The following is a 113,738-nucleotide window of genomic DNA, read 5'->3' on the forward strand; positions in this document are numbered from 1 at the left end:
TGAGTTGCGGTGCCGATGGTGCGGGCTAGATTGACCAGGTCAACGCGCTGCAGCGCAAACAGATCCCGTTCTGACACAACGCCAATCAATCTGTTTTCTTCATCCACTACACAAATGTGGGCAAAGTGATGCTCCGCCATCAGCATGGCGGCTGCAAAGGCATCTTCTTTTGCCAACAATGAGCAGGGGTTCGGTGTCATTACCTGCCGAATCGGCGCACTCAGGGGGGCCTTTTCTTCGGCAATCAGTGTGCGCAAGTCGCGCAGTGTGAAAATGCCCACCGGATGTCGGTTGTCGTCCGTAATTACAATACTGCCCACGCTGTTTTCGTGCATGCGCGCCACAGCCTTGCGCACCGGCAAGTCGGGTGTGCACACAATGGGATTACGCAGGGCAAAGCGTTCCAGCGGCGAGTCTAACGTAAAATTCGAACCAATCGACGCCATGGCGCCGGACTGTATGCGTTGATTCACCTGATCGAGAAGGCTACTGACGCCGCGTAGGCAAAAGTCACGGAACGTATCGCTTTGGGTAAACAGGGTGACAAAAGCTTCATGTTTAATGCTTAGGCAGAATGTGTCGCCCACCGACCGATGCAGCGTGCGGGTAGGCCGTTCACCCACAAGTGCGGCCAGGGGAAAGCAGTCCCCCAGGCCAATCTCGAAAGTGGTTTCGGTGCGATCGTCTCTGCTATTGAGTCTCTCGCCACGAATCCGACCCTGCTTTACAACGTAAAATTGGGTAGCAACGCCGTCGTCCGCGGACAAAACCACCTCGTCATTAGCGTAAAAACGTAGCGTAGAATGCTCGGCAAAGTGCGCTAGGTGGTCTTCTTCCATATTGGAGAAAGGCGGATGATTTTGCAGAAAAGCCATAACAGCCCGGGTATTTTGTGGGCGACTCTGGTCTTGAGAGGCTGCTGCCATAGTCGGTTTCACTCTGTCGACAACGGGTGGATGTGCTTACAGTCTAGTGCAGGCGTCGCCGGATTGCTTTATGGCATCGCAGGGCAGTGGTAAAGTTCGCCGCATTAGGAACCATTGATAATACTGTCATGACTACCAAAGAAGATCGACTGCGTTTTCTCGCTGAAATGGGCGATGTAAAACGTATAAAACGGCCAAACAAAGCCAACGTTGTTGTGCCTCGCGAGCTGACCCCGGGCCACCTGGAGCGCCAGCGGGCGGCCATCGCGTTGCCACTGAAAGACACGAATCCGCTCACGGCGGACATGGTTGAGCCTTTGACCGCTCAGGACATTCTTAGCTGGAAACGCCCCGGTGTTCAGAACGGCGTGTTTCGCAAACTGCGACTCGGTTACTACCCCAGCGAAGCCAAGCTGGACTTGCACGGGATGACGGTAGACGAAGCCCGGCGCCAGGTGTTTGGCTTTGTTAATGACTGCATGCGCTATGACCTACGCACGGTAACGATTCTGCACGGTAAAGGTGAGCGCAACCTCGACGGTATCGCCTGGCTTAAAAGTTACCTTGCTAAGTGGTTACCGGAATTGGAGCCGGTGCTGGCGTTTCACACAACGCAAAAGCACCACGGCAGTACCGGAGCCATTTACGTTATGATCCGCAAGAGCGATCGTGAGAAACAGAATAATAGGGAAGTTCACGGCCGGCGCGATTAGGCGTCGCTAATGACAACATTAACTATAAATCGGAGAAGTTTATGACCTGTCTGCTGACAAAAAAGACCGCGTTGATCATTGTTGCGCTGACCGCCTTAGCAGGCTGCAAAGATCGTGTTATCTGGGAAGATAACGGTGCGTTGGAAAGAACCACCGAAAATCGGGAAATCTGGGACACCAACGGCAAAATGGGTAATGGCGATCGCCCTATTTGGGTTAATAAAGATGGCGAAAAAGTTATTAAGTAATGACAATGACCCAGACCTCTGAAGTATTTGATAAACGTTCTGTTAGCGTTTTTTCGGTGGTGTTTGCGGCAATCTTTCTAACTGCCTGCAACCCGTTTGGTGAAGCGCGACCCATGATGGACGAATACGTTGAGCGCCTGGGCCGTGTGTTGGAAACCGACCCGCAGTTCAGCGAACCGGCCCCAGCCCCTATTTTGCCGCGCCGCCGTGAACGGGTTCTGGACATGCCAGAGCTGGAACTCGGAATGTTGGACTTTCTGTCGCTCTACGGTTGTGACCTACAATTTGTTGTCGGTGAAAAAAATTCCATCATGGGCAAAGTTATGCAGCCCCTGAACCGTTTGAGGTACGAACTGCGTTTTATTGCCAGCGCTGAAAGATGCCTGCAGAGCAGCATCGATGATGGGGATGAAGAGCTGCAGGACACGTTGCGACAAGCCATAAGTAGTAAGCGCGAGAACCTGCCCATTGCGCTTTGGAACGCAACTTGGGGTGTCGAGGAAGTCGAAAGCCTGTTTACCACCAGCAAGGGATTTTATCCGGTGATTGCCAAGAGTCCGCTGTCGGACCTTGCCCGTGAAGCCGTCCAGTTAGAGCGTGCGGCGCGGGGTCTTCTTAATGGCGAATTGGAGCAGAATCTGGACTTTGCCGGGGCCGTGCAACAGCGTTGGCAGGCCGAGTATCGCGCCGGCCAGTTAATCAACAGTGCCCTGTTGGTGGCGGCGCGACTGAATGACGGCACGGAGGTGATTGAACGCCGGTTGGCGCAGCGCCCCCTGTGCTTAAATGGTAAGCCCAACAATCAGTCCACCATCGTGCAGGGTATGTTTTTCAGTATTTATATTGGTAAGGTGCAACCGTATCTGGCGGATCTGCACCGTGCCCGCATCGAGCTGCTGGAGCCGTTGGCGCAACTGGCGCAGATTCAAACCGCCGTGATGCCACAGAGTTTTCAGCGCTGGCAGGCGCGCGCTTTGCCCGTCGAGCCCGGTGTTGGGAATGTTCATGTTGAGAGTGCTGATGCTGAACGTGCAAACGTGTGGGGTGATCTGGATCAGGCCGTGGCCGACCACACCCGCGGCTGGCAGCAGCTTTTGGAACAGTGCGGCCTGCGCCCGGGTGCGTAGCGCGTGTTGATTAACGAACAGTACTTAACAAACATCACTTCGTAGAACGCGCTTAAAAAAACATCTAACGCTGGCTTTCAGGCGTTACCCGCAGAATTTCTTCAACGCTGGTCAGCCCGGCGGCGACCTTTTGCGCGCCACTCAGGCGCAATGACTTCATTCCGCTTTTGTAAGCGTCGGCGCGCAGCTGCTCCAGTTCACAGCCCTCAGTGATTTGTCGCACCATGGCGCTGGACAACTCCAGTATCTCATAAACGCCCGAACGGCCAATGTAGCCGGTCTGGCGGCATTCCAGGCATCCTGCCGGCTGATAGAATTCTTTTGGCAGAGGTGCGCGCCAAGGCTCGGTCAGGGTTTTCCAGGCATGTTCATCGGGCTCGCAGGCCACTTTGCAGTGCGGGCAGAGGTTCCGGGTCAGGCGTTGAGCCATAATACCAAGCACGGTCGCCCGAATCAGGTATGGGGGAATGCCCAGTTCCATCAGTCGGGTGATGGCGCTGGGAGCATCGTTGGTGTGTAAGGTACTTAGGACCAGATGGCCCGTCAGCGCGGCCTGTACCGCCATTTCTGCGGTTTCCAGATCGCGAATTTCGCCAATCATAATGATGTCAGGGTCTTGCCGCAGCAGTGCCCGAACGCCTGCGGCGAAGGTCAGGTCGATATTGGTCTGCACTTGCATTTGGTTAAACGCCGGCTCCACCATTTCAATGGGGTCTTCAATGGTGCATACGTTCAGCTCTGGTGTGGCAAGCTGTTTGAGCGTGGAATACAGGGTGGTGGTTTTACCCGAGCCAGTAGGGCCGGTGACTAACACAATACCGTGGGGTCGGCCGGTGATGCCGTTCCAGTGTTCGCGGTCTTCACGGCTGAAACCCAGCTGTTCGTAGGACTTTAGCAGTACGTCCGGGTCAAAAATCCGTAGCACCATTTTTTCGCCAAAGGCGGTGGGCAGCGTGGCCAGGCGCAGTTCTACTTCTTGATTGTCCGGCTTGCGGGTTTTTATGCGCCCGTCCTGAGGTCGGCGTTTTTCGGCTACGTTCAGCCTGCCCAGTATCTTCAGGCGACTGGTAACGGCTGTGCCTACGTGGCCAGGAAATTCGTATACCGAATGCAACACGCCATCAATGCGAAAGCGCACCCGGGTAATGCCGCGGCGCGGTTCAATGTGAATATCAGACGCGCGCTGGTCAAAGGCGTATTGCAACAGCCAGTCGACAATTTTCACCACGTGTTGATCATTGGCTTCGGGCTTGTCGCTGGTTCCCAGGTCCAGCAGCTGCTCGAAGTTCTGGTGGCCCGCCAGTGGCCCCTTAGTCTGGCCGCCGCTGGCTTTGTCTACTGAAGTGGCAAGCTGATAGAACTCCTGGGTATAACGGCGTAAGTCCTCGGGGTTGACGACCACCCGTTTTAGCTCTTTGTGCACGGCCTGACGCAGGTTCTGTTCCCACTCCGAACGAAAGGGTTCGGCGCTGGCGATCAACACCTCGTCATTATGAATTTCTACTGCCAAAATACTGTGGCGCTGGGCGAAGGCGAAGGACATCACCCGCGCTATGGCTACGGTGTCAATTTTCAACGGGTCAATATGGTAGTAATCCTGCCCGGCCCAATCCGCCAGCCATTGAGTCAACCGCTCCAAATTCAGAGTTTGTCCGGAACGCTGGCTGACCAGAGCGGCAATGGCGACCACTTCCAGTGGATGGCGCGGTGCTGTTTCGCCCCCGGCCCTGCCAAGGTTAGCCGACAACACACGTTCGGCGTCGGTTTGCAGAATGTCACCGCTGCTGACCAAAGCCGTGCAAATATCCCGCAGGGTCAGCGTCGCTCTCGCCGGCGCCTGCTGCACTCTAGCCTGATGTACTTGGGCCGGCGGGCGTTTGTCGCGGGGAGGCACTGAAGCCATAAGCTGGGCGTCCGTTGCAGTCATCGGAAGGGAAAAACGTGTTGTGTCAGTAACACTCAGGCCGTTTCGGGCCGATTTACCTTAAGATGAATCATCGCCACAGTAAACAGAAAGAAGGTTAGCACCGTTGTAATAACCGGCCCGATGGCGCCCTCACTGAGCCAGGCTGACACCACGCCTTGAGTGAAATAGAAAATGATAACGAAGGACAGCCAGATATAAGCGCGACTGTTTCCGCGATACACCGGCACAATAAAACCCACTAAAGGCAACAGTTTCACCGCCAGTATCATGGTGATGGAGACGCCTTCGTCTGGCCCCGGGAAAAAAGTAGTCACCACCAGGGTAATCATCGTGGCCAAGTAGAGCGCCAGAGTAATACGTGCCGTTATGAGTGCTTTCGGGTTACGCAACATGTTAGAAATCCGCAATTGTTTAAGATGATTCCGCGATAGCGGATTAGTCGGCCAGCTTCAGTGCCAGACGAGCCAGGCGCTCGCCAAACGCTTGACAAAGAATCTGTTCGTGTTCGCTCAGTGGCAGTTGTTCGCCGGTGCCGGCGAAATGACTAGGGCCATAAGGTGTGCCGCCGGTCGTGGTGGCACCCAAAGCCGGCTCGCTGTAGGGCAAACCGCACAGCACCATGCCATGGTGGAGCAGTGGCAGCATCATCGACAGTAATGTAGTTTCTTGCCCGCCATGAAGGCTGCCAGTTGACGTAAATGCTCCGGCGGGTTTGCCAGCCAAGGCGCCGGCAAGCCACAAATCACCGGTAGTATCCAAAAAATACTTTAATGGTGCGGCCATATTGCCGAAGCGGGTAGGGCTGCCAATGGCCAAGCCAGAGCAGTCAGCCAAATCGTCTTTGCTAACATAGGGTGCGCCTTCATCGGGCACCGGCGGCACTGCGCTGGTGGTTTCTGGTGCCACCGGCGGCACGCTGCGAATTCGCGCCTGCATACCGGTCACCCGGGCAACGCCGCGGGCAATGCGATTGGCCATGTCGGCGGTTTGGCCGGTGCGGCTGTAATACAAAATCAGTACGTAGGGAGCCGGTGCGGTCATGGCACAATCCTCAAAATGTCAGCTTGGTAAAATTCATTTACAAAACAGTCAGTACGTTTTCCGGAGGTCGGCCGATGACCGCTTTGCCATTTGCCTGCACAATAGGGCGTTCAATCAGGCGCGGGTTCGCCACCATTGCCGCAACCAACTGCTGCCGGCTGAGGTCGGCGTTGTCCAGGTCCAGTTTTTTGTATTCTGGCTCTTTACGCCGCATCAATTGCCGTGGCTCCAGCGCAAGCTGTTGCAAAATGATGTCCAACTCTGGCGCTGTCGGCGGCGTATCCAGATAACGTATAATGTGAGGGTGAATGCCGTGGCCCGTTAATAGATCCAAAGCCTGGCGGGATTTTGAACAGCGGGGATTGTGGAAAATTCGGGTGGGTTCTGTCATCTTCTTGCCTGATTGTAGGTGCATAATAGTAGATGCGTGGCGTGCGAATATGAATTCGCAGGCGTGGAGCTTAACAGGAGGACTTTGCTTGCAATACCCTGTGACCGGTTTTGCCCTTAATACCCGCCGCCTGGCGACTATTGGATGTTTGTTTGCCGCGATGGTTGCGCTGGCGGGTTGTAGCAAGATTGAGCTGGAGCGCAATGAAGGCGCGCCACTGGTTTGGAGCGATCTGCGCGGGCAATGGGTACTGGTGAATTACTGGGCCGAGTGGTGTAAGCCCTGCCTGAAGGAAATTCCCGAACTGAATGCCTTGAATCAGAACCCGGCGATCACCGTGCTAGGCGTTAACTTTGATGGCATCAGCGATGCCGAACTGAGCCAGTTGGGTGAGCGCATGGGCATCGGCTTTGATCTGCTGAACCAAGACCCAGGCCCGCAGTTTGACTGGCAAACGCCTATTGCGTTGCCGGCTACGCTGGTTATAAATCCAAAGGGCGAGTTACAGCAGGTGCTGTTTGGCGAACAGACCCAGGCCAGTATTCGCGCCGCCATCGGTCTGTGAATGGCCGCTGATGGCGGTCAACTGTATTTGTGCTATCCGTATTCTCGTTTTAATCAGGATTATCTGCAATGACTGCCCAGACCTTTGTACATCTTCGCGTTCACTCTGAACACTCCTTGGTGGATGGTCTGGTACGGGTAAAGCCGTTGATCAAGCGGGTAGTGGAGCTGGGTATGCCTGCTGTCGGGCTCACCGAACAGTCCAACATGTTTTCACTGGTGCGATTTTACAAAGCCGCGCTTGGCGCCGGGGTCAAGCCCATTATTGGTGCCGATTTGTGGCTTGAAAACCCGGACGAGCCAGAGAGCCCATTTCGCACAACCCTGCTGGCCAGTAATAACGACGGTTACTTGAATCTGACCGAGATTGTTTCACTGGGTTATACCGAAGGTCAGCGTTTTGGCAAGCCCATCATTAAGCGCGAATGGCTGAAAGCCCGCAGCCAGGGCCTGATTATGCTTTCGGGTGGCAAAATGGGTGATGTCGCCAAGGCCATGTTGTCAGATAAGCCCAAGCTGGCCCGTGAACGGGCCTGCTATTGGCGCGAACTGTACCCCGACAGTTTTTATTTGGAGCTTCAGCGTACTGGCCGTGCAGGTGATGAAGATTGCTTGCACCTGAATGTGGCGCTGGCGGCTGAATTGGGCTTGCCGGTGGTGGCCACCAACGATGTCCACTTTATTTATGCGGAAGACTTTGAGGCCCACGAAGCGCGGGTATGCATTGGCGAAAGCCGCACTCTGGACGATCCGCGCCGCGACCGCCGCTTTAGTGACCAACAGCACCTGCGCAGCGCTGAAGAAATGATCGAGCTTTTTGCCGACATTCCCGAAGCCGTGGAAAACACCCTGGCCATCGCCCGCCGCTGCTCGGTCACTGTGCGCATGGGCGAATACTTTCTGCCCAACTATCCGGTGCCTGAAGGCATGACCATGGACGACTACTTTCGCCAGGTGTCGGAAGAAGGGTTGGAAGATCGTCTGGCCAAAACTCTGCCCAAAGACGATCCGGATTACGACAGCAAGCGCCAGGCTTATTACGACCGGCTGAAATTTGAACTGGATATCATCATCCAGATGGGTTTCCCCGGCTACTTTCTGATCGTGATGGACTTTATCAAGTGGGCAAAGAACAACGGCGTGCCGGTAGGGCCTGGCCGTGGTTCCGGTGCCGGTTCCCTGGTGGCCTACGCTCAGTTGATTACGGACCTGGACCCGCTGCAATACGATCTGCTGTTCGAGCGCTTTTTGAACCCCGAGCGGGTCTCCATGCCCGACTTCGACGTCGACTTCTGTATGGAAGGCCGCGATCGAGTCATCGCCTATGTGGCCGAAAAATACGGTCGTGAAGCGGTATCGCAGATCATTACGTTTGGCACCATGGCCGCCAAAGCCGTGGTGCGTGATGTAGCGAGGGTGCAGGGCAAGTCTTACGGGCTGGCGGACAAACTGTCCAAAATGATCCCGTTTGAAGTGGGTATGACCCTGGCCAAGGCCGTAGAGCAGGAACCGTCACTTAAGGAATTTCTGGCGCAAGACGAAGAAGCCCAGGAAATCTGGGAAATGGCGGTCAAGCTTGAAGGCGTGTGCCGTAACGCTGGCAAACACGCTGGCGGGGTGGTGATTGCGCCCACCAAGATCACTGACTTTTCGCCGCTGTATTGCGATGACGACGGCGGCAGCTTGGTAACCCAGTTCGACAAAAACGATGTGGAAGACGCCGGTCTGGTGAAGTTCGACTTTCTCGGCCTGCGAACGCTGACCATCATCGATTGGGCGCTGAAAATGATCAATCCGCGGCGGGAAAAGCGCGGGTTGAAGCCGGTGGACATCAGCGAGATTCCGCTGGACGACCCAGCCTCGTTCGTGATGCTGAAAAAGGCCGAAACCACCGCCGTGTTCCAGCTGGAATCCCGAGGCATGAAGGACCTGATCCGGCGCCTGCAGCCGGATTCCCTGGAAGACATGATCGCCCTGGTGGCGCTGTTCCGCCCAGGCCCGTTGCAGTCGGGCATGGTAGACGACTTTATTGACCGAAAGCACGGCAAGCAGCCAATGTCTTTCCCGCACCCGGATTATCAGTATGAAGGTCTGAAGCCGGTATTGGAGCCCACCTACGGCGTTATCCTGTACCAGGAACAGGTGATGCAGATCGCCCAGGTGATGGGGGGTTACAGTCTGGGTAACGCGGACATGCTGCGCCGCGCCATGGGTAAGAAAAAACCCGAAGAAATGGCGAAGCAGAAGCAGTTTTTTCTGGATGGTTGTGCAGGCAATAATATTGATAAAACCTTGGCAGAAAATATCTTCGACCTAGTGGAAAAATTTGCCGGTTACGGTTTTAACAAATCCCACTCCGCCGCTTATGCTTTGGTGTCCTACCAGACCCTCTGGCTAAAGACTCACTACACCGCCGAATTTATGGCCGCCGTGCTCACCGCCGATATGCAGAACACCGACAAGGTGGTTACGCTGGTGGAAGAATGCCGTAGCCTGAAACTGGAGTTGGTGCTGCCGGATGTAAGTACCTCGGAATACGCCTTCACCGCTAACGACGATGGACAGGTGGTGTATGGCTTGGGTGCTATCAAAGGCTTGGGTGAGGGGCCCATTGATAGCATTGTTACGGCGCGAAAAAAAGACGGGCCGTTCATTGACCTGTTCGACTTTTGTCGCCGGGTCGACCTGAAGAAAGTGAACAAACGCGCGCTAGAAGCGATGATTCGCGCTGGCGCTATGGACACATTAGGCGCCGGCCGAGCCCAGCTGATGGCCAGCATCGGAAAAGCCGTATTACAAGCGGGTCAGCAGTCGCGTAACGAAGCAGCCGGCATGGTGGACATGTTTGGCGATGCCTTGGAAGCTGCCGCTGACATAGACGCCTATATCGATGTTGCGGACATTCGTGAGTGGTCTGAAAAACAACGACTTAAAGGTGAAAAAAACACGCTTGGGCTCTATCTGACCGGGCATCCGTTTGATGAATACGAGCGCGAAGTTCGGCGCTTCGTGCGCTCTTCTATCGCTGATCTAAAGCCGAACAAATCGCCGCAGCGGGTAGCTGGACTGGTGGTTGCACAGCGCACCATGAAAACGCGCACCGGTTCCACCATGTGCTTTATTACCCTGGATGATCGCAGTGGGCGCATCGAAGCGACGCTTTTTTCCGAAGCGTTTTTTGAAAACCGCGAGCTGTTGCAGTCAGATCAAGTCATTGTAGTGGATGGCCAGGTCAGCCACGATGACTATTCTGGGCAGATGAAGATGCGGGTCAACTCGGTGATGGACGTCGCCAGCGCCCGCCAGCAATTTAGTCGCGGTTTGCAGCTGAAGCTGAATGAAAATCAGCTTGGCAACGGCCTGCTGGACTCACTGGAAAAATTGCTGGCACCGCATCGCTGCGAAGGCAGCCCGGTGTGGATTGAGTACACCAGTCCGGCCGCCAGTACTCGTATTGAGCTGGGTCCATCCTGGCGGGTGGAGCCCAATGATAGCCTGCTGCTTGAGCTGAAATACCTGGTGGGCGACCGCAGCGTGGAACTGGTCTATGATTAAAGGCAATACTTATTTTTTAGCTACGTTGGCCGAGGCGGGCGTAGCATCGTAAAGATTACCATTTTGTCAGGTAGGTGCAGTCCAGCCAATGTCCGCTTTAGGCTCGGCGACTGCGCTGTTATCTTGGGCACAAATTCTGGTCTGGTAGCTTTGGCTGCCGCGAATTCAAATGATGGAACATCATGAACCCTAATTATCTCGATTTCGAACAGCCCATTGCCGATCTGGAAGCCAAAATCGAAGAGCTGCGGATGGTGGGCAACAACACCGACATCAACATTACTGATGAGATCGCCCGGCTCAAGAAAAAGAGCGTTAGCCTGACGGAGAGTATTTTCTCTGACCTTAAACCGTGGGACGTTACGCGCTTGGCTCGGCACCCGCGCAGACCTTATACGCTCGATTACATCGAAATGTTGTTTGACGATTTCGATCAGCTGCACGGTGACCGGCGTTATGCCGACGACTATTCTATGGTGGGTGGCACGGCCCGCATTAATGACAGGCCGGTTATGGTGCTTGGCCATCAGAAAGGCCGTGAAGTACGCGAGAAAGTGAAGCGTAACTTTGGTATGCCAAGACCTGAAGGCTATCGTAAAGCCTTACGGCTAATGGAAATGGCCGAGCGTTTCAAAATGCCTATTCTGACCTTTATCGACACGCCGGGCGCTTATCCCGGTATTGGTGCGGAAGAACGCGGACAGAGTGAAGCCATTGCGTTCAACCTGGCGGTTATGTCGCGTTTGAAAACGCCCATAATCTCCACCGTTATCGGCGAGGGCGGTTCAGGTGGTGCACTGGCTATTGGCGTGTGCGATAAGCTGAACATGCTGCAGTACTCCACCTACGCGGTTATTTCTCCGGAAGGGTGTGCCTCCATTTTGTGGAAAAGCGCAGACTACGCATCGGAAGCCGCCGCAGCCATGGGCGTGACGGCAGATCGTCTGAAAGACCTGGGCCTGGCCGATAACGTGATCAAAGAACCCCTGGGTGGCGCTCACCGCAAACCCCAGGATATGGCCAACTCGCTTAAGGCGACGTTAACAGAAGGCTTGGCCGAGTTGACCCGCTTGCCTCTGGACGAACTGGTTGCAAGGCGCTACGAGCGCTTGACCCGCTATGACAGCGGGCGCTAGCGGTAATGCTCCGGCTTGGCCATCGCCGTTGCGCGATCTGGCCAGGCAGCTTCCCCACCATGACCGCCTGTGCATTGCCTTTAGTGGCGGTCTCGATTCTTCTTTATTGTTGCATCTGTTCGCGGCGATTACGCCGGCCTCTATTGCCTTATCTGCGCTTCACATCAACCACCAGTTACAGCCTAACGCTGCAGACGTGGAAACCTTTTGTCGCGATACCTGCGCGCGCCTGAGCGTGCCTCTGCGGGTTGTTGCGGTAACGGTGCCCGTCAAAAAAAAGGGCGCCGGGGGCCTGGAGCAGGCTGCGCGCGCAGCCCGCTACGACGTGTTTGAACAACAACTGCGTGTCGGTGAGCTGTTATTATTGGCCCATCACGGCGACGATCAACTGGAAACCGTGTTGTTCCGTCTTTTTCGCGGCAGTGGTGTGGCGGGTCTGGCAGGGATGCCCTTCACCCGTGCCCTGGGTGCTGGTGCTCTGGCGCGACCGCTGCTTGAGTTTTCCCGTGGGCAGCTGGAAGCTTGGGCCAATAGCGCCGGCCTGCCGTGGATAGAAGACCCCAGCAACAGCGACCAACGTTTTGATCGCAATTACCTGCGCAATAGCGTGATTCCACTGCTAAAAACCCGCTGGCCATCCTTCATACGGCGTGTAGAGGCATCAGCCCGCGGCTGTGCCGACAGTCATGCGCTAAACCAAAAGCTGGCGCAGCTTCAGTGGCATGCCTGCGATGGGGTCTACCAGCACAGCCAGCCTTATTCGCTGGATCTGCGTGCGTTTGCTGAACTGTCGCCCCTCGAGCAGGGCAACCTGCTGCGCTGGTGGTGCCAGTCTTGCGGCTTACCTGCGCCTGTGTCCGCAGACTGGCAGCGGACTCTGGCAGGGTTAATAGATGCTGCTGCGGATCGTGAGCCGGAACTGTTGGGGCAGGGCTACAGCGTTCGACGCTTTCAGCACAAACTGTATCTTGTGGCTTCGCAAAACCCCTTGCCGGCAGGCTCGCAGTCGGTGTTACCGCAGCAGACGCTGCGCTGGGGCGAGTGGACATTGGCGCTGGCCTGGCAAAGTAACGACCCCAATCAAGGCAACGGACAGAAAATCGGGCCGCCGCCAATACGGGTATCTACGAGGCAGGGCGGCGAACGCATCCGCCTTTACCCTGAAGGACCGGCAAAAGTCGTGAAAAAATGGCTGCAGGAGCAGGCCGTGCCACCTTGGGAAAGAGCCCGTTTGCCCTTGGTTTTTGCGGGCTGCGGCGCTGCCGAGGAGTTAATTGCGGTGGGCTCGTTATGGTGTTCGGAAAAATACAGTGGAAGCGCTCCTTCAAGTGGCTGGCGGCTGATTGTGGGGCGGGATTGTGATTGAGCAGGTTGGGGCTTTCTGGTAGTCTGATCTCCCATCTTGAGATGACAATCTCCCCTCTCCACAGAACCTGATAATCATGGAATCTGCATGACGCGTTATATTTTCGTCACCGGCGGTGTTGTGTCCTCACTTGGGAAAGGAATCGCATCGGCCTCACTGGCCGCGATCCTCGAGGCACGCGGCCTGAAGGTAACCATCCTCAAGCTGGACCCGTACATTAACGTAGACCCGGGAACAATGAGCCCGTTCCAGCACGGTGAAGTGTTTGTCACCGACGACGGCGCCGAAACTGACTTGGATCTTGGCCACTACGAGCGCTTTATTCGCACCCCGATGACCCGCCGGAACAACTTCACTGCCGGCCGCGTCTACGAAGAAGTGATTCGTAAAGAACGCCGGGGCGATTATCTTGGTGGCACCGTGCAGGTTATTCCCCACATCACCGATGAAATTAAACGCCGTGTCATTGAAGGCGCCGCAGGCGTCGACGTTGCGCTGGTGGAAGTGGGCGGCACCGTAGGCGACATCGAATCTTTGCCGTTTTTGGAAGCCTGTCGGCAACTGAAAGTGGAAGTAGGTTCCAGCCGCGCTTTGTTTATGCACCTTACCCTGGTGCCCTACATTGCTACGGCCGGCGAAATCAAAACCAAACCGACCCAACACTCGGTGAAGGAAATGCGCTCCATCGGCCTGCAGCCAGATATTCTGCTGTGCCGCTCCGATCACGAAGTGGATGCCAGTTCGCGACGCAAAATCGCTCTGTTCACCAACGTTGAAGAGCGTGCGGTTATTCCTCTGCGCGATGCCAAGTCGATTTATGTCATCCCGCGTATGTTGCACGACCATGGCCTGGACCAGCTGGTGATCGAGCGTTTCAACCTGAAGGCCCGTGAAGCCGACCTGAGCGAATGGGATAACGTGGTTGAATCCCTGATGAATCCGCAGCACGAAGTGACCATTGCCATGGTTGGCAAATACATGGAACTGTTGGAAGCCTACAAATCGCTGATTGAATCCCTGCTCCACGCCGGAATCAAAACCCGCACCAAGGTTAATATTAACTACATCGACTCGGAAGACATCGAGCGTGACGGCACCGGCGTGTTGGAAAATGTTGATGCTATTTTAGTGCCTGGCGGTTTTGGCGAGCGCGGCGTGGAAGGCAAAATTCGCACCGTACAGTACGCCCGCGAGAACAAGGTACCTTACCTGGGTATCTGTCTGGGTATGCAAGTAGCGGTGATTGAATACGCCCGCAACATGGCCGGTCTGACAGACGCTCACAGCACCGAGTTCCGTCCCCACAGTCCCGAACCGGTCGTTGGTCTGATCACTGAATGGCTGGATGCCAGCGGTGAGCGCGAAGAACGTACCGATAACTCCGACCTTGGCGGCACCATGCGCCTTGGGGGCCAGGATTGCGTTCTGGTCGAGGGTTCCAATATTGCCAACTGTTACGGCCGCAAAACCATTCGCGAACGTCACCGTCACCGCTATGAAGTGAACAACCACTTTTTGCCGCGCCTTGAAGAAGCCGGCTTAAAAGTGTCTGGCCGTTCTACCGATGGCAAGCTGGTGGAAGTGGTAGAAGTGGAAGACCATCCCTGGTTTGTGGCGTGTCAGTTCCACCCGGAATTCACTTCTACACCTCGCGATGGCCATCCGTTGTTCAAGGGTTTTGTGGAAGCCGCCCTGGCACATCGAAAGGAGCACTGATTCATGGCACAAAGCACCGTTACCGTTGCTGATATCGACATTGCCAATCACAGGCCGTTCGTGCTGTTTGCGGGCATGAACGTGCTGGAGTCCCGTGAGTTGGCGTTCGAGGTTGCTGAAACCTACGTAGAGGTGTGCCGTAAACTGGGTATACCCTACGTGTTCAAGGCCTCTTTCGATAAGGCCAACCGCTCTTCGGTAAACTCGTTCCGCGGGCCGGGACTAGACAAAGGCCTGCAGATACTGGCGGATATTAAAGCCAGATTCGGTGTGCCGATTATTTCCGATGTGCACGAAGCCGCCCAGGCCGCGCCCGCAGCGGAGGTGTGCGACATTATTCAGCTGCCCGCGTTCTTGAGCCGCCAGACCGATTTGGTGGTGGCCATGGCAAAAACCGGCGCGGTCATCAATATCAAGAAAGCCCAGTTTCTGGCACCGCAAGAGATGAAGCACATCATCGCCAAGTTCGAGGAAGCCGGCAACGACCGGATAATCCTGTGCGAGCGCGGTAGCAGCTTTGGTTACAACAACCTGGTGGTGGACATGCTTGGCTTCGGCATTATGAAAGCCATGAACGTGCCGGTAATGTTCGACGTAACCCATTCGCTGCAAATGCCAGGCGGTCGCGCTGATTCTGCCGGTGGACGCCGGGCCCAAGTGACCGAATTGGCGCTGGCGGGTGTATCCCAGGGCCTGGCCGGTCTTTTCCTGGAAGCCCACCCAAATCCGGACGAAGCGATGTGCGACGGCCCCTGTGCACTTCGACTGAGTCAGCTGGAGCCGTTTCTGGAAAGGGTGAAAGCCGTCGACGATCTGGTAAAGAGCTTCAAACCTATCGACACCGCTTGATTGGCGGTGTTTCAGTATGACTACGAACAACGGGAGAGAGCGGAAAGCGTTTTTCGCAAATCCGTTCCCCGCTCTCTCTTGCACCTGATTCTATTTAAAAACTCGGAGATTTTTTAGAATGACCACAATTGCCAACATCAAAGCCCGCGAAGTTCTGGATTCCCGCGGTAACCCCACCGTTGAAGCAGACGTTATTCTTAAAGATGGCACTCTTGGCCGTGCTTGCGCACCGTCTGGCGCGTCCACAGGCTCCCGCGAAGCGTTGGAACTGCGTGACGGCGATGCCTCCCGTTACCTGGGTAAAGGCGTGCTCAAGGCCGTTTCAGCCATTAACGGCAAAATCCGCGATGCTCTGATGGGCAAAGACGCCGCCGACCAGCGTGGTCTGGACAACACCATGCTGGAGTTGGACGGCACCGAGAACAAAGCCAATCTGGGCGCCAATGCCATTCTTGCGGTGTCACTGGCCGCCGCAAAAGCGGCCGCGGCGTCATTGGGCAAGCCTTTGTACGAGCATATTGCGGATATCAACGGCACCTCTGGCAAGTACAGCATGCCGGTGCCAATGATGAACATTCTTAATGGCGGCGAGCACGCTGACAATAACGTCGACATACAGGAATTCATGGTGCAGCCTGTGGCCGCCAAGAGTTTCGCCGACGCTCTGCGCATTGGCGCCGAGATTTTCCACAGCCTGAAAAAAGTGCTGCAGGCCCAGGGCTTGAGCACCGCAGTGGGTGACGAGGGTGGGTTTGCCCCCAACCTGCCGTCTAACGAAGCTGCATTGGCAATGATTCAGGAAGCGGTAGAAAAAGCCGGTTACAAGTTGGGCACCGACATTACCTTGGCTCTGGATTGCGCTGCCTCTGAATTTTACAAAAACGGCCAGTATGTGCTGGCTGGCGAAGGCAAGAGCTTTGACTCTGCCGGCTTTGCCGATTACCTGGCGGGCTTGGCTGAGCGCTACCCGATAGTGTCGATTGAAGACGGCATGGACGAAAGCGACTGGGACGGCTGGAAAATACTGACCGACAAAATTGGCGACAAGGTACAGCTGGTGGGCGATGACTTGTTCGTCACCAACACTAAAATCCTTAAGCGCGGTATCGACACTGGCGTGGCCAACTCCATTCTGATCAAGTTCAATCAGATTGGCAGTCTGAGCGAAACCCTGGACGCCATCAAGATGGCCCAGGACGCAGGATTTACCGCGGTGATCTCGCACCGTTCGGGTGAAACCGAAGACACCACCATCGCGGATCTGGCAGTTGCCACCTGCGCCGGCCAAATCAAGACTGGCTCTTTATGCCGTTCTGACCGTGTAGCCAAGTACAATCAGCTACTGCGCATTGAAGAAACGCTGGGCGAAAAGGCGGCCTACAACGGTTTGCGTGAGATCAAAGGCCAGCGCTAACTCGTTCAGGTCGGCCCTTTTACTGGTCGTGGAAATGCAAAGGTCATGGTGCCAAGCTGAAAATCCAGGCGCTATGGCCTTTTTTAACAGTTAGTTAGCGGCATTTGTTATTCCGCTTTATAAAGGTCTATACTATCGCTGTTGAGTGTTTTATAAGCACTGGATGCCAACCGTACAATCAACGCCCACTGGCAACGCGGAAACTGTTATGGCCGAGCCGTCTTCAAGCGCTTTTTTTTCGCCCATCAAACTTATTTGGGCCTTCATTATTGTGCTGGTTTTGTTACTGCAGGTACGCTTGTGGATCGGTGAGGGCAGTTTTGCCCAAGTTTGGGCGCTGGAACAGGCCATCGCAGAGCAGCAACAGGGCAATGACACGCTGGCGACTCGCAATGAGCGGTTATACGCTGAAGTACGTAACCTGCGCAATGAACAGGGTGCGGTGGAGGAGCGTGCGCGAATCAATCTGGGATTGATACGCAATGATGAAACCTTCTTTTTGGTGGTCGACCAATAACCGCTGCTTTCTGCTCCACAACCACGGCGTCTCGGCTCATGCCTGAAGCTTCTCTTTGGCTGATTATTCCCGCTGCAGGTGTTGGTCAGCGCATGGCGGCTGAGTGCCCAAAACAGTACTTGCGTGTTGATGGTGAATACATATTGGATATAACCCTGCGGCGTTTGCTGACTGCGGTGCCGGCGGCAGGGTGTATAGTGACGTTAAGCCCCACCGACATTTGGTGGGCCGGCACGAACGCAAGCTCTGACAGCCGAATTGCAACTTGCGCCGGCGGTAACGAACGTTCCAATTCGGTACTCAATGCGTTGCAGGCATTGGTGCCAAAGGCCAAAAATGACGACTGGGTGTTGGTACATGACGCGGCTCGCCCCTGCGTGGCGTCTGACGATCTTAAACGGCTGTTAGAAAAAGTGGGTGCCCACAGCGTGGGTGGCCTGCTGGCTTCACCGGTCACTGACACCCTCAAAGTGGCAAGCCCCCAGGCGCCGGATACGGTTACATCAACTGTTGATCGCCGCCATCTGTGGCGCGCGCTAACCCCGCAAGTGTTTCGCTACGGTCTGTTGCGTGACGCCTTACAAAGGGCGCTAGATCAGGGTTTTGCACTAACCGACGAGGCCTCGGCGATGGAGCAGGCCGGCCACAGGCCGCTGTTGGTGGAAGGGCGGCCGGACAATATCAAAATCACCGTGCCTGCGGATTTGGCGCTGGCCGGCTTCATTCTTGGCCAGTTGTAATCTGGTCATTTGAACGGAATTAGTATGCGAATTGGTCAGGGCTTTGATGTTCACGCTTTTTGTGAAGGCAACAGGATTATTCTGGGGGGTGTCAGTATTCCTTATAGTCGTGGTTTAAAGGCTCATTCGGACGGTGACGTGCTGCTGCACGCGTTGGCGGATGCGCTGCTTGGCGCTCTTGCGCTGGGTGATATTGGCCACCTGTTCCCGGACACCAGCGCCGACTGGGCCGGTGCCGATAGTCGTGAGCTGTTGCGTCGCGTCATGCAGCGGGTTCAGGAACTGAATTACAGCGTGGTGAATGTAGATGCCACCATCATCGCCCAGGCACCCAAAATGGCGCCTCACGTCAACGCCATGCGTGTGAATATTGCAGAAGACCTGAACATTACCGCCGGTCAGGTCAGTGTGAAAGCCACCACCAGCGAGCAGCTGGGCTTCACCGGCCGCGGGGAGGGCATTGCCTGCCAGGCGGTTTGCCTGCTGCAAGCGCAAAACTCATGAACGATACTCAAACCAGCACTCAAAACGCCACCCCAGAACCTGCGCAAAACCATAACTGGCGTTTGCAATGGCCGTCATCTGAAGGTAAATGCGTGGCCAGTGCCGATTTTAAACACAGTCCAGACGACTTCCAGGTGAGTGAAGTTCTGGACAAGGCCAGCATTCAGGGCGAAAACGGCAGCGGCAACGCCGGCGAACACCTATGCTTGCGGTTGCAAAAAACCGGCGACAATACCGAATATGTCGCCCGTGAACTGGCAACGATGGCCGCCTTACGCCCCTTTGATGTGAGCTTTTGCGGGCTCAAAGATCGCCATGCCGTGACATGGCAGTGGTTCAGCCTTTATCGCCCGGGCCAGAATGACAGCGATGCAGATTTTATCGCCAGCGTCAGCGAGTACTGGCCAGTAACAGACAGTTGTCGCAGCGCGAGCAAGTTGCGCCGCGGTGATCACAGCGGTAATGGCTTTCGTATTATTTTGCGCAATGTGGCTGGGGAGAAAGCCGCTATCGATCAGGCATTGGAGCGTTTGGCACAGTCCGGCGCGCCTAATTATTTTGGTCCTCAGCGCTTTGGCCATAACGGTGCCAACCTGGACAATGCGTTGTTGTTGAATCCGCGCTCGTTGAATCGCCCCGCAAAAGGCCGTGGCAAAGGCCGGGGTCGTGGCGGCCGTAGCAGTCAGGATTCGAAAAATGTATTGTATTTTTCCGCTGCCCGATCGTGGCTGTTTAATGAAGTGCTGGCCGCGCGCGTCAACAATGGAAGCTGGTGCCAGCCTATGGCAGGCGAGCCGGACGAGCAGAGAGTCACGGGCCCGTTGTGGGGCGATGGTGGGACCCGCGCGACCGGTGAGCAGGAGCAGTTGGAGCGCACGGCGGTGGACGCCAATCCGCAGTTAGTCGCGCTCTTTGCCAGCACGCGCATGCAGCCGGAGCGCCGGCCCCTGCAGCTGGTGCCGCAAAACCTGAAATGGGAATGGCAAGACAGCGCTACGCTGGCAATCGAATTTACGCTGGGCGCTGGCCAGTATGCAACAACGCTGCTGGCAGACGTTTTTGCGTTGCAGGATATTGCCCTGAGTCGGCTTAACGAATAACAAATTTATGGAGCACAAAGTGCGAATACTGTTATCCAATGATGACGGCGTGCACTCGCCGGGGCTAATTGCCCTTTACGAAGGTTTGCAAGGCCTGGGTGAACTGCATGTGGTGGCCCCTGATAGAGACCACAGCGGCGCCAGTAATTCGTTGACCCTGAAGCGCCCGTTGACGGTGGAAGAGCATCCAAATGGCTTTTACTCGGTCGATGGCACGCCAACGGATTGTGTCCATCTTGCAGTAAACGGTTTGTTCGACGAACCTTTTGACCGGGTGGTGTCGGGCATCAACACACACGCCAATCTGGGCGACGACATAATTTATTCCGGCACCGTTGCGGCAGCCACCGAAGGCCGTCATTTGGGCCTTTCGGCGATCGCGGTTTCGCTTGTGAATAACGGTCGATTTCATTACGACACCGCCGCAAGGGTGGTTGCTACGCTGTTGAAATTCCATAAGCCCATGGACCTTGGACCGCGTTCCATTCTGAATGTGAACGTACCGGATTTGCCCTGGAGCGAACTGTCCGGGTTCCGCGTAACCCGTTTGGGCGACCGTGAACGGGCCGAGGGTGCGGTGCCTATGACCTGTCCCCGCGGCAAAAAACGCTATTGGATAGGCGCTGCCGGTAACGGCGGAGATGCAGGTCCGGGCACCGACTTTCACGCTATTTCTCAAGGCTACGTGTCCATTACGCCGGTGCACATCGACATGACCCGGCACCAGGTGATGTCTAGCCTGCGTGACTGGGTTGGAGCGCTAGAAGACAGCTCGGGCAAATCACAATGAATGCGCACATACAAGGCATAGGCATGACGTCCAGGCGTACCCGCCTGCGTTTGATCCAGCGCTTGAAAGACAAAGGCATTTCGTCACCGCAGGTGTTAGATGCCATAGCCGAGGTTCCACGCCATATTTTTCTCGATGAAGCCCTGGCGCACAGGGCTTATGAAGACACCGCTTTGCCGATTGGCCACAACCAGACCTTGTCGCAACCCTATATTGTCGCCCGTATGACCGAATTGCTATACGCCCACCAACCAAAGAAAGTGTTGGAATTGGGTACCGGCTCTGGCTATCAGACGGCGGTGCTGTGCAATTTGTTCGCCGAGGTGTTCAGCGTTGAACGCATAAAACCACTTCAGGACCGAGCAAGGGAGCGCCTGCGCAATCTAAAGTGTCGCAACGCTGTGCTGCGCCACGCTGATGGCGGTATGGGCTGGCCCGAACGTGGCCCTTTTGACGGCATCATTGTTACCGCGGCACCTACCGAGGTGCCCGTCGAGTTGTTGCAACAACTGGCAGACAACGGTGTTCTGATCTCCCCGGTGGGGGCTGAACGACAGGTACTGGTTCAAATTGTGCGCCGCGGCGATCGCTTTGAACGCACGGAACTGGAAGCGGTTAAATTTGTGCCTTTGTTGGGCGGGGTGGTGCGCTGATGAACCAAACATCGCCCATTTTGCGGACTGATGAGAAGAAAGCCGCTTTGCGTTCCCAGGGTTTGCCGTCGGTTTTTCTGCGGGGGTTGGCCATGGGCGCGGCCGACATAGTTCCTGGCGTTTCTGGTGGCACCATTGCGTTCATAACCGGCATTTATTTTCGCCTGCTAGCGGCGATAAATGCGGTGCCTAAAGCGCTATTGACCGATTTGATTAGGGGCCGCGTTGCCGTTTTCTGGCAAGTATGCGATGGCAGTTTTTTGTTGACTCTGCTGTGTGGCATCATACTCAGCATCGCCACCTTGGCATCGGCGATCAGCTATTTACTGACCACCTATCCGATTTTGCTGTGGAGTTTTTTCTTCGGACTGATTTTGGCCTCTGTATGGCACGTCGGGCGTGAAGTTCGCCAGTATCATTGGCGCCTGGTGTTGCCGTTATTGGCGGGTACGGCCTTTGCCTGGTGGATAACCAGCTTGCCGGCTATGGCCGCCGAGCCTTCAGCGCTCATGTTTCTGTTTGCTGGAGCCATCGCCATTTGTGCGATGATACTACCGGGTATTTCAGGTAGTTTCATTTTGGTCATTATGGGTATGTACGTGCCAGTGCTCAGCGCTATAAGGGGCTTTGACGTTGCGTTGTTGCTGCTGTTTGTTACCGGCTGTGCAGCGGGCCTTTTTTCTATCGCCCGCGTTATTACCTGGGCCTTTGACCGTTTTCACGACGGCGTTCTGGCACTGTTGATCGGATTTATGCTGGGGGCGCTGAACAAGGTCTGGCCTTGGAAAGAAACTCTGAGTTGGCGGATTAACAGCGCCGGAGAGCAGGTGCCCGTGCACGAAATCAACATTAGCCCAGCGTTGTTTGCTGAACAGACCGACTTGAATCCACTTGTTTTCCAGGCCTTGCTGATGGCCGTGGCGGGCATTCTGCTGGTGCTGGTGGTGGAGTGGTTGGGGCTGCGTTTTGCCGGGCGTAAACGCTCCTGAATGTTACGAAATGTAAGAAGCGCTGTTCCCCCGGGTAACATGAGTGCCCGTAAACACGGTTCTGCCCGTTAGAAAAATCACTGCAACAATAATTGCTTACAGCGAATATCCCGAATCTACTTAGACACCGGCGCGGGCTTGCATTATTGTTGAGTTGAATTTTTCATAACCGCACCGGTACCTATGTCGTGATTTTCCAGCCCCGCGTTTTGTTGACCTATCCAGTCGCAGCTCTGTTGTGGCTGACGTTGATGCTGGGCGGTTGCAATACGGCGGCGCTGTATCAGGACGACATTTATAACCCCCCGGTGTATTGGGGCCACCACATGGTCAAGTCAGGGGAAACGCTGTACGGCATCGCGTGGCGCTACGGTCGCGATTATCGGGAGCTGGGTAACGCAAACGGTCTGCGAGCACCTTGGACCATTCTGCCGGGCCAGATGTTGCGTCTTGACAAGCGTGGCCGAGCGCCCACTACAGCGGTTGCAGGGGCCGGGGCCAAACGCAGCGCAGCGGCAATAACGAGCAGCAGCGCCCGGGTCCCCAAGCCGACCAGGCAACCGGTGATTACTCGAAAGCCTGACACAAACGCACCTTTGGCGTCGCAGACCCAAACTGTTGCCGATATAAAATGGCGATGGCCTCACTCTGGCACTGTAATTGCTAACTTTTCAGCATCTGGAAAAGTCAACAAAGGGATTGATATTGCCGGAAAATCCGGCGATTCTGTACGGGCGGCGGCTGGCGGAAGTGTGGTATACGCAGGCAGTGGTTTACTGGGTTATGGCAACCTTGTAATCGTTAATCACAGCGAGCAGTATCTCAGCGCTTACGGACACAATCGTAAAATACTGGTCAAAGAAGGGGAGAACATTCAGGCGGGTCAAATAATTGCCGAATTGGGCAACAGCGGCGCAGAGCGGCCAATGTTGCATTTTGAAATACGAAAAAATGGCAACCCAGTGAATCCAGCATATTATTTACCAGCGCGGTAGACTAGGTATCATTACGTAAGAGCACCTAAAAGCACATTAAATAATAATGGAACAACAGCGGCCAGGGTGGCCATGAATAGATGTCCTGAATACGACCACAAATAGAACGGCACGCCCGACCTAATAAACAAAACACGGGCGCTGTCCAGGATCATTTAGAGGCGGGGCAAACAGAATGTCACAATATCAGGAAGACTTGATCGTCGATCGCGTCGAACAGTCCGAAGGCGCTGAAAAGGAAAAACCAAAATCCGGGGGTACAGCCTCACCGCGCAAGGTTGCCACCAAAACAACCGCGAAACCCGCTAGTCGTTTGGCGAGCAGTCGTTATTACAGCAGTAGCAAACAGCTGGACGCCACACAGCTCTACCTCAACGAAATAGGCTTTTCGCCGCTGCTTACCCCTGAAGAGGAAGTATACTTTGCGCGCCTGGCCCGAAAAGGCGAGGAGTCAGGTCGTAAACGCATGATTGAAAGCAACTTGCGGCTGGTTGTAAAAATCGCCCGGCGCTATGTGAATCGCGGTTTGACTCTGTTGGATTTAATTGAAGAAGGTAACCTTGGTTTGATTCGCGCGGTTGAGAAGTTTGACCCAGAGCGCGGGTTTCGCTTCTCTACCTATGCCACCTGGTGGATTCGCCAAACCATCGAACGCGGCATCATGAATCAAACCCGCACTATTCGCTTGCCCATTCACGTGGTGAAAGAACTCAACCTGTATCTGCGGGCGGCCCGCGAGCTGACCCAGCAACTAGACCACGAACCCACAGCTGAAGAAATTGCCCGCAAGGTCGACAAACCGGTCAAAGATGTCAAGCGTATGCTTGGGTTGAACGAGCGCGTTGCTTCTATGGACACGCCCATTGGTGCCGGCGGTGAAAAATCCCTTCTGGACACGGTAGCTGACGAAGGCGCATCAGACCCCGCCGATGTGCTGCAGGAAAACAACATTTCGGTTTGCCTGCAACAGTGGATTGACCAACTTAGCGAAAAACAGCAGGAAGTGCTGGCTCGCCGATTTGGCTTACGTGGTTATCCTGTTAGTACGCTGGAAGAAGTTGGCCAGGAAATCGGACTGACCCGAGAACGAGTGCGCCAGATTCAGGTGGAAGCTCTACGTAGGCTACGCGAGATATTGGAAAAAGAGGGGCTTACTGGAAACCTTCTATTCCAGTAGCGGTCAGGGCTGCCAGCGCCGCTCGCGTGTTGGCAGCCGAGCCTGATCGGGCGTCAGGCATCATATATAGTCGCGTTTATCCTTGAACTCGCACAAATCTTCGATAGGACAGGCACCGCACCGGGGTTTACGGGCGGTGCAGATATAGCGCCCGTGCAGAATAAGCCAGTGATGGGCATCCAGCAAAAACTCCTGCGGTACCAAGCGTATCAGACGCTTTTCCACTTCCAGCACGTTCTTGCCCGGAGCAATCCCAGTACGGTTAGATACTCGAAATATGTGGGTATCCACGGCCATGGCGATTTGACCAAAGGCGGTGTTCAGCACCACATTGGCGGTTTTGCGACCAACACCGGGTAATGCTTCCAGTTCTTCCCGGGTTCGCGGTACTTCGCTTGCGTGGCGGTCGATCAGCGCGCGGCAGGTTTTTATCACGTTTTCGGCTTTGCTGTTAAACAGGCCAATGGTTTTTATGTATTCCTTAAGGCCATCTACGCCCAGGGCAAAAATGGCCTCCGGGGTGTTCGCCACCGGATACAGTTTGTTGGTGGCTTTGTTTACGCCCACATCGGTGGCCTGCGCCGAAAGAATGACCGCAATCAGCAATTCAAAATCGGAACTGTAGTTCAGTTCGGTGACCGGCTTAGGATTTTCTTCCCGTAAACGGCTGAAAATTTCTGTGCGTTTCTGTTTGTTCATTAAGAAATAGTTCCGGTAACTCGCACCCGTTTACTGCCGGCGCTGATCGTCTCAACTTGCGCAGCTTTGCGTTTTTCTTCAATGCGACTGTCAATCACGTTTTTCAGTGCGATCAGCAGGCCCAGACCCATAAACGCTCCGGGTGGCAGCATCATAAACAGCATGTTGGGGTAATCCGCAAACGGGCGCAGTGTCCACCCAGCTGCTACAGGCCCTAGCAGAAGGTGCATGTCCGAGAACAGCGTGCCTTGGCCGATCAGTTCGCGCATGGCGCCCAGTACCACCAGAACCGCTAAGAAGCCCAGCCCCATCATGGCACCGTCGAGCAGCGCGAGCCCTGGAGGGTTACGTGATGCAAAGGCGTCGGCGCGGCCCAGAATGGCGCAGTTGGTCACAATCAACGGGATGAAAATGCCCAGAATCTGATACAGCTCGTAAGTGTATGCCTGCATCAGCAGTTCGGCGCAGGTTACAAACGAGGCGATGATCATCACAAATGCCGGCAGGCGAACGGATTCGTTTACAAAGTTCCGTATCAACGATACCGCCAGATTCGAACCCATCAATACTAGCAGTGTGGCCAGGCCCAGCCCCAGTGCGTTCACCACTGTGCTGGTTACGGCCAGCAAAGGGCACAGCCCTAGCACTTGTACTAGCGCGGGGTTATTGCTCCAAAGACCGTCGCGAATAACCTCGCGTGATGTTTTTGTTGCCATGGCAATTAGTGCTCCGGCTCGGAAAAATGACTGGCAACGGCATTGCGTTGTTTGCGGTTGCCACGCTCGACGGGCAAACCCAGGCTCTGGCGAATTTCGGCCTGGTGTTTGCGCACATACACCAGGGTTTTGTGAACCGCTTTGACCACTGCCCGGGGGGTAATGGTGGCGCCGGTGAACTGGTCAAATTCGCCGCCGTTCTTTTTTACGTTCCACTGTTTGCTCGGCGTATTGGCCAGTGAGTGGCCGTTAAACTGGTAAACCCAATCCGATTTTCGGGTTTCAATGCGGTCCCCCAGCCCTGGTGTTTCATGGTGGCCGGTCACCCGCACCCCCAATAACTCGCCAGACGGAGTCATGCCCACCAACAGATTGATGTCGCCGGAATAGCCGTCGGTGGCTGTGACCGGAATGATAAAGCCCACCAGGTCGCTCTGCTGCCGGGCTACCCAGGCGTTCGGCGCTTCACCGCTGTTAAGAACAGCAGCGTCTGGCAAGCTGATGGTGTCATTCAGCATGTCGTTGCTATGGGTGCTTTCGGGAATGATTTCGAACAGCGCAGCAGCTTCGGCCCGCGCCGCCTGCTTGGCAATACGTTCCTTGGTGACCGCCTGGGTCAGGGCGATGGTGCCACCGGTTATCACCGCGAAAAGGCCAAGGCCGATGGCGCTGCGGCTTATGGATTGAGCCATGGTTGCCATAAAGTTAGCCCTGTTTCCGGGTGGGTAAACCGCGTCGGGCCTTGTGATGACCGTAGGTGCGTGGTGGTGTGTAGTAGTCAATAAACGGCACCGAAAAGTTCATTAGCAACACGCTGAAAGCTACGGCGTCTGGGTAGTTGCCCCAGCTGCGTATCAGGTAAACTAATGCGCCAATGCCCACCGCATAAATCAGTTTGCCTTGGTGGCTGGTGGCTGCCGACACCGGATCGGTGGCGATGAAAAATGCCCCCAACATGGTGCCACCTGCCAGCAGATGCAGCGAAAGCGGCGCATACTGGTCGGCGTTGGTGCCAAACAGCAGGCTCATGGCGACCAGCCCGCCCAAAAAACCGACGGGTATGTGCCAGCTGATAATACGCAGTGCTAACAACACCAGGCCGCCTGCAAGGAAACCGGCGTTCACCCATTCCCAGCCGCGAGCAATAAAGTTGCCAAACGTGGGGTGAATCGTAATTTCCGCGGCGGTGTGGCTGCCCACCTTGTGTTTGTATTCGTCCAGCGGGGTGGCCATGGTCCAGCCGTCAACGGCGGTTTGCTGCCCCGAGGCGATGGCGCTGAGGGTTTCGCCAAACCCGGGTGCGTCCTGCCATAGGCCGACCGGTGCGGCCCAGTTGGTGGTCATCGCCAGCGGAAATGAAATCAGCACCAAGGCGTAACCCACCATGGCCGGGTTAAACGGATTGGAACCCAGACCGCCGTAAAGCTGTTTGGCCACCACAATGGCGCTGAAAACCGCCACCACAGACACCCACCAGGGCGCAAATTGCGGCAGCGATAGGCCTAGTAACAGGCCGGTGACTGCCGCGGTGTTGTCTTTCAGGAAAAATCCAACGGGCTTGCTCCGCCATTTCAAAATGGCCGCTTCAGTAGCCAGTGCCAATGCGACACACCAGACTACATTGATCAGATTCCCCCACCCAAAAAACACCGTTTGTGCCAGTAGCCCGGGTATTGCGGCGATAATTACCCATAACATTACCCGAGAGGTAGGGCGAGCCCGGTGGGCGTGAGGGGAAGACTGTTGCTCAAGCGCCATGAAGTTTAAGCCTGTTGGGGAGTCGTTTGAGCGTCATCAATCGCCTGCTGTGCGCGCCGGACCCGCTCGGTATTTTTGTCAACGGCGCGTTCGAGTTTGTCGACGTTGGGCGCTTGGCCACTGCGAGCGTCTTCCAGCATGCTCTGCATTTTTTTCAGTTTGGCTTGGGCCTGAGTCAGCTGCTGTTCCAGTTCTTCTATGCTTGGCGCCGTCTCGACCGCAGGAATTTTGTCTGCATTTTCAGGTGCGAATGTTTCAGCCGGCGCTGCTTCTTCAGAGGACTGTGTTGAAGGGTCGGCGCGCTTAGCGCTAGCAGCCGCGGCGGCTTTGGCCTTTTTACGAGCCAGAGCTTGCTCTACCAGAGCGGATTTTCCCGCGCGCTCATCGCTTATTGTGCCGTCTTGAACGCTCGTCTGGGCGTCGGTTTTCTTCTGTTCTTGAGCTTTGGCGGCGGCCAATGCCCGGTCTTTGCGGCGCTGATCTTTTTCCTGCTGTTCGCGGTCAAGGCGCTGCTGGCGAGCTTCAAAGCGTACGCGAGCACGGTCGGACTTTTGCTGTTCGGCCCGCTGTAGACGAATTTCACCTTTGGCAAACCGGTAATACTGCACCAGCGGAATAGAGCTTGGGCACACGTACGAGCAGGCGCCGCATTCGATGCAGTCAAACAGATTCAGATGTTCGGCTTTTTCAAACTCTGTGGCTTTGGCGTGCCAGAACAACTGCTGGGGCAAAAGCGCCATCGGGCAGACTTCGGCGCACTGGCCGCAGCGAATACACGGTTGTTCCGGCGCCGGCGCGGGCAGTTCGCTGGCGCTGGCGGCAATCACGCAGTTGCTGGTTTTTATCAGCGGGATATCCGTGTTCGGCAGCGTATAGCCCATCATCGGGCCGCCGAGCACTAACCGCGACATGCGCTGTTTATCAACACCGGCGCAGGTCAGTAAATGGCTGGTGGGGGTGCCAACCAAGACTTCAAAGTTGCCGGGTTCTGCCAAGGCTTCGCCGGTGGCCGTCATCACGCGAGAAATCAGTGGTTTGCCTTGCAAGATAGCATCAGCCACGGCTACCGCGGTGCCAATGTTCTGGCACATCACGCCAATATCCGCCGGTATGCCACCGCTGGGTACTTCTTGGCCGGTCAGAATCTGGATCAGCTGTTTTTCACCACCGGATGGATAGATGGTGGGAATCACCGCAATTTCGGTTTTACTGCCCTCTGCCGCCTGCCGCAAAGCGGCAATGGCTTCGGGTTTGTTTTCTTCGATGCCGATCACCACCCGTGCCGGGCGCAGCAGCCAGGCCATTATGCGCAGACCGGCCATCACCTGGTCTGCTTTTTCGCGCATGGTCATGTCGTCGGCGGTAATGTACGGCTCGCACTCGGCGCCGTTAAGAATTAAAGTGTCGACTTTGCGGTTTACAGACGGCCGTAGTTTGATGTTGGTTGGAAAACCCGCGCCGCCCAGGCCCACAATGCCGCCCTGACGAATCAGCGCCAGCACTTGGTCGCGCTCCAGCTTGCGATATTCCGGCTGCGGTATCAGCTCGCACCAGCGCTCCTCGCCGTCGGGTATCAGCACCACGCAGGTGTCGCTCATACCCGATGGGTGTGGCACGGGCTCCAGGGAAATACGCTCAACGGTGCCTGACGTGGGCGCGTGTACCGGTACGCCCATGCCATTGCCGACCTGGGCGATGACTTCACCTTTCAGCACCTTTTGCCCCGGCTCGACAATACAGCGCGCAGGCTCGCCAATGTGCTGTTGCAACGGCAGTATCAGCTTCGCGGGTAAGCCCGCGGGGCGAATGGGCCGATTGTTGGATTGGCTTTTGTTTTCTGGAGGGTGTACGCCTCCGCCAAAGTTCCACAACTGGGTCATAACAAGCTCGCTTCGCGGGTTTCTGCCTGGCTGTCGGTGGCAATCAGGCGGCTGCCGGCCGCGGCGGGCTCTCCATCTGGCACCACTTCTTTTACGACAGGCGGTGCCCAGGTCCAGCTGCGGATGTCCGGTTCGATGACGATCATGTCGATACAGTCAACCGGGCAGGGCTCCACGCACAAATCACAGCCGGTGCATTCGCTTTCTATCACTGTGTGCATGTGTTTGGCGGCGCCCAGAATGGCGTCTACGGGGCAGGCCTGGATGCACTTGGTGCAGCCAATACATTCGTCTTCGCGAATCACGGCTACCCGCTTGGCCTGGGCAGCGCCGTGTTCGGCGTCCAGAGGTTGGGGTTCTACGTCCAGCAAGTCGGCCAGGGCGTTGATGGTGGCTTCACCGCCCGGCGGGCACTTATTGATGGCTTCGCCGTTGTTGATGGCTTCAGCATAGGGTCGGCAGCCGGGAAAACCACACTGGCCGCACTGGGTTTGCGGCAAAAGCGCGTCTATCTGATCGACCAGCGGGTTGCCTTCTACCTTGAAGCGCTCTGCGGCAAAGCCCAGCAGGGCCCCAAACACGGCGGCCAGGCCTAATAAAACGGCAACTGCGATGATGATACTTGTCCACATAAGCCAAGGACTCCGTTACACGCTGACCAGGCCGGTAAAACCTAAAAACGCCAGAGCCATGAGCCCCGCGGTCACCATACCGATGGCAGCGCCGCGAAAAGCGACAGGCACATCGGATACCGCGATGCGCTCGCGCATGGCGGCAAAAAAAATCAGCACCAGGGAAAACCCGAGTGCGGCACCAAACCCATAAAGCACCGATTCGACGAAATTATTGTTGCGGTTCAAATTTAGCAGGGCCACACCCAACACTGCACAGTTAGTGGTAATCAGCGGCAGAAAAATACCCAGCACCCGGTACAGCAGGGGGCTGGTTTTGCGTACCACCATTTCAGTGAATTGCACCACCACCGCTATCACCAAAATGAAGGTGATGGTTTTCAAAAACGCCAGATTCAAAGGCTCTAATAAATAGGTGTACGCCAGATAGCTGCACACCGACGACAATGTCAGCACAAAGGTGGTCGCCAGCGACATGCCCATGGCGGTTTCCAGTTTGCTGGACACCCCCATAAACGGGCACAGGCCCAAAAATTGAACCAGCACGAAATTGTTGACCAGTATGGTACTGACCAGTATGAGCAGGTACTCGGTCATGGTTGTTTCGGGCCTCGCTGGCTATTTTCTATTAACGACTTACATTATCCGCATGCCGGGCGTAGCGCCGGAGTCTGGCGACAGAATAAAGATGTCTTTGCCGCCAGGGCCGGCTGCCAGCACCATGCCTTCGGACAGGCCGAATTTCATTTTGCGGGCTTTCAGGTTGGCGACCATTACGGTTAAACGGCCTTCCAGTTCTTCGGGCGCGTAGGCTGATTTAATACCAGCAAACACGTTGCGCTCGCCATGTCCCACGTCAAGTGTCAGGCGTAACAGCTTGTCGGCGCCCTTTACGTGCTCGGCTTTGATGATTTTGACTACCCTCAGATCCACCTTGGCGAAGTCGTCAAACTCGATTTCCGGGCTAATGGGCTCCAGTGGTGTTTTCAGTGCGGCTTCTGCCGGCGCTTCAGCCACCGGCAGCTGTTCTTTCGAGGCATCGAGCATTTTTTCGATCTGCGTCATGTCCACCCGGCTCATCAGCGGCTGAAATTCGTTGATGCCGTGATCTTGAAGCAACTCGGCGCGGTTGTTCCAATCCAGCTTGGCGTTCAGGAAAGCTTCCGAGGCGTCGGCGGTCTTTGGCAGTACCGGCGCCAGGTAGGCCATCAACAGGCGGAACATGTTCAGCGCGTTGGTGCAGATGGCTTGAAGCTTTTCGTCTTCGCCTGCCTGCTTGGCTACTACCCAGGGTTGTTCGTCGTTGACGTACTGATTGGCAATATCCGCCAACTCCATGATTCGGCGCATGGCGCGGCCAAACTCGCGATTCTCGTAGTAACCGGCCAGCTCTTCGCCGGCGCTGATGAACTCGTTAAGCTTGTCGATCTCGGTGACTTGACCCAGCTTGCCGTCGAAGCGCTTGCTAATAAAGCCGGCGCTGCGGCTGGCTATATTAACCACCTTGCCCACCAGGTCCGAGTTTACCCGGGCGGCAAAATCGTCCAGGTTCAAATCCATGTCATCAACGCCGCCGGTGAGTTTGGCCGCAAAGTAATAGCGCAGGTACTCCGGATTCAGGAAGTCCAGATAGGTGCGGGCCATGATGAAGGTGCCGCGGGATTTGGACATTTTTTTGCCATTAACGGTCACAAAACCGTGGGCCCAAACCGCGGTGGGCGTGCGGAAACCGGTGTCGTGCAGAATGGCTGGCCAGAACAGGGCGTGGAAATTGATGATGTCCTTGCCGATGAAGTGGTACACCTCGGCGGTGGAGTCGGCTTTCCAGAAGTGTTCAAAATCGATGCCTTCGCGAACGCACAGGTTTTTGAAACTGGCCAGATAGCCAATGGGCGCGTCGAGCCACACATAAAAATACTTGCCCGGTGCATCTGGCACTTCAAAACCGAAGTAGGGTGCGTCACGGCTGATGTCCCAGTCGTGCAGACCAGCGTCTAGCCATTCAGCCAGTTTGTTGGCTACCTGCGGTTGCAGGGTACCGCTGCGAGTCCATTTGGCCAGGAAGTCGGCAAAATCCGGCAGTTTGAAGAAAAAGTGCTCGGATTCTTTTTCGATGGGTGTGGCACCGGACACCGCCGAACGCGGGTTAATCAGCTCGGTGGGTGAGTAGGTGGCGCCACAGGCTTCGCAGTTATCGCCGTATTGGTCGTCGGTTTTACACTTGGGGCACGTACCCTTGATAAATCGGTCGGCCAGAAACATGTTTTTTTCAGGGTCGAACGATTGGGTAATCGTGCGAGTGGCAATGTGCCCGTTCTGCTGCAGTTGACGGTAGATAAACTCTGAAAACTGGCGGTTCTCGTCAGAATGGGTGGTGTAGTAATTGTCAAAGCGGATCAGAAAGTCGCCAAAGTCTTGCTGATGTTCCTGGCGGATGCGGTCAATCAACTGCTCGGGGGTAATACCTTCCCGCTCGGCGCGGAGCATAATGGCGGTGCCGTGAGCATCGTCGGCGCAAACGTAATAACAAGTATGGCCGCGCAGTTTTTGGTAGCGCGCCCATATATCGGTCTGGATGTATTCCAGCAAATGGCCCAGGTGAATGGGGCCGTTGGCATAGGGCAGGGCACTGGTGACCAGAATGTCCCGTTTTTGCTTCGCACTCGCTTGCGTCATGGTTGAGCTTGAACCTTTGCTGGAATTGAATGTAGGCCGCGAATCAACAAAACACCCCCGCGCAGATTTGTGCACGGAACGCGGGTATCCTGTATGGCCAGAATTGGGCACAAATGATACCTTCCACGCAGAATTTTTTCATCCGAAACCCCGTTTAAGTGCAGCATTACCGGCCTGAACTCTTTCTGAACTCTTTCTGTGCTGTCCCTAAACTCTCCCGGAGTGATGTTATGACCACGATTTCCCGCCAAGCCCTGGAGGCGGCCATTCGCGAATACCGCGATCCGTACCTTGAAAAAGACTTGTACGAGCTGGATGCGGTAAAGAAGCTGGACGTGGACAAACGCGGTGAAGTCACCTTGATGGTGGAGTTGCCCTATCCGTCCAAAGGCATTGCCGGGGCTTTGAAACAGCTGGTGGGGAATGCGCTGGAATCAGTTGAAGGTGTGGAAAGCTCGGACATTCACGTGGCCCAAAAAATTCACGCCTACAAAGCCCAGAAAGAATTGCCATCGATTCCCGGGGTTAAAAACATTATTGCGGTGGCTTCCGGTAAAGGCGGCGTGGGTAAATCCACCACTGCGGTGAATCTGGCTCTGGCGCTGCAGCACGAAGGCGCCCGGGTGGGCGTGCTGGATGCCGATATTTACGGCCCCAGCGTGGGTATGATGCTGGGCGTGCCGGATGGCCAAAAGCCGGAGGTACAGGAGCAAAAGTACTTTATTCCCATTGAAGCTCACGGTTTGAAAACCAACTCCATGGCGTATCTGGCCAACGACAAAACCCCGATGATCTGGCGCGGCCCAGTGGTTACAGGTGTGCTTATGCAGCTGCTGCAGCAGACTCTTTGGGGCGAGTTGGACTATCTAATTGTGGATATGCCGCCGGGCACCGGTGATATCCAGCTGACGCTGGCGCAAAAAGTGCCGGTAACCGGCGCGGTGATTGTCACTACGCCGCAGAATATTGCTGTGATGGACGCCCGGCGTGGTATTGAAATGTTCCGTAAAATGGAAATACCGGTGTTGGGTGTGGTGGAAAATATGAGCGTGCACATCTGCAGTAACTGCGGCCACCAAGAAGCGTTGTTTGGCACCGATGGCGGAGCGCGTATTGCCGATGACTACGACACCGTATTGTTGGGCCAGTTGCCACTGCACAAAACCGTGCGCGAGCAAACCGATGGTGGTAAACCTACGGTGGCGGCAGAGCCGGATTCCGAAGTGGCGCGGCGCTATCTGGACATTGCCCGCCGCGTGGGGGCGGAGTTGTCAAAGCGTGAACGCAATTTAAGCGGCGCTATTTCCAGCGTGTCGGTCACCGGCCATTGGAATTCGCACTAAAACTGGCCAACAGTTAAACTGTCGCCCTTTATAACTCCGGGATATGAGAAACCAGCATGAGCATTAAACCCGACAAGTGGATTCGCCGCATGGCGCAGCAACACAACATGATCGAGCCCTTTGAGCCCGGCCAGGTGCGTGAATCGGAAAAGGGCCGGGTCATTTCCTACGGTACCTCCAGCTATGGCTACGACGTGCGCTGCAGCAACGAGTTCAAAATCTTCACCAACGTGCATTCCGCCACGGTAGACCCGAAGAATTTTGACGAAAACAGCTTTGTGAATATTACCAGCGATGTGTGCATTATTCCGCCCAACTCGTTTGTGCTGGCGCGCACGGTGGAATATTTTCGCATTCCCCGTAATGTGCTGACCATCTGCCTGGGCAAATCTACTTATGCCCGCTGCGGCATTATTGTCAACGTCACTCCGCTTGAGCCAGAGTGGGAAGGCCAGGTGACATTGGAATTTTCCAACACCACCAACTTGCCGGCGAAAATTTACGCCAACGAAGGCGTGGCGCAGATGCTGTTTTTCGAGGCTGACGAAGTGTGTGAAACCAGCTATAAAGACCGGGGCGGCAAGTATTTGGGCCAAACCGGCGTAACGCTGCCACGCACATGAACGCCAATCAGTTTTTAAAAGCAGTACAGCAGCTACAAGGCTGGCGCGAATGCGCGTTTTTGCTATCGCTGGCCGAGCGGGCGTTTCCCAATTACGCCCTGTTTGCGGACGCCATGGAATTGAAAACCGGCGCCAAAATGCGCCAGATTCTGGATGCGGGTTGGAATCTGTTAAAGCCAGATGCCATCGAGACTGCCATTCCCCAGTGGCTGCGCAAGCTAGAAGCGCTATCGCCAAACGTTGAGGACTACGACGCCTACGGCGTGTACCCCGCATATGACTTTTGCCAGTTGCTGGAACAGGCGCTGTTGAACCGGCTTAATCCTGGCAAGCATAGAGCAACAGAAGCTTCACAGCTTGCCACGGCAACCGTGATGAGCTTTGTTGAGGTTTCGGAGGCCGAAGAGCTAAGCGAAGACGAACTGGTGCGCCTGCTGGACCAGCATCCCTTGATGAAAGATGACAAGTTGTTTCAGCGCGACCTGGTGCTGGAATTAAAGCGTCAGCGCGTTCCACGGCAGGACTTTATCACTACCCTGCGCCAGCGAGCGGAAAACGATGGCGTTAGCAATCTGGGCATTTCGCTGTCCGATTAACATTGACTGAATAACCTTGACTGAATAAAACCGTTCGACCAATGGATTTGATCTGATGAAACTCTCTGCGTTTGGCCAGAAATTTACGGCGGATGCCGGTATTACCTCGTTGATGGATGATTTAGGTAACGCCATGGCCTCGGGTGATGACCTGATCATGATGGGCGGCGGCAACCCCGGTCATATTCCGGAGATACAACAGCGGGTTCGGGAGATTCTTGTTCAGATCAGCCAGAGTGACGACGATATGCGCCGCCTGGTGGGCGTTTATGATCCTCCCCAAGGCGAAAAGCAGTTTATCGCCGCGTTGGCGGAATTATTGAGCCGTGAGTATGGTTGGGACCTGACCAGCGAGAACATTGCGCTCACCAATGGCAGCCAGGCAGCATTTTTTATGCTGTTCAATATGTTCGGTGGTGATTACGGCGATGGCGTGCACAAACACATTCTGTTGCCGCTGGCACCGGAGTACATCGGTTACGCCGACGCGGGCATAGACGCGGACTTGTTTCACGCGGTGCAGCCTGATATTTCCTTCACCGACGCCCACGAGTTCAAATACCGAATCGACTTTGACGCGGTAGAAGTGACCGGCGAAACCGGCGCTATTTGTGTGTCCAGGCCAACCAACCCTACCGGCAACGTCATTACCGATGACGAGCTGGCGCAATTGGAAATCCTGGCGCGGCGCCAAAATATCCCTCTGATTGTGGATGGCGCTTACGGTACACCGTTTCCCAGTCTGTTGTTTACCGAAGCCAAACCGACCTGGAACGAGCAAATTATTCTTTGTTTGAGCCTGTCCAAACTGGGCTTGCCTGCGGCTCGCACCGGTATTGTGATTGCTGCAGCGCCTACCATCAAGGCGCTGGCAAGCATTAATGCGATCATGAATCTGGCTACTGGGAGCTTTGGTGCCATGCTGGCGGAGCCGTTGGTGCGCTCGGGGGAGATCCTGACACTAAGCCGTGACGTGGTATGCCCGTTCTATAAGGCCAAAATGCAGCGCGCCGTGGCAGCATTCACCGGCGCCATGGAAGATGCGTCGTGCCGCTGGTATATCCACAAACCCGAGGGCGCGATGTTCCTGTGGCTGTGGTTTCCGGATTTACCGATTACCAGCCTGGAACTGTATCAGCGCTTGAAGCTTCGCGGTGTGTTGGTGGTGTCTGGTCATTACTTTTTCCCGGGGCTATCCGAGGATGGCTGGAATCACCGTGACGAGTGCCTGCGGGTGACCTATTCGCAGGACGACGAGCGGGTTGCCGAAGGGCTGAGGATTATTGCTGAAGAAGTTAAAGCGGTTTGGGTTGAGGCTGAAGCTGCGGGCTAATGCCCTTAGCCCGAGCGCAAATTAAAGCTGTTTTATGCTTTTCAGGTTGAGCTCGTAGCGGCTGCCATCAGGCTCGGTTTGCAGTAATTGCACCAGCGCGTAGTTGAATTTTGGGGCGAACCACATCAGCGTCTCCCGCTTGGCGCCTTCGCCACGCAGTTTTTCGACCGTCAGAGCGTTTATTTCGCCTTGTAGAGTTTCAATCGTCCCTTCGTCAATCACCGCGAATCTATCTTCGCTCGGCCTTCCGTGGCGCACATAACGGTATTCCATTTCACGTTTTCCTGCTTTGAGATCCTGGTGCAACTGAAGTTGATAGCCTAGTGGGTCCAGCATGCCAGGGCTGAGGGGAGTTTCGAATGCTGTGCCTTTATAGCGGCCAGTCGCAAGATTTTGCTCCCAGTCAAAATCGATGGTCTCTTCACGATCGCGAATTAGCAAACCTGACAGCTTATAGCGATAGCGCAGAGGAATGACCTGACCGTCCTGCCACTTCAGAACCACCGATTCTTCAATATCGGCTACAAACGACTTTACCGAGGTACGATAAAGCCAAACGCCATTACTCTGGTTGCTAAGAATGCGTTTTGCGCTGCCGTTCAAAGTAATACCCTTCTCGATAGAGGCGGTAAAAGAAGCCTCGAAAGGTGCTAGCTCCGCGGTGCCTGACGACTCATCCTCAACCGCCGCCAGCGCAGACGCGGTGAAGATAGCCAGGCACACCGACAAGGCCAGATTGAGTAGCAGGGGCAACCTCGAAAATGCTGATTCAATACGGGGTTTTTTCTGCATGATTGCCTCCTCCAATACAGTGTTCGGCCGATTAGTTTGCCGGCAATACCAAGGGCTGGGAGAGCGCCTGGCCATCAAAAAAAACCTGTTCAGCACCGAGTTGCACGCGGCCCTCACAGCACCAACGCACCACAATCGGATAAAGCACATGCTCCTGAGTCTGCGCCTTCTGCGCCAGGGTTTCAGCGCTGTCGTCCGGGCCCACTGCAATTTGGGCCTGAGCGATAATCGGCCCTCCATCCAGTTCTTCGGTGACAAAGTGCACAGATACACCGTGCACTTTGTCACCGGCGTCCAGTGCGCGCTGGTGGGTATTCAGGCCGGTGTATTTTGGTAGCAGCGAAGGATGAATGTTCAGCAGTTGGCCGCGGAACGCGCGGACAAAGCCCTCGGTCAGGATGCGCATGAAACCGGCCAGCACAATCAGGTCCGGATTGTGGCGGCGGATTTCCTGCATCAGGGCGCCATCGAATTCATCGCGACTGCCATAGCGACCGTGCTCAATCACAAAGGTCGGAATGTTTGCATAGGCCGCCTTCGCAAGCGCTGGCGCCTTGGCTTGATTGCTGCCAACCGCCACTATGTCGGCGGGGTAGTCGCGCTCACGGCTGGCTTTAATCAACGCCTGCAGGTTGGTGCCTGCGCCTGACACCAGAATCAGAATCTTGGGGCGCGGTGACGGATCCGCTTTCATATCGCCAGCAGTCCCGGCTGGTAGCGTACAACGCTGTCGGCCTGGTGATCCACGCCGGCTTCAATCGTACCAAGATGCCACGCCGTTTCGCCCATGGCATTGAGTGTATCCAATGTCAGCGACAGTTGGTCTTGTGGAACGCATAGCACCATGCCAATGCCGCAGTTAAACGTGCGGTACATTTCTTCAGTGGCCACGCCGCCGGCGTCTTTTAACCATTGGAACACCGGTGGTAGCTGCCAGCTGGCGGTGTCAATTGTGGCCACGGTGCCCTTGGGCAGCACGCGAGGTATGTTCTCGGGCAGGCCACCGCCGGTAATGTGTGACAGAGCACGAACGTCTATGTCGCGAATCAGCTTTAGCAAGTTTTTTACATAGATGCGTGTCGGGGCCATCAGGGCTTCGGCCAGGGTAGTATCGCCTATTGGCTGGTTCAGATCGGCGTTGCTGACTTCCAAAATTTTGCGGATCAGTGAATAGCCGTTGGAATGGGGGCCGGAAGAGCCCATCGCCAGCAGGGCATCACCCGGGCGCACGCGGCTGCCGTCAATAATATCAGCGCGTTCGGCTATGCCAACGCAGAATCCGGCAAGATCGTAGTCGTCACCTTCGTACATGCCCGGCATTTCGGCGGTTTCGCCACCCACCAGGGCGCAGCCGGCCAGCTCACAGCCTTCGCCAATGCCTTCAACCACGCTGGCAGCAACGTCTACGTTCAGTTTTCCAGTGGCGTAATAGTCCAGGAAAAACAGGGGCTCGGCGCCACCCACAATCAGGTCGTTCACGCACATGGCGACCAGGTCGATGCCGATGGTGTCGTGTTTTTGTAACTGCATGGCCAGGCGCAATTTTGTGCCTACGCCGTCGGTGCCAGACACCAGGACAGGCTCTTTATAGCCAGCAGGAATGGCAACCATGGCGCCAAACCCACCCAGGCCGCCCAGCACTTCCGGGCGACGGGTGCGTGCCGCTGTCGCTTTAATGCGGTTGACGAGTTCATTGCCGGCGTCAATATCAACGCCGGCGTCGCGGTAAGTTAAAGAAGGCTTGTGTTCGCTCATGGATCTGTAAACCGTTGGCCAGTGGGTCAAGGCGCGGATTTTAGCAGGTGCAGTGAAGGGGTCCAACCGTAATTGCCACGATTCCGCCTTAAGGGTGCCGGGGTGCAGCGCTACTCAGGCCCGGGGGCTTGGTGTATCCTGTCCGTCGTCCATGCAATTGCCGGGTTTTTACATGCGTGCATTTCAAAAGAACTACAGGCCTGAATTTCAAAAAATCTTTGTGCCTGACTTTCAAAGGTCAATCAACTTCAAGTTATTGTCCGCGTCTTGCTGCAGCCTCGTCGTTAGCGCCCGGGCCCGTGTCAGGCAGTCCGCTGTGCGCTGGGTATTGGCGGCAATGTTGTTGCTGGCGGCTCAGGCTCAGGCAGTACCCGTCAACAATCTGTACTCTGCCAACGTAGCTCTGGAAGGCTCCGGATCAGAGGCGTTATCGGCGTCTTATGACGCAGGGCTGCGTGAGGTGCTGGTGCGTGTTGCCGGTAGCCGTGGAGTATTGGAGCGTGAAGATGTTGATCGGGTACTTGCTGCGGCAGAGTCGATGCTGACGTCTTACCAGGTTTTGAATGCAGGTGCTGAAAGCCGGGTACAGATGAGCTTTGGCGCGGTAGCCGTCACCCAGGCGCTGGCCTCAATTCAGGCGCCGGTGTGGGGTGCCAACCGGCCACTGACCTTGGCTTGGGTTGCGCTTGAAGAAAATGGTGGGAGGGCATTGATTACCGATATCGGCCCTCTTGACGGTGCCAGTGCCGATTTCCGCTCCGGTCTTGAAAGCGCATCGCGGGTCCGCGGCTTGCCCTTGGTGTTACCGGTTGCAAGTGCGGCCGGTAATCGCGAGTTGCTGTCGGATATCTGGGGTCAGTTTTTTAGCCGTGTACGCAGCGCTTCCAATGATGTTGGTCGTGATGTGATGGCGCTGGTGCGGGTGAGTCGTAGCGGTGGTCAGTGGCGCGCGGGTTGGGTGATGGACGGCTTCAGTTCTGATAGCCCTGGCGAGCAGACGGTGAGCTCAGATTCGCCGGCCGCCCTGGCGCAGGCCTTAGTTGATCGCTGGACCGAACTTTATGTTAGCCGTTACGGGGCAAGCGAAGGCGATGCTGGTAAACAGCCTACGGTAGATTTGGTACTGCAAGGCGTGACTAAATTAGCGGACTACGCCGAAATAACCCGAGCATTGGCGCAGATTAATGCTGTTGACAGTGTCGCGCCTGTTGAAGTGAAAGGCAGTGAGCTGACCATGCGCCTGACATTCTCTGGTGAGTTGGACCAGCTGCGTGACTACATCACGCTGGATTCCCGCTTGGTGTCGCAGCCAACAGCGGCCGGACCGTCCGACGAACAGGCTCTGCAGGCGCTGTATCCGGTTCTGATCTATCGCTGGCAGCCTTCACCGGTTCCGGCGGTGGTGCGTTAAACTCGATGCGAGGAGGGCGCTTTGAGTTTGCATCATTGGCGCTGGATTCCAAATGCTCTAACCTTTCTGCGTATCGCGTTGATTGCTCCGTTTGCTATGGAGTTGCACGCAGGCAATTATTCCATAGCATTGATTATTTTTACTGTGGCAGCGGTGACTGACGGCGTGGATGGGTATCTGGCCCGCCGCTTTAACTGGCGCTCCCGCTTTGGCGCCATCGTTGACCCTCTGGCGGACAAAGCTTTACTCATCAGCGCCTATCTGATGTTGGCGCTGGGCGGCGTATTTCCTTTATGGCTGTTTTTGCTGGTGCTGGGGCGTGACCTGTTAATTGTGTGTGGCGCACTGATATTTCACTATGGAATCGGTAGATTCGAAATGGCGCCGAGTCTTTTGGGTAAATTCAACACCGCGATTCAGATTCTTGCAGTGCTGCTGGTAATGCTGTTGCAGGTCATAATTATGACGCCGCCGTGGATAAACTCGGCGCTCGTCTGGATAGTTGCTGTATTCACAGTGCTTAGCGGTGCGCACTATCTGCTCGCTTGGAGCTTACGGGCATGGAGGGCCAGGTTGTCGTGACAAGTTCACAGCTCATTCTGGGTGTTAAATTGCGTGACGATGCCCGTTTCGACAACTTCCACGGCGAGCGCAACGCGGCCGTGGCCAAGCGTTTGCAGCAGGCTTGTCAGCCTCCGGTAACGGTTCCAGTGTTGTTGTTGTGTGGCGATTCTGATACTGGCAAAAGCCACCTGTTACAGGCCCTGTGCCATTACGCTGAAAGCCAGTCGTTATCAGCGGTTTGCATCAGCATTACCGAGCTGGGGCCGTTTGGACCAGATGCGCTTACCGGGCTCGAGCAATTTAACCTGGTGTGCCTGGACGATTTGGACAGCGTTGTTGGTCAGACCGGCTGGGAAGAGGCCGTTTTTCATCTTTACAACCGCATGCTGGATGCCGGTCACCAGCTTGTTGTGAGCTTGTCGGACGTGCCCGCATCTTTACCGTTCATTTTGCCCGATTTGTCTTCTCGCCTTAGCCACGGCTTGACTCTGCAGCTGGGTATTTACCGCGATTCAGATCGCAAGCGTATTCTGATGGCCCGCGCAGAGCAGCGAGGGCTGGTGATGGCTGACGACGTTGCCGGATTTATTCTGCGCCGCGCACCGCGACAGCTGGGTGAGCTGCTGGCCATTCTGGACTCGCTGGACGAAAATTCGTTGCAAGCCCAGCGCCGGCTGACCATTCCGTTTGTAAAAACCGTAATGAACTGGTAACTGCGGCCGCTATGAGCGAACGCCCATACACAAGTAAGGAGACGAGCGATGAGACGTGTGGTATTCAATCAGAAAGGCGGTGTCGGTAAGTCCAGTATTACCTGCAACCTGGCCGCGATCAGTGCGGCCCGCGGCAAGCGCACGTTAGTGGTTGATCTGGACCCGCAGGGTAATTCAACCCATTACCTGATGGGTCGGCCTGCCACCGAGCTCGATAATAACGCGGCTGATTTGCTTGAGCAGACCTTGGCGTTCACGGTGTTCAACCGGCGCCCGGAAGAGTCGTTTGTGCACGCGACGCCTTTTGAGAACCTCTGGGTGTTGCCTTCAAGCCCGGAGCTGGAGTTTCTCGAACGTAAACTTGAAGCCAAGCACAAAATCTACAAACTGCGTGAAGCCTTGAAAAAGCTGGATCAACATTTCGACGACATTTACATTGATACCGCGCCGGCGCTGAATTTTTATACCCGCTCGGCGCTGATTGGTGCCCAGCGCTGCCTGATTCCGTTTGATTGTGATGATTTCGCGCGCCAAGCGCTGTACAGCATCATTCACGAAATTCAGGAACTGCAGGAGGACCACAACCCGGAGTTGAGTATTGAGGGCATTGTTGCCAATCAGTTTCAGGCCCGCGCCAGTCTGCCGTCCAAGCTGTTGGCTGAATTGGAGCAGGAAGGTTTGCCGGTATTGTCGGTTCGCTTGTCTAGCTCAGTGAAAATGAAAGAGTCCCATCAGTGTCATCAGCCGCTGATTCATATGGCGCCGCGACACCCTCTAACCCAACAGTTCGAAGACCTGTACCGGCTGCTTCACGGCGAACCACTGATGGCCGATGCAGCGCTGACGGCGCAAAAATGACAGCCGCACCCGACAGCTCTGGCCAGGCCTATCAGGTTGCCGACCGTCTGTTAGCCATTGAAATTCAGCTGCGCCAGATGAATTGCTGGCAAAGCGAGCCTCTGGCGGCGGAAAAGTACCTCAGCCGCGAGCCGTTCTGCCTGGATACGATGAGCTTTGAACAATGGTTGCAGTTTGTGCTTTTGGCGCGGCTAAAACAGCTGGTTGAAGATGCTCAGCCGTTACCCACGGTCAGCGGCGTGGCGCCAATGGCAGAAGAGCACTATCGCAGGGGCTCTGGCCCCGGGCAGGCTTTGATCCGTGAACTGGCCGCTTTGGACGAACTGCTGGGAGCGAAGCCCTGCTGAGCGCTATCGCCAGGCCACGAAATATGATCACAGCTCAGGCGTCTAGGCGCATGGACAGGTCTACGGCCCGCAGGTTTTTTGTCAGCGTGCCCAAAGAGATAAAGTCGACACCGGTTTCGGCAATGGCCACCAAGGTGCTGTCGTCAATGCCGCCAGAGGCTTCAAGCTTTGCCTTACCCGCAGTTTGGGCCACTGCTGTGCGCATATCCGCCAGAGAAAACTCGTCAAGCATGATGATGTCGGCACCGGCATCCAGTGCCTGTTGCAGTTCGTTCAGATTTTCGGTTTCTACTTCTACCGGTTTGCCCGGCGCCAGTTCCCGCGCTGCACGCACAGCGGCCGCAATAGAACCGCAGGCCGCAATGTGGTTTTCTTTGATCAGAAAAGCGTCCCACAATCCCAAACGATGATTACTGCAGCCGCCACAGGTGATCGCGTATTTTTGCGCCAGGCGTAAGCCAGGCAGAGTTTTGCGGGTATCCAGTAATTGCGTACGGGTGTGGCTGATCAGCGCCGCGTAACGGGCGGCGAGGGTGGCGACTGCAGACAGGGTTTGAAGCCAGTTTAAGGCCGCACGCTCGGCAGTCAGCAGGCTGCGGGCCAGGCCGTTCATACGGAACAGCAGCTGACCGGGTTCGACGCGTTGGCCGTCTTCCACCTGCCAGTCCAGAACAACGTCGCGATCAACCTGACGGAATACTTCATCTACCCATTCGCGGCCGGCAATAACGGCGTGTTCGCGGGTAATCACGCGGCCGCCGGCGCGGGTGTCAGCGGCGATAAGTTGTGCCGTAATGTCACCGTCGCCAATGTCTTCGCGCAGACTGTGGGCAACCGTTTCAATTCTAGACTGGCGCAGAAGTTCGGCACTGATCATGGTGTGGTGTCCGTAACGGCAGAGAAGTTAGGTGCACGCGGCACAAATAGGCAGAAACGCAGTTTATCGCGCCCGCCGGCGTTCGCCAACCGCCGCGTACATGTTGCCGAGTGTGATCCAGCTCAAGACTCTACAAATCATGACAAATCCTGACACATACTGACGCAATAAGGCTTTATGATAGTATTTGAAAGTATATTCCGATCAGCAAAGGAAAAGGCGGCTCGGCGCTAACAGGAGATAGATTCAGTGCAGGACAAAAAAGTTGTCAACATCACGGGACAGGGTTCAACGTCCCGCTTTTTTTTGCCGACTGCGTTAATTCGGCTACGGGACGCGTCTGCCCAGAGTATCCGTACGGTGCTGAATCAATTTTTTGACCGCGCTGACGATGCTCTGTTCGAACTCGCCGATCGCGCCAGCACTGATCAGGAACAAACCCGCTATTTTGACGCCATGCGCGAACTTCGGCTGCGTCGCAAGTCGATGACGGTAGCGGTGTTGCATCACGTCAGTCAGGCCTTCAATGATATTGGCAAGTTCCGCCCGCAGAGCACCGTTCCGGGCCTCGGCAGTGTGGATGAAGGTTCTCTTAGCCTGCTGGATCACGCCGAACTTGAGCAACAGGTGGCCATCGATAATATGGTCACAAAACTGCGCTATCAATACAGTGAAGCGTTACGTCACCTGAGCTTGCGCGTGCGCCATCTATTACCCGGTGTGACTCTGGAAGACGACCAGATGCCGTTGTGCCCGGAAGTGCTGTGCGGTGGACTGGCCGCGGCCAGCAAAGACCTTGATGTTGACATAAAAGCACGGCTGATAGTGTTGAAATTGTTTGACCAACTGCTGGTGAGCAGCCTCGGCGAGGTGTATCACGGCGCCAATGTGACTCTGATAGAAGAAGGCGTTCTGCCTGACAGCAAAGCGGTCAGCGCGGCGCAACCGGCTCGCAGCCGCCAGGGCACGCCGGTGCCGCCGCCATCAGCAGCGTTCCGAGAGGCGGGCGGGTATGGTGTGGGAAAACCTCAGACAGAGGCAGAGGTTTCAGCCGCTACTTTTTCGCAACTGAGCGCGCTGCTGCGGCAGGGTCAGGCTGCATCTGGTGAGGGTCACGCTCATGCCAGTGGCGGGCAATGGTTGCAAACCGACGCCCTGCTGGCTCGGCTGAACCAGGTTCAGACCGCATTTGGCAATGACGCCAGTGCGCCGCTGGTACCTCTGAACCAGCAGCTGCAACCGGTGTTACAGAGTTCGTCTGGTCAGTCACTGCGGCCCGGCCAGGTGGACAACGACGTCATCAATCTGGTGGCTATGCTGTTCGAGTTTATTCTGGACGACCGCCATTTGCATTCGGTGATGAAAAGCCTGTTGGCACGGTTGCAGATACCGGTGCTGAAAGTGGCGTTAACAGACAAGAATTTCTTCAACCGTGGTGGCCATCCCGCACGCAAGTTGCTTAACGAAATGGCACTGGCCGCCACCGGCTGGACTGAAAAACGCCCCGGTCAGCGTGACCCACTACTGGATAAAATCAGCGCGGTGGTAAACCGGATACTGGCGGATTTTTCCACAGACGTATCGCTGTTTAACGAATTGTTGGACGATTTCAACCGGTTTTCTGATCTGGACCAGCGCCGCAGTGATTTGGTAGAGCAGCGCCTGCGGGACGCAGAAGAAGGCCGTGCGCGCCATGAACAGGCAATCTCAGACGCCAAAGAGCTGCTGCACAAGGCAATGGATGGCCGGCTATTACCCGAGCCGGTGCAAAATATGCTGAATGGCCCCTGGGGCCATTACCTGCATTGGCTAGCGCTCCATGAAAGCACCGACAATAAGGCTTGGCAGCGAGCCAAGGCGCTAACCGAGCAGCTGATCTGGACCATTGACCCGGTACCCCTGACGGCAACGACCCATGAGTTGTTACAGCAAGCCATACCGCACGTTATTGAGCAGTTACGCGGGGCTTTGGAAGGTGTGGCCTGGGATGGTTTGTCGGTAGAAACGATGATCCGTGATCTGGAACTGGCACATCTTGACGTGTTCCAGCGCTTGGTGATTGCGCCCGGTGAGGCCGCCGACGTCAGTCAGCCGACGCCTGCCTTGCCAGTTGCCGCAGATGACCCCAAAGAAGCGGTGGTTGCCCGGGCGCCCGAGCCGGAGGTTTCAGAGCCCACAAGGGCTCAACCGGTTGTTGCCGATGAATGGCTGGCTAAAGCCGATAGTTTGCGAGTGGGTTGCTGGCTTGAATTAAATCGCGATGGCAGTCAGATTCGCTGTAAGCTGGCGGCATTTATCCGGGCGGTAGATAAGTACATATTTGTAAATCGCAGCGGCGCCAAAGTCGCCGAATACCGCCGCAACGAGCTGGCGGAAATGATGGCCCGAGGCCATATTGAAATACTGGACGATGGTTTGATTTTTGACCGGGCTCTGGAGTCGATTATTGACAACTTACGCACCAGTCGCCGCTTTTGAAGGTTGCAGCGTGCCGTGGCACACGGTGACGCTTTGTGATTCAATTGGAGTTATACCACTTCGTTGAATCAGGATTCGCCTTGCCTCAAACCCCCCACTCTGTGTTTACCCAAGCCTCTGAGACGGCAGCCACACTGCGCGCAAGCGGCAGAATAGATGCAGCCTTTTGGCGACCGTCTCCTAATTTTGGTGCGCGGCCCGCGGCCAGCCAGGTAAGCCTGATTGTTGTGCACTGCATCAGCTTGCCTCCGGGCCAGTTCGGGGGCCCTGAAATTGAAGATTTTTTCTGCAATCGGCTAGACATCGAGGCCCACCCGTATTTTCAGTCCATCGCCACAATGACTGTTTCAGCCCACCTGTTGATACGCCGTGATGGCACGCTTATCCAGTTTGTTAGCCTGCTGGATCGTGCCTGGCACGCTGGCTGTTCCCGTTTTCGCGGCCAGAACGAGTGCAATGATTTTTCCATCGGCATTGAGCTTGAAGGCAGTGACGATATGCCTTATACCGAGGCTCAATACCAGGCATTGTCCGCTGTTTGCCAGCAAATTATGGCGGCCTGGCCAGACATTGGCGTTGACGAGATTACGGGCCACAGCGACATTGCGCCGGGGCGAAAAACCGATCCCGGGCCGGCGTTTGACTGGTCGCGGCTGCATCAAAGCCTGGCGAAACCCACAAAGGACAGATTATGACCCTGCTTGCATTTGTGCTGGCCTACCTGCTGCGGCGACGGCTGGACAGTCGCGATCAGCTCGATGGCCATCAGCTATGGCGCAGCTGGTTTGAAGGTGTGGGGCAAGGCCTGCCGCAAAGCCTTTCCCAACGGATGAGTGCGTTGGCGCCGTTACTGGCGGTGGCTATTCCGACCGCCGTGGTGTGGCTGGCACAGAGTTACTGGCAGCGCCACCACTGGCCCCTGGCGGGTTGGTTACTGGAATTGTTATTGCTTCTGCTGTTGCTGGGTATGCCAGGCTGGCGTCAGTTTCTGGAAAATTACGCCCGGGCATGGCGCCGTGGTGACATGCAGGCAGCTTGGCGCTATATCCAGCACCTGCTCCCGGCGCATCAGCGCGGCGCAGCGCTATCGCCTGAAACCATGCAACTGGCACTCTCTGAAGCGTTAATGGCGCAAGTATTCTGGCGTTATTTCATGGTGCTGTTCTGGTACGCGGTGGGCGGCATTTCTGCCGCGGTGCTGGCCAGCGGCCTGGTGGCATTGGGGCAGAGCTGGCCGTTAGCCGGGCGTGACCAGTGTGAGCGTTGGCGCGAGTGGGGCGGTTGGTTGCCGGCGCGGCTGCTAGCGCTGACCTTTGGCCTGGCCGGTGACTTGGCCGGCTGGCTGCGGCAACGGCGCCAAGCCCGCGGTCACTGGCGATTGCCAGTAGCAAAGCTGCTGGTCGCCACTGCCGATGGCGCTTTGACCGGTTACGCGCTGGACCCAGGCCGATTTTCCTCATTACACCCGCAAGACTGGCAGAGCTATGGTGAGCGTAGCCTGAACGCCATCCGCGATCTGCTTAACCGCAGTATGCTGATATGGCTGTGTCTGCTGGCATTGATGGTGATTGCGGGCGTGGCTTAGCCGAGTGCGGGGCATACTGTTACATTTCCTGACAAAAAAAAGCTCAGGTTTTTAAGATTTTGGACGACACTCAAGCTGAATAATAAAAAATTCAGAATTTGATAAAGCGGCGAAACACGTGAAAAAATTGATTGCTCCAGCCATTGCGCTGATGAACCGGCTGCCGATGATTTTTAAATTCAGCCTCATTAGCTTCCTCTTTTTGCTGCCCATTGCCGGGCTGTCCTGGCTGGTCATGACCCAGCTTAACCATTCCGTGGCAATCACGACCAACAGCAAGGCTGGCTTGACACAGCTAGAACAGGCCGATGAACTACTGCGCCGCGCCATGGACTATCGCGATTATCAAGCGGTAGCTGCATTCCGCGACGATAAGGAACTGCATGCCCGCGCAGACCAAGCGGCTGCAGCTGTGGATGCCGCATTTAGTCGCTTGGGTAGTGTTGCACCCGAGTTTGATCGCGGCGGCGTATGGGCTGCCCAAGTGGGCCAGTTGCGCGAGGCCTGGAATACTCTGCGTAGCAAGCAGGTATTCCATAATCGATTTGACGCCCAATTCACCTACAATCAGGAGTTTGTGCAAAAAGCATCGACCCTGTTACCCGCCACCATTGAACTGTCGGGCCTGGCGCAAACTGATTCGCGGGAAAATCTGGTGTTGTTGAAGTTATTAGGCGACTCTTTGCCAGAGGCTCGCAGTGCGATCGGTCAGGCTCGATCCTATGGCATTTACGCGTTGCTGGAAGGGCAATTAAGTTATGATCTGGGCGATCAGCTGAATCGAATTTATGATCACTTGACCAATCAGGCGTCTTTGCTCACGCCGGCGTTGACGGTGGCGCAGGAAGCGGCGCCTGTGCTGGCAGCCCAAGCTGCTGGTGTACAGAAAGTCAGCGCCAGCGTGCTGCAAACCCAAGCTTTTGTGGACACCAACGTACTGACTCCAGTGCGCCTTGAGATGAGTTGGGAAACCTATGACAGTGCTCTGAGCGGGTATTTGCTGGACCATCAGCGCCTTGGCGCTGTGGCGTTTGGTGGTTTGTTACAAAATCTGGGTGATCGTCTCCACTTCGAAACCACTCAACGAATGCTGATTATCGTTTCGCTGCTGTGCGTGTTGATGCTAGTGGTGTATCTGTACATTGGATTTTTCATATCAGTACGCACCGCCATAAACCGTTTTGCCGATTCGGCGCGGCAAGTGGCGTCGGGTGATATGACAGCGCGCATCGAACTTAGCAATCGTGATGAACTGGGTGAACTTACTGGCGAGTTTAACAGCATGACCGATCGCATCGCCAGCCTGATCCGCTCGGTGGGTAACACCACCGCAGAGGTAGATCAGCAGGCGAGCCGGGTGAATGCTACGGCGGTAGCAACCAGCGATGCAGTGAGTCGGCAGATGCACGAAAGTGAACAGATTCAAGAGGCTATGAGACAGATGACGGGTGCGGTCAATGAAGTGACCGAGAGCGCCCATCGGGTAGCTGATAGCGCCGGAGCTGCCGAAAAAGATACCGAGACCGGACGCCAGACTGTCGCCGACTCGGTGACGACAATTCACCAGTTGGCGACGGAGATTTCCAGCGCTGTAGACGCGATTCACCGGGTCAGCTCTGACAGCAGCGACATCAGCAAGGTGCTGGTGGAAATCAAGGCTATCGCCGAGCAAACCAACCTGCTGGCGCTGAATGCGGCCATTGAAGCGGCTCGCGCCGGCGATCAGGGCCGTGGTTTTGCGGTCGTAGCCGACGAGGTGCGGTCGCTTTCTCAGCGCACTCACAAATCCACCGAAGAAATCGAAAAGATGATCTCGCGTCTGCAGAGTGGCGTTAAAGGGGCGGTTGCCGCAATGACAAACAGCCATCAGGTGACTGAAGCGACCGTACAAAAATCTGCGCTGGTGACTGAGGCGCTGGACCGCATTGCTGCCGGTATTTCGACCATTGTCGATATGAGTCAACAGATCGCCCAGGCGGCAGAGGAACAATCGGCGGTCACCCGTGACGTTAATACCAGCGTGGCGCAAATCGGCGAACTGGGCTTGGCGACAGCGCAGAACGCCCGGGGCACGTTGGAATCGTCCCAGGAAATGTCACAGCGAACAACGTCGCTGCAGCGACTGGTAGAGGCCTTTCGGGTCTAGGAGTGAGAGTGGCTCAGGCCACGTTCGCCTCAGTAAACTTGGCCTCGCTGCGCACCATGCCCAGGGCGTGGGTGATGTTGTCGCTGGGCGCAGTCTCACCAAACCAAGCCAGCTTTTTGTAAAGGCGTACTACGTTACCCACAATAATCAACGCGGGCGCCGGCAGTTGCGCCTGCTCCTGTTTGGCGGCGATATCGGCTAAAGTACCAATCAGCACTTTCTGGTCGACTGCGGTACCGCGGGAGACAATGGCAATCGGTGTATCCGGCGCCCGGCCATGAGCCATCAGGCCGGCACTGAGTTGCGGCAGTGTGTGCAGTCCCATATAGAACACGACCGTTTGATTGGGCTGTATCAGTTCTTTGTAATCAAGGTCTTGTTGTCGATTTTTTAACTGGCCGGTAACAAACTTGACTGACTGGGCATAGCCCCGGTGGGTCAGTGGAATGCCGGCGTAGGTCGAACAAGCGCTGGCGGCGGTAATGCCCGGTACCACCTGGAACGGTATGCCATGGGCTTTTAGCTCTTCCAGTTCTTCACCGCCGCGTCCGAAAATAAACGGATCACCGCCTTTAAGCCGCACCACCCGCCGCCCCAGTTTGGCGTGTTTTACCAACAGGGCGTTAATGTCGTCTTGGGGCACCGTGTGATGATCGCGACGCTTGCCGACGTAAATCAGATCGGCGTCGCGCCGGCACAAATCCAGCACCTCTGGCGATACCAGATTGTCGTAAAACACCACGTCAGCCTGCTGCATCAGACGCAGAGCCTTAAACGTCAGCAGCTCCGGATCACCCGGGCCAGCACCAACCAGATACACCTCACCGGTTTTATGGCCGGCGTCGCCCCGGTTGATGGCCGACACCAGCATGGATTCCGCTTCGTCATGGCGACCGGAAAACACCTTTTCCGCAATTTGTCCTTCCAGCACGTTTTCCCAAAATTGACGACGGTCATTCAGCGAATTGAAACGCGCTTTAACTCGATCGCGAAAGCGCCCGACCAAGCCACCCAGGCTGCTGTAGCCTTTGGGGATCAGAGTTTCCAGCCGTGCTCGTAGCAGCCGGGCCAGCACCGGTGACTGCCCGCCGGAGGTGATGCCAATCACAATTGGCGAGCGGTCGACTATGGCCGGAAATATGAAGCTACACAGCTTTGGCGTGTCTACCACGTTGATGGGAATATTTCGCGCTACGGCCTCGGCGTGAACCTGAATGTGCAATTTGGCGTCGTCGGTGGCGGCGACCACCAGAGTTTTTCCCTCCAGCAGGTCGCTGTGATAATCCCCCAAAATGATCTCGTCTCGGTCATCGGCCAGCAGAGCCCGAAGTTCGTCATCGACGGCGTGGGAAACCACGGTCAGGCCAACACCTGCGCGTTTGAGCAGGCGAGCCTTGCGCAGGGCAATATCACCACCGCCCACCAGCAACACCTGGCGATCGTTCAAATTAAAAAACAGCGGTAAAAAATCCACGGCAGCCTCCCGGAGTGAGCAGTATCAGAGCCTGGTGTGTAACCCGCACTCGCGGGTTTCCAGAGCTTTGGTGGGATCGAAATAATCGTGTTCGTCGGGCAACTGGTGCGCGGCCAGGTAGGCATCCAGATCGGCGCTGGTCAGATTGAATAAAGGCGCTACCTTCACAATGCCGCTTTTGCTGGTGGAGACGATGTCCAGCGATTGGCGAAAGTCGGTTTGGTCTTTGCGGATGGCGTTAAACCACACATCCGGCTGAATTTCTGCCAGTGCCCGAGCAAAGGGCTCCAGCTTCACCTGGCGGGTAAATTCCTCGTGCAGCGGCTGGTCAATCTCGGGTATGCCCTGCATCAGCACATTGCGCCGGGCAGCGGTTTGCTGCGGTATAAACGTGCGCACATTCAGCTTCAGCTGGGCAATCAGTTTTTCTGCAAAGCGATAGGTTGCAGAGGTGTTGTACCCCGAGTCAATCCATATCACCTGAATGTCCGGCCGGGCTTGAACGGCCATGTGCAGGATCACGGCCTCGTAAGGACCGAAGTTGGTCGTGACGACCGGATTGCGCGCCTGCGTTAAGGCCCACGTTATGATTTCTTGGGGCCGGTTACTGGCAAGCTGTTGGTTGGCCGAAGCCACATTAAACGTCATGGTGTCGATGTCCTTTGACTGAAAGCCGGCCGCGGATCCGCCGCCGTACCCTGATAATTCACGCTGATCTCGGAAAATGCCTGAAGATGATCGGTTTGGAAGCGCTCGTCATTGATGGCAAAGGCGTTGAATCCGGAGCTTTGCATCAGCGCCAGGCGATCGCGGGTAACATGGCCCAGAGCTCGAATTTGCCGATTAAAACCGCTACGCACCAACTGGCGGGCGATGCTGAATCCGCGGCCATCGCGAAACGTTGGGAATTCGACGGCAATCAGGTCGAGTTGGCTGTGGTCGGCGTAAAGCGCCGCCAGGTCATCATCGCCATTTACGATCACGCCCAGCGGGCTGTTGCGCTGCTGCAGCGCTTCCCGGTGTTGCCGATACCAAACGAGGGGCACAGCAACAGGCCCATTTTCGGGTAATAATGAACCCTCGTCGAGAGCCGCCTGACCAAGTAATTGCCAGGGGTCTTCGGTCACAATGCGCTGGTTAATGAGCAGTGGCATACACACGTTCCTTAAAGGGTTTGATGCCCACACGTTGCACTACCTGCGCAAACGATTCGTCTTCGCCGCGCTGGTCAACGTACACGGCCAGAATTTTTTCCACGGTGAGAGCAACGTCGCTCGCCGGTACCGACCTTCCTAGAATCTTGCCTAGGCGTGCGTCTTCTTTGGAGGACCCGCCGAGTGAAATCTGATACCAGTCTTCGCCCTTTTTATCCACGCCCAGAATGCCGATGTCGGCGACGTGGTGATGGGCACAAGCGTTGATGCAACCAGACATGTTCAGTCGGATTTCGCCCAGATCGTACAGATGATCCATATCGTCAAAATGCTGATTGATCTGGTCCGAAATGTTCAACGTGCGAGCGTTAGCCAGCGAGCAAAAATCGAACCCCGGGCACACAATCATGTCGGTCAGCGTGCCAATGTTGGAACGCGCCAGATTATTCGCCGCCAACGCCTGCCATACAGCGTAAAGGTCACTCTCGCGCACGTCGGTCAGCACCAGGTTCTGGTGGTGGGTGGCGCGAATTTCGCCAAAGCTGTAACGATCGGCCAGGTCTGCGACCGCATCCATCTGAATGTCGGTGATGTCGCCAGGGGCTTTCAGGTACGGCTTCAGAGAAACAATGGCAACGCGGTAACCATCAACGCGGTGAGCCACAGTGTTGTGGCGGTACCAGGCGTTGAACTCGATATCGGCTGCCAGCGAAGCACTTAAAGATGTATCAGCGGCGGCGCTGGCGTCGTAATCAGGTAGGGTAAAAAACGATCTGGCTCGGGCAAATTCGGCATCGGTGACTGTCAGCTCTCCATCGCGGGTATGGGTCCATTCTTCCTCGACCATGCGGCGGAATTCGTCGGGGCCCAGAGCCTCCACCAAAATCTTGATGCGCGCCTTATACTTGTTGTCGCGGCGGCCTTTGAGGTTGTACACCCGCAAGATGGCGTCCAGATACGACAACAGATGCTGTTTGGGCAGGAACTTACGAATGCTCTTGCCGATGATGGGCGTGCGGCCCAGTCCACCGCCGACCAGTACTTCAAAGCCTATTTCGCCATCGGCGTTTTGCACCATTTGCAGGCCAATATCGTGCACCTGGGAGGCTGCGCGATCTTCCGTTGCGCCGGTGACGGCAATTTTGAATTTCCGCGGCAGGTAAGCAAATTCCGGATGCAGGGTGGACCACTGGCGGATAATTTCGCAGTAGGGGCGCGGGTCTTCAAGTTCGTTTGCCGCTACACCGGCGTAGGGATCGGTGGTGGTGTTACGAATGCAGTTGCCCGAGGTTTGAATGGCGTGCATCTGCACCTGCGCCAGCTCCGCCAGAATATCTGGTACCGCAGCTAACTCTGGCCAGTTGAACTGAATGTTGGTGCGAGTGGTGAAGTGGCCATAGCCGCGGTCGTAAGTGCGGGCAACGTGGGCCAGCTTGCGCATCTGGGTTGATGATAAAAGTCCGTAAGGGACAGCCACACGCAGCATGGGAGCCTGGCGCTGAATGTAAAGGCCGTTCATCAGCCGTAGCGCAGAAAACTCATCCTCCGGCAGTTCGCCGTTCAGAAACCGGCGGGTCTGGTCGCGAAATTGCTCCACCCGTTCGTCGACCAGTGTCTGGTCAATCTGATTGTACTGATACATGACTGTTTCACCGACTTGTGTAAGTTTCTGCAGTTATCATACGCAATGCTCTTTATTCTTTATAATGATATTTATGGATTTTGATATTCATATATCGAATATAAAGCTCACGTTGATGAGACTTTCATTATTCTAAAAAAGAATAAACAAACGTTTATTTATTCTTTTAAAATCTTATTTTCCTTTGTGATACTGCATGGCTCATCCAGCCGGTGGTATCCGCCGGCCTTCTAAACCGTCGATTTACGCAGGCCGCCGTTAATGACTTCTTTGCCAGAACGCCGTCTTACCCACCTGAAGCAGCTGGAAGCTGAAAGCCTCCAGATTATTCGTGAAGTCGCTGCGGAGTTTGACAATCCGGTGATGCTGTACTCGGTGGGAAAAGACTCGGCGGTCATGCTTCACCTTGCCCGCAAAGCGTTTTTCCCGGGCACCCCGCCGTTTCCGTTGTTGCACGTAGACACCACCTGGAAATTCCGTGAAATGATTGAATTTCGCGACCGCATGGCCACGCAGTCGGGCATGGAGCTGCTGGTGCACATCAATCAGGAGGGCGTAGACATGGGGGTCGGGCCTTTTTCCCACGGCTCGGCCACGCATACCGACATAATGAAAACCCAGAGCCTGAAGCAGGCGTTGAACAAGTATGGCTTTGACGCCGCTTTCGGCGGTGCCCGCCGTGATGAGGAAAAATCCCGCGCCAAAGAGCGAGTGTTCTCATTCCGCGACAAGCATCACCGCTGGGACCCGAAAAATCAGCGGCCGGAGCTGTGGAATCTGTTCAACACCCGCATCAACAAGGGCGAAAGCATTCGCGTATTTCCGCTGTCTAATTGGACAGAACTGGATATCTGGCAATACATCTTTCTGGAAAGCATTCCGATTGTGCCTTTGTACTTTGCAGCCCTGCGGCCAGTGGTTATCCGCGATGGCATGATGATCATGGTGGACGATGAGCGCCTGCCTCTGAACCCGGGCGAAGAGCCGGAACTGCGTAAGGTCAGGTTCCGCACTCTGGGTTGTTACCCGTTAACCGGGGCGGTGGATTCCGACGCCGATACGTTGCAGGAGATTATCCAGGAAATGCTGTTAACACGAACCTCCGAGCGTCAGGGGCGGGCGATAGATCGCGATGGAGCGGGCTCTATGGAAAAGAAAAAAATGGAAGGATACTTTTAATGAGCCACCAGTCTGACTTGATTGCCGATGATATCGAAGCCTATCTGCACCAGCACGAAAACAAGGAACTGCTGCGTTTTTTAACGTGCGGCAGCGTAGACGACGGCAAATCCACCCTGATTGGACGGCTACTGCACGACTCCAAAATGATTTATGAAGACCAGCTGGAGGCGATCCACAACGACAGCGCACGGATGGGTAATGCCGGTGACGAGCTGGATTTGGCGTTGCTGGTGGACGGCTTGCAGGCCGAGCGCGAGCAGGGCATTACCATTGATGTGGCCTATCGTTATTTCTCGACCGCCCGGCGTAAATTCATCATCGCCGACACCCCGGGCCACGAACAGTACACTCGCAATATGGCCACTGGCGCCTCTACCTGCGACCTGGCCATTATTTTGATTGACGCCCGCCACGGCGTGCAGGTGCAAACCCGCCGCCACAGTTTCATTGTGTCGCTGCTGGGGCTGAAGCATACGGTAGTAGCGATCAACAAAATGGATTTGGTGGATTACAGCGAGGAACGCTACGAGCAGATCAAGGCTGATTATCTGGCGTTTTCCAGTCAGCTGGACTTGCCAGACATCCAGTTTGTGCCTTTGTCGGCGCTAAAAGGCGACAACGTGGTCAATCGTTCAGAGTTCATGCCCTGGTATCGGGGGCAGACGCTGATGGAAACGTTGGAAAGCGTGGAAATTGTCCGCGACCAGAACTTCGACACGCTGCGTTTTCCTGTGCAGTACGTGAACCGCCCCAACCGGGACTTCCGCGGTTACTGCGGCACCCTGACCGCTGGTGTGGTTCGCCCGGGTGACGACGTAACGGTGTTGCCGTCCGGTAAGTCATCAAGAGTGAAATCCATCGTGACTTACGACGGCGAGCTGAGCGAAGCCTTCCCGCCGATGTCGGTGACCTTGACGCTGGAAGATGAGGTTGATATTTCCCGAGGCGACATTCTGGTGCACAGCAAAAAGCTGCCGCAGACGACGGATCGCTTTGATGCCACGCTGGTCTGGATGGCTGAACAAACGTTGGTACAGGGTAAAACCTACGACATACAATTGCTCACCGGCCGCGTGGCTGGCGCCGTTACCGCCGTTCGCCACCAGATCGATGTGAATTCGCTGCAGCAGACCGAGGCGAGTACTCTGGCGCTGAACGAAATCGGCCGTTGCGAACTGACATTGGAGCAGCCAGTGGTGGCGGATAACTACAAGGAATTCCGCGGCACCGGTTCGTTTATTGTGGTGGATCGCTTAACTCACACCACAGTGGCAGCGGGTATGATTCTGCCCAGCGTGCAGCAGCAAGGCCAAACGCTGCATCACACCCCACAGGTAACGACAGCGCAAAAAGCCCGGCGATTTGGCCAGCAGGCCGCGGTGGTGTACGTAAAAGGCGAAGCAGACGCTGCTCGTACGCTTATTTACACTCTGGAAAAAGTGCTGTTCGATAACGGCCGTGCCGTAGCAACGCTGCAGCACGACAATCTGCAATACAGCGAAGGCTTTAAAGCACCGTTGGCTCTGGCACTCAAAGCCAACGGACTGCTGGTGCTGACCGACACCGACACTGGCCACAGCGACCTGATTTTAACGCTGGCGAATTTGCCAGCGCAGGGCGGTCAAGTGGCAGCTGCACTGGAGCAGCTGCGCGAGCACAAAATCCTGTAAACGCGGTGCTGTTTCCAGGGTGCTATTTCTTCGGGGACAGTTCATCGCGGCTGGCCTTCTTCTGTTCCCACAGAATTTCCTCCGCGCCCTCGCGCCGTGCCAGCACGCGTGAGGCAACAAATAACAAATCAGACAAGCGGTTTAAATACTGTCGCGCCAGCGGATTAATAGAGTCTTCATGACTGAGAGCTACCACAACGCGCTCGGCACGACGGCACACAGCGCGGGCCATGTGACACTGAGCCGCGGCTGGGCTTCCACCGGGCAGAATGAAGTTTTTCAATGGTGGTAACGGCTCGTTTAAGTCGTCCAACAAGCCTTCCAGCCAGGTGATGTGCTGCTCGCTGATGACGATGCTACCTGGAATCGCAAATTCACCACCCAGGTCAAACAGGTGATGCTGAATGCGGCGCATGGGCTCAAACAGCGTATCATCGCTGTCCAGCATCTCAACCAGCAGGCCCATGTGACAGTTCAGTTCATCCGCCGTACCCATGGCCTCAACGCGCTGGGCGCTCTTGGCAATGCGGTTACCATCGGCCAGACCGGTAGAGCCATCGTCTCCGGTGCGGGTGTAGATTTTTGACAGGCGGTTGCCCATGGAACTCTCCTAATTGGTTAAAACGCTAGCCCGATTGGTTGAAATTCTAAAGAGATTTTACTCGCTGAACCAACATTTGGTTTACCGGTGTGGCAATCCCGTGTCGCTGCCCGCACTGCACAAGGTAACCATTTATAAAATCGATCTCGGTTTTACGCCCTGCGTTTGCATCCGCACGCATCGACGAGGTGTTACGGGCCGTGCTTTTGGCGATCGCCTCAATCCGCTCCCGCAGCGCTTGCGGGGTAGCACGCTCACCGGTATCGGCCTGCAGTAAAGCAGTGATTTCGGTGCATAGCCCGTCAATCGTCTGCCGATACAGCGGCGCGTCCACTATGGCGCCATTCGGGCAGTCCAGTAGTGCGGTAAACGCATTAATTCCGGCGTTGACCATCAGCTTTTGCCACAGTCGCGGCACAATACTGTTTTCGGCATGTACCTGTAATCCGGATTGTGCCAGCCGCTGAACCACTGATTCAGTAGTGGCAGAGGCAGAGTCCGTAAGCGGGCCCACCCAGGTGTCACCGACTCCGGCATGCACCAACACATCCGGCTCTGGTCGATTGGCCCCCTCGGTGGAACTGGCCGCCAAAATCGGTCGATCCGGCCAGCGTTCGGCTACCGCTTGCTGGCTGCCCAGACCGTTCTGGAAAAGAACAATAGGTGTGTCCTCGGCAATATGCGGCAGCCAACCCTCTAAAGCCGGAAGTGTATCGCCAGCTTTAGTGGTTACTAGTAGTAATTCGACACCAGCAGCCGAATGAAGCCACGGCAGGCGTACAGAAGTACGCGCATCACCGGCGCTCGGCGAAGCCGTCAGGCCGGCCTTGCCGAAACCTTGCGCAGCCATGGATGGCGGAGCAGAGCGTACAAGGACGTATTCACAGCGTGTTTCGGGAAGGCCTTCCTGACGACTGAAGTTCCCCCCAAGCTCAAGTTCAGAAGTATTCCCCGAGAGCCGAGGCAAAAACCCACAATGCGAAGACGGCAAAAGGGCGGCCCATAGCCGCCCCATTGAACCCGCTCCAAGAATGGCGATCTGCCCGCCATCCCTGAAACGCTTAACTCCCGCAGTCATGCCTACATGGCCTCAATGTCAGCACGCTGCCGCTGCAAGCGAGCCAAATTGCTCTGAAACTCGGTGAGCTTCTCCTGCTCCTTGGCAACAACTTCCGCCGGTGCCTTGGCGGTAAACTTCTCATTACCCAGCTTGCCTTCCAACCGGCCAATCTCTTTGCCCAGGCGCTCCAGCTCTTTATCCAGTCGCTTAAGCTCTGCATCCTTATCAATCAGGCCGGCCATGGGCACCAGCACTTCCATATCGCCTACCAGTTGCGTGGCGCTCATGGGCGCCTTGTCGCCCTCAAACCACTCCAGACTTTCCAGCTTCGCCAGCGAGCTCAAGAATTGGCGGTTTTCATGCATCCGCCGCTGGCCTTCGGCGCTGTTGCCACGGAATAGAATTGGAATCTTCTTTGCCGGGGAAATATTCATCTCGCCGCGAATATTACGCACCGCCACAATCACGCCCTTCAGCCATTCAATATCCGTAACCGCCTGATCATCTTGGCGGCTGTTATCCGCCTGCGGGAACGGCTGCAGCATAATGCTGTCACCGGATTTGCCTGCGAGCGGCGCAATGCGCTGCCAGATTTCCTCGGTGATGAAGGGCATAATCGGGTGGGCAAGACGCAAAACCGTTTCCAGCACACGTACCAGTGTACGGCGGGTGCCACGCTTGGCTTCAGCACTGGCGCTGTCGTCACTCAGTGACGGCTTCGACAGCTCCAGATACCAGTCGCAGTATTCGTTCCAGATAAACTCGTACAGCGCCTGTGAGGCCAGATCAAAGCGGTACTGGTCCAAATGGCGGGCCACATCCTGCTCGCACTGCTGCAAAGCGCTGATAATCCAGCGGTCGGCCAACGACAGTGCCACCGGCTCACCGTTCACGCCACAGTCCTCGCCTTCGGTGTTCATCAGCACGTAACGGGCGGCGTTCCACAGCTTGTTGCAGAAGTTGCGGTAGCCTTCCAGACGCTTCATGTCCCAGTTGATGTCACGGCCGGTGGTGGCCATGGCCGCCAGAGTGAAACGCAGGGCATCTGTGCCGTGGGCCGAGATACCTTCAGGGAATTCTTTTTCGGTCTGTTTGGCAATTTTCTTGGCCAGCTTCGGCTGCATCAGGTTGCCGGTGCGCTTTTCCAACAGCGGCGCCAGGTCGATGCCGTCGATCATATCCAGCGGGTCAATCACGTTGCCTTTGGATTTTGACATTTTTTCGCCATTTTCGTCGCGGATCAGACCGGTAACGTAAACGGTTTTGAACGGAACCTGGGGGGTGCCGTCTTCATTTTTCATGAAGTGCGTGGTCATCATGATCATCCGCGCAACCCAGAAGAAAATGATGTCAAAGCCTGTCACCAGAACGTCTGTCGGATGAAAGGTCTTCAGCCGTTCGGTGATCTCCGGCCAGCCCAGAGTGCCGAATGTCCAAAGGGCAGAGCTGAACCAGGTGTCCAGAACGTCATCGTCCTGTTTTAGCGAAAAATCGGCTACCAGACCGTGCTTCTGGCGCACCTCGTCTTCACTGCGGCCCACGTAGATGTTGCCCTCGGCGTCGTACCAGGCCGGAATCCGGTGGCCCCACCACAGCTGGCGGGAGATACACCAGTCCTGAATGTCGCGCATCCAGGAGAAGTACATGTTCTCGTATTGTTTGGGTACAAACTGGATGCGACCGTCTTCAACCGCTTCAATCGCCGGCTTGGCCAGAGTTTTGGCATCGGCAAACCATTGATCCGTCAGCATCGGCTCGATGATCAGGCCGGAACGGTCCCCACGGGGCACGCTCAATACGTGGTCTTCCACCAGCTGAACCAGGCCAGCAGCATCCATATCGGCCACAATCTGCTTGCGCGCGTCTTCCCGAGTCAGCCCGGCGTAGGCGGCGGGCAGGGAAGCGTCCAGATCGGTATTTTCAGTGCCGTCGCTGTTAAATACTTCGGCTTGCGGACGAATGTTGGCGTCCTGTGTTAGCACGTTCATCATCGGCAGGTTGTTGCGTTTGCCCACGGCGTAGTCATTAAAATCGTGCGCCGGGGTAATCTTCACGCAACCGGACCCTTTTTCCGGGTCGGCGTGATGGTCGGCAATCACCGGAATGCGGCGATTCACCAGCGGCAGCATCACGAACTTGCCAATCAAATGCTGATAGCGCTCGTCGTCCGGATGAACGGCTACGGCAGTATCACCCAGCATGGTTTCCGGGCGGGTGGTGGCAACAACCAGATAGTCTTTACCATCCTGCGTAGTGGCACCGTCAGCCAGCGGATAGCGCAGGTGCCAGAAAAAACCTTTCTCTTCTTTGTTTTCCACTTCCAGATCGGAAATCGCGGTGTGCAGCTTTGTGTCCCAGTTAACCAGGCGCTTGCCGCGATATACCAGGCCGTCTTCGTAAAGGCGCACGAACACTTCCTGCACGGCCTTATAGAAACCGTCGTCCATCGTAAAACGCTCAGTGTCCCAATCCACCGAGTTACCCAGCCGGCGCATTTGGTCGGTAATGGTGCCGCCAGACTCTTCCTTCCATTCCCATATCCGCTTAATGAACTCGTCGCGGCCCAGATCGTGGCGGGTTTTGCCTTCTTCCGCCGCCAGTTTGCGTTCAACCACCATCTGGGTGGCAATACCGGCGTGGTCACTGCCTACCTGCCATAGTGTGTTATGGCCCTGCATGCGCTTGTAGCGGGTGAGGGTGTCCATAATGGTGTGCTGGAAAGCATGGCCCATGTGCAGGCTGCCGGTCACATTCGGCGGCGGAATGGCGATGCTGTAAGACTCGCCTTCACCGCTGGGGCGGAAGTAGCCTTTAGATTCCCAGTTGTCGTACCACTGGCGCTCGATGTTTTCTGGCTGGTAGGTTTTTTCCATGGGTTTTGCTGGTGACCGTATTGATGAATTCGAGGGGAAGATTTTAGGCGTTCGATTATACATGGTCGCCCACGGTCGGGCCATGAGAGTGCTTAGACTGGCATATCTGAAAAAGATCGCAAAACCGTCTGTAAACATCCCTGTTTTAGTTGCACCGCTGATTATACATCCGCGCCTCAATACCCAGAGCACGTAGCTGCTCGATGCGAGATCGGCAGGCTTGTCGCACTTCGGCGGTTTTATATTCCGCCAGACTCTAATAATCGATATTGAGACTTCTCGAAACCTTGCCGTGCCCGCCCGCCATCAGACCCTGAATTTTTTCATTTTCGACGGAAAGTTCCACCGTGATCAGACTGGGTGATACTGGCTCCATGAATTTGCCCTGTTCGATTAAAAACGTACGTTTGTTAATGTGTAGGTGATCGTGGAGGACGCAAGCGAGAGGCCCCGCAGCCATGCCCGTAGCCGACTCCTCGCTAATGGCATAACGCGGTGCGAACATTCGAGTTGTCGCGTCTTTTTCGGTTGCATGGTTATCGGTTGTGAATATGTAGTACCCGATAAGGTCCAGTTTTTCACTGATGACCGAGATGAGGTCGAAGTCAGGTTTTACGCTACGCAGCGTTGCTCCATCCTTTACTCCAACAACAATAAAGCTGTTTCCAGTGTTCACTTGCATGGGGCTGATGCTGATGTCCAGATCGTTCTCAGTCAATCCCAGAGATTGTAGGACTTGAGCAACCGTTACGGCATCTTTTGTCCAGTCGTCGGGCATGCGATATTTAGGTGCCAACTGCTCCATATAGGCAGCACCGTCTTTGATTAATATTTTGCGTGGGCCATCAACGGTTTCTTTTGATGTTTCTCCTTCAGCAATACGCCCAAGTTCTGCAAGATAGGAAAATGTTGCAATGGTTGCGTGACCGCAATGGGCAATTCGACGGTTGGGTGTAAAGAAGTCGAGTTTAAAGCCCTCTGTATCCGATGATGAAACGAAAGCCGTTTCAGAAAGCCCTATTTTTGCGGCGATAGAAAGCATTTCTGCTTCGTTAAGTTCGCCGGCGTCGAGCACGACGCCGGCAGGGTTGCCGCCCATGCCGTCTGTCACAAATCCTTTGATAATGTGGGCTTCGATCGTTTTAACCGCGATTGTAGAATAGTTCATGTTAATCTCCAATACTGATGACTTCGGTAGTACTCATACGCCTAACTTATGGCGATTATCCTGAAATTGGAACTCATATGCGCATGAGAAATTCTCATTAATACGGATCGAAAGGAAACCCTCACCAAACTCGTTAATTCTTCCCCAATGCTCGCTGCGATCGGGGAAAAATTAAGCTTTACGAAAGCAGCTGAGCGGCTGGGTGTGGACCAGTCGGCGGTAAGTCACAGAATCAGATCATTGGAAGATGCGCTGGGTCATACTCTATTTGATCGCACCACGCGCAGGCTGCGATTAACCGAAATCGGAGAAATTCTGTGTCATGCGGCGATTGATAGTATGGCGAGCTGGGATACAGCGCTTGATAAGCTTGAGCACAGCCGATCAACCGACTTAATCCGGCTTTCTCTGTCATCTTCACTGGCAATGAAGTGGTTAATTCCGGCTTTGCCGAATGCGCACGCACTGAATCTGAAGCTGTCCTTAGACGTGCAGGAGGAAACCGTTGATTTCTTGATAAACGACGCCGATGCTGCGATCCGATTTGGGCCAGGCCCTTATCCTGGTTTACATTCGTCGTACCTTACCCATTGCTGGATGCAGCCAGTGGCTAGTCCAGGCTACCTTGGTGATGGAGTCAGTGATGCAGGACTTCTGGAAAAGCCAGAAACTGTTTTTCTTGGTGATCGTCGTGGTGAAATCGATGAGACTGATTTTAGCTGGGATTACTATTTTTCCACCATTGGTTCGAGAAGGGACGGTTTTAATCCCGACTATCAATTTGATCGCGCCGACTTGATGCTTCAGGCGGTTATTGGCGGAATGGGTGTAGGCTTGGGTCGAACTCTTCTCCTCGAAGGAGATGTCGAGGCTGGTTACCTCAAGATGGTAGGGCCATCAATCCGTATGCGGTCAGGTTATTGGTTGGTTTGTGCGTCCAGCTTTGCTGAAACGGATCGATTTAGAAAGTTACTTGACTGGATCAAAAGTGAGATCAAAAAAACAACGTGAAAGTCAGTGGGCGGTTCTGCGCCGCCCTGTGCTCAAAGTTGTCTTTGGTCGTGAACTCGTGCCTCAATGCCCAATGCATGTAACTGTTTGAAGTGGGACCGGGCCTGAACCAAAACCACCGAATCATTCTGAGCAATCAATGCCAAGCGCTTAAATTGGTCGGCGTGAGACGGTAGTTCAGTGCAGAGAATAATCACGGTATCCCAGTCTTCGGCGGCTGGCGGGTGCAGCGGAATGCCGACGGGGTCTTTTCAGGGCGTGCAGATTGAGTGCTGCTGGATGTTCAAGTGGACCTTCTGATACCTAGTGACCTTCCTCCTCGGTTTAGGGCATCGGTAATCAGCGAGGCCAGGCCAGTTTGAGCAGCCAACGTTACTCAATAAGATCTGAAAACACCTTGGCAAACGCTCTGAAATCACCCAGGTGGTACTGGCAAATTGCAAACACGATTTCCCAATTCACATCATCGTAGTTGTGAACCATCACGTTTCGGAAGCCAACCGATTTTCGCATTCTGATAGCAAGATCGTGCTCAATTACGCCGGAGTTGGCAAGAGCGTCGAATGCCTGCCCCATAGTTTTGGGTGCGGTTGATTCGCTATGTCCGGCGAGCCAGTGGGAGGCGATGTCTACGCTCATTTGCACGGCGCGGGTGAGGTTCAATGAGACGATGTCTTGCGCATCAAGGTCTGTCAGTAGTGTTTCCACGTTGTCAGGAAGCTTTAATTCCACACGCTGGATGCAACGCCGAAGCGATTCCAGTTTCTGAGCTACGAGTTGTTCATCCATGTGTGTCGCCGCCCTTCGAGTATGCGTTTTTGGTAGGGTACAAAATCTTCGTTTTCCATAATGTTCCGGTATATCAGGTCGCCCCACAGGTGTCTTTTTCCTACCACTTGTATGCCACTACTCACGATTTGGTCCAGAAGGGGCTGGCCTGCAGTACGCAAGTCAATCAAGTCTACAGGCCGATTAAAAGCCAGGGCTATGGCCTCGGTTAGGGCGATGCGCTCATTTGCTACCAGCGCTTTGTTGGCCTGTACGGCTACATCAATGTCGCTGTCTGGCCGCTCTTTGCCCAGAGCCATGGAGCCAAAAAGAGCCGCAACCCGGATATTGGGGAAATGGGTGAGTAACTCGCGGAGCTTTTGAATGGTTGAGTTCTCTGGCGGTTTAGCTGCCATATTGTTCATCCTGTGAGCGCTTCTCACTTAATTATAACAGATGTGTGGCTGCGGAGGCGGCGCGATATCTTGGGTTAAGTCCGCCAGGTTCAACCCTGCCGCTGGTCGTGAACTCTTGCCTCAATCCCCAAAGCCCTTAACTGTTTAAAGTGCGCGCGGGCCTGATCCAAAACCACCGGATCATTCTGAGCTATCAATGCCAAGCGCTTAAATTGATCGGCGTGAGCCGGCAATTCAGTGCAGAGGATGATTACGGTATCCCAGTCTTCGGCGGCGGGCGGGTGCAGCAGGATGCCGACGGGGTCTTTGCAGGGCGTGTTGGCTTCGGAAATTACACTGTGGGGAATGAAGGCATCCGGGCTGAAGTTCCACAGCAGGTCGTCCAGTTCTTGAGCGTGTTCGAGGGTGTCGCACACAATGCCCACGCGGTCCCCTTGCTGCCAGGCTTTGTTAACCAGTTTGGCGGCGTGCAGATTGCGTGCGGCGGGGGTGTCCTGGCGCAGGATATGGAACCAGTAGCGCTGGTTTTTATCTTCCTGCCCAATCTCCGGTGAGGGAGCACCGGCAGCAGCGCTGCCGGTTTCCGTAGTGTGCACAGCAGGCGGCTTATTTGCCGGCATGAGACATCAGGTATTCGACCAGCATGGGTACCGGGCGGCCTGAAGAGCCTTTGGCTTTGCCGGAATGCCACGCAGTACCCGCGATGTCCAGGTGGGCCCAGCGGTAATCTTTGGCGTAGCGGGCCAGGAAACAGGCCGCGGTGATGGTGCCGGCGGGACGTCCGCCGATGTTTGCCATATCCGCAAAGTTGCTATCGAGCTGGCTCTGGTACTCTTCCCACAGTGGCAGGCGCCAGGCTTTGTCGTTGGCGCGGTCGCCGGCGGCCAGCAGTTCGTTAGCCAGGTCATCGTTGTTGGCCAATAAGCCGGTGGCGTGGTGGCCCAAGGCGATGATGCAGGCGCCGGTGAGCGTGGCCAGATCAATAACCGCAGCCGGGTCAAATCGCTTCACGTAGGTCAGGGCGTCGCACAGTACCAGACGGCCTTCGGCGTCGGTGTTGAGTATTTCAACGGTCTGGCCAGACATGGTGGTAACAATGTCGCCGGGGCGGCTGGCGCTGCCGTCGGGCATGTTTTCAGCGGCTGCGATGACGGCCACCACGTTGAGTTTTGGCTTAATTTCAGCGATAACCTGCATGGCGCCGAACACCGCGGCCGAGCCGCCCATGTCGTATTTCATCTCGTCCATGCCTTCGCCGGGCTTGATGCTAATGCCGCCGCTGTCGAAGGTGATACCTTTACCTACCAACACGTGGGGTTTGTCTTTGGCGTTGCCGCCGCGGTATTCCATGATAATAAAGCGCGATGGCTGGCTGCTGCCTTTGCCCACGGCCAGAATGGTGTTCATGCCCAGGTCAGCCATCTGGTTTTCGTCAAGAATTTCGGTCTTGATGCAGTCGTGATCTTTCGCCAGTTTTACAGCCTGTTCGGCCAGCCAGACTGGGTGGCAAATGTTAGGCGGTGTATTGCCCAGGTCGCGGGTAAAGTTCATACCGCGGCCGGTGGCCAAGCCCAGGTTAAAGGCGTCCTTCTCGGCTTTGCCGCCAGCAGAGGCGGTTACGGTTACTTTATTCAGCTTGCGCGCAGCAGGCTGCTCGCTCTTATACTGGTCAAACGTGTACAGGTGCTCTTCCAGGCTGCGGCCGATCAGGCTCAAGCGAGCTTCTTCAGAGGTCGTTGCGCTGTCGCCGGTTAGCTGGGTGTCAGCCAGGGCCACAATGGCATGTTTTGAGGGGCCGTCTTTCAGAACGGTTACCGCAGCAATTAAAGCTTTGCGATAGTTGGCCGGTGTGCGGCTGTCGTCATCGCCGGTGCCGACAATGCACAGGCGCTGCCAATGGCTGTCGGTCAGCGGAACAGTCTGTACCGATGCGTTTTTGCCATTGATGTCGCCGGCGCTTTGCAGCTTGCCAATCAGACCATCCAGAGCCTTGTCTGCCGCGTTGGTGCTGGCGGGCCATTCGCCTTTTTGCGGTAACGCCAGTACAAGACAGTCAGCGCTGATGGTGTCCAGGGCTTTGCTGCTTAAGGTAAAATTCATGGCAACTCCTGTTAGTGATTCTTTTATACGGATTGGGTATGACTACTAGCATTGGGGCAATGCGATGAATTATCAAGCATTGGCGCGGACTTATGGCTAGCTTGCTGGGCGCGGCGTGGCCCTGTCAATCGTCTGCAAGGTTACTTAGAATAGCCGCTGCTGGCGTTTTCCTCCATCAATGGGCGCCGTTACCGGCTCGGCCAGAGAGACCGCTTTGACTATTATTTTTCGCTATCTCATTCGTCAGGTCATGATCAGTATGATTGCTGTGTCCACCATTCTGCTGATGGTGTTCATGAGCGGGCGCTTTTTAAAGTATCTGGGTAATGCGGCAGAAGGTGAAATTTCTGCGGGTGTGCTGTTTTCAGTGATGGCCTATCGGTTTCCCGGTTTTTTAGAACTGATTTTGCCCTTAGGTCTGTTTATTGGCATTTTATTGGCCTACGGCCGCATGTATCTGGAAAGCGAGATGACCGTGTTGCTTGCCTGCGGCGTCAGTGAAGGCGATATTTTGCGCCAAACCCTGATTGGCAGCTTGCCGGTGATGCTGGTAGTGGCTGCCATGAGTCTTTATGTATCGCCTTGGGGCATGAAACAGGTCGAGGAGATATTCAACGAACAGCGCAAAGCCACCGAATTCGAACTATTGGCGCCCGGGCGCTTTCAGGACTTTACCTCTGGTGGGCGAGTGACTTACACCGAAGGGCTGAGCGACGACAAGCGCGAGCTGCAGGGTGTATTTATTGCCGAGTTTGGCAAGAATGGCGAAGGTTTGACCATAATCACCGCCGAAACGGGCACCCAGTTGGTAGACGCCCAGACAGGAAGCCGTTTTCTGATTTTGAAAGACGGCGGGCGCTACGCAGGCAACGCCGGCCAACTGGATTACAACACCACCGAATTTGAAGCTTACGGTCTAAAAATTGTCAGCGGCAAGAGTGGTACAAAAGAGCTGGAAGAAGGTCTGAGTACCGAGCAATTGATGAAGTCTAACGACCCGCAACAGCGAGCGCTGCTGCATTGGCGTTTTTCGTTGCCCTTTATTGTGCCGGTGGTGACCCTGCTGGCGGTTCGGTTGAGCCGGGTAAACCCGCGTCAGGGCCGGTTCTTCCATCTATTGCCTGCGATGTTGGTGTATATCACCTATCTCGGCCTATTGATTGTGGCTCGTGATGCGCTGGCCGAAGGCAAAGTGCCAGAGTGGATTGGCATGTTCTGGGTGCACGGATTGTTTTTGGCTCTGGGGCTTTGGCTGCAGTTCGGCCCGGCCTGGTTGCGAAAGCGCCGCTTACAGCGTGCAGAGCTTGCGGGGTCTACCGATGCAAAAGATTGACCGCTATGTGATGAAAACCGTTGGCGGCGCCATGTTTTTGGTGATGGTGGTGGTGCTGTCGCTGGATTTGATTTTCGCATTTATTGCCGAGTTGGACGGCACCGCCAATAACTATCAGACCTTAGATGCTCTGTGGTATGTGTTTCTGACGCTGCCGCGACGAATTTACGATTACTTGCCGTTAGGCGCGTTTATGGGCTGCCTGGTGGGATTGGGTTCGATGGCCAGCTCTTCCGAGCTGACGGTTATTCGCGCCGCTGGCGTTTCCATAAAGCGCATTGTCTGGTCTGCCATGAAACCGGCGCTGTTTGTGGTGCTATTGGGCGTGGGTATCGGCGAATACCTGGCGCCGCCGGCGGAGCGCATGGCACAAAGTGGAAAAGCCGTTGCGCTGGGTGCAGGTAGCAACGTGGCCGCGGCGTCGGGTTTGTGGCATCGCGAAGGTAATGTATTTATTCACATGAACGCCGTGCAGCCCAGTGGTGTGCTTTTTGGTATTTCCATGTTCCGCTTTAACGAGCAGCGCCAGTTGTTAGCCGCCAGTTTTGCCGAGCGGGCGATTTACCAAGGCGATCACTGGATTCTTGAAAACGTACAAACCACCAAGCTGGCAGAGCAGGGCACCACCCGGGTGACTCATGACCAGCTGCGTTGGGAGTCTGGTTTGTCACCCAGCGTACTGAGCGTATTGATTGTAAAGCCAGAGAACCTGGCGATGACCGGCCTGCTGACTTACGCCCGCTATCTGGACGAGCAGGGCTTGAGCGCATCGCGCTATTGGTTAGCGTTTTGGAAGAAGACGTTAATGCCACTGGGAACCGCGGTGATGGTGTTAGTGGCAATTTCGTTTATCTTTGGCCCTCTGCGCTCGGTCACCATGGGCTTTCGGGTGTTTACCGGTCTGTTGGTAGGCCTGTCGTTTAAGTACATGCAAGACTTGTTGGGACCAATGAGCGTGGTCTACGGTTTCGAACCCATTCTGGCGGTACTGGTGCCTATCGCGGTGAACGCTGGCATTGGTATTTTACTAATGCGTCGTGCAGGTTAGAGTTTCTTCTTTTCGACCTCAACGACAACGCTGTCTGACATTCGGTCGGTCAGCGACAGCCCGTTAATGGGTACAAACAGAGTAACGATCACAGGAATGGAAAATAGCAAGCTGACAGCGCCCAGGTAGAAGCCTGCCAGTAATGCCAGAAACACAACAGCGGCCGCCGTCACATAACGGCGCAGAGCCTGACTCCAGCTCACCGATACGCCGTCCAGATTCTGAATGCGCACCCGCCACACCTGCATTCCAAGTGTTTGACCCATTTTGGTCCAAAAATAACCGAAGAACAGGTATAGCACCAGAAACAGGGTAAATGTCAGGCCCGGGCCGCCTTTAATCTGCCCAGCAGCTGCCATTTGTTCGTATTTTTCCCAACCGGTTAGCTGGCCGGCGATTATGGTGTATATCCAGGTGGCAACCAAGAGCACGGCAATGCTGATGAGTGCGTCGTAAGTAATGGCCAAGCCACGTTTCAGTCCGGTTGCCGGCGGCAAAAGCACGTCAGCATCGTTAAAGCGTTTGGGCATGCGGTCTCCGGTGATGTTTCACGTTTTTCAGGGTGTTGGCGTGTGCTAGAGTATCCGATTTGTACAATCATGTAAGTATCCGAATTCAATCGCGAACCTGGCGCAGTTTTCGTCGGGTTTATGGAAAGGTATTAAAGGGCTATGAAAACGGCAGAGTTGCGACAGGCGTTTCTTGAATACTTCAAACAGCAGGGCCATGCCATTGTTCCCAGTAGTTCACTGGTGCCGGCAGACGATCCCACTTTGTTGTTTACGAACGCGGGCATGAACCAGTTCAAGGACCTGTTCCTTGGCCGTGAACAGCGTGATTACACTCGCGCCACCAGTTCGCAAAAATGCGTGCGCGCCGGCGGCAAGCACAACGATCTGGAAAACGTCGGTTACACCGCCCGCCACCATACGTTTTTTGAAATGCTGGGCAATTTCAGCTTTGGCGATTATTTCAAGCGCGAAGCCATCAATTTTGCCTGGAATTTTTTGACCTCTGAACAGTGGCTGAACCTGCCAAAAGCAAAGTTGTGGATCACGGTATACGCTGAAGACGACGAAGCCTTTGATATCTGGAACCAGGAAATTGGCGTGCCTGCCGAGCGCATTGTCCGTATTGGCGACAACGCCGGCGGCCGCTACTCGTCAGATAATTTCTGGCAGATGGGCGATACCGGCCCTTGCGGCCCCTGTTCCGAGATCTTTTTTGATCACGGCCCTGATGTAGCCGGTGGCCCTCCGGGAAGCCCGGACGAAGACGGCGACCGCTACATAGAAATTTGGAACGTGGTGTTCATGCAGTATAACCGCACCGCTAACGGCGAAATGCTTAACCTGCCTAAACCGTCGGTAGACACTGGCATGGGTCTGGAGCGAGTGACCGCGGTATTGCAGGGCGTGCACAGTAACTATGAAATTGACCTGTTTCAGGATTTACTGAAAGCCGCCTCTGACGTGCTCGGTGGCGTTGCCACTACCGAAGCTTCGCTGCGTGTCGTGGCAGATCATATCCGCTCCTGCTGCTTTCTGATTGCCGATGGTGTTATGCCGTCAAATGAGGGCCGTGGTTTTGTATTGCGCCGGATCATCCGCCGCGCCGCCCGCCACGGTAACAAGCTCGGTGCCAACGGCCCCTTCTTCTACAAGTTGGTCGGTGCGCTGGTTGAGTTGATGGGCGAAGCCTTCCCGCAGCTGGTCAGCAGCCATAAACAGATCGAAAAAGTACTGCTGCAAGAAGAAGAGCAGTTTGTAAAAACCCTGGATAACGGCCTGCGCCTGTTAGAGCAAGACATTGCCGAGCTTATAGGCGACGTGATTCCTGGCGAAACCGTGTTCGCTCTGTACGACACCTATGGCTTCCCGGTAGACCTGACCAACGACATCGCCCGTGAACGCGGTTTGACTCTGGATTACCAAGGCTACGAAAAAGCGATGGAAGCTCAGCGCGAGCGCGCCCGGGCGGCCAGCAAGTTTGGTATTGATTACAACGCGGAAAGCCTGAAGCTTGAGGGCGTGACCGAATTTAGCGGGTACCAGAATATTGATGGTCACGAGCGCATTCGCTCGGTGATTATTGGCAGTGAACACAAAAACGCGGAAGCCGGCGACGAAGCTATTATTGTGCTGGAGCGCACGCCGTTTTATGCGGAGTCTGGCGGCCAGGTCGGCGACACCGGATTATTGACCTGGAGCGGCGGCCGCTTTCAAGTAACCGACACCCGCAAAGAGGGCAACAACCACCTTCATATCGGCACGGTGGTTGAAGGTGAGCTGTTCCCAGGCCTGGAAGTGGATGCGCGTATTGATCATGAGCGCCGTGAGCGCACCAAGCGTAATCACTCCGCCACCCACCTATTGCACGCGGCTTTGCGCAAGGTCCTGGGCGAACACGTTAGCCAGAAAGGCTCGCTGGTAGACCCGGACAAATTGCGTTTTGACTTCTCGCACCTCGAGGCCGTTAGCGCCGCAGAGCTGCAGGAAATCGAACGCCAGGTTAATCAGCAGATTCTGGGAAATACCCCGGTAGCCACAGAAGTGACTGACATGGAGCAGGCCCAGGCCAAGGGCGCGCTGGCGCTGTTTGGTGAAAAGTACGGCGATTCCGTCAGGGTTCTGAGCATGGGCTCAGATGGCTACTCGGTTGAACTTTGCGGTGGTACCCACGTCAATCGCACCGGTGATATTGGTTTACTGCGCATTACCTCTGAAAGCGGTATCGCTTCCGGCGTTCGCCGCATTGAAGCGGTCACCGGTTTTGGTGCGCTGGAATGGGTAGACAGCGCCGAACGCACCTTGCGCGAAGCGGCCAGGCTGGTGAAAGGCTCCCGCGAGTCGCTGGTCGAGAAAGTACAGCAGACATTGGATCGTAACCGTCAGCTGGAGAAAGAAATCGACGGCTTGAAGGCCAAACTGGCGAGCTCAGCCGGCAGCGATTTAGCGTCGTCTGCGGTTGAAGTGGCGGGCTTAAAGGTGGTTGCCGCTGAAATGCCGGGAGCGGATCGCCAGGCGCTGATGGAAACGGCCGACCAGCTGAAAAACAAGTTAGGTGAGGGCGTCGTGGTTTTGGCCAGCGTTGAAGGTGGCAAGGTCACACTTGTATCTGGTGTAACCAAATCAGCGACCGGTAGAGTCAAGGCCGGCGACATTATGAAGCACCTGTGCGCGCAGCTGGATGGTAAGGGCGGTGGCCGTCCTGACATGGCTCAGGGCGGGGGTAACGATGCCTCCAGGCTCACTGAGGTTCTAGCGGGCGTTGCTGGCTGGGTTGAAAAAAATAGTCAGTAACGCATGTTGTAGCTGCGGGTGAGGGTTTATAATCGCCCCCGATTGATTTGATGGGCGGAGCAACCTCCGCCCTGAGTCCCGGTCTAGACAGTGGGAATACTATGGCTTTGTATGTACAGAAATTCGGTGGCACCTCGGTAGGCACCACTGAGCGTATCGAAGCGGTTGCTCAGAAGGTTTTTGGCTTTCGTAAGGCCGGGCACGACATCGTCGTCGTGGTGTCAGCCATGAGCGGTGAAACTAATCGGTTGATTGGCTTGGCTAATACCATTACCGATGAGCCCGGCCAGCGTGAAATGGACGTGCTGCTGTCTACCGGCGAACAGGTGACCATTGCACTCTTGTCGATGGCATTACAGAAACTGGGTTGCGAGGCCCGCTCTTACACGGGCTCACAGGTGCGCATCCTAACCGACCGTGCCCACACAAAGGCCCGTATTCAGCACATTGATGAAAAAAATGTGCGTGAAGATCTGAATGCCGGCCGTGTGGTCGTGGTGGCAGGTTTTCAGGGAGTGGACGATCTGGGTGATATTACCACCCTTGGTCGCGGTGGTTCAGACACTACCGCGGTGGCCTTGGCAGCAGCGCTGAAAGCCGATGAATGCCAGATTTACACCGATGTGGACGGGGTCTACACCACTGACCCGCGAGTGGTAGATTCCGCTCGCAGGCTGACTCACATTACCTTTGAAGAAATGTTGGAAATGGCCAGTCTGGGATCCAAAGTGCTGCAGATTCGCGCTGTGGAATTTGCGGGTAAATACAACGTTCCGTTACGGGTGCTGTCCAGCTTTCAGGAAGGTGAGGGCACCCTGATTACCACTGAGGATGATAACACTATGGAGCAACCGCTGGTTTCTGGCATTGCATTCAATCGTGACGAAGCCAAGCTGACCATATCCGGTGTGCCGGATACGCCTGGCAGTGCACTGCGTATTCTGAAGCCGATTAGTGATGCCAATATTGAAGTGGACATGATCGTACAGAACGTGGGTGAAGACAATAAAACCGCCTTTACATTTACGGTTCTACGTCACGACTTCAAACGCGCCGGCGAGGTGCTGCGCACTGTAGCGGCTGAGTTAGGTGCACGTGAAGTCATCGGAGACGAAAAAATCGCCAAAGTGAGTATCGTTGGTGTCGGTATGCGTTCTCACGCGGGCGTTGCTACCAAGATGTTCGAGGCGCTGTCTAACGAAGGTATTAACATTCAGATGATTTCTACTTCGGAAATAAAAATTTCCGTAGTGATTGAAGAGAAGTACCTTGAGCTTGCGGTTAGAGCGCTTCATTCGGCTTTTGAACTGGACAAGCCCCTGGTAGAGGCAGAAGCTTGACGCAATGGGCCTATGCCCGCTGTATCATCGCCTGATAGGACTTTCATTCGCCGAACCGGCTAACGCACAGTTCCGTATAAGGGAATGTGCGGTTTCAGGAAGGCGCGTAATTCCGCTATAAATGTGCGCGTACGAAGCACCTATTCAAGAACAGGTCGCTTTTTCAGAGGGAGTAGAGATATGTTAATTTTAACGCGCCGCGTAGGCGAGACCCTGATGGTGGGTGACGAAGTAACCGTCACTGTGCTTGGGGTTAAGGGAAACCAGGTACGGATTGGTGTGAATGCGCCCAAAGAGGTTGCTGTTCACCGCGAAGAGATTTATCAGCGCATTCAGGCGGAGAAGAGTTCCGATGAGGCTGAGCCGGGCAACCATTAGCTGGTTAGAGAAAAGCCGCTTGCGAATTTTGGAGCGGTTTTTTTTATTTTAATGAACGCCAAATGTAAAAAAATTCGTTCAACCCTATGAAAACGAAAAAAACGTGGTAGTATACGCCCCGTTCTCAAGGAGAGGTGGGTGAGTGGCTGAAACCAGTTCCCTGCTAAGGAACCGTACGCGCAAGTGTACCGAGGGTTCGAATCCCTCCCTCTCCGCCATTTCCTATTATAGGAAGTAAGAGGGCTGGTTGATGTTGCAGTCAACCAAAGAAAAGAAAGTGATCAACGTGCGGCTGTAGCTCAGCTGGATAGAGTACTCGGCTACGAACCGAGCGGTCGGAGGTTCGAATCCTCCCAGCCGCACCACTTTTCATGTATTAGTTTTTGTAAACCCAAGTTTTAGCGGCTGTAGCTCAGCTGGATAGAGTACCTGGCTACGAACCAGGCGGTCGGAGGTTCGAATCCTCCCAGCCGCACCATGTGAAGTCCAAAACGCCCCGATCTGTGGAAACACAGTTCGGGGCGTTTTGCATTGGGCCTTTGCATCTCGCCGTACGTGTCATTACTTACCCGTATTTCTTCCCTGTTTCTCTAGAATGTGTCGTTTTCCACCCATTTTCGACCCCCAAAAAACCTATACGAAATATAAATATATGTTTTATATGATTAATTTTTATTTGGCTCGTTAATTGCATAGTTGAATGTCACGCGGGGTCGTACAGGCGTCGTTGAATACTAAAACAACACAATGATTCGGAGAGCATTCTTTATGAAAACCCAAGCCGTTATGGCAGTGGCATTCGCCTCCACGCTGGCCGTCGCAAATCCGGTCGTCGCTCAAGATCGGGCAGGTTGGCCTGACAACTTCACCGTAGGCACCGCCAGCCAGGGTGGCACTTACTTCGCGTACGGTGCTGGATGGGCCAACTTTGTTGCAGAAAAACTGGGCGTGTCAGGCGGCGCTGAAATCACCGGCGGCCCGATGCAGAATATGGCTCTGGTACACACCGGCGACCTGAAGTTTGGTTTGACCACGCTGGGCCCGGCACGGGAATCTATGGACGGCAACAGCCCATTGGCGCCAGGCCTGAAGATGGACAACGTGTGTGCCATGTTCCCCATGTACGAAACTCCGTTTTCCGTAACGGCTCTAACCAGCACCGGTATTACCTCGATTTCTGACATCCCCGATGGCGCAACCATCGGCTTTGGTCCGGCTGGATCCACTTCAGATACCTACTTTCCACGCATGATGGAAACGCTTGGTGTGAACTTCGAGCGCCGTAACGGCAGCTGGTCGGACCTGGGTACCCAGTTACAGGACGGCCTGATTGATGTTATCGCTTTTGCCGCTGGCATTCCGATTCCTGCGGTCAGTCAGCTGGAAGTGCAGACCGATGTAAACATCATCGGTATGACCGACGCCGAAGCAAAAAAAGTGGTTGATAACTTCCCCGTATCCGAATTCATCATTCCGGCAAACACCTATCAGTCATTGGAAAAGGAATCTCGCGTAGTGTCTATGTGGAACTTCTCCATAGCCAATTGCGACGTACCTGAGAGCCTTGTGTATGAAATTACCAAGCTGACCATGGAAAACAACGAAAGAATGGTGTCGATTCATAAGGCAGCCCGATTCTCTATTCCTGAAAACTACACCAAGAATAAAGTACTGCCATGGCACAAAGGCGCGGCGCGCTGGTTCAACGAAAACGGTTACACCATCGAGCAAAGCAACATCAAGTAACGCTGTCACCGGGGGCGCCTGCGCCTCCGGTTAATTTGCCGGCTGCTTGCCGGCTCCGATTTGCCTGCTGGCAGGATATCCCATGACCCTCGAACAAAAGCCCAAAGACTTTTCTGACGTTGAGGAGAGCCAAGATCATGTGCTTGCCCATGATGTGGACGAAGAACCCGTAGCAAACAATCGCCGTCTGTTTGAAGGCAACCTGTTGAAGTTTGTGACGCTGTTAGCCATTGGTTACTCGTCGTTTCATCTTTATGCCCTGAATATTGCGCCTTTGGAAACCTGGTCTTTCCGGATTGTGCACATCGCTGGTGCCCTGATATTGGGCTTCATACTGTTTGCCGGTGCCCGTTTTGTGTCCGCTGAAGAGGGCGGCGCCCGCCATCGCTGGACCACCTGGGTGAGTGCTGTTGCCATGTTGCCTGCGCTTTATGTGTGCTATCAGGTGTTCACCTTCTGGCAAATGGTACAAGACGGTGCTTTGCGCATCCCCGTTAACCTGGAAACCTGGCATTTCGGCTGGCCGCTGCTTGCTGTAACGGGCGTGACGATTATCATGAGCTGGTTTCATCAGCGAGAACGCTCGCGCTTCAGCCTGCCGGACCTGGTGTTGGTGGTATGTTCAATTGCGGTAGCTGCTTACTTTTTAGTGGCCTATAACACCTCTATGCGGATGGCGACGGGCACATCGTTTGCACCTATTGGTATCTCCTTTGCTGCGGTTGCCGGTGTTGCGCTGATAATGGAGCTGACTCGCCGTATGGCTGGCCTGGCTTTGGTTATTATCGGCCTGGTGTTTTTGGTGTATGTATTTGCCGGGCCCTATCTGCCGGGCTTTCTCGGCTATCCCGGTTTGTCGGTTCAGCGCTTTTTCAGCCAAGTGTATACCGATGCCGGTATTCTTGGGCCCACCACGGCTGTGTCGTCTACCTACATTATTCTATTCATCATTTTTGCGGCGTTTCTGCAGGCTTCGAAAGTGGGTGATTACTTTGTGAACTTTGCTTTTTCCGTCGCTGGCCGCTCACGCGGAGGCCCCGCCAAGGTGTCTATTTTTGCCTCTGGCCTGATGGGTATGATCAACGGCACCAGTGCCGGCAACGTGGTGTCCACCGGTTCGTTAACCATTCCGTTAATGAAAAAAGTCGGTTACAGCAAAAAATCCGCCGGCGCGGTGGAAGCGGCGGCGTCTACCGGCGGCCAGATCATGCCACCGATCATGGGCGCTGGCGCCTTTATCATGGCGGAAATTACCGGTATTCCTTACACCGAAATTGCGATTGCTGCGATTATTCCATCGATCCTGTATTTTGCTTCGGTGTACTTCATGGTGGATTTTGAAGCCGCCAAAACCGGCATGCGTGGCATGCGCGAAGATGAGTTGCCGAAACTTCGCAATTTGATCAAGCAGGTCTACCTGTTCGTGCCGATTATTATTCTGATTGTGGCGTTATTTATGGGTTATTCGGTGATTCGTGCCGGTACTCTGGCCACTATTTCCGCTGCGGTGGTGAGTTGGTTTTCGCCCAACAAGATGGGCATAGGCCTTATTCTGAAGGCATTGGAAATGGCGTCGTACATGGCCATCCAGATTATTGTGGTGTGTGCCGCAGCTGGCGTGATTGTGGGCGTTATCTCGCTGACCGGCGTGGGCGCACGATTCTCGGTGTTGTTGCTGGACGTGGCTGCGACCAGCCAATTACTGGCACTGATCTTTGCCATGTTCATTTCCATTTTACTGGGCATGGGGATGCCCACCACGGCCGCTTATGCAGTGGCCGCGTCGGTGGTAGCTCCGGGACTGGTACAGCTGGGTATCGAACCTCTGACGGCGCACTTCTTTGTGTTCTACTTTGCCGTCGTTTCCGCGATTACTCCGCCGGTTGCTCTGGCATCTTACGCAGCAGCCGGTATTTCCGGGGCCAACGCTATGGAAACCTCGGTGGCATCGTTCCGTATTGGTATTGCCGCCTTCATTGTTCCATTTATGTTCTTTTATAATGGCGCTTTGTTGATGAACGCCGAATGGTTTGAAATTGCGCGTTCGCTGGTTACCGCGCTGTTTGGGGTTTATATCCTGTCAGGCGGCGTACTGGGCTGGTTTGCTGACATGTCAGCGTCGTGGATAACCCGCATACTGCTGATCACAGCGGCCTTGCTGATGATTGAGGGCGGGTGGATAACGGATCTGACGGGTATCGGTATGGCGGTCGCAGCTTATATCATCCAGCGCAAGCGCCGTGAGCGCCCGGCGGTAGCCTGAGCTTCGGCGCCGGGCTCGGTGCAGAATAACCCATAAACGGTGTTATTTTGTGCCGGTTTCGGCGCCCGCCAGGGGTTTTTAACGGTGCTTTTAATGGTGTTTTAGAGGCCAGTGTATGTTCTTCCGTTTTGGCGCTGTGCTGGTGTTTGTGGTGGTGCTTCTGACGGCTTGGATTTTGGGCGGCTGGGTAGGGTACCGTCAGGTAGAACAGGAGAGCCTGGTGGAATCTTTCCGTTATCGCCAGTTAGTGGCCAATGAGCTGAACCGGTACTTACCCATTCCCGAATTGATGGCCGAACATCCGCTGCTGGCAACTGCGTTGAGCATGCCAGATAACACGGGTGTCATTCTGCAGGCCAACGAGCAAATGCAACGCATGGCCACCATTGTGGGCAGCTCAGATGTATACCTGATGGATATGTCTGGCTTGACCATCGCGGCCAATAATTACCAGCAGGCCGACAGCTTTGTCGGTCGCAACTTCAGTTTTCGACCGTATTTTTACGAAGCGATCAAAAGAAACGGTTCTGCCATTTATTTCGCCTTGGGTTCCACCTCTGGGGTGCGCGGTCTGTACTTTTCCCACCCGGTTCATGACGGACGCGGCCAGATGCTGGGTGTTGTAGCGGTCAAAGTGCTGGTGCATGAACTGGAATCTCAGTGGGTACGACCGGCCTCAAGGCGCGAAGCCGAAATGCTGGTGCTGGACGCCGCCGGAGTGAGTTTTTTGTCCAGTCAGCCCCGTTGGCTTTACCGTGACTTTACCGGCAGCGATGGTCCCGCACCCGGAGAGGCCTCGCGCAGACGCTATCCGGAGCGAGATCTGGAACCGGTGCAGTTGGACTACCTGGATAAGCCCTGGGGCCTGTCGAGCTCGTCCGGCACCGTTCGTATTGGTGAAAATGGCGGAGGTCATGAATACCTCAGCGTTCGCACGCCTTTGCCACGAATGGACTGGACGCTGCAGATAATGGTGAGTACCCAGTCGGTTATCTGGACCCGCTTGGGCTTTTTGCTTGGAGGCATGGCGCTTTACTTTGGGGTGTTGCTGACCTGGCTGTACTTGCGTGAGCGCTATCGCCGCGAGGCCGAGCTGGCCCTGCGCGGCGAACAGCTAGAGTTGAACGTGGCTGAGCGCACCGCGGATCTTGAACGCTCTAACCAGATGTTAGTGGAAGAGATACAGCAGCGTGAGCAAGCTCAGACCGATCTGCGGGAAACCCAGCAAGAGCTGATACAGGCCGCAAAGCTTGCGGTTTTGGGTCAGATGTCTGCGGGCTTGAACCATGAAATGAGCCAGCCGTTGACGGCGATTCAGACTTACGCTCGCAACAGTCGGCGTTTTCTGCAAAAAGGCGCCAGCGATATGGTAGACGCCAACCTGGCAGAGATCGTGCTGCTGTGCGACAAAATGGCTGAGCTGACCCGCCAGTTCAAAGTGTTCGCGCGCAAATCCGAAGGGCCGCCCAGCATTGTCGATTTACGCCCGGCGGTGGACGCCTCTGTGAAGATCATCGCGGCCCAGAAAAACAGCGGCGATATTGACATTCAATGGCTACGGCCGGCACAGCCGACCTGGTGCCATGGTGATCAAATCCGCATCGAGCAGGTACTGGTGAACCTTCTGGCCAACGCCGTGCACGCTTTAGAGGGTTGCTCGCAGCCGGTTATCACCATAGACGTGGCGGAGCATCAGGGCTATTGGCTGTGCCGGGTGCGTGACAATGGCCGTGGCCTGCCGGCCAATACCGAGCAACTGTTCGAACCGTTTTACACCACTAAACCGGTTAAGCAGGGCCTCGGGCTGGGGCTATCCATCTCGCGCCAGATTGTGGATGCGCTTGGCGGCCGTTTGTGCGGCCGCAATCGCAGCGATGGCGATGGCGCGGAATTTGAATTTACACTGAAAAAGCGGGACACCCAGGTATGAGTCAGACTGATGTAATCTTCGTGGATGACGAGCCGGATATACGTAAAGCCATTGCCCAGGCTCTGACCCTGGATGATCTGGCGGTGACCTGTTTTGACAATGCCGCTGATGCGCTGGTGGAAATCGGTCGCGACTATAACGGCGTTGTTCTATGCGATTACAACATGCCAAAAATGGATGGACTGCAGCTGCTCAGCCGCCTGCAGCAGCTTGACGACACCATACCGGTCATCATTCTGACCGGGCAGGGCGATATCAGCACTGCGGTGAGCGCCATGCAGCAGGGCGCCTATGACTTCATCGAAAAGCCGTTTAACCAGGAAGAGCTGGTGGAACTGCTGCGCCACGCGTTGGAAAAGCGCCAGCTGGCATTGGAAAACCGCCGCCTGAAGGCCCAGTTGAAGCAGCTGGCAAAACCCGGCCCGCGAATTCTGGGTGGTTCGGCCACTATGCAAAAGGTGATGGCCACCATTGATCCGATTTTGGACATTTCCGCGAATATTCTGCTGTATGGCGAAACCGGTTCGGGCAAAGACGCATTGGCGCGCTACATTCACGAAAACAGCCGGCGCAGCAGCCATAATTTTGTCGCGATTAATTGCGGTGCGGTGCCGGAAAATCTGATTGAAAGTGAGCTGTTCGGCCACGAAGCGGGGGCCTTTACCGGTGCGGAAAAACGCCGTATTGGTAAAATAGAGCACGCCCACCAGGGCACGCTGTTTCTGGATGAAGTGGAAAGCATGCCCATGCCACTGCAAATTAAACTGCTGCGGGTGCTTGAAGAACAGAAAGTTGAGCGCCTGGGTAGCAACCATGTGCAGCAGGTGGATGTGCGCATTATTGCCGCCACCAAATCCAATCTGAAAACCCTCAGTGACGAGGGCGTGTTTCGTGCAGACTTATACTACCGCCTGAATGTGGTGAAAGTGGATATCCCGCCATTGCGCGAGCGCAAGGAAGACATTCCCACGCTGTTTCACCACTTTGTGTTGATTGCTGCGGCCCGCTACGATCGCGAAAGCATCCCGTTGAACGCGGGCCAGGCAACTAAACTGACGCACCACGACTGGCCCGGCAACGTGCGCGAACTGCGCAATCTGGCCGAGCGTTATGTGTTGCTGGGCCCGGCAGCTTTGGATGAGACCGACACGGCTCAAGATGCCAACGTGAACGGCCGCCGCACACTGGCGGAACTGATGGACGGCTTTGAACGCCTGGCCTTAACCAGTGCTTTGAATGCCTGCCATGGCAGCATTAAAGACACCATGGTTGAACTCGGCATTGCGCGCAAAACCCTGTACGACAAGATGAAAAAACACGGTCTGGACAAAGCCGAGTTCAAAGAGTGAAGGTTTTCACCTTGCCGCTCTGCCGGCTTTTACAGCGAGGCCGCCGAGCGCGCGGCCTGATCGTACAGGCCGGAAATGCCGCGCAAAAAACTAGCCACTTCGCCCAGATCGCTGTTGGCAAATCCCAGCGTTCGCAGTGAATCCACCAGACAGTTTTCACGGATTTCGGCGTAGCGTTTGCACACATCGTCACCTTTTTCAGTCACCGAATAATAGGTTTCTTTACCGCGCCTTTCGGAAGTCACTACGCCGTGTTTAAGCAGTTTTTTCAGGGAGTAGGTGACGGTGTGGCTGTCTTCCACATTTAGCACCAAGCAGATGTCGGCGGATTTTTTTGCGCGATCGCGGTGGTTCACGCTGTGCAGCACCAGCACGTCCAGTTGGCTTAAGTCATGCAGCCCGGCTGCATTCATACAGCGCACCATCCAGCGATCAAAGGCATTGCCGGCCACAATAAGGCCAAACTCCAACTCTGAAAGCTCCACTGCACGGCCAGAGGCCAGGTGGGCAGAGGACACAATGGGCCCAACATTGCGCCGTGCTGTTGCGCTCTCGCTAGAGCCGTTCGCCGAATTTTTTGTTTTCATAACGTGATGTCACCGTTGTTAACAATCATGATTAGTCAGTGCTGTGTTGCCTTATCTGCCCATTTGGCTGGGCAGATACGTGACGATGGCAGGGAACAGCGTTATGAGTACCACTGCGCTCAGAATCAGCAGGAAATAGGGCAAAGCGGCCCAGGCAATGCGCAAAATATTTTCCCCGGTCAGGCCCTGAATCACGAACAGATTGAAGCCAACCGGCGGCGTAATCTGGCTCATTTCCACCACAATCACCAGGTAGATACCAAACCAGAGCGGGTCAATGCCAGCGGCTTGCACCATCGGCAGAATCACCGATGTAGTCAGTACCACTACGGAAATACCATCCAGAAAGCAGCCCAGCAGAATGAAGAACAGGGTCAATGCCAGCAACAGCATATTGGGCGAAAGGTCCAGAGTGTTGATCCAGGTAGCCAGTTCACGAGGGATACCGGTAAAGGCCATTGAGGTGGTCAGAAAGTGGGCACCCATCAGTATAAAAGCAATCATGGACGACGTTTTTACCGTACCCATCAGCCCGCTGATAAAAGTATCACGGCTCATAGAGCCGCCTTTCCACGACAACAGGTGAGCCAGTGCGACGCCAACGGCAGCAGACTCTGTGGGTGAGGCCAGGCCGCCATAGATAGAGCCGATCACACCAATTATCAGCAGCATCACAGGAATTAACGGGCGGCTGCGACGCAGTTTAGCGCGAAAAGACAGGTGTTCGGCTTCGCCCGTCGGAATGCCATCCGGGTTCAGCAGTGACCAAATCATCACATAGCCGCTAAACAGCAGCATCAGCATAATGCCCGGCAGAATGCCTGCCACAAACAAACGCGCAATCGATTGCTCGGTGGCCACACCGTAAACAATCAGAATAATCGAGGGTGGAATTAACAGCCCCAGGGTGGCAGAGCCGGCCAGTGTGCCCAGTATCTGGTTTTTGTTATAGCCGCGGCGGGTCAGTTCCGGTATCGACATTTTGCCGATGGTGGCTGCTGTAGCGGCGGACGATCCTGAAATCGCCGCGAAAATACCACAACCCAAAATGTTGGTGTGCAGTAACTTCCCCGGGACCTTACCCACCCAAGGTGAAATGCCGCTGAACATTTCTTCAGACAATCGAGAGCGGAACAACACCTCACCCATCCAGATAAACATCGGTAATGCGGCCAGTTCCCAAGACACGCTGGCGCTGTAAAAAGCAGTTGACAGGCTGTCACCCACCGGAACGTTGCTGAAGAAATACAGCGAAATACAACCGATGGCCGTTAACGAAAACGCCACCCACAAACCCGCGCCCAGCAATGCCAGCAGCAGCACCAGAAGCAGTAGGCTCATCCAGATCATTTCCACGGGTTTACTCCTGGGGTGCTTCGTCGTGAAGTTGGGTTATACGGCCGCTGAGCAACGACACAAGAGCGTCTAACAGGGCGACCAATAGCCACAAAAGGCCCATGACCATGGCCGTCTGCGGAATCCACAGCGGCACCGGCACCATGCCAATGGACAGATCGCCGAAATCGTAGCTGTCCCACGCCAGCCAGGCACTGTGCCAGACTGCAAAGCCAGTAATGGCAGTGGCGAATAGCAGAGCCAGGATGTCCATAATGCGGTGGGTAGATTGGGGCAAACGCTGTAACAGCAGAGTCACGCGAATGTGCCCGCCCTGCCAGAAGGTGTAGGCCAGGCCAAAAAACGTGGCACCCAGCAGCATAAACGCTGCCAGTTCAGCCAACCCTGGCACGTTTAGTCCCAGAGGGCTAAGGCCCAGCCAGGTTAGTAATTCATCGAGTACCCGGCTGAGTACCTGGGCAACAATCATGACCATGATTAATGTCAGATTGATCGCGGAAAGGGCGCCCCCCAACCGATAGAATGCGTCCAGAGCCCTGCGCATAGTGATGTTCCTCTGTTATGCCTGCACTGCAGGGCCGGCATGAATGAATGCGTGGAGACACGAGACGCCCGTGCTCCACTATGGGCTTGGCATCAACGCTGGTGGTAAGCGTCCAGAAGGGCTTGGCCATCGCTGCCGGCGCGCTCGAGCCATTCTTCGGTCATGGTTTCGCCAATTTTCTGTAGGCGTTCTACCAGCTGCGCAGAGGGCTCCGACACGACAATGCCGTTATCTCGCATGATTTTGATTTTGGCGTCGGTTTCTTCTTTGCTGGCGTCCCATCCGCGCTTCTCAGCCACTGCTGCTGCGTCTTCCAGCGCTTTTTGGGTCGCTTCAGGCAGACTGCGGAAGGCCTTGGCGTTCACCACAACCATGTTCTTCGGCAGCCACAGTTGGGCGTGGTTAAAATGGCTGAGATAATCCCATGCGCGGGTGTTGGCGCCGGTCGACGGCGACGTAATCATGGCGTCAACACGACCGGTGCCAAAAGCGGTGGGAATGTCTGGCACTTCTACCTGGGTGGGGATGGCGCCCAACAAATCGGCCAGCTGCTCGCTGGATTTGTTGTAGGCGCGCATTTTCACACCTTTCAGCTCATCTCCGGTTTCAACTGCGAACTGGGTATAAATGCCTTGTGGTGGCCAGGGCACCGCAAACAGCAGTTTCAAACGCTGACTTTCCAGGCGCTCCGCCAACACGTCTTTGGAGGCCAGCCATAACTTCCAGGCCTGATCGTAATCACTGGCCAGATACGGCACCGAGTCGACCTCAAACAGCGGATCTTCGTTGGCCAGGCGCGACATGATCAACTCACCAATAGGTACCAGCCCGCGGCGCACAGAGTTTTTGATTTCCGGGTGTTTGATCAGCGAGCCACTGCTGTGCACTGTGATGTTCAGTTCGCCGTCAGTGGCGTCGCGCACATCGTCAGCAAACTGACGGATGTTCACGGTGTGGAAGTTGGAATCGCCATAGGGCGTGGGCATGTCCCATTCGGTGGCTTGTGCTCCGCTTACCATAAAGCTGAGCGTGGCGGCTGCCAGGGTGGCACTAACACGCTTCAGGCTGAAGCCTTTTTTAATGGGTAAGTCAACGTTTTGTATAGAGTTTTTCATAGGTTTTGCCTCCCGAAGCTGACGCCGGAGCCGTCAGCAGATGTTGTTGTTGTCAGTGAGTCGTAAAGCGCGGCGAAAAAGCCGCCTTGATGCGCCTCATGAGCTAAAATTAGCTATGGGTTGATGATGTGTCAAACTATTTATCAAAATAATATACGCAAATTCACTTTGTAATGCTGATAATTTATCTATAAATTGTTTGTATGGATGGTGGATAAGGGATAAATTTATTCCCGCGGTTGTCGCTATTTATTACAACTACTAATCGCTACAGCTACAACTCTTAAAGCTACAACTCGTACAGCCACAATTTATAACAACCATCAGCCCGGAGGCTCACATGCTATTAAATTGCGATATCGGTGAAAGCTACGGCGCCTGGACCATGGGTCTGGATGATCAGGTCATGCCGTTTATTGACCAGGCCAACATCGCCTGTGGGTTTCACGCCGGAGACCCGCAGGTAATGTTCAATACCGTGCGCCTGGCGTTGCAACACGGTGTCACCCTAGGGGCCCATCCGGCGTATCCTGATCTTCAGGGGTTTGGTCGCCGGTCTATGGTTTGTTCAGCAGACGAAATTCACACCATGGTGTTGTATCAAGTGGGCGCGTTGGCGCAGATAGCCGCTTCTCAGGGTGGCCAGTTGAGTTATGTAAAACCCCACGGTGCGCTTTATAACGACATGATGCGCGACGAGGTGATATTACGCGCGATTCTCAAAGCGCTGGCGCAATCGCCGCAAACTCTGGCGCTGATGGCGATGACCACAGTGGACAATCAGCGCCTGAAACGGCTATGCGAGGAATATGGCGTAGCGTTGCTGCTGGAGGCCTTCGCCGATCGCGCCTATGACAGCGCCGGGTATCTGGTGTCGCGCAGTCAGCCCGGTGCCGTGCACCACGATTCCAGTATGATTGTGCAGCAGGCACTGGCTTTTGCCCGGGGTCACAGCATTCAGTCCATAGAAGGCAAAGCTTTGAGTCTGGAAGCAGACACGCTGTGTGTACACGGTGATAACCCTGAGTCTGTGGCAGCAGTTCGGTCTATTCGTGATGCGTTGACGGAGCTGGGGTGATGCAGTGGCGCTATGACGTCAGCGGTATAGATACCGTTACCCTGCATTTTGGTCAGCGTATCGATGCAGCTCTGGTTGCCCCGATTCACCGTGCGGCAATCGCTTTAAAAGCAAGCCTGGGCGCGCGACTGCTGGATGCGGCGCCGTCTTACACCACGCTGCTGTTGCGCTATGATTTGTTACAGGACGACCTGGCCAGCCTGATGGGGCAGGTGAGTGAAGTGTTGAACCAGCTGCCCGATGCCAATGGGGAAGTTGATGCTGAATCCGAAATTATTGAAGTTCCGGTGTTTTATCACCCCAGCGTCGGGCCGGATCTAAAGCGCTTGGCGCAGCGTGCAGGTTTCAGCGTGGAAGAGGTTATTCGCCGCCACAGCGAGCGCCTTTACCAAGTATTCGCCATTGGCTTTGCCCCGGGTTTTGCCTATCTGGGCGAGGTGGCCGAAGAGTTAAGTGTGCCCCGGCTTGCCAACCCGCGAGCTAAAGTGCCGGCCGGTACGCTGGGTATCGCCGACACCCAAACCGCACTTTATCCCATAGTGTCGCCTGGCGGCTGGAATCTGATTGGCCGTACTCCTGTGGCCCTGTTTGATCAGTCTCGCGCACAGCCCAGCCTGCTGGAAGCCGGCCAGACAGTGCGCTTCCGCCCGATAGCGCAAGACGAATACCTTGAGCTTGGCGGTCGCCTTGACGATTTGCCTTGGGGCATGGAGCCGGGTTTGGAAATACAGCAAGGCGCGCCTGCTGAAAAGCAGGGGGAAAAGTTGTGACTCACTCCAAGCTCGGTTTGTTGATTGAAAAACCCGGTTTCCTGAGCCTGATCCAAGACGCCGGACGCCGCGGAGTGATGCATCTGGGGCTGGCCACGGGCGGCCCCATGGATCGCCACGCTTGGGCGTGGGCAAACTATCTGTTAGGTAATCGCTTTGGGGCGGTGGCCGTAGAGATCACTTTTGGTCAAGTGGAGTTTGTCAGCCAGCTGAACACCCGTATTGCCATTACCGGAGCAGAGGTGACGGTCACGGTGAACGGAGCCTCGCAGCCGTTGTGGGCCACGCTGTCGCTGAAAGCCGGGGACAGGGTGGCATTGAGTGCGCCCCGTGCCGGGCTTCGTAGTTATCTGGCTGTTGCCGGTGGCTTTAGTATTGCTGCTGGTTTGGGCAACAGTTGCGCTACGCTGCACAGGGAAAAAACTGGGGGCCTGCATCGCGACGGGCAACCGCTAAAAGCCGGCGATCTACTGCCCTGTGATCCCCAATCCCAAAATCCGCCGCTGCAGCGCCAGGTGCCTGCGGGCTGGATACCCGATTACCGCGAGGCGCTCATTCTGGATGTGATTATGGGGGCACAGGTAGAGCGTTTCCCCGCCAGTTCCCTGGAGTGCTTCTTCACCCAGCCTTATACCTTGAGCCAGCAAAGCGATCGCATGGGCGCAAGGTTAAATGGCCCGGCGCTAGAGGTGTTTGGTGAACGCCTGATTTCTGAGGGTATCAGCCTGGGTGCGGTTCAGGTACCGGCCAATGGCTTGCCCATCATTCTGCTGAATGATCGCCAGACCATTGGTGGCTACCCTAAGCTTGGGGCCGTCACGCCCCGCAGCCTGGATGCGCTGGCGCAGCGCCAGCCGGGCAGTCAGTTGCAGTTCCGCCCGGTGGCCCTGTATGAGGCCCAGAGGCGTGAAAAGGCCTTCCTGAATTTTTTTAACAAGCCCCTTTGATGCATTATTAAATGTAAAATCCAGTGGGCCTTTTAGGGCTTTGTGTTACCACATGAGATCGTCAGGGATCTCATAACCGGCGTAAGGGTCATCGTCGCCCAAGTCGTCTTTTGTACGCTCGTGCAGCACAACAACGGCCTGCGCGTCCCGTTCCTGGATTTTGCGTGCTACGCCTTCGGCGACAATCTCGTAATCGCCACCGACGCAGATGATGGCCAGACGGCCGCGGGCCAGCTGGTCAACCATCATGTCGTCCACATACATTTTCTTGATTTTTTTGTCATGAACAAACTGGTAAGACGTTTCTCCATGGCTGCGATTCAGCCGGTTTGTCCCCACTAACTGGCGAATCTGGGCCTGTATGGCTTTTTTCTGGGCTTCGGCCTGGCGTTTCTGGTTCAGTTGACGGTCGCGCTCGGTTTTTTCTTCTCGCGCCTGCTGTACTCGCTGCTCGGCTTCATTTACCTGCACCGCGCCCTTGGGCTGCTGTTTGCGCTGTTTGTGCTTTTCATTACGAATAGCTGTGGCCTTTTTTTTGTCGGCCAGGCCGGCTTTCAGTAACTGGTCCTGCAGGGACGCCATGGGGTAACTCCATTAATTGGTAAGAAACTCTGCTATTATTCCACTAGCCTTAGTATACGCCCTCGCGTTTACCTTCTTAACCAGCAACTGCTGATTCCGGGATTTTCTTGTATGCCTTCCTTTAAAGACCTTGAACTGTCTGCCGCCATGCAGGCCAATCTTGTGCGCCTGGGTTTTACCGAACCCACCGACATTCAGGCGCGGGCCTTGCCCCATTGCCTGGCGGGACAAGACGTTATCGCCTTGGCGCACACCGGCAGCGGCAAAACCGCAGCCTTCGGTATTGGTCTGATTGAACATGTCAAACCCAAGCAGTTCTCGGTACAAAGCTTGGTACTGTGCCCCACTCGGGAGTTGGCTGATCAGGTCGCCAAGGCTTTGCGGGAACTGGCCCGTGCCCGCGACAATATAAAAATACTCACCCTGTGCGGTGGTGTGTCGATTGGCCCTCAGATCGGCTCGCTGGCCCACGGCGCTCATATAGTTGTGGGTACACCAGGGCGGATAGCCGATCATCTGCAAAAAGGCACGCTGAAACTGGATCGGGTGTGCACCGTGGTGCTGGACGAAGCCGACCGCATGTTGGATATGGGGTTTCAGGAAGCTGTGGAAAACATTCTTTCACATGCGCCTGCACAGCGCCAGACTCTGCTGTTTTCAGCCACTTGGCCTGAATCGATTCGCAAACTCAGCGCCGGTTTTCAGCGTGAGCCGGTGGATGTGCGGGCGCAAACCGAGAAGATGAACAGTGATATTGCCGAGGTGTTCTACGAAATTTCTGGCAATCAGCGTACCCGCGCCATCGTGGCTCTGTTGTCGCAGCATCAACCCACATCTTGCCTGGTGTTCTGCGCTATGAAACATCAGTGTGACGAGCTGGCGGCCGAGCTGTCCCAGCAGGGCTTTTCGGCGCTGGCATTGCACGGCGACCTGGAGCAGCGCGACCGCGATAGCGTGCTAGTTCGCTTTGCCAATCAAAGTTGCCAGGTATTGGTGGCTACCGACGTGGCGGCTCGTGGGCTGGATATAAAATCATTGCCATTGGTTGTAAACGCCGAGCCGGCAGGCGATCCGGAAATACACACGCACCGCATCGGTCGCACCGGCCGCGCCGGGGAGCAGGGGTTGGCCGTTACTCTTTGCAGCCCGTCCCAGGGCCACAAAATCAATCGCCTGGAAAGCGAACGCGGTGTATCGGTCACTTGGGGCGATAGCGACCCATTATTGGCCACGGTACCAAAACCGATGAAGCCGCTGATGAAAACTCTGTGCATAGCCTCAGGCCGCAAAGAAAAATTGCGCCCAGGTGATGTGATGGGCGCTCTAACCGGCGATGCAGGGTTGCCAGGAAGCGCCATTGGTAAAATAAATGTGTTTGAATTTCAGTGTTTTGTCGCTGTGGAAAGCCGCCACGCCGGACGTGCGTTGGAACAGTTGGAACGCGGCAAGGTAAAAGGTCGCAAGTTGCGGGCACGATTAGTCTAGATTGGCCTAAGTGTGGGATGTTCGGCGGGGGGAATGGGTGGAAAAATACCCAAAAATACTTGGAAAGTCCGTATAGCCATTTGTATTCTGGTTGCTGATCACTCATTAAACCGGTAAATTACGCAGGATTTTGCACCCCGGTTTCATTGAATAAAGCGCCGAATTTATGGCTTGTCGGTACGAATTCCCGGGGAAAAGTCACTAACCAAGACAGGTAGCTATTCGTTATGAATGAGCTGATGACCCAAGCTATTGATTTGATGATTGCGGGTATGGGTTTTGTATTTGCGTTTCTGATCGTGCTGGTATTCGCAACGCTGATCATGTCTAAGCTGCTGAACCGGTTTACTGCGCCCGAGCCCGCAACTCCAGCCAGAACGTCTCGCGCCAAGCCCAAGGCGCAACCGTCGGTTGATCCCGATATCGCAGAGGCGATCAAACAGGCGGTTGCTCAATTCCGGTCGCGTCACAAAAAGTGACCTGGTAAGCGATTTAAAACCTTTAAACAGAAGGCTGACACGATGACAGACATTAAAAAACCGCTGGGGATTACAGACGTTGTACTGCGTGACGCCCACCAGTCATTGCTGGCCACCCGCATGCGGCTTGACGATATGCTGCCAATCGCCGAGAAACTCGATAAAGTCGGTTTCTGGTCGCTGGAATCCTGGGGTGGGGCCACTTTTGACTCCTGTATCCGTTACCTGGGCGAAGACCCGTGGGAGCGTATTCGTGAATTGAAGAAAGTTATGCCCAACACGCCCCAACAGATGTTGTTGCGTGGCCAGAATCTTCTGGGCTACCGCCACTATGCTGATGACGTGGTAGAGCGATTTGTTGATCGTGCCGCTGAAAATGGCGTGGACGTATTCCGCATTTTTGATGCGATGAATGACCCCCGCAACCTGGCTACGGCCATCAAGGCCGTGCGTAAAACCGGCAAACACGCCCAGGGCACCATTTCCTACACCACTAGCCATATCCACACCATTGATATGTGGGTTGAACTGGCTAAAGAAATCGAAGCCATGGGCGCTCAGTCCATTGCTATTAAAGACATGGCCGGCCTGCTCAAACCCTATGTGGCGTTTGAACTGGTCACCCGCCTGAAAAAAGAGCTGAGCGTACCGATTCATATGCAGTGCCATGCCACCACCGGCATGTCGACCGCGACCGCGCTTAAGGCCGCTGAAGCCGGTATTGATAACGTAGACACCGCAATTTCCTCCATGAGTATGACTTACGGCCATTCGCCGACCGAAGCGGTAGTGGCGATACTGGAAGGTACGGATCGTGATACTGGTTTGGATCTGGTGTTACTGGAAGAAATTGCCGGTTATTTCCGCGAAGTGCGGAAGAAATACGCCAAATTTGAGGGCAGCCTAAGAGGTGTAGACTCCCGCATCCTGATTGCTCAGGTGCCTGGCGGCATGCTGACCAACATGGAAGCTCAGCTTAAAGAGCAGAACGCCGCGGACAAGTTTGATCAGGTGCTGGCCGAAATTCCGAAAGTACGCGAAGACCTGGGTTATATCGCTCTGGTAACGCCGACCTCGCAGATTGTAGGCACTCAGGCGGTACTGAACATACTGACCGGAGAACGCTACAAGTCGATCTCCAAAGAAACCGCCGCAATTCTTAAAGGTGAATACGGTTCTGCGCCTGCGCCGTTCAATAAAGAGCTGCAGGAAAAAGTGCTCGATGGCAAACAAGCTATTACCTGTCGCCCGGCGGATTTACTAGAGCCGGAAATAGACAAACTGACGGACGAGCTGAAAAAGCTGGCGCAAGAGAAGAGCATCAAACTGGCTGACAATGTCATCGACGATGTACTGACCTACGCCCTGTTCCCGCAGATTGGCCTGAAATTTCTTGAAAACCGCAACAATCCGGATGCGTTCGAGCCGATTCCGTCGGCGGATGACGTAGCGCCGGCGAAAAAGGCCTCAGGCCCCGAAACCTATACCGTTGAAGTGAATAGTAAAAAATACGTGGTAGCGGTGTCTGAAGGAGGTGAAATCAGCCAGATTCAGACGGAAGGCGGAGCTGCTTCGGCACCTGCGGCCGCCGCACCGGAACCGGTTGCCGGTGGTGATCCGGTTAATGCGCCTTTGGGCGGTAATATCTTCAAGGTTCTGGTTTCTCCCGGCGATGCCGTGGAAGAAAACGATGTGCTGATCATTCTGGAAGCCATGAAAATGGAAACCGAGATTCGCGCACCGAAAGCCGGTACCGTCGGTGAAGTCTTCATCAAGGTCGGTGATGCCGTCGCTGTTGATGATGAAATGCTGACAATCGCATAAGGGCCAGCATTCCATGGATAAATTAATGACGTTATGGACAGGCAGTGGCCTGTTTAATCTATCAATCGGCCAGTTCTTCATGATCTGTGTCGGTCTTCTTCTGTTATATCTTGCCATTCGTAAAGGTTTTGAGCCTTTGTTGCTGGTTCCGATCGGGTTTGGTGGCATTCTGGCGAATATTCCGGAGGCTGGACTGGCTCTGTCGGCGGCTGAAAATGCTATTCACTTTGCCAATCCAGACGTGCTTGCAGCGCTTGCGGGCGTTCTGGATGTGGGCTATCTGTCAGGGCAGATGGTGACCCCTGAAGTGATTGATACATTCCAACATGCTTACAAAGGCGCGAGCTATGCAACCGTCGGAGAGGCCGGGGTGATTGCTCAGGGTCTCGGTTATAGCAATGGGATGCTTTATAATTTTTACACGGTTTCTATAGCAAGTGGTGCTGCTCCACTGATCATCTTTATGGGTGTTGGTGCAATGACGGATTTTGGTCCGTTATTGGCTAACCCGAAGACGCTGCTTCTTGGCGCAGCTGCCCAGTTCGGTATCTTTGGTACGGTTCTGGGTGCGGCGCTGCTGACCTGGAGTGGTGTTATGGACTTCACCATCTATGAAGCGGCTGCTATCGGTATCATCGGTGGGGCAGACGGTCCGACATCTATCTATGTGTCCAGTATTCTGGCACCGCACCTGCTGGGCGCCATCGCGGTTGCTGCCTACTCCTACATGGCTCTGGTTCCGTTGATTCAGCCACCCATCATGAGGGCTTTAACGACCAAAAAAGAGCGCGCGATCAAGATGTCGCAGCTGCGCCCAGTCAGGAAAAAGGAAAAAATTGTATTTCCGATTGTGGTACTGATCGCCACTGCGCTGTTTCTGCCGGATGCTGCGCCGCTGCTGGGTATGTTCTGCTTCGGTAACTTGATGCGCGAGTGCGGTGTGGTTGAGCGTTTGAGTGACACTTCTCAGAACGCGTTGATCAACATTGTGACCATTTTCCTGGGTCTCTCTGTGGGTTCAAAACTGGGTGCTGACAAGTTCCTGGACCTGCAGACTCTGGGTATTCTATTGCTGGGTATGGCCGCATTCTGTGTGGGTACCGCGTGTGGTGTTCTGATGGCCAAGCTGCTGAACAGGTTCACTAAGGAAGCTATCAACCCGTTGATTGGTTCTGCCGGGGTGTCTGCAGTGCCAATGGCGGCGCGGGTGTCCAACAAGTTGGGCCTGGAAGCCAACCCGCAAAACTTCCTGCTGATGCACGCTATGGGTCCAAACGTGGCTGGTGTTATCGGTTCGGCGGTAGCAGCGGGCGTAATGATCAAGTTGCTTAGCTGATCGGTTTGTTGCTGTTCCGAAACCCCCGCTCGGCCCTAGCTTGGCGGGGGTTTTTCGTTTTTGGCGGTTAACCTGGAAGTACGAGTCTGTATTGACTCGAGTTACCGACTTTCACCACTGGACGTTAATCGATTTAGAAATCGCGGGTTGCTAAAGTCCGTCAATGCCCGTTGAATTTCCTCGGGCGTGTTCATCACAAATGGCCCGTATTGCACTACGGGCTCTTCAATAGGGCAGCCGCTGAGTATTAACATACCTGCGCCTGAGTCGCGGGCCTGCAGTTGCAATGTATTGCCTTTGGCGTAGATGCCCAGTTGCCGCGCGTCGATCAAATCTGTCGCGCCTTGATAGACATACACCAGTGCAGGGTTATCGGCATTGAAACACAATTCAACGGTTTCATTGCCGGCCAGGTGCACATCAACAAATACAGGCTGGGTCGAAATCTCCGGCAGCGGGCCTTGCTGTAATTGTTGATTGATTGTTACGGAACCTGCGATAACGCGAGCCATCCCGCCGTTAGATAGCCGCTGCTCTGAAACCTCCGCGCTAGCAATTTCCTGATAAGCCGCGGGCTTCATTTTTTCAGCGCCAGGCAAATTCAGCCAGATTTGAAAGCCGTGCAACAGCCCGTGCTCCTGCTCAGGCATTTCCGAGTGAAGCACGCCTGCGCCCGCTGTCATCCATTGCACATCACCGGCGCTAATAACGCCTTCGTTGCCCATGTGGTCGCGGTGGCGCATGCGCCCGGCCTTCATGTAAGTAATGGTTTCAAAGCCGCGATGGGGATGCTCAGGAAAGCCGCCAATATAGTCGGCAGCATCGTCAGAGTTGATTTCATCAATCATCAAAAAAGGATTCAGTGCCTGATGCAGGCGCTGACCCGCAAGGCGATGAATTTTGACCCCGTCACCATCCTGGGCAGGGCGAGCTGTTATAACTTGAAGTAATTCTCTCATGGGTTTTCTCCAATCCCTTCCCGGCCATGGGCGGCGGTAAAATCCTGTGCTGGACCCACGGGGATAATTCCCGTGGGGTTAATCATCAAATGGCTCGCATAATAATGCGTCTTGATATGCTCAAAGCTGACGGTGTCAGACACGCCAGGCATCTGGTATAGCTCGCGCACATAACCACTAATGGCTGGATAATCGGCCAGTAACTGACGGTTGGTTTTAAAGTGACCAAAATACACAGCATCGAAACGAATCAAGGTGGTAAACAAACGCCAATCGGCTTCCGTTAACTGGCCACCCGCCAGATAGCGCTGCCGGGCTAGTAAGCTCTCGACCCAGTCTAGCGAATCGAACAGGCTATGGTATGCTTTTTCATAGGCCTCTTGGGTGGTGGCGAAACCGGCTCGATAGACGCCGTTGTTGATGGTGTCGTAGACACGGTCATTCAGGGCGTTGATCCGCTCGTGTAACGTATCAGGGTAGTAATCTGTGGTGTTGCCCGTTAAAGGATTAAACGCCGTATTGAACATACGGATAATCTCTGAGGACTCATTGCTGACAATGGTCTGTGTTTGCTTGTCCCACAAGACCGGCACCGTAACGCGGCCCTCATAGCTGGAATCCGCCTTTAAATACAGTTGGTACAGAAAGTCCAGACCGTAAAGCGGATCTTTCATTTCCCAGCCACTTTTAAGCATCACCGGATCGACCACGGTGACATCAATATAATCCTGCAACTGCTTTATTTGGCGAAAAATCAGTGCGCGGTGTGCCCAAGGGCAGGCCAGTGACACATACAAATGGTAGCGGCCTTTCTCGGCCTTGAAGCCGGGCTCCCCGTTTGGGCCGGCTTTGCCATCGGGTGTCAGCCAGTTTCTGAAGCGACTGTCCTGACGGCGAAACTCACCACCGCTGTTGCCGGTGTCGTACCACTGGTCAACCCATTTACCCTTTTGTAACATGCCCATTATGCGACTCCTGTAAATTAATTGGCCCAAAATGTCGACGTTAGAATGTCATCTGGGCTGCTGTGCGCCTTTGCCACGGCCGCCAAATCAGCCGAATGTTTTTTTAAGTGATTGGGTTATTATAAGGGTTAAAAAATTCGTAATAAGAGCTAATATCTGTTCAGAATATTCTAAATATTAGAACAGTTATTTGGAGGCATAGTGGCAAAGAACCCAATTACAATAGAGGTCCTGGAGACACTGGATGCCATAGACCGGCGTGGAAGTTTCGCGAAAGCGGCTGAAGAGCTAAACAAAGCGACGTCGGCTGTTTCCTATGCGGTGTAAAAGCTGGAAGAGCAACTGGGTATTGCGCTATTCCCGCTGCAAAAAGGCTACCGGGCAATACCCTTGGCCGGTGCCGATCTGGTGCCGATCTGGTGCCGGTTGTTGCTTCCCGCCATGAACTGGCGAGTATAGCGACCAACTCTGACGCTTTGCAGGGGCGGCTGCCGAAAGTTCGGAGAGTAATCACGCATGATACATCTGTCAGTGATATTACCCGAAGCGCAGGTTTAAGCAGCGACGGTAAACATTTCTACGTGCAAAACATAGATCAGAAAGTTGAGGCGATCCGTGCAGGAATAGGCGTCGGCCACTTACCGCGACTACGTATTCAAAATCAACTCAACAATGGCGAGCTTGTAGAGCTGGCGTTAAATAAGGTTTCTGTTTTCGAGTATTATTTAGCGTGGAAAATCAGTCATAAAGGCAAGGGGTTGCAACTGTTAACTCAAAAATTGGCGGCCGTATTTGGTGAAACGTTCATATCAAACTAACGAACAGGGTTTTAGAAAATGCGCCAGTAGCTCGGAAGATTCCGCTTTTAATCACATGCCTATTCCGGAGCGTATCCCACACTGTTTGAGCTTTTAGTGAAAATTTCGCGAACTGACCGGAAGTGCCTTTATCAGGTGGCTAAGGTCAGACAATTTGCCGGCCATGATGTGGACTATATCTCCCTCCCGTTCCAGAACGCCTTTTACGTGCAGCAGCCGTGCGGTGAGCAGGGGCTTGCGTTGCTGGCGGGCGGTGGCCAGCCAGACCACCACGTTGATGTTGCCGGTTTCGTCTTCCAGGGTAACGAAAGTGACACCCGAGGCGGTTCCGGGGCGCTGGCGGCCGGTTACCAGGCCGGCTACCTGCACCGGGCGGCCAGGTTCTATGGTGTTGAGTTCGCTGGCGCTCAGGCAGAAACGCAGATGGCCCTGTTCCCGCAGCAGTGCCAAGGGGTGGCGTTGTAAGGTCAGGCCCTGGCTGCTGTAGTCTGCCGCTATGTTCTGGCCCTCGTTGGGTGCTGGCAGTTGCTCGCAGGTGGGTTCGGGCGCGCGATTGTCTTCGCCCACAAATAACTCAGCCGGTTGTTCGTGGCCCAGCAACTGCCAATAAGCCTGGTGGCGGTTGCTGGTAAAACCGGGCATGGCGTTGGCACCGGCCAGCAGTTCCATATCGCGCTGGCTCAGGCCGGTCAACTGTCGTAGCTGGCCGGAAGACGTGTAGCCGGTTTCTGGCCTCTTGGCCGGAACGGCCGTGCCAGCTTGCTGTGACAGACCGCGAATTTGGCACAGGCCCAGGCGTAGTGACAGGGGATTGTCTGCCCGGGCTTTCGGAGCCTGGGTTTGCAAGGTTTGAGGCTGTGTGGTTTGCAACTGAAGAGTATGGTCCCACTGGCTGTGGTTCACATCCAATGGCTGTATATCCACCTCGTGGCGGCGGGCATCCTGCACCAGTTGAGACGCCGAATAAAACCCCATGGGCTGGCTGTTAAGCAAAGCGCAATAAAATGCCGCCGGGTAATGGCACTTTATCCAGGCTGATACATACACCAATAAGGCAAAGCTGGCGGCGTGTGATTCGGGGAAGCCGTAACCGCCAAAGCCGCAGATTTGCTGGTACAGGCGCTCGGCGAAATCGTCGGTGTGACCACGTTCTTTCATGCCGCTCAGCAATTTATCGCGAAATGGAGTCAGATCGCCGTGGGATTTCCACGCAGCCATGGCTCGGCGCAGCTGGTCGGCCTCGCCGCCGCTGAAGCCGGCGGCGACCATGGCCAGTTTGATAACCTGCTCCTGGAATATGGGTACACCCAGAGTGCGCTCCAGCACGCGCTGTATGGCCTGGTTGGGGTAATTTACAGGCTCCAAACCATGCCTGCGCTTCAGGTAAGGGTGCACCATATCGCCTTGAATCGGCCCCGGGCGCACAATGGCTACCTGCACCACCAGGTCATAATAGGTGGCGGGCTTCAGCCGCGGCAGCATGTTGATCTGGGCCCTGGATTCCACCTGGAATACGCCAACGCTGTCGCCTGTTTGCAACATGGCGTAAGTGTCCGGATCTTCCTGGGGAATGTCCTGCATGTGAAAAGGCCGCCCTAACTGGGCGCTGATCATTTCCAGGGCTTTGCGAATGGCCGTAAGAATGCCCAGCGCCAGCACGTCTACCTTCATTAGCCCCAGGCTTTCCAGGTCGTCTTTGTCCCACTGAATCACCGTTCGATCGGCCATGGCGGCGTTTTCTATGGGCACCAGTTCCGCTAGGGGCCCGGCGCTGATGACAAAGCCGCCGACATGTTGTGACAGGTGGCGTGGAAAACCCAGCAGAGTGTTCACCAAGGTGAAAAACTGGTCAGCGACGTTTGGATTACGGGTCAGGTTTTTATCGAGTATCTGCTGGCGCCAGGGCGTGGCTTTGTCGCGCCAGTCTATGCCGTCAAGCAGCTGTTCTACCAGCAATGGGTCAAACCCCATGGCTTTGCCTACGTCGCGGATGGTGCTGCGCGGGCGGTAACGGATAACGGTGGCGGCTATGGCTGCGCGGTCGCGGCTGTAGCGCTGATAAATGTATTGAATCACTTCTTCGCGCCGCTGGTGTTCAAAGTCGACGTCTATATCCGGCGGCTCGTTGCGGTCTTTGGAAATAAAACGCTCAAACAGCAGGTCGACTTTTGCCGGGTTCACTTCGGTAATGCCCAGACAATAGCACACCGCAGAGTTAGCCGCTGAACCACGGCCTTGGCACAGAATGCCGCGGCCGCGGGCAAATGCGACTATGTCCTCAATGGTCAGAAAATAGTGCTCGTACTGCATCTCTGAAATCAGCCCCAGCTCTTTGTGAATCAGTGCCTGTACCTGCAGCGGCGTACCCTCTGGGTAGCGCCGGCGTTCGCCTTCGCGGGTCAATTGCAGCAAATAACCGGCGGCGCTGGTGCCGGCTGGTACCAGATCGGGCGGGTACTCATAGCGCAGGCTGCCGGGTTCAAACGTGCATTGCCGGGCGATCACCTGAGTTTGCTGCAGCCAAGCGGCGGGAAACAGGCGCTGTAATACCGCAACGGGGCGCAGGTAACGCTCACCGTTTTGAAACAGGCAATGGCCGGCATTCTCCAGATTGGTGTGGTTGCGCAGGGCAGTGAGCACATCTTGCAGGGGCTGACGTTTACGGCAATGCATGTGCACGTCGCCACTGGCGGTAATGGGGCAGCGTAACTCCCCGGCCAGCCAGCGTATGCGGGCCAGCTGTTGTTCTTCACCGGATTCCAGAGTGCGTGAGGCTGCTAGCCACAGCCGCCGGTCAAACAATCGCAGCAGCCATTCACCCGCCGCTAGCGCTTGCTGGTTGTCGGCGCTGGCCAATGTTGGCGGTAACCATAAACACAGGCAGTCGTCCAGCGCGTGTACTTCCAGGTCACGGTAATACAGCTGGTACTGGCCTTTTTCCGCACGCCGCCGGGCGCTGGTGATCAGCTGGCACAGTTGGCCATAGCCTTTGCGGGTACGCGCCAGCATTATGAAACGGGGCGTGCAGGCCCCAGGCGGTGCGTCGCTCAATTCAAACCAGCTGCCGGTAATGAGTTTTACCGAGCTGTTTTTAAGCGCCGCCCAGGCGCGGGGAATGCCAGCCACCGAGCAGGCATCGGTAATGGCCAGAGCGCTATAACCCAGCCCTGCGGCTTGTTCTGCCAGCTCATGGGGATGCGAGGCGCCGGTCAGAAAACTGAAGTTGCTGAAGCAGTGCAGCTCGGCGTAGCTTTCATGGCTTTTACCACTTATATAGCTTTCAGACTGCATCAGCCAAACCACCCGTGTATATGCCAGCCCTGACTGGCATCCCGAAACACCCAAGCCAGTTGGCCACTGGGTAATTGGGCGATGTAATAATCCCGTTGTACCCTTTGGCCATCCCACCAGCCGCCACTGATGCGTTCCGGGCCGGCAAACCAGGCCTGCGGCTTGGTGTGTAAAGGTTGAGGCTTACGCATTAGCCACAGCGGGCGGCAAGGTAACGGATTCTCCGCGGCGTTGGCTTTGCGCTGTTTGCGTTGTACATCGGCACTGGCCCAGGCCTGCTCAGGGCGGTGATCAGCGTGTGGCACCAGTTGTTGCAACGCGCCGTCGCCCAGCCGGGCCTGCAGGCGGCTGATCAGCGTGTGCCAGGCTTCGTTCATATCTGGGGTTTCACCCAACAAATCCTGTCCGCTGGCGGCTTCACGCCCAATAAAGCGTTTTACTAGCAATACCAGTGACACCACCGGAGCTTGCAGAGGCTGTTGTTCAAAGCGTAAGCGAATCAAATTCAGAAAAGCCTCGGCCCGATGCTCCGGGCCGGACGTGCGTATGTGCAGGCGGGTGGGTTCTGTGTAGCGATAGCACAACAACACATTCAGACTGTCGGTTTCCTGCTGGCGCCAGCACAGGTCTTCTTCCAGCTCAATCAATATGCGTTGTAGTGGAAATAGCAGTCCCTGGGAATGTTCGATGTCTTCGGCAAAATCCGCTTGCTGGCGAAATCGGTGCGGAGGCTGCCAAGGCATTTGTGGGTCTGGTCTTGTACCTTGTATTTTTTGGCTATGAGCCAGAATTTTCGGGCCCAGCCGCCGCGCTAGTTCGGCTGCGGGCAGCGCGAACAGGTCGCTTAAGGTGTTCAGGCCTAACCGCTGCAGGCGGGTGCAGGCCTGGGCGTCAAACTCTGCTGCCGACAGTAGCAGCTGATCCAGCAGACGCTGCATGTGGCCCTGGTCGGCGCTGCATTCACCTTTGCCGGTACGGGCAATCAGCCTTGCTGCCAGCGGGGTGTGACCAATGCCCAGCCAGGCCGTCAGGTGGCGTTCGTTCAAGCCTTGCTCTATGGTTTCCCACACCGCCGGCAAACCACCGTACAGCTTTTGTAGACTGCCGATTTCAGCCAGCAGGCCATCTGGCGGCACCAGGGTAATGTGTGCGACACAGCGGTACAGCCAGCGGGCTTGGTCCTGCAACACCCGGGCTTCTTGCTGCGGATCGGTGCGAACCATCGCCAGATCTGCCACCAGGCTAAGCGCGGTTTTCAGCCGCATGCCGGGCTGCACGCCTTGGCTGCTGGCCTGAGCGCAAGCCTGAAGCACCTTCTGGCCAGATGCGTCCACAATCACCAGCGCTGCGTCCTGCTGGCGGGAGCGGCGGAGATGATCCAGCAGTAATTGAGGAAAATGCAGGTGTAACCACAGCATAAAGGGCTACCGGGCCGGCCTGGGCCAGGGGCCCTTAGCCACGCGGCTGGTTTCGGCCGCAGCCAGGCCGGCCCGATGCGGCAACGGCAGTTCGCAGTGCTGGCCAGGCCAGCTGCCGCGGCGTTTGAGTATCTGCACGTGCAGGCATTGATTAGCGTCTGGCTGCAACTCAAGGCGCAGAGCCGCCGGTGAATTTTGCGCCGCATGGCAGCGTTCGCGAAACAATACGCACACGTTACTGCCAGCTTCAGCGGCCAGCTGTAAGCGCCGTACATCCCGCAACGCCAGCTTGCCGGGCCAGGCCATAACCAGCCCGGTGACCGGTGAGCGCAGGCAGTTTTCCAGGGTCCATAAAAAATCGCCGCTGTCCTGGGTGTGAATGACCACCACCTGGTCAAGGTCAACACCTTCACGCACCAGCGCCGGGGCATAAGGAATGTGCGGTGGGTTCAGCCAGAATACGGTTTTTCCGCTATGGGTCAGGCGTTGCATCAATGGCAGCAGCAAATGCAGCTCGCCAATACCGGGTGTGTCCAGCAGGCATTCACTGAGTGCTCCCCGCGGCCAGCCCAGCCCGCCCAGCTGGTTATCCAGCGCTTGGTAACCAGTAGATTCAGCCGGTTGACTGGTGTGAACAGGCTGATGGCCCTGCCAGACACGGGCGCTTTGCTTTAAGGCGGATAGAAGTTCATTCATGGCTAAATCTCGAAGTACTGTTTAAATATACAGTATTCCGAACAGGGCTAGATTTCAACCGCCAGGATTAACAATTTGAATGACAGGGTCACCGTTTACAGTGGTAGTCTTGGCATAAAATGAAAACTGGGAAAGCCATTTTATGGCAGTGATTGCAGGTGTCGACCTTGCCTGGCAGGGCAATCGCAACCCCACGGCTATTGCGGTAGGGTACGTTGCCGACGGCGCTATAGCAGTGACCGGCGTGCTTGAAAACCTTCACGGTTTTGACGCCGTTGCCAGTGCCCTGGATTCTATCGACGGTCTTCACGGTGTGGCGGTAGACGGCCCACTCATCATTCGTAACCCGAGCGGACAGCGGCCCTGTGAACGCGGCATCGGGGTGGCTTATGCTGCGCGAAAGGCATCCTGCCACGCCTGCAATCTGACTCTGTTCCCCGCGTCTAACGGCGTGTTGCTGGGTGATCATTTGCACACAGCCGGCTTTGGCCATCTGGCTGCGCCCGGGCAAAAGTGGCAGCTGGAGTGTTATCCCCACCCCGCGCTGATCGAAATATTTCAGCTTCCTGAGCGTCTGTTTTATAAAAAAGGCCAGGTAACGGATAAGCGTCAGGGCCAGGCCCGGCTTGCCAGTTTGCTGCTCAGCCTGGCGCAGTCCCAAAGAATGGCGTTGACCATAGGCTCGTTATTTTTACCCTATCTGGATGCGCAACGTATTCAATCTTTGCGTGGCGCAGCTCTGAAGCATAACGAAGACGTACTGGATGCGATTGTTTGCCTGTATATTGCGGCTTTGTACCAGGCTGGGAACAGTGAACGAGTGTTCGGCTGCACGGAACAGGGCTATATCTACGTGCCCCAGGGCGCGTGCTGAATAAGGAGGCTTTATGACCGAACTGACCGAAACCATGATCGAATGCCCCTACTGCGGTGAGTCTATCGAGGTGCTGATCAACCCTGAAGATGCGCAGCAATCATATATTGAAGACTGTCAGGTGTGCTGCAAGCCGATCACCTTCGTTGTGACAGAGGCAAATAACGGTGACTTGTCGGTGGCCGTGTACAGTGAAAACGACACTTATTGAATGCGATGGAAGTAACAGATAGACGGCCTCTAGCCCTTGGCCAGCATTCCCTCACGCCAGCGATCCCAAGGGGGAAGGGGGCCTAGTGATTCGAACAGATAGTTGAGGAAAACGCGAACCTTGTGTGAGCGAAGGCGTCGTTCGGTGGTCAGCACGTGGATGTCGCGGCGCCCCGGGTTAACCTCACAGCGCCAGAAATCGAGCAGAGCGACCAGCGCGCCGGATTTGAGTTCGCCGGCAATCAGCCAGGTCGGGAACATCACCAGTCCCTGACCCAGTAGAGCGGCCTGAACCAGGCTGACGGCGTCGTCGCTGTAGAGATTGCCGGTAACATCGAAAGGCGTGGCGCTGGCCTGATTCGGAGCCTGAAAGAACCAGCGTTGTCGGCCCATTTCGCCCTGATAAAGTAGGCAGTTATGGTCGATGAGTGACTCTGGCGATTCGGGCTCGCCATGCGCCTGAAGATAACTCGGCGCAGCGGCGATTACGTAGTTCATCGGCGCCAGACGGCGTGCCACCAGCGACGAATCTGAGAGCTCACCCACGCGGAAGGTGACATCATGCCCTTCACGAACCGGGTCAACCACTCGGTCGTTAAGCTGCAGTTCAGCCTTGAGCGAGGGGTACCGACACTGAAAACGGTGCAACAGTGGCACGACCTGCCGCTGACCGAAAGCCACAGGTGCGTTGATGCGCAGTGTGCCGCTGAGCTCAGCGTCTGAATGCATCAGTGCGTCCGTGGCGAAGTCGAGCCGCTCCAGAATATCGCGCACTTCTTCGTAGTAGCGCAAACCCGCTTCTGTGAGCGTCACTGCACGGGTATGCCGGTAGAACAGTGGCTGGCCCACGGCCTCCTCCAGTCCCCGAATTTGCCGGGAAATAGAGGACACAGCGCGATGGAAATGACGGGCGGTCGTCGTAAAACTCCCAGTGGCAGCGACCCGTTCAAAGACGCGTAGGGCATTGAGATCCATCTGGTTGAAACCCCTTGAGTTGCGTTGTGCGCAATAAAGATTTGCGTTGTTTTCGATTGTAGCAATGAACGACCGCTAACAGAATGGAAGCATTGGTAACCCGATTCGGGGAGCCAGACACTGTTCACGAAAGGAGAGAGCGCATGCGTAAAGGTACAGCACTGGTCGCAGGAGCCACCGGGATTACCGGTGGAAATTTGGCGTCTTATCTGGTGGCCAGCGGTTGGACAGTCTACGGGCTTTCACGACACGCCACCGAACAGAGCGGTGTAATACCAGTTGCCGCAGACCTGCTCGACGAGACCGCTACCCGGGAGGCGCTGGCTGGTCTGCCGATCACTCATGTCTTCTATTGCACCTGGGTCGGTCGCGACAACGAAAAAGCCAATATCGAGGCTAACAGCGCCATGATGCGCAATCTCTTCGCGGGGCTTGGTGATACTGATGTTCAGCACGCCTCGCTGGTCACGGGAACAAAGCAGTACCTCGGCTCGTTCGAAGCCTATGGCAGTGGTCGCACCGAAACGCCGTTCCGCGAATCCGAGCCACGTGTCCCCGGCGACAACTTTTATTACGCGCTGGAAGATGTACTGTTCGAAACCGCCGAGTGTCAGGGCTTCTCCTGGAACGTGCACCGGCCACATACGGTGATCGGCTACGCCCGCGGTAACGCCATGAACATGGGCACCACGCTTGCTGTCTATGCCTCAATCTGTAAGGCGACCGGCAAGCCGTTCGTATTCCCAGGCTCGCAGATTCAATGGAACGCGCTGACCGACATGACGGATGCGCTGGTTCTGGCGCGCCAGATGGAGTGGGCCGCAACGACGCCAGGGGCTGAAAATCAGGCATTTAACACGGTCAACGGTGACGTTTTCCGCTGGCGCCGGATGTGGCGCGAGATCGGAGAATACTTTGGTCTTGAAGTAGCAGACTGTCCCGAGACACCACAGCCACTGGAAACCCAGATGGCCGGGATCGACGCGACTTGGCGCGAAATTGCCAAGAAACATGATCTGGTCGAACCGGACGTCGCCAGGCTCGTCTCGTGGTGGCACACCGATGCGGACCTGGGTCGCGACCAGGAGTGTGTCAACGACATCACCAAATCACGCGACTTCGGTTTCGATCACTTCCGCGAGACCCGAGGGGCGTTCTCAGACCTGTTTGATCGTCTGCGCGCCGAGAAGATCATTCCCTGATGGCAGAGGGTGCCAGGCCGGCATTACCGCATTGGCCGGCAGGTGGCAGCCACTCATCTGGATCTTTGGCACCCTTGCTCCGGTTTGGCCCGAGTTCGACATACTAGTGGTCAACAAATAGCTCTCAACTGCCCATCAGTCACGCTAGGTAAAGGCGTTCACGCCCGCGGTCCAAGGCTGCCTGAATTCACTTTAGGAAAAAAGACTATGCCGAGTGGTAGCCACCATGCACTGCTACTGAGCAGTCATGCTGCGTCGCATTGACAGTACTCATGTCATGGATCTCTCGACATAGTTCTGCGCTCGGCATGAACCGCCAAGGCCAGCCAGTTGAAGCCTTCAGCTTATATCCATCACCTGCTCACACATATTGCCGAGGCGAACACGGTGGAGAGTCTGGAAGCGCTGTGGTCCGTTTTAGTGCCGCCGATGTACGTAGGATTTCAGCTTAATGAGGCCGATTATGTGGCGTATCGGCGCGCTGGGCGGGCCGCCGCCGAGGGCGTGCGGGCTTGAGGTGGGCGAGCGGGTCATCGTGGAAGGTCTGCAAAAGGTGCGCTCCGGCATCACGGTCACGCCCGTCGATAAGCGCATCGATCCGAAAGCAGTCGTGCTTAAAGGTGAAGGTGAGGACGCCCAATGATCAGCGGCGTCTTTATCCAGCGACCGAAATTCGCCTTCGTTATTTTCATTCTGATAACCCTCGCAGGCTTGCTCGCCCTCCGAGGCCTGCCGGTAAATATGTATCCCGATATGGCACCGCCCCACTATGCAGCAGGGAGCTCCCAAACCTGCTGACACCATTCTGGGACGCCAGATTGGCAAGTATTGAGCCTTGAGACACAAAGTGTTCGAGGCGAGCCCTATGTGTCAGCGAAGTCGTCGACTTACATTTCAGAGGGCATCCATGCTTCATTCTCATCGACTGGTAATGTCAGCGTTAATAAAAGTGTCAGTGAGGATTGACGATTGGGTGGGTACTCGCCGATAGTTGGTTTTGCAAACCATTCACGCTAACTGGAACCTGTTGATGATAGACAATGATACATTGACCGCACTGAAAACCGCTTTTACCTTTATGCCGCAGCCGGTGGAAGTAAACCGTTACGATTACGGTGACGATGCCGAGCGGGTGCTGGCGCAGGTGAACTTTGTGCGTGAAGTGCTGGCCCATCACGGTATAGACCCGGAAGAAGTGGCGGGTGACATCAATCCTGAATCGTCGCCGAATTCCTGCTATTAGGTTGGCGGGGGCTTAATTGGCGTAAACCTAGTAGCTGGCCCTTTGCCACTGCCAATACTCTGATATAAGCGCTGTGTCGAATTAGTTGCGGATGTACTGGCAAATGGCTATTGGTTTTCGCATCCGATAGTTGTCCAATACACTCTTTGCTGGCAATACACACAGATTCCGCAATAACCGGGTGATAAAAACACGCATGTTTCATGAGCTGAGTTTAGGCGGAATGCTGTTCAGCCCTTTGGTAGTGCTGGGGCCATTGGCGTTTTTGATGACCATGGCCACTCGTTGGGTGCTGCACCGGCTGAACTGGAGGCGTTATATCTGGAAAGATGCCTGGTTCGATGTCGGCATTTTTGTGTGTTATCTGGCGCTGACTATTTACTGGGTGGGAGACTGAAGCGGGCTTATGGGAAAATTATTGCGTGTTGGGGTTACCCTGCTGGTGGTTTTTGCGGCCATATTGGCCGGCAACTGGATATGGAATCACTATTTGCATTCGCCCTGGACCCGCGATGGCCGTATTCGCGCGGATGTCATTACCGTAGCGCCCGACGTATCCGGCTGGGTAACCCGCCTTGAAGTGAGCAACAACCAGCCGGTTAACAAGGGTGACTTGCTGTTTGTGATTGATGAATCCCGCTATCAGGCAAAAATTGCCGAAGCCGGCGCTTACCTGGCGCAAAAGCGCAGCGCCTGGGAATTGGCCCAACATCAGTATCAGCGCCGCGAAGGCTTGAGCGGCCGCCAGACTATTAGCGACGAGAATCTGGAAACTTACCGCATTCAAACTGAGTCTGCCAGAGCCAGTTACGAGTTGGCTCAGGCTCAGCTGGCAACGGCCCGTATTGACCTGCAGCGTACCCGGGTAACGGCGCCTGAAACCGGTACCGTTAGTAACCTCAGTCTGAGCAAAGGCAACTACGTGAACCAGGGCCAGCCGGTGGTGTCGCTGGTGCAGAAAGGCTCGTTCTACGTGACCGGTTACTTTGAAGAAACCAAGCTTCAGAAAATCCACGTCGGCCAGAATGCCCGGGTAACATTGATGAGCGGCGGTGAAATGCAGGGCAAAGTCACCAGTATTGCCCAAGGCATTGCCGATACCAGCGCGGGTAGCAACAGCCAATTGTTGCCACAAGTACAGCAGGCGGTGAACTGGGTACGCCTGGCCCAGCGCATCCCGGTAGATATTACTCTGAACTCACTGCCGCCAGGCCTCAATCTTAGCGCTGGTATGACGGTTTCAATTTATCTCGACACCGATCAGTAATATGCAGCTACACCCCTGGCTGGCACAGTTGCTGATGCCCGACAAGCACGCGGTGATTTTCGCCATCAAAGGCCTTGTCGCCATGGCCATGGCGCTGTTCACCTCCATGTATTTGGGGTTGGAGCGGCCGTACTGGGCCTTGGTCGCCGCTATCTTTTTACAGATTCGCCCAGAAAGCGGGATGGTGATTGAAAAAGCTTTGTGCCTGATTATGGGGTCACTGCTGGGGGGCGCTGTCGGCGTCCTCATATTGGCGCTGTTGATACCTTACCCGCTGTTGGCACTGGCCAGTCTGGCGCTTTGGGTGAGCCTGAACTCCGCGGCCGCGGCCATGGTTCACAGCAAAAACTTTATCTATGCCTTTGCCATGGCCGGCATGACAGCTGCTTTGGTGGTGATTTTGGTGATGGCCAACGCTGAAGCCGCTGGCAGCCAGGCGGTGTTTAATATTGCTCAGGCTCGTATCAGTGAAATAACCGTGGGCGCGGTGTGTGCCATGTTGGTCAGCAAGCTGCTGTGGCCAATGATGGTGAAAGATCAGATGCGCGACGACGCCCGCACGGTGATTAACAGAACCCTGGAAAATCTGACCTTTGAGTTGGACCCGCAAAGCTCCCACGATCAGCGCCATCACAGCGCTGAGCAAATCCTGGAAACCTTGGTTGCGCTGGCAGACGACTCCAGCGCCGTGGTGTATGAAAGCCTAGAGGGCCCGGGGCGCAGCCGGGCTGCTAACTTGCTCAGCAACAAGGTGTTATCGCTGGTAGCGCTCACTCAGATTCTCGGCCGTTTCCATCGTAATCACGATGACCTGTTGTCGCCAGCGTTTCGCCAGATGCTGGATGCTATGCGCATCCATTTTCGTCTGGTTGTTGCGACCGATAACTATGAGGAAGCTTACCGCCTGGCGCAGGCATTGCGACGGCAGCTGCTGGAGCAGCGGTCTGCGTTTATAGACGAGTCTGCGATCGTTACTCGCCTGGCAGGCACGGCCTTAGAGCTGGCGTCAGATCTGGCCGTGGTGTTGCGGGCCTACAACGCTCTGGAAAATCCCGACAACACGCTGTTGAAGGCCCCCAAACTGTCCACTCATCGGGACCCTCTGTTTGGCGCCATCAACGGTTTCCGTACTGGCATGGTGTTTCTTTTTGGTGCCACCGTCTGGGTAGCCACTGCCAGCCCATCGGCTATTTTAATGATGATTATACCGGTGGTTTTTTCGGTCACTTTTGCGCGCTTTTCTTTGGCCTTTTTGAAGGTGTTTCTCCGTCGCCTGCTATTGGGTGTGGTGGTCTCGATACCGGTGGCGCTGGTGTTCGGGCTAGCATTGTTATCACAAAGCAGCGGGGACTTTGAAATTCTGATACTGGTATTGGCCGGGCCTTATTATATTGGTCTAGTGGCGCTGGCCAGCCGCGAAACTTTGCCTTACGGCCTGGGTTTTTGCATTCCCTTTGCGTTGATTATCCAGCCTGGCAACAATATGACATTTAACGCCGCAGATGCCGCCAACAATGCGCTCGGCTTGTTGGTCGGTATTGGTGCGCTCTATTGGATATTTCAGTTGATTGCGCCGCCCGATAGCCAATTGATGAAACGACGACTGTTGCACGCAACGGCACGAGATCTGGTGGATATAAACAACCATCCGACGCCGGAACGCTGGTACAACGGCCGCATGGGCGAACGCCTGTTACGGCTGGCCAATTACGATCAGGAAAATAAACGCAGCGAGCGCTTTATGACCGACCTGGGTTTTACCGGCCTTAACCTGGGGCACACATCCATACGCCTGCGCAAACTGGTTCATAAACGGCGTGGACCGTTGGTAGATGCCGAGTTGCGTAATTGGCAGCAGGTGTTGGCAGACACCTACTTAATGAGTTCTCGGGGCGAATTCAACCCTGAGTTCCGCGAAGCCAGTGATCGTTTGTTGCAGGCTGTACATTCGGTGGACTTGCCAGATCAACAAACGATTGTTATCGAGGGTATGTTCGAGCGCATTGCGCTCACATTCGAGCGCACGGCGCGCACTGTGGCGAGCCTGTCAAAATCCTGAAAGAAATGTGCGTCAGCCATGGCAGTATTGTGGGTGTTTTTGCTCATGGCATAATCGGTTTTTTGATTTTCTCCAAAGCTTAAAAACCTTGCGCCGATGACGTACTGCGCCTGGGGTCTGCGCCACCGTAAAGCGTACCATCTTCGCCAATCATGATGCTCTGAATAGCGCCCATGGCCGAGTCTGTGACCACCGTGTGGCCTTTGCTTTCCAACAGTTTTACTGTGTCTGCGCTAATACCTTGCTCGATGCGAATCTGGTCTGGCAGCCATTGATGATGAATGCGCGGCACACTGACTGCGCTTTGAATGTTCATCCCGTGGTCAATCACGTTCATGATGACTTGTAGGGTGGTGGTTATGATGCGCGAACCGCCTGGGCTACCGGTCACTAGAAAGTTGCGGCCGTCTTTGCGCACCACGGTGGGCGACATAGAACTGAGCATGCGTTTGCCGGGTTCGATCTTATTGGCTGCGCCGCCGATCAAACCGTAAGCGTTGGGCACGCCCGGTTTGGCACTGAAATCGTCCATTTCGTTATTCAGTAAAAAACCGGCGCCGGCCACAGTAATGCCCGAGCCATAGCTGAAATTGATGGTGTAAGTGTTTGATACCGCATTGCCCCAGCGATCTACCACTGAAAAGTGAGTGGTTTCCGGGCTTTCATAGGCCGCCGGCTGCCCCGGTTTTATCTCGCTGGCTGGGCGGGTTTTGTCCGCCCTAATCGTGCCGCGCAATTCTTCTGCATAGCCTTTGCTGATTAATCCCGCCACCGGCACATCCACAAAGTCGGTATCGCCGAGGTATTGGGTGCGGTCTGCGTAGGCCAGTTTCATAGCTTCGGCCATATGATGTATGGCGCTGGCGGAATTGTGGCCGAATTCTGCAATGGGGAACCCTTCCAGAATATTCAGAATCTGCACGATGTGAACGCCGCCGGAGGAGGGCGGCGACATGGAGTAAATGTCGTATCCGCGATAAGTGCCGTGTACCGGTGTGCGGACGGCAGGCTTGTAGCCGGCCAGATCGGCCTCGGTAATCAGGCCGTCGTGCCGGGCCATTTCTTCAGCAATCAGGCGCGCAGTTTCGCCTTTGTAAAAGCCGTCAGTGCCTTGATCTGCAATGCGTTGCAAGGTTGCTGCCAGTTCCGGCTGGCGAAAGCGTTCGCCGGGCTGCCAGGCTGAACCGTCTTCTTTATAGAAGGTTTCCAGGGTAGCCGGCCAGCGGGTCATGCGATCGCGGGCCTGCTCCAGCCCTTCGCTGAAGCGCCGCGGCACCACAAAGCCGTCACTGGCCAGCTTTATGGCCGGTGCCAAAGCTTGCTTCAGGCTAATGCTGCCGTGGCGCTCCAGGGCTAGAGCCAGTCCGGCCACCGTGCCGGGCACGCCCGCAGCTTTGTGGGTAAAGCGGCTGCGGTTTTGGTCCACTTTGCCGTCTTCATCCAGGAACAGATCTTCGGTGGCTGCTGCCGGCGCGGTTTCGCGGTAGTCAATGGCTTCCGGCGCGGCGCCATCGCCCGGCGCTATCAGCATAAAACCACCGCCGCCAATATTGCCGGAACGGGGTTGGGTAACGGCCAGGGCAAAGCCGGCTGTGACCGCGGCATCCACCGCATTACCGCCGTCTTTTAATACCTGCAGCGCGACTTCGGTGGCCAGGGTGTGGCTGGTAGATACCATGCCCTGGGTAGCGGTTACCGAGTTAAAGCGTTCGCCCTCCAGAATGGCATTGGCGTGGGCGCCGTAACTGACCGCCAGACTAATGCTAATAATTGTTAACCTGGCGCTAATAAAAAAAGCACCCAGCACGGTGCCTTTTAATCGCTCTGAGCGGGTGTTTGAGCCTGTTTTTGAATTGGGTGCCTGTAGGTGGCTGTACATGCGTTAGCTCCTCGTTTCCAATGTTTAGATAAGCTATCATAGTCTGTCATTTTCATTGGTGCGTAATGCCGTCAGCTTGATTTTAAGTTGCGGTTTCCCCCAGCGTATCCGCTTTCCCGCGTTTGAGTTAAGGAAAGGCTTTCATGGAGCATACCTACCGTCTTGTGATTTCCTGCCCGGACGGGGTGGGGATTGTCGCAAAGGTGAGTAATTTTTTGTCCACCTATAACGGTTGGATTACCGAAGCAAGCCACCACTCCGATACCCACAGTGGCTGGTTTTTTATGCGTCACGAAATCAAGGCCAACTCGATTCCTTTTGGTCTGGAACAGTTTCGCGCAGCGTTTGAGCCCATCGCCCGGGAGTTCAATATGAACTGGCGCATCACCGATTCGGCGCAGCCGAAAAAAGTGGTGTTGATGTGCAGCAAGGAATCCCACTGCGTGGCTGATCTGCTGCACCGCTGGCAAAGCAAAGAACTGAACGTCGACATTGTGGCGGTGGTGTCCAATCACGATGATCTTCGCCGCATGGTGGAATGGCACGACATCCCTTACCACCACGTGCCGGTGAGTAAAGACAATCGCGAAGAAGCCTTTGCCCACATTGAAGACCTGTTCGAGCAGTACCAGGTAGACGTAGTGGTGCTGGCGCGTTACATGCAGGTTCTGCCGCCGGAACTGTGCGCCAAATACGCGGGCCAGGTGATCAATATTCACCACAGTTTTTTGCCTTCTTTCGCTGGCGCTCGCCCTTATCACCAGGCCTACAGCCGTGGCGTGAAGCTTATCGGGGCTACCTGTCACTACGTGACTCAAGACCTGGACGAAGGCCCAATCATCGAGCAGTCGGTGATTCGCATCACCCACCGCGATACCACCGACGACATGGTGCGCCTGGGCAAAGATGTGGAAAAAAGTGTGTTGGCTCGCGGTCTGCGTTCGCATATTGAAGACCGCGTGATCACCCACGAAAACAAGACCGTGGTGTTTGATTAACAGTCGCCCTCAAGGCCCCGGGAAGGGTGCCTGTGTGGTATACTGCGCGGCTTGTCAAAGAACTCATTAACGGGGCCTGAATTAGGCCCTGATACGATTTTCAGTTAACGTAAAGGAACCTTTCTCGATGGGTGAGTTAGCCAAAGAGATCCTGCCGGTAAATATTGAAGACGAGTTGAAGCAGTCCTACCTTGATTACGCCATGAGCGTGATTGTGGGTCGGGCACTTCCGGATGTGCGCGACGGCCTCAAGCCGGTACATCGTCGCGTACTGTTCGCCATGTCGGTGTTGAACAACGACTGGAACAAAGCCTATAAAAAGTCTGCCCGTGTGGTGGGTGACGTTATCGGTAAATACCATCCGCACGGTGACTCTGCGGTTTACGACACCATCGTACGTATGGCCCAGCCGTTTTCGCTGCGCTATCCGCTGGTAGACGGCCAGGGTAACTTTGGCTCCATCGACGGCGACAACGCCGCGGCCATGCGTTACACCGAAATTCGCATGAAGAAAATCGCCCATTCTTTGCTGGCCGATCTGGACAAAGAAACGGTCGATTTTGTGCCTAACTACGACGGCACTGAGCAGATTCCGGTGGTTATGCCGACCCGCGTGCCCAATCTGCTGATCAACGGCTCCTCCGGTATTGCCGTGGGTATGGCCACCAATATTCCGCCCCACAACCTCACTGAGGTGGTGAAAGGCTGTTTGGCGCTGATTGATGATCCAGACTTAAGCATTGATCAACTGAT

Annotated in this window: 105 protein-coding genes, 3 tRNA genes and 2 pseudogenes (2 of these 110 running past the window's edge); 67 read left to right on the forward strand and 43 right to left on the reverse strand. The window is 55.3% G+C overall.

All coding sequences use genetic code 11. From position 1 onward, the window contains the following. Positions 1 to 926, reverse strand: the start of a protein-coding gene (locus MIH19_RS07955; RefSeq protein ID WP_249008349.1) for a putative nucleotidyltransferase substrate binding domain-containing protein. The gene continues 991 nt to the left of window position 1, outside the view; only the first 926 of its 1,917 coding nucleotides appear in the window; its start codon is at positions 924 to 926; the stop codon falls past the left edge of the window. A gap of 128 nt (positions 927 to 1,054) precedes the next feature. Here MIH19_RS07955 and smrA point away from each other — a divergent pair, with 128 nt between their 5' ends. From smrA to MIH19_RS07970, 3 genes are read left to right on the forward strand one after another with little or no spacing between them, the layout of a single operon-like run. Next, entirely contained in the window at positions 1,055 to 1,639 is a 585-nt protein-coding gene (smrA, locus tag MIH19_RS07960; RefSeq protein WP_249008350.1) for a DNA endonuclease SmrA, read from the forward strand. Between the two features lie 41 nt (positions 1,640 to 1,680). Further along, positions 1,681 to 1,887, forward strand: a complete 207-nt coding sequence (locus tag MIH19_RS07965; RefSeq protein ID WP_249008351.1) for a hypothetical protein — start codon at positions 1,681 to 1,683, stop codon at positions 1,885 to 1,887. Positions 1,888 to 1,892: 5 nt separating this feature from the next. After that, on the forward strand, positions 1,893 to 3,014 hold the full coding sequence (locus MIH19_RS07970) for a DUF3080 domain-containing protein (protein ID WP_249008352.1): 1,122 nt from the start codon (positions 1,893 to 1,895) through the stop codon (positions 3,012 to 3,014). Positions 3,015 to 3,078: 64 nt separating this feature from the next. Here the strand turns inward: MIH19_RS07970 and MIH19_RS07975 are convergent, their stop codons facing one another. The 4 genes from MIH19_RS07975 to arsC are packed head-to-tail and all read right to left on the reverse strand — an operon-like array spanning position 3,079 to position 6,373. After that, positions 3,079 to 4,917, reverse strand: coding sequence for a GspE/PulE family protein (locus MIH19_RS07975; RefSeq protein ID WP_249008353.1), 1,839 nt, complete (start codon positions 4,915 to 4,917; stop codon positions 3,079 to 3,081). A 56-nt stretch (positions 4,918 to 4,973) separates the two neighbouring features. Continuing rightward, positions 4,974 to 5,333, reverse strand: a complete 360-nt coding sequence (locus MIH19_RS07980) for a DUF2069 domain-containing protein (protein ID WP_249008354.1) — start codon at positions 5,331 to 5,333, stop codon at positions 4,974 to 4,976. A 43-nt stretch (positions 5,334 to 5,376) separates the two neighbouring features. Next, positions 5,377 to 5,982 carry an NAD(P)H:quinone oxidoreductase gene (wrbA, locus tag MIH19_RS07985; RefSeq protein ID WP_249008355.1) on the reverse strand — a complete coding sequence of 202 codons (606 nt, stop codon included), beginning with the start codon at positions 5,980 to 5,982 and terminating at the stop codon, positions 5,377 to 5,379. 37 nt (positions 5,983 to 6,019) lie between these two features. Beyond that, a complete protein-coding gene (gene arsC / locus MIH19_RS07990) occupies positions 6,020 to 6,373 on the reverse strand; it encodes an arsenate reductase (glutaredoxin) (RefSeq protein WP_249008356.1) in 354 nt (117 codons plus the stop codon). 88 nt (positions 6,374 to 6,461) lie between these two features. On the opposite strand from arsC, the gene MIH19_RS07995 reads away from it, so the two are divergent. From MIH19_RS07995 to rpoS, 16 genes are all read left to right on the forward strand, one after another. Beyond that, the gene (locus tag MIH19_RS07995; RefSeq protein WP_249008357.1) at positions 6,462 to 6,938 is read left to right on the forward strand and encodes a TlpA disulfide reductase family protein; all 477 of its coding nucleotides are present in this window, start codon (positions 6,462 to 6,464) and stop codon (positions 6,936 to 6,938) included. A gap of 68 nt (positions 6,939 to 7,006) precedes the next feature. After that, positions 7,007 to 10,492: a DNA polymerase III subunit alpha gene (gene dnaE, locus MIH19_RS08000; RefSeq protein ID WP_249008358.1), complete on the forward strand. Its 3,486-nt coding sequence runs from the start codon at positions 7,007 to 7,009 to the stop codon at positions 10,490 to 10,492. A 182-nt stretch (positions 10,493 to 10,674) separates the two neighbouring features. Then, positions 10,675 to 11,628: an acetyl-CoA carboxylase carboxyl transferase subunit alpha gene (gene accA, locus MIH19_RS08005; protein ID WP_249008359.1), complete on the forward strand. Its 954-nt coding sequence runs from the start codon at positions 10,675 to 10,677 to the stop codon at positions 11,626 to 11,628. After that, entirely contained in the window at positions 11,612 to 12,994 is a 1,383-nt protein-coding gene (tilS, locus tag MIH19_RS08010) for a tRNA lysidine(34) synthetase TilS (RefSeq protein ID WP_249008360.1), read from the forward strand. The genes accA and tilS overlap by 17 nt, the downstream gene beginning before the upstream one ends. A gap of 87 nt (positions 12,995 to 13,081) precedes the next feature. Next, positions 13,082 to 14,710: a CTP synthase gene (locus tag MIH19_RS08015; RefSeq protein WP_249008361.1), complete on the forward strand. Its 1,629-nt coding sequence runs from the start codon at positions 13,082 to 13,084 to the stop codon at positions 14,708 to 14,710. 3 nt (positions 14,711 to 14,713) lie between these two features. Further along, complete coding sequence (gene kdsA, locus MIH19_RS08020; protein WP_249008362.1) at positions 14,714 to 15,559, forward strand: 3-deoxy-8-phosphooctulonate synthase; 846 nt, start codon at positions 14,714 to 14,716, stop codon at positions 15,557 to 15,559. Positions 15,560 to 15,677: 118 nt separating this feature from the next. Beyond that, positions 15,678 to 16,973 carry a phosphopyruvate hydratase gene (eno, locus tag MIH19_RS08025; protein WP_249008363.1) on the forward strand — a complete coding sequence of 432 codons (1,296 nt, stop codon included), beginning with the start codon at positions 15,678 to 15,680 and terminating at the stop codon, positions 16,971 to 16,973. Positions 16,974 to 17,181: 208 nt separating this feature from the next. After that, positions 17,182 to 17,490, forward strand: a complete 309-nt coding sequence (locus tag MIH19_RS08030; RefSeq protein ID WP_098417991.1) for a septum formation initiator family protein — start codon at positions 17,182 to 17,184, stop codon at positions 17,488 to 17,490. A gap of 38 nt (positions 17,491 to 17,528) precedes the next feature. Beyond that, positions 17,529 to 18,230: a 2-C-methyl-D-erythritol 4-phosphate cytidylyltransferase gene (gene ispD, locus MIH19_RS08035; protein ID WP_249008364.1), complete on the forward strand. Its 702-nt coding sequence runs from the start codon at positions 17,529 to 17,531 to the stop codon at positions 18,228 to 18,230. A gap of 24 nt (positions 18,231 to 18,254) precedes the next feature. Next, positions 18,255 to 18,734, forward strand: a complete 480-nt coding sequence (gene ispF, locus MIH19_RS08040; RefSeq protein ID WP_249008365.1) for a 2-C-methyl-D-erythritol 2,4-cyclodiphosphate synthase — start codon at positions 18,255 to 18,257, stop codon at positions 18,732 to 18,734. Then, positions 18,731 to 19,834 carry a tRNA pseudouridine(13) synthase TruD gene (locus MIH19_RS08045; RefSeq protein WP_249008366.1) on the forward strand — a complete coding sequence of 368 codons (1,104 nt, stop codon included), beginning with the start codon at positions 18,731 to 18,733 and terminating at the stop codon, positions 19,832 to 19,834. The genes ispF and MIH19_RS08045 overlap by 4 nt, the downstream gene beginning before the upstream one ends. A gap of 19 nt (positions 19,835 to 19,853) precedes the next feature. Beyond that, complete coding sequence (surE, locus tag MIH19_RS08050) at positions 19,854 to 20,624, forward strand: 5'/3'-nucleotidase SurE (RefSeq protein WP_249008367.1); 771 nt, start codon at positions 19,854 to 19,856, stop codon at positions 20,622 to 20,624. Beyond that, positions 20,621 to 21,277, forward strand: a complete 657-nt coding sequence (locus MIH19_RS08055) for a protein-L-isoaspartate(D-aspartate) O-methyltransferase (protein ID WP_249008368.1) — start codon at positions 20,621 to 20,623, stop codon at positions 21,275 to 21,277. The genes surE and MIH19_RS08055 overlap by 4 nt, the downstream gene beginning before the upstream one ends. Continuing rightward, positions 21,277 to 22,266, forward strand: coding sequence for a DUF368 domain-containing protein (locus MIH19_RS08060; protein WP_249008369.1), 990 nt, complete (start codon positions 21,277 to 21,279; stop codon positions 22,264 to 22,266). Before MIH19_RS08055 ends, MIH19_RS08060 begins: the two co-directional genes overlap by 1 nt. Before the next feature lie 188 nt (positions 22,267 to 22,454). After that, positions 22,455 to 23,261: a peptidoglycan DD-metalloendopeptidase family protein gene (locus tag MIH19_RS08065; protein ID WP_249008370.1), complete on the forward strand. Its 807-nt coding sequence runs from the start codon at positions 22,455 to 22,457 to the stop codon at positions 23,259 to 23,261. Positions 23,262 to 23,436: 175 nt separating this feature from the next. Further along, on the forward strand, positions 23,437 to 24,438 hold the full coding sequence (gene rpoS, locus MIH19_RS08070; protein ID WP_249008371.1) for an RNA polymerase sigma factor RpoS: 1,002 nt from the start codon (positions 23,437 to 23,439) through the stop codon (positions 24,436 to 24,438). Positions 24,439 to 24,498: 60 nt separating this feature from the next. Here the strand turns inward: rpoS and nth are convergent, their stop codons facing one another. Genes nth through metG form a run of 8 tightly spaced genes read right to left on the reverse strand, consistent with a single transcriptional unit; the run spans position 24,499 to position 32,799 of the window. After that, entirely contained in the window at positions 24,499 to 25,137 is a 639-nt protein-coding gene (gene nth, locus MIH19_RS08075; RefSeq protein ID WP_249008372.1) for an endonuclease III, read from the reverse strand. After that, positions 25,137 to 25,853 (reverse strand): electron transport complex subunit E, encoded by a 717-nt coding sequence (locus tag MIH19_RS08080; protein ID WP_249008373.1) that lies wholly within the window; start codon positions 25,851 to 25,853, stop codon positions 25,137 to 25,139. The genes nth and MIH19_RS08080 overlap by 1 nt, the downstream gene beginning before the upstream one ends. A gap of 5 nt (positions 25,854 to 25,858) precedes the next feature. After that, on the reverse strand, positions 25,859 to 26,554 hold the full coding sequence (gene rsxG, locus MIH19_RS08085) for an electron transport complex subunit RsxG (protein ID WP_249008374.1): 696 nt from the start codon (positions 26,552 to 26,554) through the stop codon (positions 25,859 to 25,861). 4 nt (positions 26,555 to 26,558) lie between these two features. After that, positions 26,559 to 27,611 (reverse strand): electron transport complex subunit RsxD, encoded by a 1,053-nt coding sequence (rsxD, locus tag MIH19_RS08090; protein WP_249008375.1) that lies wholly within the window; start codon positions 27,609 to 27,611, stop codon positions 26,559 to 26,561. Between the two features lie 5 nt (positions 27,612 to 27,616). Further along, positions 27,617 to 29,491, reverse strand: a complete 1,875-nt coding sequence (gene rsxC / locus MIH19_RS08095) for an electron transport complex subunit RsxC (RefSeq protein WP_249008376.1) — start codon at positions 29,489 to 29,491, stop codon at positions 27,617 to 27,619. Beyond that, the gene (gene rsxB / locus MIH19_RS08100) at positions 29,488 to 30,123 is read right to left on the reverse strand and encodes an electron transport complex subunit RsxB (RefSeq protein ID WP_249008377.1); all 636 of its coding nucleotides are present in this window, start codon (positions 30,121 to 30,123) and stop codon (positions 29,488 to 29,490) included. The genes rsxC and rsxB overlap by 4 nt, the downstream gene beginning before the upstream one ends. A gap of 15 nt (positions 30,124 to 30,138) precedes the next feature. Further along, positions 30,139 to 30,720, reverse strand: a complete 582-nt coding sequence (gene rsxA / locus MIH19_RS08105; protein ID WP_048384854.1) for an electron transport complex subunit RsxA — start codon at positions 30,718 to 30,720, stop codon at positions 30,139 to 30,141. 39 nt (positions 30,721 to 30,759) lie between these two features. Next, positions 30,760 to 32,799 carry a methionine--tRNA ligase gene (gene metG, locus MIH19_RS08110; RefSeq protein WP_249008378.1) on the reverse strand — a complete coding sequence of 680 codons (2,040 nt, stop codon included), beginning with the start codon at positions 32,797 to 32,799 and terminating at the stop codon, positions 30,760 to 30,762. Positions 32,800 to 33,029: 230 nt separating this feature from the next. On the opposite strand from metG, the gene apbC reads away from it, so the two are divergent. Genes apbC through MIH19_RS08130 form a run of 4 tightly spaced genes read left to right on the forward strand, consistent with a single transcriptional unit; the run spans position 33,030 to position 36,694 of the window. Next, positions 33,030 to 34,142 (forward strand): iron-sulfur cluster carrier protein ApbC, encoded by a 1,113-nt coding sequence (gene apbC / locus MIH19_RS08115; protein WP_249008379.1) that lies wholly within the window; start codon positions 33,030 to 33,032, stop codon positions 34,140 to 34,142. Between the two features lie 56 nt (positions 34,143 to 34,198). Beyond that, positions 34,199 to 34,765 carry a dCTP deaminase gene (gene dcd, locus MIH19_RS08120; RefSeq protein ID WP_249008380.1) on the forward strand — a complete coding sequence of 189 codons (567 nt, stop codon included), beginning with the start codon at positions 34,199 to 34,201 and terminating at the stop codon, positions 34,763 to 34,765. Next, a complete protein-coding gene (locus MIH19_RS08125; protein WP_249008381.1) occupies positions 34,762 to 35,361 on the forward strand; it encodes a YjaG family protein in 600 nt (199 codons plus the stop codon). Before dcd ends, MIH19_RS08125 begins: the two co-directional genes overlap by 4 nt. 55 nt (positions 35,362 to 35,416) lie before the next feature. After that, entirely contained in the window at positions 35,417 to 36,694 is a 1,278-nt protein-coding gene (locus MIH19_RS08130) for a valine--pyruvate transaminase (RefSeq protein ID WP_249008382.1), read from the forward strand. Between the two features lie 21 nt (positions 36,695 to 36,715). Here MIH19_RS08130 and MIH19_RS08135 read toward each other — a convergent pair whose 3' ends face one another. Genes MIH19_RS08135 through purM form a run of 3 tightly spaced genes read right to left on the reverse strand, consistent with a single transcriptional unit; the run spans position 36,716 to position 39,241 of the window. Continuing rightward, on the reverse strand, positions 36,716 to 37,486 hold the full coding sequence (locus tag MIH19_RS08135) for a DUF3108 domain-containing protein (RefSeq protein WP_249008383.1): 771 nt from the start codon (positions 37,484 to 37,486) through the stop codon (positions 36,716 to 36,718). A gap of 31 nt (positions 37,487 to 37,517) precedes the next feature. Beyond that, positions 37,518 to 38,180: a phosphoribosylglycinamide formyltransferase gene (gene purN, locus MIH19_RS08140; protein ID WP_249008384.1), complete on the reverse strand. Its 663-nt coding sequence runs from the start codon at positions 38,178 to 38,180 to the stop codon at positions 37,518 to 37,520. After that, complete coding sequence (gene purM / locus MIH19_RS08145; RefSeq protein WP_249008385.1) at positions 38,177 to 39,241, reverse strand: phosphoribosylformylglycinamidine cyclo-ligase; 1,065 nt, start codon at positions 39,239 to 39,241, stop codon at positions 38,177 to 38,179. The genes purN and purM overlap by 4 nt, the downstream gene beginning before the upstream one ends. Positions 39,242 to 39,557: 316 nt before the next feature. On the opposite strand from purM, the gene MIH19_RS08150 reads away from it, so the two are divergent. Genes MIH19_RS08150 through MIH19_RS08170 form a run of 5 tightly spaced genes read left to right on the forward strand, consistent with a single transcriptional unit; the run spans position 39,558 to position 43,134 of the window. After that, the gene (locus tag MIH19_RS08150) at positions 39,558 to 40,652 is read left to right on the forward strand and encodes a DUF2066 domain-containing protein (RefSeq protein ID WP_249008386.1); all 1,095 of its coding nucleotides are present in this window, start codon (positions 39,558 to 39,560) and stop codon (positions 40,650 to 40,652) included. A gap of 21 nt (positions 40,653 to 40,673) precedes the next feature. Next, positions 40,674 to 41,234 carry a CDP-diacylglycerol--glycerol-3-phosphate 3-phosphatidyltransferase gene (gene pgsA / locus MIH19_RS08155; RefSeq protein ID WP_249008387.1) on the forward strand — a complete coding sequence of 187 codons (561 nt, stop codon included), beginning with the start codon at positions 40,674 to 40,676 and terminating at the stop codon, positions 41,232 to 41,234. Beyond that, entirely contained in the window at positions 41,213 to 41,929 is a 717-nt protein-coding gene (hda, locus tag MIH19_RS08160) for a DnaA regulatory inactivator Hda (protein WP_249008388.1), read from the forward strand. The genes pgsA and hda overlap by 22 nt, the downstream gene beginning before the upstream one ends. A gap of 48 nt (positions 41,930 to 41,977) precedes the next feature. Further along, positions 41,978 to 42,787, forward strand: coding sequence for a ParA family protein (locus MIH19_RS08165; protein WP_249008389.1), 810 nt, complete (start codon positions 41,978 to 41,980; stop codon positions 42,785 to 42,787). Next, entirely contained in the window at positions 42,784 to 43,134 is a 351-nt protein-coding gene (locus MIH19_RS08170; RefSeq protein WP_249008390.1) for a YqcC family protein, read from the forward strand. The genes MIH19_RS08165 and MIH19_RS08170 overlap by 4 nt, the downstream gene beginning before the upstream one ends. Positions 43,135 to 43,168: 34 nt before the next feature. On the opposite strand, the gene nadC is transcribed toward MIH19_RS08170, so the two are convergent. Next, positions 43,169 to 44,011 (reverse strand): carboxylating nicotinate-nucleotide diphosphorylase, encoded by an 843-nt coding sequence (gene nadC / locus MIH19_RS08175; protein ID WP_249008391.1) that lies wholly within the window; start codon positions 44,009 to 44,011, stop codon positions 43,169 to 43,171. Positions 44,012 to 44,260: 249 nt separating this feature from the next. Between nadC and MIH19_RS08180 the strand changes: the two genes are divergently transcribed. From MIH19_RS08180 to MIH19_RS08195, 4 genes are all read left to right on the forward strand, one after another. Beyond that, positions 44,261 to 46,489, forward strand: coding sequence for a DUF1631 domain-containing protein (locus tag MIH19_RS08180; protein WP_249008392.1), 2,229 nt, complete (start codon positions 44,261 to 44,263; stop codon positions 46,487 to 46,489). A 134-nt stretch (positions 46,490 to 46,623) separates the two neighbouring features. Further along, positions 46,624 to 47,184: a 1,6-anhydro-N-acetylmuramyl-L-alanine amidase AmpD gene (gene ampD / locus MIH19_RS08185; RefSeq protein WP_249008964.1), complete on the forward strand. Its 561-nt coding sequence runs from the start codon at positions 46,624 to 46,626 to the stop codon at positions 47,182 to 47,184. Next, positions 47,181 to 48,074 (forward strand): regulatory signaling modulator protein AmpE, encoded by an 894-nt coding sequence (gene ampE, locus MIH19_RS08190; RefSeq protein WP_249008393.1) that lies wholly within the window; start codon positions 47,181 to 47,183, stop codon positions 48,072 to 48,074. The genes ampD and ampE overlap by 4 nt, the downstream gene beginning before the upstream one ends. Positions 48,075 to 48,192: 118 nt before the next feature. Further along, positions 48,193 to 50,220, forward strand: coding sequence for a methyl-accepting chemotaxis protein (locus MIH19_RS08195; RefSeq protein ID WP_249008394.1), 2,028 nt, complete (start codon positions 48,193 to 48,195; stop codon positions 50,218 to 50,220). Positions 50,221 to 50,233: 13 nt separating this feature from the next. Here the strand turns inward: MIH19_RS08195 and cysG are convergent, their stop codons facing one another. Genes cysG through MIH19_RS08215 form a run of 4 tightly spaced genes read right to left on the reverse strand, consistent with a single transcriptional unit; the run spans position 50,234 to position 54,490 of the window. Continuing rightward, positions 50,234 to 51,694, reverse strand: coding sequence for a siroheme synthase CysG (gene cysG, locus MIH19_RS08200; RefSeq protein ID WP_249008395.1), 1,461 nt, complete (start codon positions 51,692 to 51,694; stop codon positions 50,234 to 50,236). Between the two features lie 24 nt (positions 51,695 to 51,718). Then, on the reverse strand, positions 51,719 to 52,342 hold the full coding sequence (locus tag MIH19_RS08205) for a phosphoadenosine phosphosulfate reductase family protein (protein WP_249008396.1): 624 nt from the start codon (positions 52,340 to 52,342) through the stop codon (positions 51,719 to 51,721). Continuing rightward, entirely contained in the window at positions 52,339 to 52,848 is a 510-nt protein-coding gene (locus MIH19_RS08210) for a DUF934 domain-containing protein (RefSeq protein ID WP_249008397.1), read from the reverse strand. Before MIH19_RS08210 ends, MIH19_RS08205 begins: the two co-directional genes overlap by 4 nt. After that, positions 52,832 to 54,490 carry a nitrite/sulfite reductase gene (locus MIH19_RS08215; RefSeq protein ID WP_249008398.1) on the reverse strand — a complete coding sequence of 553 codons (1,659 nt, stop codon included), beginning with the start codon at positions 54,488 to 54,490 and terminating at the stop codon, positions 52,832 to 52,834. Before MIH19_RS08215 ends, MIH19_RS08210 begins: the two co-directional genes overlap by 17 nt. Before the next feature lie 261 nt (positions 54,491 to 54,751). Between MIH19_RS08215 and cysD the strand changes: the two genes are divergently transcribed. Then, the gene (cysD, locus tag MIH19_RS08220; RefSeq protein WP_249008399.1) at positions 54,752 to 55,669 is read left to right on the forward strand and encodes a sulfate adenylyltransferase subunit CysD; all 918 of its coding nucleotides are present in this window, start codon (positions 54,752 to 54,754) and stop codon (positions 55,667 to 55,669) included. Further along, positions 55,669 to 57,168, forward strand: a pseudogene (cysN, locus tag MIH19_RS08225) (sulfate adenylyltransferase subunit CysN); the annotation flags it as partial. The gene cysD and the pseudogene cysN, both read left to right, overlap by 1 nt. A 196-nt stretch (positions 57,169 to 57,364) precedes the next feature. On the opposite strand, the gene MIH19_RS08230 reads toward cysN, so the two are convergent. The 4 genes from MIH19_RS08230 to MIH19_RS08245 form a co-directional block, all read right to left on the reverse strand. Further along, the gene (locus MIH19_RS08230; RefSeq protein WP_249008401.1) at positions 57,365 to 57,943 is read right to left on the reverse strand and encodes a cob(I)yrinic acid a,c-diamide adenosyltransferase; all 579 of its coding nucleotides are present in this window, start codon (positions 57,941 to 57,943) and stop codon (positions 57,365 to 57,367) included. Positions 57,944 to 57,989: 46 nt separating this feature from the next. Next, positions 57,990 to 59,021 (reverse strand): 2-dehydropantoate 2-reductase, encoded by a 1,032-nt coding sequence (locus MIH19_RS08235; protein WP_249014047.1) that lies wholly within the window; start codon positions 59,019 to 59,021, stop codon positions 57,990 to 57,992. Between the two features lie 2 nt (positions 59,022 to 59,023). Then, on the reverse strand, positions 59,024 to 61,876 hold the full coding sequence (locus MIH19_RS08240; RefSeq protein WP_249008403.1) for a valine--tRNA ligase: 2,853 nt from the start codon (positions 61,874 to 61,876) through the stop codon (positions 59,024 to 59,026). A 256-nt stretch (positions 61,877 to 62,132) separates the two neighbouring features. After that, positions 62,133 to 63,044: a PhzF family phenazine biosynthesis protein gene (locus tag MIH19_RS08245; RefSeq protein ID WP_249008404.1), complete on the reverse strand. Its 912-nt coding sequence runs from the start codon at positions 63,042 to 63,044 to the stop codon at positions 62,133 to 62,135. A 147-nt stretch (positions 63,045 to 63,191) separates the two neighbouring features. Here MIH19_RS08245 and MIH19_RS08250 point away from each other — a divergent pair, with 147 nt between their 5' ends. Further along, positions 63,192 to 64,055 carry a LysR family transcriptional regulator gene (locus MIH19_RS08250; RefSeq protein WP_249008405.1) on the forward strand — a complete coding sequence of 288 codons (864 nt, stop codon included), beginning with the start codon at positions 63,192 to 63,194 and terminating at the stop codon, positions 64,053 to 64,055. Between the two features lie 32 nt (positions 64,056 to 64,087). Here the strand turns inward: MIH19_RS08250 and MIH19_RS08255 are convergent. The 5 genes and pseudogenes from MIH19_RS08255 to MIH19_RS08275 form a co-directional block, all read right to left on the reverse strand. Next, positions 64,088 to 64,315 (reverse strand): annotated as a pseudogene (locus tag MIH19_RS08255) (DNA polymerase III subunit chi); the annotation flags it as partial. Between the two features lie 112 nt (positions 64,316 to 64,427). Next, positions 64,428 to 64,844, reverse strand: a complete 417-nt coding sequence (locus MIH19_RS08260; RefSeq protein ID WP_249008406.1) for a HepT-like ribonuclease domain-containing protein — start codon at positions 64,842 to 64,844, stop codon at positions 64,428 to 64,430. Continuing rightward, positions 64,826 to 65,239: a nucleotidyltransferase domain-containing protein gene (locus MIH19_RS08265; protein WP_249008407.1), complete on the reverse strand. Its 414-nt coding sequence runs from the start codon at positions 65,237 to 65,239 to the stop codon at positions 64,826 to 64,828. Before MIH19_RS08265 ends, MIH19_RS08260 begins: the two co-directional genes overlap by 19 nt. A gap of 89 nt (positions 65,240 to 65,328) precedes the next feature. Continuing rightward, positions 65,329 to 65,859 carry a DNA polymerase III subunit chi gene (locus MIH19_RS08270; protein WP_249008408.1) on the reverse strand — a complete coding sequence of 177 codons (531 nt, stop codon included), beginning with the start codon at positions 65,857 to 65,859 and terminating at the stop codon, positions 65,329 to 65,331. Then, on the reverse strand, positions 65,846 to 67,339 hold the full coding sequence (locus MIH19_RS08275) for a leucyl aminopeptidase (protein ID WP_249008409.1): 1,494 nt from the start codon (positions 67,337 to 67,339) through the stop codon (positions 65,846 to 65,848). Before MIH19_RS08275 ends, MIH19_RS08270 begins: the two co-directional genes overlap by 14 nt. A 178-nt stretch (positions 67,340 to 67,517) precedes the next feature. On the opposite strand from MIH19_RS08275, the gene lptF reads away from it, so the two are divergent. Together lptF and lptG are read left to right on the forward strand one after the other, a co-directional pair. Then, positions 67,518 to 68,672 carry an LPS export ABC transporter permease LptF gene (gene lptF, locus MIH19_RS08280; protein ID WP_249008410.1) on the forward strand — a complete coding sequence of 385 codons (1,155 nt, stop codon included), beginning with the start codon at positions 67,518 to 67,520 and terminating at the stop codon, positions 68,670 to 68,672. Further along, positions 68,659 to 69,720 carry an LPS export ABC transporter permease LptG gene (gene lptG, locus MIH19_RS08285; RefSeq protein ID WP_249008411.1) on the forward strand — a complete coding sequence of 354 codons (1,062 nt, stop codon included), beginning with the start codon at positions 68,659 to 68,661 and terminating at the stop codon, positions 69,718 to 69,720. Before lptF ends, lptG begins: the two co-directional genes overlap by 14 nt. Here the strand turns inward: lptG and MIH19_RS08290 are convergent. After that, positions 69,717 to 70,250: an RDD family protein gene (locus MIH19_RS08290; protein WP_249008412.1), complete on the reverse strand. Its 534-nt coding sequence runs from the start codon at positions 70,248 to 70,250 to the stop codon at positions 69,717 to 69,719. The genes lptG and MIH19_RS08290 overlap by 4 nt on opposite strands. Positions 70,251 to 70,391: 141 nt before the next feature. Here MIH19_RS08290 and alaS point away from each other — a divergent pair, with 141 nt between their 5' ends. The 10 genes from alaS to MIH19_RS08340 all read left to right on the forward strand — a co-directional run bounded on the left by alaS (position 70,392) and on the right by MIH19_RS08340 (position 82,028). Continuing rightward, positions 70,392 to 73,022: an alanine--tRNA ligase gene (gene alaS, locus MIH19_RS08295; RefSeq protein WP_249008413.1), complete on the forward strand. Its 2,631-nt coding sequence runs from the start codon at positions 70,392 to 70,394 to the stop codon at positions 73,020 to 73,022. Between the two features lie 101 nt (positions 73,023 to 73,123). Beyond that, on the forward strand, positions 73,124 to 74,362 hold the full coding sequence (locus tag MIH19_RS08300; RefSeq protein WP_249008414.1) for an aspartate kinase: 1,239 nt from the start codon (positions 73,124 to 73,126) through the stop codon (positions 74,360 to 74,362). A 180-nt stretch (positions 74,363 to 74,542) separates the two neighbouring features. Further along, the gene (gene csrA / locus MIH19_RS08305) at positions 74,543 to 74,740 is read left to right on the forward strand and encodes a carbon storage regulator CsrA (RefSeq protein WP_249008415.1); all 198 of its coding nucleotides are present in this window, start codon (positions 74,543 to 74,545) and stop codon (positions 74,738 to 74,740) included. 128 nt (positions 74,741 to 74,868) lie between these two features. Continuing rightward, positions 74,869 to 74,958, forward strand: a tRNA-Ser gene (locus MIH19_RS08310). 70 nt (positions 74,959 to 75,028) lie between these two features. Then, positions 75,029 to 75,105, forward strand: a tRNA-Arg gene (locus MIH19_RS08315). A gap of 36 nt (positions 75,106 to 75,141) precedes the next feature. Then, positions 75,142 to 75,218, forward strand: a tRNA-Arg gene (locus MIH19_RS08320). Positions 75,219 to 75,508: 290 nt separating this feature from the next. Next, entirely contained in the window at positions 75,509 to 76,486 is a 978-nt protein-coding gene (locus MIH19_RS08325; RefSeq protein WP_249008416.1) for a TAXI family TRAP transporter solute-binding subunit, read from the forward strand. A gap of 82 nt (positions 76,487 to 76,568) precedes the next feature. Further along, positions 76,569 to 78,749 (forward strand): TRAP transporter permease, encoded by a 2,181-nt coding sequence (locus tag MIH19_RS08330; protein WP_249008417.1) that lies wholly within the window; start codon positions 76,569 to 76,571, stop codon positions 78,747 to 78,749. A 115-nt stretch (positions 78,750 to 78,864) separates the two neighbouring features. Further along, positions 78,865 to 80,679, forward strand: a complete 1,815-nt coding sequence (locus tag MIH19_RS08335; RefSeq protein WP_249008418.1) for an ATP-binding protein — start codon at positions 78,865 to 78,867, stop codon at positions 80,677 to 80,679. Beyond that, complete coding sequence (locus MIH19_RS08340; RefSeq protein ID WP_249008419.1) at positions 80,676 to 82,028, forward strand: sigma-54 dependent transcriptional regulator; 1,353 nt, start codon at positions 80,676 to 80,678, stop codon at positions 82,026 to 82,028. Before MIH19_RS08335 ends, MIH19_RS08340 begins: the two co-directional genes overlap by 4 nt. Before the next feature lie 29 nt (positions 82,029 to 82,057). Here the strand turns inward: MIH19_RS08340 and MIH19_RS08345 are convergent, their stop codons facing one another. From MIH19_RS08345 to MIH19_RS08360, 4 genes are all read right to left on the reverse strand, one after another. Continuing rightward, entirely contained in the window at positions 82,058 to 82,615 is a 558-nt protein-coding gene (locus tag MIH19_RS08345; protein ID WP_249008420.1) for a winged helix DNA-binding protein, read from the reverse strand. Positions 82,616 to 82,666: 51 nt separating this feature from the next. Continuing rightward, the gene (locus tag MIH19_RS08350; protein ID WP_249008421.1) at positions 82,667 to 83,971 is read right to left on the reverse strand and encodes a TRAP transporter large permease subunit; all 1,305 of its coding nucleotides are present in this window, start codon (positions 83,969 to 83,971) and stop codon (positions 82,667 to 82,669) included. Between the two features lie 4 nt (positions 83,972 to 83,975). Then, positions 83,976 to 84,515: a TRAP transporter small permease gene (locus MIH19_RS08355; protein WP_249008422.1), complete on the reverse strand. Its 540-nt coding sequence runs from the start codon at positions 84,513 to 84,515 to the stop codon at positions 83,976 to 83,978. Positions 84,516 to 84,607: 92 nt separating this feature from the next. Then, on the reverse strand, positions 84,608 to 85,630 hold the full coding sequence (locus tag MIH19_RS08360) for a TRAP transporter substrate-binding protein (protein WP_249008423.1): 1,023 nt from the start codon (positions 85,628 to 85,630) through the stop codon (positions 84,608 to 84,610). 340 nt (positions 85,631 to 85,970) lie between these two features. On the opposite strand from MIH19_RS08360, the gene MIH19_RS08365 reads away from it, so the two are divergent. Genes MIH19_RS08365 through MIH19_RS08375 form a run of 3 tightly spaced genes read left to right on the forward strand, consistent with a single transcriptional unit; the run spans position 85,971 to position 88,425 of the window. Continuing rightward, positions 85,971 to 86,708 (forward strand): 5-oxoprolinase subunit PxpA, encoded by a 738-nt coding sequence (locus tag MIH19_RS08365; protein ID WP_249008424.1) that lies wholly within the window; start codon positions 85,971 to 85,973, stop codon positions 86,706 to 86,708. Continuing rightward, positions 86,708 to 87,478 carry a 5-oxoprolinase subunit PxpB gene (pxpB, locus tag MIH19_RS08370; RefSeq protein ID WP_249008425.1) on the forward strand — a complete coding sequence of 257 codons (771 nt, stop codon included), beginning with the start codon at positions 86,708 to 86,710 and terminating at the stop codon, positions 87,476 to 87,478. The genes MIH19_RS08365 and pxpB overlap by 1 nt, the downstream gene beginning before the upstream one ends. Beyond that, positions 87,475 to 88,425 carry a biotin-dependent carboxyltransferase family protein gene (locus tag MIH19_RS08375; RefSeq protein WP_249008426.1) on the forward strand — a complete coding sequence of 317 codons (951 nt, stop codon included), beginning with the start codon at positions 87,475 to 87,477 and terminating at the stop codon, positions 88,423 to 88,425. Before pxpB ends, MIH19_RS08375 begins: the two co-directional genes overlap by 4 nt. 45 nt (positions 88,426 to 88,470) lie before the next feature. Here MIH19_RS08375 and MIH19_RS08380 read toward each other — a convergent pair whose 3' ends face one another. Further along, on the reverse strand, positions 88,471 to 89,007 hold the full coding sequence (locus MIH19_RS08380; RefSeq protein ID WP_249008427.1) for a DUF2058 domain-containing protein: 537 nt from the start codon (positions 89,005 to 89,007) through the stop codon (positions 88,471 to 88,473). A 111-nt stretch (positions 89,008 to 89,118) separates the two neighbouring features. Between MIH19_RS08380 and dbpA the strand changes: the two genes are divergently transcribed. The 4 genes from dbpA to MIH19_RS08400 all read left to right on the forward strand — a co-directional run bounded on the left by dbpA (position 89,119) and on the right by MIH19_RS08400 (position 94,131). After that, the gene (gene dbpA / locus MIH19_RS08385) at positions 89,119 to 90,492 is read left to right on the forward strand and encodes an ATP-dependent RNA helicase DbpA (RefSeq protein ID WP_249008428.1); all 1,374 of its coding nucleotides are present in this window, start codon (positions 89,119 to 89,121) and stop codon (positions 90,490 to 90,492) included. Positions 90,493 to 90,719: 227 nt separating this feature from the next. Beyond that, positions 90,720 to 90,971, forward strand: coding sequence for an OadG family protein (locus MIH19_RS08390; RefSeq protein WP_249008429.1), 252 nt, complete (start codon positions 90,720 to 90,722; stop codon positions 90,969 to 90,971). A gap of 42 nt (positions 90,972 to 91,013) precedes the next feature. After that, complete coding sequence (gene oadA / locus MIH19_RS08395) at positions 91,014 to 92,795, forward strand: sodium-extruding oxaloacetate decarboxylase subunit alpha (RefSeq protein WP_249008430.1); 1,782 nt, start codon at positions 91,014 to 91,016, stop codon at positions 92,793 to 92,795. A 25-nt stretch (positions 92,796 to 92,820) separates the two neighbouring features. Next, a complete protein-coding gene (locus MIH19_RS08400; RefSeq protein ID WP_249008431.1) occupies positions 92,821 to 94,131 on the forward strand; it encodes a sodium ion-translocating decarboxylase subunit beta in 1,311 nt (436 codons plus the stop codon). A 101-nt stretch (positions 94,132 to 94,232) separates the two neighbouring features. Here MIH19_RS08400 and MIH19_RS08405 read toward each other — a convergent pair whose 3' ends face one another. Together MIH19_RS08405 and MIH19_RS08410 are read right to left on the reverse strand one after the other, a co-directional pair. Continuing rightward, on the reverse strand, positions 94,233 to 95,090 hold the full coding sequence (locus tag MIH19_RS08405; RefSeq protein WP_249008432.1) for a pirin family protein: 858 nt from the start codon (positions 95,088 to 95,090) through the stop codon (positions 94,233 to 94,235). Beyond that, positions 95,087 to 96,055, reverse strand: a complete 969-nt coding sequence (locus MIH19_RS08410; RefSeq protein WP_249008433.1) for a glutathione S-transferase family protein — start codon at positions 96,053 to 96,055, stop codon at positions 95,087 to 95,089. Before MIH19_RS08410 ends, MIH19_RS08405 begins: the two co-directional genes overlap by 4 nt. A 201-nt stretch (positions 96,056 to 96,256) precedes the next feature. Between MIH19_RS08410 and MIH19_RS08415 the strand changes: the two genes are divergently transcribed. Both MIH19_RS08415 and MIH19_RS08420 read left to right on the forward strand, forming a co-directional pair. Next, positions 96,257 to 96,382, forward strand: a complete 126-nt coding sequence (locus tag MIH19_RS08415; protein ID WP_249008434.1) for a LysR family transcriptional regulator — start codon at positions 96,257 to 96,259, stop codon at positions 96,380 to 96,382. Between the two features lie 92 nt (positions 96,383 to 96,474). After that, a complete protein-coding gene (locus MIH19_RS08420; protein ID WP_249008435.1) occupies positions 96,475 to 96,873 on the forward strand; it encodes a LysR substrate-binding domain-containing protein in 399 nt (132 codons plus the stop codon). Between the two features lie 93 nt (positions 96,874 to 96,966). On the opposite strand, the gene MIH19_RS08425 is transcribed toward MIH19_RS08420, so the two are convergent. Genes MIH19_RS08425 through imuA form a run of 3 tightly spaced genes read right to left on the reverse strand, consistent with a single transcriptional unit; the run spans position 96,967 to position 102,278 of the window. Then, positions 96,967 to 100,164 (reverse strand): error-prone DNA polymerase, encoded by a 3,198-nt coding sequence (locus MIH19_RS08425; protein ID WP_249008436.1) that lies wholly within the window; start codon positions 100,162 to 100,164, stop codon positions 96,967 to 96,969. Next, a complete protein-coding gene (locus MIH19_RS08430) occupies positions 100,164 to 101,582 on the reverse strand; it encodes a DNA polymerase Y family protein (RefSeq protein WP_249008437.1) in 1,419 nt (472 codons plus the stop codon). The genes MIH19_RS08425 and MIH19_RS08430 overlap by 1 nt, the downstream gene beginning before the upstream one ends. A 6-nt stretch (positions 101,583 to 101,588) precedes the next feature. Continuing rightward, a complete protein-coding gene (gene imuA / locus MIH19_RS08435) occupies positions 101,589 to 102,278 on the reverse strand; it encodes a translesion DNA synthesis-associated protein ImuA (RefSeq protein WP_249008438.1) in 690 nt (229 codons plus the stop codon). A 142-nt stretch (positions 102,279 to 102,420) separates the two neighbouring features. On the opposite strand from imuA, the gene MIH19_RS08440 reads away from it, so the two are divergent. Continuing rightward, positions 102,421 to 103,152 (forward strand): DUF429 domain-containing protein, encoded by a 732-nt coding sequence (locus MIH19_RS08440; protein WP_249008439.1) that lies wholly within the window; start codon positions 102,421 to 102,423, stop codon positions 103,150 to 103,152. 13 nt (positions 103,153 to 103,165) lie between these two features. Continuing rightward, positions 103,166 to 103,363, forward strand: a complete 198-nt coding sequence (locus tag MIH19_RS08445) for a CPXCG motif-containing cysteine-rich protein (RefSeq protein WP_249008440.1) — start codon at positions 103,166 to 103,168, stop codon at positions 103,361 to 103,363. Between the two features lie 29 nt (positions 103,364 to 103,392). On the opposite strand, the gene MIH19_RS08450 is transcribed toward MIH19_RS08445, so the two are convergent. Continuing rightward, complete coding sequence (locus tag MIH19_RS08450; RefSeq protein WP_249008441.1) at positions 103,393 to 104,337, reverse strand: LysR family transcriptional regulator; 945 nt, start codon at positions 104,335 to 104,337, stop codon at positions 103,393 to 103,395. Positions 104,338 to 104,480: 143 nt separating this feature from the next. On the opposite strand from MIH19_RS08450, the gene MIH19_RS08455 reads away from it, so the two are divergent. The 7 genes from MIH19_RS08455 to MIH19_RS08485 all read left to right on the forward strand — a co-directional run bounded on the left by MIH19_RS08455 (position 104,481) and on the right by MIH19_RS08485 (position 110,108). Then, entirely contained in the window at positions 104,481 to 105,539 is a 1,059-nt protein-coding gene (locus tag MIH19_RS08455) for an SDR family oxidoreductase (protein ID WP_249008442.1), read from the forward strand. A gap of 463 nt (positions 105,540 to 106,002) precedes the next feature. Continuing rightward, a complete protein-coding gene (locus tag MIH19_RS08460) occupies positions 106,003 to 106,182 on the forward strand; it encodes a hypothetical protein (RefSeq protein ID WP_249008443.1) in 180 nt (59 codons plus the stop codon). After that, a complete protein-coding gene (locus MIH19_RS08465) occupies positions 106,179 to 106,337 on the forward strand; it encodes an efflux RND transporter permease subunit (RefSeq protein WP_283164106.1) in 159 nt (52 codons plus the stop codon). The genes MIH19_RS08460 and MIH19_RS08465 overlap by 4 nt, the downstream gene beginning before the upstream one ends. Positions 106,338 to 106,569: 232 nt before the next feature. Then, positions 106,570 to 106,782, forward strand: coding sequence for a penicillin-binding protein (locus tag MIH19_RS08470; protein WP_249008444.1), 213 nt, complete (start codon positions 106,570 to 106,572; stop codon positions 106,780 to 106,782). 196 nt (positions 106,783 to 106,978) lie between these two features. Beyond that, positions 106,979 to 107,179, forward strand: a complete 201-nt coding sequence (locus tag MIH19_RS08475) for a DUF1656 domain-containing protein (protein ID WP_018403546.1) — start codon at positions 106,979 to 106,981, stop codon at positions 107,177 to 107,179. A 9-nt stretch (positions 107,180 to 107,188) separates the two neighbouring features. Further along, positions 107,189 to 108,049, forward strand: coding sequence for an HlyD family secretion protein (locus tag MIH19_RS08480; protein WP_249008445.1), 861 nt, complete (start codon positions 107,189 to 107,191; stop codon positions 108,047 to 108,049). Position 108,050: 1 nt separating this feature from the next. Continuing rightward, positions 108,051 to 110,108 carry an FUSC family protein gene (locus MIH19_RS08485; RefSeq protein ID WP_249008446.1) on the forward strand — a complete coding sequence of 686 codons (2,058 nt, stop codon included), beginning with the start codon at positions 108,051 to 108,053 and terminating at the stop codon, positions 110,106 to 110,108. A 79-nt stretch (positions 110,109 to 110,187) separates the two neighbouring features. Here the strand turns inward: MIH19_RS08485 and ggt are convergent, their stop codons facing one another. After that, on the reverse strand, positions 110,188 to 111,987 hold the full coding sequence (gene ggt, locus MIH19_RS08490; RefSeq protein ID WP_249008447.1) for a gamma-glutamyltransferase: 1,800 nt from the start codon (positions 111,985 to 111,987) through the stop codon (positions 110,188 to 110,190). A gap of 143 nt (positions 111,988 to 112,130) precedes the next feature. Between ggt and purU the strand changes: the two genes are divergently transcribed. Further along, on the forward strand, positions 112,131 to 112,985 hold the full coding sequence (purU, locus tag MIH19_RS08495) for a formyltetrahydrofolate deformylase (protein ID WP_249008448.1): 855 nt from the start codon (positions 112,131 to 112,133) through the stop codon (positions 112,983 to 112,985). 127 nt (positions 112,986 to 113,112) lie between these two features. Beyond that, positions 113,113 to 113,738: the beginning of a DNA gyrase subunit A gene (gene gyrA / locus MIH19_RS08500; protein WP_249008449.1), read on the forward strand. Its footprint extends 2,062 nt past the window's final position; 626 of the gene's 2,688 nt are visible here — the first part of the coding sequence; the start codon lies at positions 113,113 to 113,115; its stop codon lies off the right edge, out of view.

This window comes from Marinobacter sp. M1C, assembly GCF_023314135.1.
Taxonomy (GTDB): Bacteria; Pseudomonadota; Gammaproteobacteria; order Pseudomonadales; family Oleiphilaceae; genus Marinobacter.

Excerpts from the sequence above, each read along its gene's own strand:
- smrA (WP_249008350.1), top strand. The coding sequence starts at position 1,055 with ATGACTACCAAAGAAGATCGACTGCGTTTTCTCGCTGAAATGGGCGAT.
- MIH19_RS07965 (WP_249008351.1), top strand. The coding sequence starts at position 1,681 with ATGACCTGTCTGCTGACAAAAAAGACCGCGTTGATCATTGTTGCGCTG.
- MIH19_RS07970 (WP_249008352.1), top strand. The coding sequence starts at position 1,893 with ATGACCCAGACCTCTGAAGTATTTGATAAACGTTCTGTTAGCGTTTTT.
- MIH19_RS07975 (WP_249008353.1), bottom strand. The coding sequence starts at position 4,917 with ATGGCTTCAGTGCCTCCCCGCGACAAACGCCCGCCGGCCCAAGTACAT.
- MIH19_RS07980 (WP_249008354.1), bottom strand. The coding sequence starts at position 5,333 with ATGTTGCGTAACCCGAAAGCACTCATAACGGCACGTATTACTCTGGCG.
- wrbA (WP_249008355.1), bottom strand. The coding sequence starts at position 5,982 with ATGACCGCACCGGCTCCCTACGTACTGATTTTGTATTACAGCCGCACC.
- arsC (WP_249008356.1), bottom strand. The coding sequence starts at position 6,373 with ATGACAGAACCCACCCGAATTTTCCACAATCCCCGCTGTTCAAAATCC.
- dnaE (WP_249008358.1), top strand. The coding sequence starts at position 7,007 with ATGACTGCCCAGACCTTTGTACATCTTCGCGTTCACTCTGAACACTCC.
- accA (WP_249008359.1), top strand. The coding sequence starts at position 10,675 with ATGAACCCTAATTATCTCGATTTCGAACAGCCCATTGCCGATCTGGAA.
- tilS (WP_249008360.1), top strand. The coding sequence starts at position 11,612 with ATGACAGCGGGCGCTAGCGGTAATGCTCCGGCTTGGCCATCGCCGTTG.
- MIH19_RS08015 (WP_249008361.1), top strand. The coding sequence starts at position 13,082 with ATGACGCGTTATATTTTCGTCACCGGCGGTGTTGTGTCCTCACTTGGG.
- kdsA (WP_249008362.1), top strand. The coding sequence starts at position 14,714 with ATGGCACAAAGCACCGTTACCGTTGCTGATATCGACATTGCCAATCAC.
- eno (WP_249008363.1), top strand. The coding sequence starts at position 15,678 with ATGACCACAATTGCCAACATCAAAGCCCGCGAAGTTCTGGATTCCCGC.
- MIH19_RS08030 (WP_098417991.1), top strand. The coding sequence starts at position 17,182 with ATGGCCGAGCCGTCTTCAAGCGCTTTTTTTTCGCCCATCAAACTTATT.
- ispD (WP_249008364.1), top strand. The coding sequence starts at position 17,529 with ATGCCTGAAGCTTCTCTTTGGCTGATTATTCCCGCTGCAGGTGTTGGT.
- ispF (WP_249008365.1), top strand. The coding sequence starts at position 18,255 with ATGCGAATTGGTCAGGGCTTTGATGTTCACGCTTTTTGTGAAGGCAAC.
- MIH19_RS08045 (WP_249008366.1), top strand. The coding sequence starts at position 18,731 with ATGAACGATACTCAAACCAGCACTCAAAACGCCACCCCAGAACCTGCG.
- MIH19_RS08055 (WP_249008368.1), top strand. The coding sequence starts at position 20,621 with ATGAATGCGCACATACAAGGCATAGGCATGACGTCCAGGCGTACCCGC.
- MIH19_RS08060 (WP_249008369.1), top strand. The coding sequence starts at position 21,277 with ATGAACCAAACATCGCCCATTTTGCGGACTGATGAGAAGAAAGCCGCT.
- rpoS (WP_249008371.1), top strand. The coding sequence starts at position 23,437 with ATGTCACAATATCAGGAAGACTTGATCGTCGATCGCGTCGAACAGTCC.
- nth (WP_249008372.1), bottom strand. The coding sequence starts at position 25,137 with ATGAACAAACAGAAACGCACAGAAATTTTCAGCCGTTTACGGGAAGAA.
- MIH19_RS08080 (WP_249008373.1), bottom strand. The coding sequence starts at position 25,853 with ATGGCAACAAAAACATCACGCGAGGTTATTCGCGACGGTCTTTGGAGC.
- rsxG (WP_249008374.1), bottom strand. The coding sequence starts at position 26,554 with ATGGCAACCATGGCTCAATCCATAAGCCGCAGCGCCATCGGCCTTGGC.
- rsxD (WP_249008375.1), bottom strand. The coding sequence starts at position 27,611 with ATGGCGCTTGAGCAACAGTCTTCCCCTCACGCCCACCGGGCTCGCCCT.
- rsxC (WP_249008376.1), bottom strand. The coding sequence starts at position 29,491 with ATGACCCAGTTGTGGAACTTTGGCGGAGGCGTACACCCTCCAGAAAAC.
- rsxB (WP_249008377.1), bottom strand. The coding sequence starts at position 30,123 with ATGTGGACAAGTATCATCATCGCAGTTGCCGTTTTATTAGGCCTGGCC.
- rsxA (WP_048384854.1), bottom strand. The coding sequence starts at position 30,720 with ATGACCGAGTACCTGCTCATACTGGTCAGTACCATACTGGTCAACAAT.
- metG (WP_249008378.1), bottom strand. The coding sequence starts at position 32,799 with ATGACGCAAGCGAGTGCGAAGCAAAAACGGGACATTCTGGTCACCAGT.
- apbC (WP_249008379.1), top strand. The coding sequence starts at position 33,030 with ATGACCACGATTTCCCGCCAAGCCCTGGAGGCGGCCATTCGCGAATAC.
- dcd (WP_249008380.1), top strand. The coding sequence starts at position 34,199 with ATGAGCATTAAACCCGACAAGTGGATTCGCCGCATGGCGCAGCAACAC.
- MIH19_RS08125 (WP_249008381.1), top strand. The coding sequence starts at position 34,762 with ATGAACGCCAATCAGTTTTTAAAAGCAGTACAGCAGCTACAAGGCTGG.
- MIH19_RS08130 (WP_249008382.1), top strand. The coding sequence starts at position 35,417 with ATGAAACTCTCTGCGTTTGGCCAGAAATTTACGGCGGATGCCGGTATT.
- MIH19_RS08135 (WP_249008383.1), bottom strand. The coding sequence starts at position 37,486 with ATGCAGAAAAAACCCCGTATTGAATCAGCATTTTCGAGGTTGCCCCTG.
- purN (WP_249008384.1), bottom strand. The coding sequence starts at position 38,180 with ATGAAAGCGGATCCGTCACCGCGCCCCAAGATTCTGATTCTGGTGTCA.
- purM (WP_249008385.1), bottom strand. The coding sequence starts at position 39,241 with ATGAGCGAACACAAGCCTTCTTTAACTTACCGCGACGCCGGCGTTGAT.
- hda (WP_249008388.1), top strand. The coding sequence starts at position 41,213 with ATGGAGGGCCAGGTTGTCGTGACAAGTTCACAGCTCATTCTGGGTGTT.
- MIH19_RS08165 (WP_249008389.1), top strand. The coding sequence starts at position 41,978 with ATGAGACGTGTGGTATTCAATCAGAAAGGCGGTGTCGGTAAGTCCAGT.
- MIH19_RS08170 (WP_249008390.1), top strand. The coding sequence starts at position 42,784 with ATGACAGCCGCACCCGACAGCTCTGGCCAGGCCTATCAGGTTGCCGAC.
- nadC (WP_249008391.1), bottom strand. The coding sequence starts at position 44,011 with ATGATCAGTGCCGAACTTCTGCGCCAGTCTAGAATTGAAACGGTTGCC.
- ampE (WP_249008393.1), top strand. The coding sequence starts at position 47,181 with ATGACCCTGCTTGCATTTGTGCTGGCCTACCTGCTGCGGCGACGGCTG.
- MIH19_RS08205 (WP_249008396.1), bottom strand. The coding sequence starts at position 52,342 with ATGACGTTTAATGTGGCTTCGGCCAACCAACAGCTTGCCAGTAACCGG.
- MIH19_RS08210 (WP_249008397.1), bottom strand. The coding sequence starts at position 52,848 with ATGCCACTGCTCATTAACCAGCGCATTGTGACCGAAGACCCCTGGCAA.
- MIH19_RS08215 (WP_249008398.1), bottom strand. The coding sequence starts at position 54,490 with ATGTATCAGTACAATCAGATTGACCAGACACTGGTCGACGAACGGGTG.
- cysD (WP_249008399.1), top strand. The coding sequence starts at position 54,752 with ATGACTTCTTTGCCAGAACGCCGTCTTACCCACCTGAAGCAGCTGGAA.
- MIH19_RS08230 (WP_249008401.1), bottom strand. The coding sequence starts at position 57,943 with ATGGGCAACCGCCTGTCAAAAATCTACACCCGCACCGGAGACGATGGC.
- MIH19_RS08235 (WP_249014047.1), bottom strand. The coding sequence starts at position 59,021 with ATGACTGCGGGAGTTAAGCGTTTCAGGGATGGCGGGCAGATCGCCATT.
- MIH19_RS08240 (WP_249008403.1), bottom strand. The coding sequence starts at position 61,876 with ATGGAAAAAACCTACCAGCCAGAAAACATCGAGCGCCAGTGGTACGAC.
- MIH19_RS08245 (WP_249008404.1), bottom strand. The coding sequence starts at position 63,044 with ATGAACTATTCTACAATCGCGGTTAAAACGATCGAAGCCCACATTATC.
- MIH19_RS08250 (WP_249008405.1), top strand. The coding sequence starts at position 63,192 with ATGCTCGCTGCGATCGGGGAAAAATTAAGCTTTACGAAAGCAGCTGAG.
- MIH19_RS08260 (WP_249008406.1), bottom strand. The coding sequence starts at position 64,844 with ATGGATGAACAACTCGTAGCTCAGAAACTGGAATCGCTTCGGCGTTGC.
- MIH19_RS08265 (WP_249008407.1), bottom strand. The coding sequence starts at position 65,239 with ATGGCAGCTAAACCGCCAGAGAACTCAACCATTCAAAAGCTCCGCGAG.
- MIH19_RS08270 (WP_249008408.1), bottom strand. The coding sequence starts at position 65,859 with ATGCCGGCAAATAAGCCGCCTGCTGTGCACACTACGGAAACCGGCAGC.
- MIH19_RS08275 (WP_249008409.1), bottom strand. The coding sequence starts at position 67,339 with ATGAATTTTACCTTAAGCAGCAAAGCCCTGGACACCATCAGCGCTGAC.
- lptF (WP_249008410.1), top strand. The coding sequence starts at position 67,518 with ATGGGCGCCGTTACCGGCTCGGCCAGAGAGACCGCTTTGACTATTATT.
- lptG (WP_249008411.1), top strand. The coding sequence starts at position 68,659 with ATGCAAAAGATTGACCGCTATGTGATGAAAACCGTTGGCGGCGCCATG.
- MIH19_RS08290 (WP_249008412.1), bottom strand. The coding sequence starts at position 70,250 with ATGCCCAAACGCTTTAACGATGCTGACGTGCTTTTGCCGCCGGCAACC.
- alaS (WP_249008413.1), top strand. The coding sequence starts at position 70,392 with ATGAAAACGGCAGAGTTGCGACAGGCGTTTCTTGAATACTTCAAACAG.
- MIH19_RS08300 (WP_249008414.1), top strand. The coding sequence starts at position 73,124 with ATGGCTTTGTATGTACAGAAATTCGGTGGCACCTCGGTAGGCACCACT.
- csrA (WP_249008415.1), top strand. The coding sequence starts at position 74,543 with ATGTTAATTTTAACGCGCCGCGTAGGCGAGACCCTGATGGTGGGTGAC.
- MIH19_RS08325 (WP_249008416.1), top strand. The coding sequence starts at position 75,509 with ATGAAAACCCAAGCCGTTATGGCAGTGGCATTCGCCTCCACGCTGGCC.
- MIH19_RS08330 (WP_249008417.1), top strand. The coding sequence starts at position 76,569 with ATGACCCTCGAACAAAAGCCCAAAGACTTTTCTGACGTTGAGGAGAGC.
- MIH19_RS08335 (WP_249008418.1), top strand. The coding sequence starts at position 78,865 with ATGTTCTTCCGTTTTGGCGCTGTGCTGGTGTTTGTGGTGGTGCTTCTG.
- MIH19_RS08340 (WP_249008419.1), top strand. The coding sequence starts at position 80,676 with ATGAGTCAGACTGATGTAATCTTCGTGGATGACGAGCCGGATATACGT.
- MIH19_RS08345 (WP_249008420.1), bottom strand. The coding sequence starts at position 82,615 with ATGAAAACAAAAAATTCGGCGAACGGCTCTAGCGAGAGCGCAACAGCA.
- MIH19_RS08355 (WP_249008422.1), bottom strand. The coding sequence starts at position 84,515 with ATGCGCAGGGCTCTGGACGCATTCTATCGGTTGGGGGGCGCCCTTTCC.
- MIH19_RS08360 (WP_249008423.1), bottom strand. The coding sequence starts at position 85,630 with ATGAAAAACTCTATACAAAACGTTGACTTACCCATTAAAAAAGGCTTC.
- MIH19_RS08365 (WP_249008424.1), top strand. The coding sequence starts at position 85,971 with ATGCTATTAAATTGCGATATCGGTGAAAGCTACGGCGCCTGGACCATG.
- pxpB (WP_249008425.1), top strand. The coding sequence starts at position 86,708 with ATGCAGTGGCGCTATGACGTCAGCGGTATAGATACCGTTACCCTGCAT.
- MIH19_RS08380 (WP_249008427.1), bottom strand. The coding sequence starts at position 89,007 with ATGGCGTCCCTGCAGGACCAGTTACTGAAAGCCGGCCTGGCCGACAAA.
- dbpA (WP_249008428.1), top strand. The coding sequence starts at position 89,119 with ATGCCTTCCTTTAAAGACCTTGAACTGTCTGCCGCCATGCAGGCCAAT.
- MIH19_RS08390 (WP_249008429.1), top strand. The coding sequence starts at position 90,720 with ATGAATGAGCTGATGACCCAAGCTATTGATTTGATGATTGCGGGTATG.
- oadA (WP_249008430.1), top strand. The coding sequence starts at position 91,014 with ATGACAGACATTAAAAAACCGCTGGGGATTACAGACGTTGTACTGCGT.
- MIH19_RS08400 (WP_249008431.1), top strand. The coding sequence starts at position 92,821 with ATGACGTTATGGACAGGCAGTGGCCTGTTTAATCTATCAATCGGCCAG.
- MIH19_RS08405 (WP_249008432.1), bottom strand. The coding sequence starts at position 95,090 with ATGAGAGAATTACTTCAAGTTATAACAGCTCGCCCTGCCCAGGATGGT.
- MIH19_RS08410 (WP_249008433.1), bottom strand. The coding sequence starts at position 96,055 with ATGGGCATGTTACAAAAGGGTAAATGGGTTGACCAGTGGTACGACACC.
- MIH19_RS08425 (WP_249008436.1), bottom strand. The coding sequence starts at position 100,164 with ATGCAGTCTGAAAGCTATATAAGTGGTAAAAGCCATGAAAGCTACGCC.
- MIH19_RS08430 (WP_249008437.1), bottom strand. The coding sequence starts at position 101,582 with ATGCTGTGGTTACACCTGCATTTTCCTCAATTACTGCTGGATCATCTC.
- imuA (WP_249008438.1), bottom strand. The coding sequence starts at position 102,278 with ATGAATGAACTTCTATCCGCCTTAAAGCAAAGCGCCCGTGTCTGGCAG.
- MIH19_RS08440 (WP_249008439.1), top strand. The coding sequence starts at position 102,421 with ATGGCAGTGATTGCAGGTGTCGACCTTGCCTGGCAGGGCAATCGCAAC.
- MIH19_RS08445 (WP_249008440.1), top strand. The coding sequence starts at position 103,166 with ATGACCGAACTGACCGAAACCATGATCGAATGCCCCTACTGCGGTGAG.
- MIH19_RS08450 (WP_249008441.1), bottom strand. The coding sequence starts at position 104,337 with ATGGATCTCAATGCCCTACGCGTCTTTGAACGGGTCGCTGCCACTGGG.
- MIH19_RS08455 (WP_249008442.1), top strand. The coding sequence starts at position 104,481 with ATGCGTAAAGGTACAGCACTGGTCGCAGGAGCCACCGGGATTACCGGT.
- MIH19_RS08460 (WP_249008443.1), top strand. The coding sequence starts at position 106,003 with ATGTGGCGTATCGGCGCGCTGGGCGGGCCGCCGCCGAGGGCGTGCGGG.
- MIH19_RS08465 (WP_283164106.1), top strand. The coding sequence starts at position 106,179 with ATGATCAGCGGCGTCTTTATCCAGCGACCGAAATTCGCCTTCGTTATT.
- MIH19_RS08470 (WP_249008444.1), top strand. The coding sequence starts at position 106,570 with ATGATAGACAATGATACATTGACCGCACTGAAAACCGCTTTTACCTTT.
- MIH19_RS08475 (WP_018403546.1), top strand. The coding sequence starts at position 106,979 with ATGTTTCATGAGCTGAGTTTAGGCGGAATGCTGTTCAGCCCTTTGGTA.
- MIH19_RS08480 (WP_249008445.1), top strand. The coding sequence starts at position 107,189 with ATGGGAAAATTATTGCGTGTTGGGGTTACCCTGCTGGTGGTTTTTGCG.
- MIH19_RS08485 (WP_249008446.1), top strand. The coding sequence starts at position 108,051 with ATGCAGCTACACCCCTGGCTGGCACAGTTGCTGATGCCCGACAAGCAC.
- ggt (WP_249008447.1), bottom strand. The coding sequence starts at position 111,987 with ATGTACAGCCACCTACAGGCACCCAATTCAAAAACAGGCTCAAACACC.
- purU (WP_249008448.1), top strand. The coding sequence starts at position 112,131 with ATGGAGCATACCTACCGTCTTGTGATTTCCTGCCCGGACGGGGTGGGG.